The organism is Bradyrhizobium sp. F1.4.3 (assembly GCF_040548375.1).
Lineage (GTDB): Bacteria > Pseudomonadota > Alphaproteobacteria > Rhizobiales > Xanthobacteraceae > Bradyrhizobium.
The window spans coordinates 1-110,760 of sequence record NZ_JBEPRN010000007.1 but is presented as its reverse complement, the minus strand read 5'-3'; the positions used below and the strand labels follow the sequence as shown (position 1 = coordinate 110,760).

The window sequence follows — 110,760 nt, the reverse complement described above, 5'->3', positions numbered from 1 at the left end:
CTTCCACAAGCGCTGGATGATCGAGCGTCCGCAGGATTATGGCTCGCAGGTGCTGATGCGGCTCCAGAACGGTCTCGCCGTTCCCGCCATCACCTATCTCGAGGCGATGCGCTGGCGCGGTCCGGCGCTCGCCGCGCACAATGCAGCCACCGCGGGTGTCGATGCGGTGATCGCACCGGCATCTCCTGTGCCGGCGCCGACCATTGCGGAAAGCGACGTCGGCGGCGGACCGAGTGCACCGGCGCTGTTGCAGCGGCTGACGCTGTTCACCCGTCCGGTGAATTTTCTCGGCCTGCCGTCGCTGACCGTGCCGTCCGGCTTCACCAAGGGCGGCCTGCCGATCGGCATGCAGCTGATCGGCCGCTCCTTCGATGAAGCGACCTTGCTCACCATCGGCGCTGCGTTCCAGCGCGTGACCGACTATCACAATAGGTTGCCGAAACTGCCGTCATGACAAAGCTCGTCGACATATCAGGCCTCAATATCCGCTTCACCGGGGAGCGCACGGTCTTTGCCGTGAACGACCTCAGCCTCTCGCTCGGCGACGGCGAGGTGCTGGGCCTGCTCGGCGAGTCCGGTTCGGGCAAGAGCGTGACCTTGCGCGCGCTGATGCGGCTGTTGCCGAAGAAGCGCACGCAGATCGCAGGCAAGGTCAACGTGATGGGCCGTGACGTGCTTGCGATGAACGACGAGGAGCTGTCGTCGTTCCGCGGCCAGACGGTGTCGATGATCTTTCAGGAGCCCGCGCTCGCGCTCGATCCGGTCTACACCATCGGCGCGCAGATCGCCGAAAGCGTGGTGCGCCACGAAGGCAAGTCTTATGCGGAGGGCCGCGCGCGGGCGCTGGAGATGCTCGAGGTCGTGCGCATTCCTTCAGCCAAGCGTCGCCTCGACGCTTATCCGCATGAGATGTCCGGCGGCATGCGCCAGCGCGCGATGATCGCGTTGGCGCTGGCCTGTCGGCCGAAAATTCTGCTCGCGGACGAGCCGACCACCGCGCTCGATGCCACCGTGCAGATCCAGATATTGTTGCTCTTGCGCGAACTACAACGCGAGTTCGGCATGTCCGTCATCTTCGTCACCCACGACATCGGCGTCGCCATCGAGATCTGCGACCGTGTCGCGGTGATGTATGCCGGCCAGATCGTGGAGCAGGGCACGCTCCGCGACATCGTGCGCTCCCCGGTGCATCCCTATGCCAAGGGCCTGCTCGCCTCCACCATCCACGGCGCCAAGCGCGGGCAGCGGCTCGAGACCATCCCCGGCACCCCGCCTTCGCTCGCCGAGAGGCCGCACAACTGCTCCTTCGCCCCGCGTTGCTCGGTTGCCCAGCCGCGCTGCCTGGAGCAACTGCCTGCGAATGTGGAGGTCGGGCCAGGCAGGGCGGCGAGGTGCGTGCTCGCGGAGGCGGCGACGGCCGCTTCGTAGCGAGCTTGTTGTCGCTGCGATTTTGTCGATGTGAACTGAACTGTAGCCCCGCGCACGACTGCGCTCCCTCCCCCCTTGTGGGGGAGGGCGGGGGAGAGGGTAGCGACGAACTCCGGCGCCCGCGGCCACCCCCTCCCTGCCCCTCCCCCGCAAGGGGGGAGGGAATGAGAGAGCAGTGCGCTCCTGACTTCAAAAATCCCCTACGCCTGCACCGAGTTGTCACAATTCACCGGGAGCACCCGACCAAGAGCCGTTCTACTGTGCATGGGGTTGTTTTCGACATTTTTGCCGGCGCGGAACCCCCAAGGCTCGTGGCGGACACTATTCAGACCCCATTCATCCCGGTTCCGGTTCCATGCGGGTCGTTCATGGAGAGGGATCTCACTTATGTACATTTCCAATGAAGGCCTGCTCGTCATCCTGTTCGTCGGCCTGGTGGCTGGCTGGCTTGCCGGCAAGGTGGTGCGGGGCGCCGGCTTCGGCATCATCGGCGACATCGTCATCGGCATCGCCGGCGCGTTCGTAGCGAGCTTGCTGTTTCCAAAGCTCGGCATTCACATCGGCTCGGGGCTCGTGTCCGAGATCGTCTATTCTGCGATCGGCGCGGTTATCCTGCTGCTGGTGGTGCGGCTGGTCCGCGGCGGCGGCCGGTTCTAGCGGCGCCTCGGTTCACGCATGGGAACTTTCCACCTCTCCCAGCCTGGGGAGAGGTGACATGCCTGCAAGAAAAAGCCGCAAGGCTGTGAGATTCCGGATTTGCGTGCAAGGCCGGTCGGGGTAGATGTGGGACGTTGGGGGTCCTGGATTAATTCGACTGCGTTGGACGACGGGGGAGAACGCGGTGTTAATCCGGGTCGAGTACCCCTGAATTGGCTTTTGAAATCAGGGGTTTTGCCCCCACCCGAAAGAGATCAGACTGATGGCAGCCGTTCCGGGCCTCCGCCGTTCAGAGCTCGGTGACGCGCTGCGCGCTTGTCGCATGGCGTTTATCGGCCTTGGCTTGATGAGCTGCATGATCAACCTGCTCTATCTGACCGGGTCGATCTTCATGCTGGAGGTCTACGACCGGGTGCTGCCGAGCCGCAGCATCCCGACACTGGTCGGCCTGATCGTCCTCGCCGGCGGCCTCTATATGGCGCAGGGCGTGCTCGACATGATCCGCAGTCGCATCCTGGGACGGATCGGAACCGCGCTCGACGAAGCCCTGAACAAGCGCGTGTTCGACACCATCGTGCGCCTGCCGCTGCTGGTCGGCAGCCGCAACGAAGGGCTTCAGCCGCTGCGTGATCTCGACAATGTCCGCTCCTTTCTCGGTAGCATGGGACCGAGCGCGTTCTTCGACCTGCCCTGGCTGCCGCTCTATCTCGCCATTTGCTTCGCCTTCCATGTCATGATCGGCGTGACCGCGCTGATCGGCGCCGTCATCCTGGTCGGGCTGACGCTGGTCACCGAGTTCCTGTCCCGCCAGCCGGCGCGTGAGGCGATGGGGCTTGCCGCCCAGCGCAACGATCTCGCCCAGTCCAGCCGCCGCAATGCCGAGGTGCTGGTGTCGATGGGCATGGCTGGCCGGCTGAACCAGCGCTGGAGCGAGGCCAACGAAAAATATCTCGCCGGCAATCAGCGTGCGAGCGATGTCGCCGGCGGTCTCGGCGCGGTCGCAAAAGTGCTGCGCATGATGCTGCAATCGGCCGTGCTCGCGGTCGGCGCCTATCTCGTCATCCATCAGGAGGCGACCGCCGGCATCATCATCGCGGGCTCGATCCTCTCCGCCCGCGCGCTGGCGCCGGTCGATCTCGCGATCGCGCATTGGAAATCCTTCGTCGCCGCCCGCCAGAGCTGGCATCGCCTCAGCCGTCTGCTGGAGCAGATGCCGGCGCAGGCGACGCCGACCCAATTGCAGGCGCCCACCAGCCGGCTCTCGGTCGAAGGCGTTGCCATGGTGCCGCCGGGCGACCAGCGCCTCATCGTCCAGGACGTTACTTTCGCGCTGGAAGCCGGCAACGGCCTGGGCGTGATCGGGCCGAGCGGTTCCGGCAAATCGTCGTTGATCCGCGCGTTGGTCGGCGTCTGGCACCCGGTGCGCGGCAAGGTGCGGCTCGACGGCGCGGCGCTCGACCAGTGGGCGTCCGACGTGCTCGGCCGCCACATCGGCTATCTGCCGCAGGACGTCGAATTGTTCGGCGGCACCATCGCGCAGAACATCAGCCGCTTCGATCCCGAGGCCACCTCTGATGGCATCATCTCTGCGGCCAAAGAGGCCGGCGTGCATGAGATGATCATCAAGATGCGCGAGGGCTACAACACGCAAGTCGGCGAGCAGGGCACTTCGCTCTCCGCAGGCCAGGCGCAGCGCGTGGCGCTGGCGCGCGCGCTCTACGGCAATCCGTTCCTGATCGTGCTCGACGAGCCTAACTCCAATCTCGACACCGAGGGCGACGAGGCGCTGACCCGCGCCATCCGTGTCGCCCGCGAGCGTGGCGCCATCGTCATCGTGGTGGCGCATCGGCCGATCGGCGTCGAGGCGGTCGACCAGATCCTGGTGCTGCGCGACGGCCGCATGCAGGCGTTCGGCCCGAAGGAGCAGGTGCTCGCCCAGGTCCTCCAGCCCCGCGTCGCGCCTCCGGCGCCGATCAAGATCGTCAGCGAAGGCGGAGTGTCCAAATCATGAGCACGATGGCGATCGGCAACACAAAAAAGCCTGCCGCGAAGAAGGGTGTGCAGCAGTCGATCCGGTTTCACCTGATCCTCGGCCTCGGGATCGTGCTGGTCCTGGGCGCCGGCCTTGGTGGCTGGGCGTCGACAGTGTTGATTTCCGGCGCGCTGATCGCGCCGGGCCAGGTCGTGGTCGAATCCAACGTCAAGAAGGTGCAGCATCCGACCGGCGGCGTGGTCGGCGAGGTGCGCGCCCACGACGGCGACGTGGTCAAGGCGGGCGACATCGTGGTGCGGCTCGATGATACCGTCACCAAGGCAAACCTCGCCATCGTCACCAAGAATCTCGATGCATCGCAGGCGCGCGCGGCGCGGCTTCAGGCCGAGCAGCGCGGACTGGACAAGATCGAGTTTCCGCAATCGCTACTCGATCGCGGCAACGATCCCGACGTCAAGGTGCTGCTCTCCGCCGAGACCAAACTGTTCGACGTCCGCGTCAACGGTCGCGCCGGCCAGAAGGCACAGCTTCGCGAGCGCATCCAGCAGCTCAACGAGGAGATTGAAGGTCTCTCGGCGCAGGAGACGGCCAAGGACAAGGAAATCTCGCTGGTGCTGCAGGAGCTCACCGGTGTCCGCGATCTCTACGACAAGCACCTGGTGCAGATCTCGCGCCTGACCACGCTCGAGCGCGACAGCGCCCGCCTCAACGGCGAGCGTGCGCAGTACATCGCTTCGCGGGCGCAGGCCAAGGGCAAGATCACCGAGACCGAGCTCCAGATCATCCAGGTCGACAAGGACATGGTGAGCGAGGTCTCCAAGGACCTGCGCGAGACCAATGACAAGATCGGCGAGTCGATCGAGCGCAAGGTCGCAGCCGAGGACCAGCTCCGACGCGTCGACATCCGCGCGCCGCAGGACGGCATGGTGCTGCAATCGACCGTGCATACCGTCGGCGGCGTCGTCACCGCCGGCGACGCCCTGATGCTGATCGTGCCGCAGGCCGACGATCTCCAGGTCGAAGCCAAGGTCAATCCGGTCGACATCGACAAGCTCCAGATCGGCCAGAAGACCTTGCTGCGCCTCTCCGCCTTCAACCAGCGCACCACGCCCGAGCTCAACGGTGTCGTCAGCCGTGTCTCGCCCGACGTCACCACCGACCAGCGCACCGGGCAGAGCTACTACACCATCCGTGTGTCGATGTCGGCGGAAGAGGTCGCCAAGCTCGGCGATTCCAAGCTGATCCCTGGCATGCCGGCGGAAGCCTTCGTCCAGACCGGCGACCGCACCATGCTGTCCTACCTGATGAAGCCGCTGCACGACCAGTTCATGCGGGCGTTCCGGGAGAAGTGACGCGCGAAAGCGCGTGATCCAGAACTGCGCTTAGCGCGCATCCGGGATCTCGGGCTATAGACTCGATCTCGTAGGGTGGGCAAAGGCGCGCAGCGCCGTGCCCACCATTTTTCCCGCGATAATCAGGATGGTGGGCACGCTCCGCTTTGCCCACCCTACGCGTCTTCATTCTTGCTATAGTTCGACTCAAGCCCAGCAACCCGGCGTCGAACAATGCAATCCATCCAGACCCCGCCCTCCGTCGCCACAGAAGCCTTCTCCGATGCGGCCGCCGCCGTTGCCCGCCTCGAGGACATTTACGAACGCAACACCAAATTCCTGCGCGACCGGTTCGAGGCCTATGTCAACGGCGAAGAGATGACGACGCGGGTGCGGGCCCATTATCCCTTCGTCCGCGTCACGACCGCGACCCATGCGCGGCTCGACTCACGTCTCGCCTATGGCTTCGTCGCACGGCCCGGCGTGCACGAAACCAGCGTGACCAGGCCGGATCTGTTCCGGACCTATCTCACCGAGCAGATCGGATTGCTGATCCAGAACCACGGCGTGCCGGTCGAAATCGGCGAGTCCGGCGAGCCGATCCCCGTTCACTTCGCCTACCGGCGCGACATCAATATCGAAGCCGCCATCACCACCAGCGAGAACTCGCCCGTCACGCGCTCGCTGCGCGATGCATTTGACGTGCCCGATCTCGCCACCATGGACGATGCAATCGCCGACGGCACGTTCGAGCTACAGCCGGGCGCGCCCGAGCCGTTGTCGCTGTTCCGCGCCGCCCGCGTCGATTACTCGCTGCGCCGGCTCTATCACTACACCGGCACCGACCCCGAGCATTTCCAGAACTTTGTCATTTTCACCAACTACCAGTTCTATGTCGACGCCTTCGCGCAGCTCTGCCAGCAGCGCCTCCAGTCCGGCGAGGCCGGCCTCGAAGCCTTCGTCGCGCCCGGCAACGTGATCACCCACAATGGCGGCGCGACGACCGGTGTTGCGCCGGCGCGCACGCCGCAGATGCCGGCCTTCCATCTGGTGGAGCCCGGCTATCGCGGCATCACCCTGATCAATATCGGCACCGGTCCGTCCAATGCGCGCAACGTCACCGACCACGTCGCGGTGCTGCGGCCGCATGCCTGGCTGATGCTCGGACATTGCGCCGGCTTGCGGAACACTCAGCGGCTCGGCGACTACGTGCTCGCCCATGGCTACGTGCGCGAGGACCACGTGCTCGATCGCGAGCTGCCGCTTTGGGTCCCGATCCCGGCGCTGGCCGAGATGCAGGTCGCACTTGAAGATGCCGTCGAAGACGTCACGGGCCTGGAAGGCTTTGAGCTCAAGCGCCTGATGCGCACGGGCACGGTCGCCAGCGTCGACAACCGCAATTGGGAGATCAGCGGGCCCGAGGTCATTCGTCGCCTGTCGCAATCGCGTGCCGTCGCCCTCGACATGGAGTCGGCCGCGATCGCCGCCAACGGCTACCGCTTCCGCGTCCCCTACGGCACGCTGCTCTGCGTCTCCGATAAGCCGCTGCACGGCGAGATCAAGCTCGCGGGCATGGCCGGCGAATTCTACCGCCGCCGCGTCGGCCAGCATCTCGAGATCGGCCTGAAGGCGCTAGAGCGGCTCAAGCAGCAGGAGTCGGAGCGGCTGCATTCGCGAAAGCTCCGCAGTTTCGCTGAAGTGGCGTTTCAGTAACGCGCTCATCTTCCGCTACTGGAAGGACAGGAGAACTGTCGTACGAATGTTGACGTCTCCGTTAACACCGAGTCACGGAATATCGAAGCCAACGCAGGGTTATCACGTCTCCGGGGTCGCTTGGATCAATACGGGAGACAGAAATGATCGAAACGATGATCAGGTTCGTTACTCTGGGAACGTTTGCGGCGCTGATGGCTTCCCCGGCGTATGCCGCGGGAGGAGGTGGGGGCGGTGGTGGTGGAGGCGGAGGCAGCGATCCGTATGGGAGCGCCTATTCAACGCCGAGCACCGCTCAACCGACCTACCCGAAGCGCTCGGGAACAAAGGCCGGCCAGAAGAACAAGAAACCCAACAACCAGTCTGGCATCGGCGATCCGGCGTTCGCGATCGGCTATCGCGCTGCCTACGATACCATCTACGAGCGTAACGACTATGCGGCCGCGATCGAGCAATTGAAATCGCTCGGCCATGACGACCATCCGAACGTTGCCAACCTCATTGGCTATTCCTATCGCAAGCTCGGCGACTACAAGCAATCACAGGTCTGGTACGAGCGCGCGCTGAAGGCGGATCCGAACCACGTGCTGACCTGGCAGTACTATGGGCTATGGCAGCTCGAGCAGGGCAATCGGGAGCAGGCGCTCTATCATCTGAGCCGGATTGCCGCCATTTGCGGGACGGATTGCGAGGAATACAAATCGCTGGCCGCGGCGCTGGAAAAGCCGACTGGCACGGCGCTCGTATACTGACCGCGCACGGTGGGTTGGCTGCGAAACGCAACTCACCGACGCATGGTGACAAGGCGTCAGATTTTCAGCATTGTCCCGTTCGGGGGTGCGAACGGGACAATTGGATGCCGCTGACGCGCGACAAGATCGTTGGCCACGACCTGGAACGACTGGCCTTTCGTTTCACCATGCTGAACGACGCCGAGGTCGTGCTGTGTCAGATCAGCGACGCCGCCATGGACGAACTTGCGGGCATGGAGGGTACCGAAAGCAGCGCACGCCAAGCTCAGTTCCTGTCGCTGCGCGAGACGGTCGAACGGATCGCGTCGGATCTCTACGACGAAGCACCGCGGTTCAAGGGATACGTGGTGCGGATTTTCATGCGGCATTTGGGGCGGTAACCGGGCATACGCGCAAGTTGCGATGCCGGTGAAATGGTTCATTAAGAGCAACCTGTGATAGCATTGGATGTCGGCGGAGCAGCGTGAGATCATGCTTGCTGTTCGCCCACGCCATATCTCCCGTATGACCCGGCGATCCATATTGCTGCTCGTATGCGTTGCCGTGATGGCCGGAAGCCTGGTGTACACGCACCTCTTCGGGCCAAGCGCCTTTGAGCGCGATTTCGATCAGAACATCGCGCGTTTTCCTTTAGCGGCGTCGATTGCGCGCAGCGATCGAAATCTCAGAGATGTCTTCCTCCGTGAGACTGAAGAGGCGTTCAACGGGGGCGGATGGCCCGCCGCCAATGGTGCGCTCAATATGATCCTTGCAGCCGAGATGGAAGCCTATGCCGACGATGAGCACATCAATGCCATAGACCGTGCGGAGCTGGCGGCCCTTCTGAAGCTCGCGAGCAACCCATTGGCATGCAAGTCCTATCTTTTGGCTGGTTCCCAGCGCGGTGAATTTCCGGAAGCGGCGCAAGAGTTTGCGAACCTTGGATCGGCTCATGGAGCGGCGATCGAAAACGGATTCGAACGCAAAACGAATGGTGTTGCCCGGGCACAGGCGAGCGACGCGGAGATCATGGCGATCGAAACGCAATTGAATCTGGGGCCATTCGCGGAGCTCACCCGACAAGAGCTTGGGGCTCAGGCAAGATACCTCGATGGTAATCCTGATCGCATGTGGAGCGCGGCCATCAAGAAGCAGCTCAATCTGCTTTCAGGAGACACTGGCGGCGCCGCTCACGCCTCGCGCATACGGAGAGCAAGGAAGTGCAAGATTGATATTGTCGAGGTTCGCGCGAAGCTATGCCGGGAGCCCGGCAACGGCTTGTCCTGTTCTTAGCGGGGACACCGCGACGCGCCGGGCTGAGGGCCTCGTCACGGCTTGGCGTTTTCGGCGAAATGCTTGCGAAAGAATGCGACAACATCTGCATGAAGCCGTCGATGGAAGTCCGCGCGATCGAAGCCCGGCGCATCGGTACAGATTGCAGGGGCTTCCTGGGCTTCCTTCGGTGTGCAGGTTGCGAGGAAGGAATAATGCTTGGCATTTTCCGCGAAATGGTAGTCCGGCTTGACCGGAAGCCTTTGACTGATGGCAGCTGCACAGCACCCGGATAGACCGTCGGCATTCAGTGCCGGGTCGGAGCTCCACAATTGGACCGGTACATTTATTCCTTTCAGATTCTCCTCAGGGAAGACGAACACCGGGTAAGGATCGATGATGACGGCAGCCTTGACGCGCGGGTCATGGGTGATCGGCTGCTCCGGGAGTTCGCCGTTTTCGAGCTCCTTGCACGCCCTCAAGCTCGACGTCGCGCAGTTCGGTAATCCCTTCCGCAGATCGGGATTGCCGCCGATGACGGCAAGGCCGGTGTAGCCGCCAAATGAAAATCCATAGAGCCCGATACGCTGTGCATCAACGCGTGGCGCGTCCGGCCATGCGTCCAGCATATAGTCGATCAACCGCCTCATATCTGCGGGGCGCTCGACGAGAACCGAAAGACTGTCGGTGCGGCTCGTGTCGCGCCAGGTGTCGCCGGGATGATTGAGCGTCGCCACGACGAATCCGGCATCCGCCAGGGCCGCCGCAGTGTCGTGGTGACCGCCGAACCATCCTCTCCTGCCGTGCGACATCACGATCAGTGGAAGCTGTTCTCCAGTGACCGCACATCCGGGCACAGCGAAAAAGGTGGCTCCACGCGCATCCATCTCTCGCGGAGGCTCCGCACAAGGAGTCCAAACCAGCAATCTGATTGCAGGTCCCGCCGGACCGGCAGGAATGTCGAAGTTTCTGACCCCGGCGGCTTGCGCCGCTGTCACCCCAAGGAAGAACAGGATAGCGAAAGCCAACGCAGGCTGGCGCATCACCGCTCCTATCGAGCCCGCTGGTCGGAGGACGTTCACTTCTCCAAATTCCGCAACAGCAGCTTCAGCGCCGTCTCCGCAAACGTCTGCATATTCGCAAACCGGTCGTTGCTCCCCGTCTCCAGCGTCATCATCTCCGCCGCAGGGCCTGCGACCGCCATGCAGCTATGGCCGGCCGCGTCGCCGTAGCGGTTGCCGGTGGGGCCGGTCGCGCCTGTTTCCGAGAGCCCCCAGTCGCAGCTGAAGCGGCCGCGCATCTGCTCGGCCAGCAATTTCGCGTAAGGCTCGGAGGACGATCGAAAGCCCTTCATGCCGTCATCCGAAATATCCATCAGCACGCGTCGCGCATCGCGGGTGTAGACCACGGCGCCGCCGAGGAAATAGGCCGATGCGCCGGGCACTGCGAGCAGGCTCGCCGAGATCAGGCCGCCGGTCGAGGATTCCGCGACCGCGATGGTCTGTTTGCGCGCGATCAGTTTTGCTGCGACCTGTTCCGCAATGCCAACGAGCTCTTTCATTCCTGCACCTCTGATCCTCGCAATTGAGCTGTGTCTTCGTAGCATATGACAATGGCATTGGCCGAGTTGCGGGCGGCGGGCAGGCCTGCTTGAATGGCAGGACGCAAAAGGGCGCGGCGAAGCGCCGCGCCAGAGAATCGAGGAAACGTGAGAAGGGAGACGTTATGGCGTCCCTGATCGCCGGCGGGGTGGATTGCGACGTGCATCCGGCCGTGCCGCATCTGACCAGCCTGCTGCCGTACCTGAACGACTACTGGCGCGATCAGGTGACGACGCGCGGCATGGTCGACCTCGTCTCGCAATCCTACCCGAAGAACTCGCCGATCGTGGCGCGGCCTGATTGGCGCCCCGAAACCGGCAAGCCGGGTGAAAGCCTGGGAGACATGCAGCGCCATGTGCTCGATCCCTTCCAGGTCAGCCACGCCATCTGCAATCCGCTCTACGGCGTGCAGATGGTGTTCTCCGAGGACATGCAGGCCGCTTTCTGCCGCGCGCTGAACGAGTGGCTGGCGAAAGAATGGCTCGATCGCGATCCGCGGTTGCGCGGCTCGATCGTGATCCCCACGCAAAATGTCGAGAAAGCCGTCGCCGAGATCGAGCACTGCGCGCAGGACAAGCGCTTCGTGCAGGTGCTGATGCTGGTGATGGGCGACACGCCGCTCGGCAAGCGCGCGCTGTGGCCGATCTATGAGGCGGCGGAACGGCTCGACCTGCCGGTCGGCATCCATGCCGGTTCCGCCTATCACAATCCGCCGACCGCGGTGGGCTGGGGTTCCTACCATATCGAGGACTATGTCGGTCAGGCGCAGGCGTTCCAGACCCAGCTCACCAGCCTGATCGTCGAGGGCGTGTTCGCCCGCCATCCGCGCCTGAAGATGGTGATGCTGGAGTCCGGCATCTCCTGGATCTCCCCCTATCTCTGGCGGCTGCACAAATTCTGGCGCGGGGTGCGGATGGAGACGCCCTGGGTCGATCGCGCGCCGCTGGAAATTGTGCGCAGCAACATCCGCTTCTCGTTACAGCCATTTGACGCGCCGCCGGATGAAGCAACATTAATTCGCCTGTTTGATCATATGCAGTCGGACGAATTGGTCCTATTCTCCACGGACTATCCGCACTGGCAGTTCGACGGCCAGGACGCGCTGCCCGAAGGTCTCACCCCCGATCTCGTGCGCAAGATCATGATCGATAATCCGCTCGCGACCTATCCCCGCCTGACTTAGCCCGCTGCCAAAGGAGGCAAGGCGATGAATATCCAGTTCCGCGAAGGCACCGAAGCCGCTTCCCCCCTCACGGCCAAGACCGCGATTGCGGACTGCGACATCCATCCGGCACGCGCCACCCGCACCGAGCTCTATCCCTACCTCGCCAAGCGCTGGCAGCATCATCTCGAAATCTACGGCGTCCATGCCTATCAGGGCATGATGGAAGGGCCTCCCTATCCGAAGGCCCAGCCCAACGCCTCCCGCCGCGATGCCTATCCGCCGGAAGGCGGCCCGCAGGGCTCCTCGCTGTCCTTCATGCAGAAGCAGCTGCTCGATCCCAACAATGTGCAGTTGGGGGTGCTCAATCCGCTCAATACCGGGCAGGGCATTCGCAATCACGAGCTCTCGGCCGCTTTGTGCTCGGCGATCAACGACTGGCAGATCGACAAATGGACCTCCAAGGACAAGCGGCTGAAGGGGTCAATCGTCGTCGGCAATGAGGACGGGCTGTCGGCCGCCGCCGAAATCCGCGAGCGCGCCGGCGACAGGAACTTTGTCCAGGTGCTCTTGCTCAGCCGCAATGTCGAGCCGCTCGGCCAGCGCCGCTACTGGCCGATCTATCAGGCCGCCGAAGAGGCCGGCCTCCCCGTCGGCGTCCACGCCTTCGGCTTTGGCGGCAACCCGATCACGCCGTCGGGCTGGCCGAGCTACTATGTCGAGGAGATGGTCGGTCATTCGCAGTGCCAGCAATCGGCACTGGCGAGCCTCGTGCTCGAAGGCGTGTTCGAGCGCTTCCCGAAACTGAAGATGGTGATGATCGAGGCCGGCTTCGGCTGGGCGCCGTCGCTCGCCTGGCGGCTCGACAAGGTCTGGCAGCGATTGCGCAGCGAGGTGCCGCATGTCAAGCGGCCGCCGTCCGAATATATCCGCGAGCAGGTGTGGTGGACGACGCAGCCAATGGAGGATCCGGAGCGGCGCGAGGACCTGTTCGACGTCATCAAATGGATCGGCTGGGATCGCCTGCTGTTCGCGACCGACTATCCGCATTGGGACTATGATGAGCCGTCGCGCGTGCTGCCGGCAGGTGTCAGCGAGACCAACCGCGAGGCGTTCTATCTCGGCAATGCGCGCGCGCTTTACGGAATCAGTTGATGGCGCGGCATGTGGTTGCCGCGGTTGATGAGCTTCCGCCCGGCACGCGAAAATTCCTGGAGATCGACGGACGGCCGATCGCGGTCTTCAACATCAAGGGCGAGTATTTCGGCCTGATGAATCGCTGCCCGCATCAGGGCGCGGCGTTGTGCGAGGGCCCGCTGATCGGGCTCGCGCAATCCAGCGACCCCGGCGAGATCGAATACACAAAACTCGGCGAGATCATCCGCTGCCCCTGGCACGGCTGGGAGTTCGACATCCGCACCGGCCAGTCCTATTGCGACCCGCGCCGCTTCCGCGCGAAGGCGTATCCGGCCCATGTCGAGCCGGGTGCCGCTGTCGTGAAGGGGCCGTACGTCGCGGAGACGATTCCAGTGAAGGTCGAGAGCGACTACGTGATGGTGGAGCTCTGACCCCACCGTCATTCCGGGGCGATGCGACGGGACCGCGGAAAGCGCGGCCCGGGAGGATCGAACTATGATGCGCAATTGCGCATCATAGAATCCATTGGGCCGCAGGAGCGCTGGGAGAGATGGATTCCGGGTTCGCCCTTTGGGCGCCCCGGAATGACGATCAATGGCCGGCAACCGGCTCCGCCACCGCATCATACGTCGTCACCGCCTGGCGGCCACCGCGATAGACGATCGACGCCGCAATGATGCCAAGCACAGCGGCGAACATCAGCCAGAAGCCGGGCGAGGCTTTGTTGCCGGTGTAGTCGATCAGCAGGGTCGAGGCGAACGGCGTGAAGGTGCCGAACAGCGCTGCCGCGAGCGCGAAGGCGAGCGAGAAGCAGGTGGTGCGGACATGCGCCGGGACGATCTCGACCAGCGCGCCAAGCATGGTGCCGCTGTACATGCCGAAATAGAACGAGAACATCATCTCGACCGCGAGCAGCTTGCCGAAAGTCGGCGCGGCCACCAGCCAGGACAGCGCCGGGTAAGCGGTGACCAGCGCCAGGCCGGCGATGGCAAGCAGCACCGGCTTGCGGCCGATGCGGTCGGACAGCGCGCCGCCGACCGGGTTCCAGATGAAGTTGGTTACCGCGACCAGCAGCGTAACCAGCAGCGCATCCTGCGTCGACAGCTTCAGCACAGTCTTGCCGAAGGTCGGCGTGTAGACGGTGACGAAGTAGAACGTCGTCGTGGTCAGGACCGCGATCATCATGCCGAGGATGACGATGCGCCAGTTGGCGAGCGCCGAGGCGAACACCTCGTTTGCGGTCGGATGCTTCTTCATCGCGAGGAAGGCCGGCGTCTCCTCGAGCGTCCGCCGCAGGAAGAAGATCAGCGGAATGATCATGCAGCCGACGAAGAAGGGAATGCGCCAGCCCCAGGCGGCGACGGTGTCGGCCGGCATCACCTCGGACAGGAGGAAGCCGAGGATCGACGCCACGAAGATCGCGACCTGCTGGCTCGACGACTGGAACGAGGTGTAGAAGCCGCGGTTGCCGGGTGTGGAGATTTCCGCGAGATAGACCGAGACGCCGCCGAGCTCGACTCCGGCGGAGAAGCCTTGCAGCAGGCGGCCGATCAGCACGATGATCGGCGCGGCGATCCCGATGCTTGCGTAGCTCGGGCAGAACGCGATGACGACGGTGCCGATGGCCATGATGCCGAGCGTGACGATCAGGCCCTGGCGGCGGCCGATGCGGTCGATATAGGCGCCAAGCACGATCGCGCCCACGGGCCGCATCAGTGCGCCGAGCCAGAACACGCCGAAAGTGTTGAGCAGCGACGCGGTCTCGTTGGTCGAGGGGAAGAACGCCTTGCCGATGGCAGCGGCATAGAAGCCGAACAGGAAGAAGTCGAACTGCTCGAGGAAGTTGCCGCTCGTTGCGCGCAGGATCGCGCCGATGCGCGACTTGATCTCGGGCGGATTGGTTGATGCTGCTGGTCCAGCCATGACGTTTTTCCCCTTCAAGACGTGGCCGGACCGGAACTCATCTTCACGGCAGGCGACAAAATGTTGCTGCGACAATCTGACTACCCCTCTCGCGCGGGAGGTTGCGAGTCAACCGATTTTGCTACGGAAGCTGATGATTTTTCAGACTTTATTCTGCGTTGCAGCGATCATCCATTGGCGGAATGCGGCAAGCTTTGGCACTTCGCGACGGCCCTCCGGCGAGACCAGGTAGAAGCCCGCATCGGCCGGCAGCGCGATCTTGAAGGGAACCACGAGCCGGCCCTTGGCGATGTCGTCCTGGACGTAGGAGGTCCGGCCCATCGCCACGCCGATGCCGTCGATCGCGGCCTGGATGGTCATGAAGATCATGTCGAAGGTGATGCCGGGCTGCCTGGCGATATCGACTGGAAGGCCTGCTGCCGTCAGCCACAGCCGCCAGTCGTCGCTGTTGGCGTTGGATGTGTGCAGCAGCGGATAGCCCCGGAGATCCTCCGGCTGGCGCAGCGGCTTGTCGCCGCGCAGCAGCGAGGGACTGCACACCGGAAACAGCTCGTCCGCCATCAGCCAGTCGGCGCGCACGCCCGGCCACTGGCCTCTGCCGTAGCGGATCGCGGCGTCGACATCGTCGCGCTGGAAATCGACGAGGCTCGTCGATGTGGTGATGCGGACGTCGATGCCGGGATGCGCCTCCTGGAAATCGGTCAGCCGCGGCAGCAGCCATTTCGCCGCGAGCGAGGCCAGCGTCGAGACCGTCAGTACCTTGTCGTCGTCCTTGCGCAGCAGCCGGTCGGTGGCGAGGCGGAGATCGTTGAAGGCGGCGCGGACGCCGGGGAGGTAGTCGCGCGCCTCCGCCGTCAGCGCCAGCGCGCGATTCTGCCGGATGAACAGGCGGATGCCGAGCTCCTCCTCGAGCCGCCGGATCTGATGGCTGATCGCGGTCTGCGTCACATTCAGCTCGCTTGCGGCCAGCGTGAAGCTGAGATGGCGCGCGGCGGCCTCAAACGCCCGCAATCCGTTCAGGGAGGGCAATCTGGCAGTCATTTGGCAGCAGTATGCATGAGCTTATTTCATGCGAAGGGGTACAAATTGTCGTTTGTCGAAACGAGGCCTCAAGCAGATATTGCACCATAAGTTAGCTCTAGGAGCTGAAAATGTCTACTTGCACCGACCATTCGATGACAAATCATCATGCACCGGGCCTGATCTACCAGATCGGCGAGACCCTCCATCTCTGGCACGAGCGCTACCGGACCCGTCGTGAGCTCACCCACTGGACCGCCCGCGACCTCCACGACGTCGGCCTGTCCTGGAGTGACGTTGCCTACGAAGCCGAGAAACCCTTTTGGCGGGCCTGATTGGCCGCCAGGCCGGCGCCGCCTGATCACAGGGGCGCCGGCGGTCCCCTTCCGCAAGGCAAATTACCTAAGGCAGGTTTCCTAAGGGACGTGTCATGAGCACCCTTCGCCTGGACGACTTGAAGCAATATTCGGACACGCTGCGCACCCGGCAAGGCGAGGCGCTTAACGTTCGTTTCGTGGAGCCGCGCGACACCGACGAGCTCCAGCACTATTTCCGTTCGCTCACGACCCACTCCCGCTACAACCGCTTCTTCGGCGCGATCAGCGAATTGCCGAAGGGGTTGCTGCACGACTTCCTCCAGGTCGGCGAGCGCGAACGTTTCACTGTCGTCGCCACCATGATGGTCGACGGCTTCGAGACCATCGTCGCCGAAGCGCGCTACGCCTTTCACGAGGCGACCGCGACGCTCGAGTTTGGCCTGTCGGTCGATGACCGCTGGCAGGGCCACGGCATCGCCACCGCGCTGCTGAAGAATTTGGAATGCCGCGCCGCCGCACTGGGTGCGGAGCACATGTTCGGCGACACGCTGCGCTCCAACCAGAGCATGATCTCGCTCGCGCGCAAATCCGGCTTCGCCTTCGTCAACCATCCGGACGACTGGAAGCTGGTGCGCTTCGAGAAGGAGATCTCGGTCGCACCAAAAGATATTCCCTGCGCCAGCTGGCGCCTCGCCGCTCTTTCCCGTCAGGCCGTAAGCCCCTCAGCCGCGGCCTGACACCACTCCAGGCCCGGCTCGGGGAAACCAGAGCCGGGCATTTTTTTGCCTTCCCGCGGTTGTTGTTGCGTAGGCTCTCCCCACACCGTCATTCCGGATTCGATGCTGCGCATCGCCCCGAAGGCGGCTTACTTCCCCGTGAACACCGCCTTGCGCTTCTCGATAAAGGCCTGCACTGCTTCCTTGTGATCGGCGGTCGTGGTGAGGCGGATCAGCCGTTCTGCTTCGTGGTCGCGGGCGGTCTCGAAATCGAACTGCAGCGCCTCGTCGAGATTGTCTTTCATATAGCGCAGCGCGACGCGCGGCCCTTCGGCGAGCGATTTTGCCAGCGCGAAGGCCTCAGTTTGCAATTTGTCGTCGGGCACCACGCGGTTGACGAGGCCGATCGCCTCGCAGCGCGCCGCGTCGACCTTGTCGCCGGTGAACAGGAGTTCGCGCGCCCGCGCGGTGCCGACCAGTCGCGTCAACAGCCAGGCGATGCCATAGTCGCCGCTCAGCGCGATGCGGGCATAGCCGGTGGCGACGAAGGCCGATTGCGCGGCGATGCGGATGTCGCAGGCCATGGCTATGGCGAGCCCGGCGCCTACCGCCGGTCCCGGCAACGCGGCGATGGTTGGTTTGCGCACCGACACCAGCGCGCCGGTGAGCAGCCGCTGCCGCTCCTGGAGGTCGGCGACGCGATCTGCCGGCGACATCTCGAGCTTCTTCGGGTCGCGATGCGCGCCCATACCCTTGACGTTGCCGCCGGCGCAGAAGGCTTCGCCCGCGCCGGTAATCAGCAGCGCGCCGACGTTGGGATTCTCGCCGCAGGTCCGGATCATCGTGCGCAGCGCCGGCGTCAGCGTGTCCGACAGCGCGTTGCGCGCCTCCGGCCGATTCAGCGTGATCACCGCGACGCGGTCGCGGATGACGCAGAGGAGTTCATTGGTGCCGGTGTCGACGGTGGTTTCCGTGGTCATGTCGCTCCCTTTCTTTCGTCATTGCGAGGAGCGAAGCGACGAAGCAATCCAGCCTGTATCCGCGGAGATATCTCTGGATTGCTTCGCTTCGTTCGCAATGACGGTTGTTGTGAATTTATTGCCTCAAAACTTCTCCACCCAGGGCCGCAGCTCCAGCTCCCAGCTCCAGGCGTTGCGCGGCTGCTGGAGGACGTTCCAATAGCTTTCCGCGATCGCGTCGGGATCGAGCATCGAATCCGGCTTGTCCGCCGGCTCCGTCCGTGCCGCACTCCGGATGCCGCCGTCGATGACGAAATGCGCGACGTGGATGCCCTGCGGCGACAATTCGCGCGCCATGCTCTGCGCGAGCCCGCGCAGTGCGAATTTGCCCATCGCGAACGGAGCGGACTGCGCATAGCCCTTGACGCTGGCGGAAGCGCCGGTGAACAGGATCGCGCCGTGCTTGTTCGGCAGCATGCGCCTGGCCGCCTGCTGCGCCACCAGGAAGCCGCCATAGCCGCTGACCGCGATCGCCTGCGCGACGTCGGCAGGGATCAGGTCGAGGAACGGGCCGCGCGCACGGCCGCTGGCATTGTAGACGACAAGGTCTGGCGTGCCGATCTCGCGCTCGACCAGGCCGAACAGGCGCTCGACCTCCTCCGGCTCGGTGGCGTTGCAGGCATAGGCCTTTGCGCCGGTCTCGCTGCACAGCGCGCCGAGCTTTTCGATCTTTCGCGCAGCGAGCGCGACGCGGATGCCCTGGGCGGACAGCAGCCGCGCCAGCGACGCGCTCAAGCCTTCGCCGGCGCCGACAATGAGCGCGATCTTGTACTTTGGGTGTTCCATGGCGTGATCCCTGGGAGGTAAGGAGCCGCTCATCTATGCATCAGCCGTGCGGACGGCCAGCCGGAGCACCGAGGAGGCTGATCACAATTCCGCAGAGCGAATTGCTCCCTCGCGGCGATCATGCCTCCCTGACAATTTGCGGCTTTATCCAATCTGTCGGCTGGAGCATGATCGACATCATCCCAAGCGGCAAGCGTTAAAGCAGCGCAAAATGACCGCAGGGCGCGGAAACGAAGAGGACGATCATGCGGCAGCCGGCCACAACGCAACAGAAAAATGTCGCGGCCGAGCAATCTGGCCTGCTGGCACCCGATACATCAGGCATGAATTTCTACCGCGCCGATCCGGCGTTGACGGATTTGTTGCGCATCCATCTGCCGGAGACGCTGTTTCGCCACATCGAACCGCATCTCGATCGTCTGGGTGAACTGGCTGGCGGCGCGCTCGACGACTGCGCGCGGCTTGCCGACCGGCACACGCCGGTGCTGCATCAGCGCGACAAGTTCGGCCGCGACGTGCAGTGGATCGAATACCACCCCGCCTATCGCGAGCTGGAGAAGGCGGCGTTCGGCGAGTTCGGCATCCATGCGCTCTCGATTCGTAAGGGCATCATGGGCTGGCCGGACAAATATCCGGTCGTCGCAAAACACGCCTTCACTTTCCTGTTCAACCAGACCGAATTCGGGATGGGCTGCCCGATCAACGTCACCGATGGCTGCGCCAAGCTTTTGGCGAATTTCGGCAGCGAGGCATTGAAGGCAAAATATCTCGACGGCCTGACCCAGACCGACATGAGCAAGCTGACGCAGGGCGGCCAGTTCATGACCGAGAAAGAAGGCGGCTCCGACGTCGGCACGCTGACCACGCGCGCGGTGCAGGAGGGCGACCATTGGCGCCTCTTCGGCGAAAAATGGTTCTGCTCGAATGCGGATGCCAAGGTCGTGATGCTGCTGGCGCGTCCCGAAGGCGCCGGTCCCGGCACGCGTGGCGTCGGCCTGTTCCTGATGCCGCGTTTCCTCGATGACGGCTCGCAGAACAACTACCGGATCGTGCGTCTCAAGGACAAGCTCGGCACCCGCTCGATGGCCTCGGGCGAGATCAAGCTCGAAGGCGCGATCGCCTATGCCGTCGGCAAGCTCGACCGTGGCTTCGTGCAGATGGCCGAGATGGTGAACTCGTCGCGGCTCTCCAACGGCGTCAAGTCGACCGCACTGATGCGGCGCGCCTATCACGATGCGATGACGGTGGCGAAGAACCGCGTGGTGTTCGGCAACCGCATCATCGACCTGCCGCTCGGCCGTCGCCAGATGCTGAAGATCATGCTGCCAGTCGAACAGGCGCTGTCGATGAGTTTTCTCACCGCTGATGCGCTCGACCGTGCGGAGGCCGGCAGCCAGGATGCGGCCGCGCTGCTGCGGATCTTGACGCCGACCTTGAAATTTCGGGCCACGCGTGACGCGCGAAAAGTCTGCGGCGATGCGCTCGAGATGCGCGGCGGCATCGGCTATATCGAGGAATTCGCCACGGCACGCCTGCTGCGCGATGCCCATCTCGGCTCGGTCTGGGAAGGCACCGGCAACATCGTCGCGATCGATGCGCTGAGGCGCGCGGTCGGACGCCACGGCGCCGAATCCGCGCTCGCCGCCGATCTGCACGCCCGGCTCGACGACAGTGCATCCGTGCCGCAAGCCTGGCGTGATAGCCTGCGCGGCCTCACCGATCGCGCGGTTGGCTTTGCGCGCGAGGTCGCGGGCAAAGCCGAGAACGAAGCCGATGCGCGCCGCGCGACCAGCCTGCTCTATCATGTCGCGAGCGCGGTCGCGCTGTCCTGGGAAGCGCATCGCATCCACGACATGCGCGGCGACGCGCGCCGGTTGCTACTGTCGCGGCTGGTGATCGATCACCGCGTGTTGCCGAGTGATCCGTTCCGGCTGACGGAAAATGCCGCGCAACAGAAGATCGCCGCGCTGCTGCTCGGCGATCGCGCCGCCGGCATGAGCGAGGTTGGCGAACTGGTTCTGGCAGCGTAGGCTGCGCCCGCGTTCAAAGCAAAAAAAAGCGATAGGGAGTGCTCGATGAAGGCCGCCGTCCTCTATGAAGTCAACAAGCCTCTGGTCATTGAGGATGTCAGCCTGCCGAAGCCGGGCCCGCGCGAAGTCCTGATCCGCACGTCAGTCGCCGGCCTCTGCCACTCCGACCTGCACTTCATGGAAGGCCTTTATCCGCATCCGCTGCCTGCGGTACTCGGGCATGAATCCGCCGGCGTCGTTGAGCAGGTCGGCTCCGACGTCACCTATGTGAAGCCGGGCGATCACGTCGTCACTTGCCTGTCGGTGTTCTGCGGCACCTGCGACAACTGCACCACGGGCCGTACCGTGCTCTGCACCGACACCACGGTGAAGCTGCTGCCGGGCGCATCGAACCGCATGCAATGGTCTCGCTCCGAGAAGCTGCATCAGTTCCTCAACCTGTCGTCCTTTGCCGAGCAGATGCTGGTGCACGAGAATGCGATCGTCAAAATCAGGAAGGAGATGCCGCTCGACCTCGCCGCGCTGATCGGCTGCGGTGTCATCACCGGCTACGGCGCGGTGGTGAACACCGCGAAGGTGACGGCCGGCGAGACCGTGGCCGTGATCGGCTGCGGCGGCGTCGGCATGGCCGCGATCAACGGCGCGCAGATTGCGGGTGCCGGCCGCATCATCGCCATCGACACCAATCCGGCAAAGCTCCAGCTCGCGACCAAATTAGGGGCGACCGACATCATCAATCCCGCCGACGGCGACGTGGTGCAGCAGGTGCGCGACCTCACCAATGGCGGCGTGCATCATTCCTTTGAGGTGCTCGGCCGCAAGGAGACCGCGGAGCAGGCGTTCGGCATGCTCGCCTCGGGCGGCACAGCAACTATCGTCGGCATGATCCCGTTCGGCCAGAAGATCGAGCTGCACGGTTTTGATTTCCTGCGCGAGCGCAGGATCCAGGGCTCGTCGATGGGCTCGAACCACTTTCGCGTGGACATGCCGCGGCTGGTGGATTTCTACCTGCGCGGACGGCTGCACCTGGAGGACTGGATCTCGGCCAAGCTGAAGCTGAGTGAGATCAACGAAGGTTTTGCCAACATGAAGGCGGGCAAGACGCTGCGCAGCGTGATTGTGTTCGATAGCTAGCGCCGATTACGGTGTCATCGCCGCAACTCCGCTGTCATCGCCCGGTCAAGCCGGGGCATGACAGCGGAGAGGGTGGCGACGGTGTATTTTCTTCACCGCGACACGTGCGCCGATACCGCAAGCCACCTGCCGTTTTTCTTGACCCAACAATCGGTGTAGCGGCCTGACGCCTGCTGGCCGTCCGCCATTGTGTAGCTGGTCGCGCCGTGAATGATCGCGAAATCGCCCATGATGCGGATGATGACGTCGCGTTCCTTCAAGTTGCGGATCGCGATCGGCTGCGCCGTTTGCCTCAGGAAGCCCGCGCGGTCGACCAGCGTCTTGTCGGGATTGGAGCAATAGAACTCCGGCGCCAGGATTTCGTCGAAGCGCTTGACGTCGCAATTCTGCACGGAGGCGACATAGTCGCGGTTGAGCACGGTGAGCTCTTCGAGATCATTGCTCATGAGGTTGCTCCTTTGTCGCCCCTCATGGTGAGGAGGCGCGTAAGCGCCGTCTCGAACCATGAAGGCCCGGCTTTCGCCTGTGGCCATCCTTCGAGACGACCACTACGCGGTCTCCTCAGGATGAAGTCGTTCCTAATCATCGAACATTTTCGGCGGCACAAACCCGCCGAACTCGCGCTCGATCAGCTCGGCAAGCTTCAGCGGCGTGCGGTCCTCCAGCCACGGGCCGACGATCTGGACGCCGACCGGCAGGCCGTCCGGCGCAAATCCAGTCGGGATCGCGGTTGAGGGAAGGCCGGGCAGCGTGGCGATGCCGGGCCAGGCAAGCTGGTCGGGATAGACATGCTCCTTGCCGTCGATCTTGATGCGGCGGGTTTCCTGGTCCGGCGAATGGTCGTGCGGATAGGCTGGCGTCGGCATCACCGGGCAGATCACTGCGTCATATGTCTTGAACAGTTCTCGCCATTGCGCCCGTAGCCGCGTGCGTCCGGCGTTCGCCACCACCCAGTCGCGATGGCTCAGCGCGACGCCGCGCAGCCGCTCGGCGGCAAGGCTGTTGTCGCTCTCTGGGAGTGCCGCCGCAGCTGCCTTGGCGCCGGCATAGACGTCAGGCGCAAAACTTGCGGCCAGGAAGGATATCAGCATGCGCATATAGAGCCGCGACGAGGCCGCGAAATCCGGCAGTAACGGACTGCTGCGATCAATCTTGACGCCGGTTTTGGCGAGATTGTCGGCGAGGGTGTTGATGGTGCCGCGCACGGCCGTGTCGGTCGGCAGCACCGGATCGGTGTCGATCACCAGCACACGAAAATCCTTGAATGCGGTGTGACGCGCAGCGGGCAGCTCGAGCTTGTAGGCGATGCCTGCTTCGATCGGGTCGGGGCCGGCCATGACGTCGAGCACGAGCGAAAGATCGGCGGCGCTACGCGCCATCGGACCGATTACCGACAGATCGCGCTCGAATGGCAGTGGCGGCGCCGGTGGCGCGACATGCCCGCGCATGGCGACGAGGTTGAAGGTCGGCTTGTGGGCGTAAACGCCGCAATGGAAGGCCGGCACGCGCAGCGAGCCGCCGATGTCGGATCCGATCGACAGCGGGCCATAACCTGCGGCGAGCGCGGCGGACGAGCCGCCGGACGAGCCACCCGGCGTACGGCCGAGATCGTAGGGGTTGTTGGTGGTACCGTAGATGTCGTTGTAGCTCTGCCAGTCGGCGAGCGCGAGCGGCACGTTGGTCTTGCCGAGCACGACGGTGCCGGCGTCCTTCACCCGCGTGACCGGCAGCGAATCTTCCTTGGCGATAAAATCCTTCTGCGCGGGATTGCCCCAGGTCGTCGGCAGGCCGGCGATATTGTAGGATTCCTTCACCGTCATCGGCAGGCCGAGCAGCGGCTTCCGCTCGCCGCGGGCCAGCGCCGCGTCCGCCGCGCGTGCGGCGGTGAGCGCACGATCAAAATCCCGAACGCAGATTGCGTTGACCTTGCCGTCATGACGTTCGATGCGGTCGATCGCGTCCTGCGTGAGCTCGACGGCGGAGACCTTCTTCGCCGTCAATGCGGCCGACAGCTCGACCGCGCTCTTGTAACTCCATTCCGATTTGGCCACGACATGCTCCTGCGCTTCACTGGAGGGATGATGCGCAGTTTGGCCGAAGGCCGCAACCGCCGTTTGATCGCGATTGATATGCGGGCCGGTCGGAACGAGAAGGGAGACAAACAGACGCGATAGCGGCGTCACACGTCCCGTCGTCGTCCCGGCGAAGGCCTGGCGAAGGCCGGGACCCATACCGCGTGATCTATCGACAGTGCGCGGTGCGAGTTGCTCTCGCACGATGTAACGGAGGATCTTCGCCAAATTACTCCCTGTGGTTATGGGTCCCGGCCTTCGCCGGGACGACAGCAGAGGATTGGGCGACGACGGAGAGCGGAGCTACGCCGCCCCGATCAATATGCCCACCGCCAGCACGATCGCGCCGCCGAGCACGATCTGGAATACCGCCTGGAGGAACGGCGTGTCCATGTAGCGCGAACGGATGAAGGCGATGGCCCACAGTTCGAAGAACACGACGACACCGGCCATCGCAGTGGCGATCCAGAATGCATTTGGCCAGCTATCAGGGACCAAAAAGGGCAAGGAGTGACCGAGCCCGCCGAGTGCCGTCATGATGCCACTGGCGGCACCGCGCAGCCAGGGCGAGCCGCGGCCGGTCAGCGAGCCGTCATCCGACAGCGCTTCCGCAAATCCCATGCTGATGCCGGCGCCGATCGAGGCGGCGAGGCCCACCAGAAACGTCTGCCAGTTCTGGTGGGTGGCGAAGGCCGCCGCAAACAGCGGCGCCAGCGTCGAGACCGAGCCATCCATCAGGCCGGCGAGGCCGGGCTGCACATATTGCAGCACGAACATCCGCCGCCGCGTGCGGTCTTCCTCGGCACGTATGTCAGGCTTCAGGATCTCGTCGGTGAGCGTCACCGCGCGGTTCTCGTGGTGCTTCTCTTCCTCGGCGAGATCGCCGAGCAGACGGCGCACGCCAACATCCTCGGCTTGCTCGGCAGCCTTGGCGTAGAAGCGCTCGGCCTCGAGCTCCATGGTCTCGACCTCTTTACGGATCGTGTCGAGCGGCAGGTTTTTCGTCAGCCAGATCGGGCGCCGCCGCAGAAAACCTTTGACGTCCTCGCGGCGGATCGGCGGCAGATGCGGGCCGAAACGCTCCTCGTAGAGCTTGAGCAGGCGATGCCGGTGGCCGCGTTCCTCCTCGGCCATCTCCTCGAAAATCTTTGCCGTGTCCGGGTAGCGCTCCCCAAGGTCCTCGGCGAAGGACATGTAGATGCGGCTGTCTTCCTCCTCGGAGGAAATCGCGACCGCCAGCACCTCGCGCTCGGTCAAATCGGCAAAATTCTTCACGGCAGCCCTGCTCTACTAGTTTAGAATTATTCTAAACTATATAGGACGCCGCGGTTCCTTGGTCAAATCAGGCGGAACGGACCTTCGCCAGGAAGTCGAGCAGCAGCCGGCTGACCTCGGCCGGCTGTTCCTGCTGCACCCAATGGCCGGCGCCGTCGACGAGATGGCAGCCGAGCATTTTGGTGCAGGCGCTGGTTTGCATCGCCTCAAACACGCCGGGGCGTTGATAAGTGCCCCAATCCTGCTTGCCTGAGATGAAGCAGGAGGGCACGTCGATGTTGCGGCCAGCGAACAGTTGCAACTCGTTATTGAAAGCGGCCGACGTGCCGCAGCGATACCATTGCAAGCCGCCCTGGAATCCGGTGCGGCGATATTCGGCGCTGTAGTAGGCGAGCTCGTTGTCCGGCAGCCATTGATTGGCGGCGATCGCGGCCGGCGACGGCATCTCCTTTGCGACCGTCTCCGCCATGGTCTCGTTGAAATCCATCACATAGTAAGTCGGCAGCTTTGCAAGCTCTCCAGCCGACCATGACTTGAGCGGATAGGGCTTGTTGTCGGCCCAGTCCGCGCTCTTGTGATGATAATAAGCGCGCAGCAGATCATGCACGCCCTGCGGCGCGTGATGCATGTCGGCATTCGCCGCGCGTGTCGAATAGTACCATTGATAGTGGATGCGCGGGCGCGGCAGCGCTGCGAGCTCGTGATGCACGGGATCTTCGGCCACGGGCTTTGCCGGCGCGTCGACGGTGTTGAACGGCAGCGGCGGCGGTCCGCCGAACGGCGCGCTCATCATCACGACCGAGCGGAACACGTCGGGCCGCATCAGCGCGCACCAGGACGCGACCGGGCTGCCGAAATCATGTCCGACCAGGTCGACCTGCTTGTAACCGAACGCCGACACCAGCCCGAGCGCATCGCGCACCAGGTTGAACAGACGGAACGGTGCGAGATCGCCGTCGTAGTCCGCGGTCCATCCCGTGGTGCGGCCGTAGCCGCGCTGGTCCGGCGCGATCACGTGATAGCCCGCGGCTGCGAGTGCCGGCATCACCTTGCGCCAGGAGAAGGCAAGCTCCGGGAAACCGTGCAGCAGCAGGACGCAGGGGCGGCCCTTCGTCTCGAAACCAGCCTCGAGCACATGCATGCGCAAGCCGTTGATGCCATCGACATAACGCGAGCGGATTCCGGCGGGCAGGGGGATGTCTGGGAGATCGGCCATGATGTTTCCTCCTTACCCTCCCCTGGAGGGGGAGGGTCGATCGCGCGAAGCGCGAGCGGGGTGGGGTGATCTCTCCACTCGGGCAGTGTCCGATGTGGAAAGACCTTCACCCCACCTCGGTTCGCATTCCGCTTCGCTGCATGCGAACCGATCCTCCCCCTCCAGGGGAGGATGGGAGTTCGCGGCGCGAACCGCGCTAAATCACACCGCCGCGCAGACGAACCCGCTGCCCTTGCGCCTGATCTTCCCCACCGATGGCGAGGGGAAATGCGCGGTGCAGCACAGCGTGTCGGTGTCGCGATAGCGCTCCAGGAAGCTGCGGCGCGTTTTTGCCGCCGCTGCCTGGTCGACGTCGAACTTCACCGACATCTCCGGATAGAGCGTCTGGATCGGTGAATGCATGAGATCGCCGCTGAAGACAGCGTCGTCCTTGCCGCGGCCGAAGGTGAAGGCGACATGGCCCGGCGTGTGGCCCGGTGTCGGCAGGATGCGGACGTGATCGCCGATCTGGTGGTCATTGCCGACCACTTCGTGCCGCTTGGCCTCGACGACGGGCAATACGCTGTCGACGAAGGGCGGCACAGCGGCCTTCGCGTTCTGCTCGGACCAGTAGTCGAATTCCTGCTTCGCGAACACGTAGCGCGCCTTGGGGAAGGTCGGCACCCAGCGGCCGTTCTCCAGCCGCGTGTTCCAGCCGACGTGATCGACATGCAGATGCGTGCACATCACGAAGTCGATGTCGTCGACGGAGACGCCGGCGGCCGCGAGCCCGCGCAGATAGGTGTCGTCGGTCTTCATGTTCCATGCCGGCCGCTGTGGCCTCGGCTTGTCGTTGCCGATGCAGCTGTCGACCAGAATGGTATGGTGCGGCGTCTTGATCACATAGGACTGGAAGCACAGGATCAGCACATCCTGATCGTCCAGGGCCTTCGCCTCTTTCATCCACGCGCGGTTCTCGGTCAGCACGTCCGGCGTGAGTCCCGGCAACAGCTCCAGTGCGGGAAAGAACGTGGTTTCCTGCTCGATGATTCGATGGATGGTGAGATCGCCGACGGACAGTTTGAGGCTCATGAGAACTCCTGCGTCTTACGCCGCCGGCGGCACCGAGATTTTGACAGAGGGCCGCTCCAGCATCTTCTGATGGAAGGCGTCGAGCTTCGGATAGGCCTTGCGCCAGCCGCAATCGGCGAAGCGGAAGTCGGCATAGCCGAGCACGCAAACGAGGCCGATCTGCGAAATGTCGAACGGCCCGTTGAGGACATCCGGCATGTTCTCGAAGCGCGCCATGCCGGTCCAGGCCCGGTTCCAGTGGTCGTCCGACCATGCCTGCCATTGCAGGCCCTGCGGCCGCACCATCTTCTCGTAGCGGCATAGCAGCATGGAATCGAGCATGCCGTTGATCAGGGAGTGATTGGTCTTGGCCTTCCAGCGCCGCGGACCGTAATCCGGGATCAGGCTGCCGCCGGCCATCTCGTTGAGATATTCGACGATGACGTAGGAATCCAGGATGACGTCGCCGTCATTGGTGATCAGCACCGGCAGCTTTTTCAGCGGCGTGATGCGCGAATAGTCCTCGTTGGCCGTGCCCGGCGCGACGGTTGCCGGCGTGAACTCGATCTTGTCGATCAGCCCGAGCTCGATTGCGGCGATGCGCACCTTGCGGGCGAAGGGCGACGCGGCGGAGAAGGAGAGTTTCATGTCCAATAACCTCTATCCAAACATACGGACCTCATCCTGAGGAGCGCGCCCCTTGGCGCGCGTCTCGAAGGATGGCAACGGGAGGCATTCTCTTGCACCCGGCGCGAACGTCGGGTGACTGTGTTCTTGGCGCATCCTTCGAGACGCGCGCGTTGCGCGCTCCTCAGGATGAGGGCGGAGGCTTACGCCGCGACGATCTCCTGGCGCTGCTCGCCGAGACCCTCGATGCCGAGCGTGATGACGTCGCCGACATTGAGGAAGGTCGGCGGCTTCATGCCGAGGCCGACGCCGGGCGGGGTGCCGGTGGTGATGATGTCGCCGGGCAGCAGCGTCATGAACTGCGATACATAGGAGATGCATTTGGCCATCGAGAAGATCATGGTCTTGGTCGAGCCGGTCTGGCGGCGCTGGCCGTTGACGTCGAGCCACATCGACAGGTTCTGCACGTCCTTGACCTCGTCCTTGGTGGCGAGCCACGGCCCGACCGGGCCGAACGTGTCGTGCGACTTGCCCTTGGTCCACTGACCCAGGCGCTCGGTCTGGAAGTTGCGCTCGGAGACGTCGTTGCAGACGCAATAGCCGGCGACGTAGTTCAGCGCATCGGCCTCGGAGATGTATTTTGCTCGGGTGCCGATGATCGCGGCGATCTCGACCTCCCAGTCGAGCTTGGTCGAGCCGCGCGGCTTCTCGACCGCGTCGTTCGGGCCGGACAGCGACGTGTTCGCCTTCATGAAGATGATCGGCTCGGTCGGGATCGCGGCGCCGGTTTCCTTGGCGTGGTCGCTGTAGTTGAGGCCGATGGCGACGAATTTCGAGATACCGGCGACCGGCGCGCCGAACCGCGGCTTGCCGGAGACGGCGGGCAGCGAGGCGGGATCGATGGCCGCCAGCTTCTTGAGGGTATCAGACGAATAGGCCTCGCCGGTCAGGTCCTTCACATGCGCCGACAGGTCGCGCAACTGGCCGGATTTGTCGATCAGGCCGGGCTTTTCCGCACCCTTTTCGCCATAACGAACAAGCTTCATTCTCGTTTCTCCCTGAGATGGACCGATCGGTTAAATAGCTTCATGGAACAGCGCGGCGGGAAATTCAACCGCTCAAAGAGGAGCGCATTGCAGCCCCCGAAATTCGGTAGGCGGACCGTTGGGTGTTTCCGTGTCCCGGACGCGGCGCAGCGCAAAAGGGTGCGACGCAGAGCCGGGACCCAGATTGCCACGAGCATGGGCCCCGGCTCAGCAGCGCATCACCATAGCTCGTCGAAGACGCGCGAGACCTAAACCAGCGCCACAAACTTGAACGCGTCCCCGTCCCGCCGGATATGCCCGGCCGAAAAATGGCCGCCGATCACCAGCGTCGGCGTATCGGCAAACCGGCCGAACAATTCGCGCCGCGTTGCGGCCGACTGCTTCTGGTCGGAATCCGCGGTCGAGGACCAGCCGAGATGCGCCATCTGGCAGGGGTGGTGGGCGACGTCGCCGGTGAGCAGTCCCTGCTCGCCATCCGAGCGGATCAGGATGCTCATATGGCCCGGGCTGTGCCCCGGTGTCGGAATCATGCTGATCTCCTCGCAGAGCCGGTGGTCGCCCGGGATCAGGTCGACCCGATCCGCATCGACGATCGGCTTCACGGAATCGTTGAACACGGCCTGCTTGTCCGGCGCGGTCGAATGGTCGCGCCAGTGCTCGTATTCGGTCCTGCCGAAGACGTAGCGCGCCTTGGGGAAGGTCGGCACCCATTTGCCGCCGACGAGCTTGGTATTCCAGCCGACATGGTCGACATGAAGATGCGTGCACAGTACGGAGTCGATGCTGTCGGGCGCAAACCCCGCCGCAATCATCGTCTCCAGGAACGGCGTGGTCCGGCTATTCCAGGTCGGGACGTTGCGGCCCTGCTTGTCGTTGCCGAGACCAGTGTCGACCACAATGCGTCGGGTCGGCGTTTCCAGCACCAGCGAATGGATCGACATTTTCAGCCGCCCCTCTTCGGTGGCGAAATGCGGAATCAGCCAGGGCAGCTTCTGGATTTCGTCGTTGCTTGCCAAGGGCAGGATGAAGCGGGTCGAGCCGACCGTCTCCAATTCCACGATCTTGGTGATTTTGACTTGGCCTACCTTCCACTGCATGCGGTGTGTCCCCATGTCCCTGCTTTGGCGCCGAAACATGCGGGTTTCCGCCATGAAGTGCAATGGATCATCTGATGGCGCGCCGCGTTATCGCGGGAACCCAGCAAAAGCCCAAAGGGGACGACGATGCCAGAGCTTTCAATTTCCGCCGAGAAGGTGACCTTCATCATCGAGAAGGCCCGCGAATTCGACGTCAAGGAAGAGGCGTCCGATCCGGAATCCGGATCCAACCCATCCGACGATGACGAGATCGATGTGCTCGAGGATGCGACATCCGATCCCGTTGCCGCCGAGCTCGCGGGTTTCATCCGGGCGATGAACGAGGACGAGCAGCTCGACCTCGTCACGCTGATGTGGCTCGGCCGCGGTGACGGCACTGCGATTGAATGGGATGATCTGCGCGCCCGCGCCCTTGAGGCCCGCGGTGAATACAAGAACCCGCGGCGAGAAGCCGCGCAATATCTGCTGGGTGAGCCGATGCTGGGCGATCTGCTGGCCGACGGTATGGACGAACTCGGCATCGACTGGACCGACGAGCGGACTACGCCGGTCGTGTAGCATTCAGCGCGCGCAGTCGACGATCACGGTGCCGAGCTTGTCGCCCTTCTCGACGGCGAGATGTGCCTGCGCCGTGTCGGACAGCGCAAATTGCGCCGCGACGTTGTGGATGCGCGGGCCGGCCGCCAACCATTTCGAGATGTCGGCCTGCCCCGCTGCAAGCAGCGCCGGCGGCAGCGCGAACAGCACGAGCGCGCGGAGCGCGATGCATTTCTCCATGAGCTCGCGCATCGGCACAACCGGCGCGCGGTTGCCGTTGGTGGCGTAGACCGCAATCGTCGAATTGACCGCCATCAGCTTCAGCGTGGTCGCGATGTTGCCGCCGAAATCGACGTCGACGACGTGATCGACACCGCGTCCGCCGGTGAAGGCCATCGCCTTCGCGACCACGTCCTCGTCCTTGTAGTTGACCGCGAGATCGGCGCCCGCGCGCTGCGCCTGCTCGCCCTTCATCGCGGAGCTCACGGTCGCGATCACCTGCGCGCCGCCCCATTTGGCGAGCTGCACGGCATAGTGTCCGACCGCGCCGGCACCGCCGGTGACGAGAACCGTCTTGCCGACGATCGGCCCGTCCGCAAACAGAGAGCACCACGCCGTCATCGCGGGAATGCCGAGCGTCGCGCCTTCCGCGAAGGAGAGGTTGTCCGGCAGAGGCGTCACCAACTGCTCGGCGAGCGCGATATATTCGGCCGCGGTGCCGAAGGCGCGGCCGTTGCGCTGGCCGTTGAACAGCCAGACGCGGTCGCCGAGCTTGAACCGCGTCACGCCGTCGCCGACCTGATCGACGAAGCCGGCGCCGTCGCTGTTCGGGATCACGCGCGGGTAGTCCATCGCGCGATAGCTGCCGCCGCGCCGGCCGACATCGGCCGGATTGACGCCGGAAGCCTCCAGGCGAATGCGCACTTCGCCGGGACTAGCGACCGGCGCCGGCATCTCACCGTAGGTGAGGACGTCGACCGCCGGTCCCGTCTGCTCGTACCAGACCGCCCTCATCTGGGGCCCGCTTTCCGAAGTTCGTGAACCATTGCTGCTACCTCGAACGCGAACTTCGGAAAGCGGGCCCCAGAAAGAGATTACAAGTTCTAGTGCCACTTATCGATTTGAAGTTCCCGACAGAACTCTCGGCATACACCGCAGGAACTTCAAATCGGTGGCACTAGAGCGTTCCGGGGAAGGCGCCACCGTCGAGCAGGATGTTCTGCCCGGTGATGAAGCCGGCTTTGGCGCCGCACAGGAACGCGCAGGCATAGCCGAACTCGTCGGGCTGGCCGAAGCGGCCGGCGGGGTTGAGCTTGGCGCGCTCCGTCAGGATCTGGTCCGGCGTGACGCCGCGCTTGTCGGCCTCGGCCTTGGCGGTGCCGGTCAGACGATCGGTCTCGAACGGGCCCGGCAACAGACCGTTGATGGTGACGTTGTTGATCACGGTCTTGCGCGACAGGCCGGCGATGAAGCCGGTGAGGCCGGCGCGCGCGCCGTTGGAGAGGCCGAGGATGTCGATCGGCGCTTTCACGGCGGCCGAAGTAATGTTGACGACGCGGCCGAACTTGCGCGCCATCATGCCGTCGACGGTCGCCTTGATCAGCTCGATCGGGGTCAGCATGTTGGCGTCGATCGCCTTGATCCAGTCGTCGCGGGTCCAGTTGCGGAAATCGCCGGGCGGCGGGCCGCCGGCATTGTTGATCAGGATGTCCGGCTCCGGACAGGCCTTCAGAACGGCCTCGCGCCCCGCGGGCGTCGTGATGTCGCCGACGATCTCGGTCACCGTCACATCAGGATAGGCTTTGCGGATGTCGTCGGCCGTCTTCTTCAGGGCCTCAGCGCCGCGCGCGGTCAGCGTGACGTGAACACCGGCTTCGGCCAGCGAGATGGCGCAGGCGCGGCCGAGGCCCTTGCTGGATGCGCAGACGATGGCGCGGCGACCTTTGATCCCAAGATCCACTGTTTCACTCCCGTAATGTCAGGCAGGTTTTTAGAGGTCCCCACTCTAGCCAACCTCGGCGCCGCTGATAAGGGACCGGCCCGCATCAAAATGCATGCGCGCTCGCGCGGCGATGCAAATGCGCCTGATCAGATGCGCTGCTCCTGCTTGAGGCGGTCGATGGCGGAAGCGGCCTCTGGCGGCAGCGACTTGAAGCCCATCTGGCCGACCACCGAGAACAGCGGCCGCAGGCGCGAGCCGGCGAGGAAGGGCGGCTGGTGATTGGCCGGCACGACCTGGTCGAACACCAGTACCAGCGTGGTGGCGACGAGGCCGACCCTGATGGCCCCGAGCGCAGCGCCGCCGAGGCGGTCGCCGATGCCGGCCTCGCCGATGGTGTCGTTCAACGCGACGCGGCCGATATGCCCGAACAGCATGCCGACGACCACGAAGATGCCGAAGAACCAGATCCAGTTCTGGAGCAGCGGCGCGTTCGGATTGCCTGTGATCTGCGGTGCGATCAGCGGCATCAGCGCAATCGCGATCGGCGCGGCGAGGAGATAGGCGAGGATGGTCATGGCGCTGCGGAGCAGGCCGGTCCGGAAGCCGAAGCCGACCGCAATCGCGAGTGCCGCATAGACCGCGAGATCGAAACTGTTCATGAGCGCGACCCTGCCATGGAACGAATGAACGCCGAACCGATCATTCCGGTTTCAGATCGCTAAAATCGTCTGTATTGATGCCCCAAAAGCCGAGGGATTGCGCCCATGTCAGACCTATTCGACGTCAGTAAAGAAACCATCCTCGTGACCGGCGCGAGCCAGGGGCTGGGGCGGCAGTTTGCCCGGGTTTTGGCGGCAAACGGCGCGGCTGTCGTGCTTGCGGCGCGGCAAACGGACAAGCTGAAGAGCCTGGAAGAGGAGATCCGCGGCAAGGGCGGCCGCGCCGCCGCGGTCGCGCTCGACGTCACCGATATCGCCTCGATCGCCAAGGCCGTCGATGCGGCAGAAGCGGCGCTCGGTTCCATTACGGTGCTGATCAACAACGCCGGCATCGCCATCGAGAAGCTTGCGACCGAACAGACGGAATCCGACTGGGATGCCGTGATCGGCGCCAATCTCAAGGGCGCCTATTTCCTTGCGACCGAAGTCGCGCGGCGTATGATCGCGCGCAAGCAGGAGGGCAACATCGTCAACATCGCCTCCGTGCTCGGCACCGGCGTGCTGAAGGCGGTCTCGCCCTACGCGATCTCCAAGGCCGGCATCATCCAGGCGACGAAGGCGATGGCGCTGGAGCTCGCAGGACAAAATATCCGCATCAACGCGCTCGCGCCGGGCTATATCGACACCGAGATGAACCACGCCTTCTGGTCGACGCCGCCTGGCGAGCGATTGGCAAAACGCATCCCCCAGCGCCGCGTCGGCGCCGAATCCGATCTTGACGGCGCGATTCTGCTGCTGGCGTCGAAGGCGTCGCGCTATATGACAGGAAGCGTGGTGACGGTCGATGGCGGGTTCTTGTTGAATTGAACGCCGCTGTCGTCCCGGACAAGCGCGCTTCGCCGGGACGACGATGTTGAGAGAGCGTCGTGCTAACTCACCGCGCCTCTGCCCTGATCATATCCGCCGCCTTCTCCCCGATCATGATGGTCGGCGCATTGGTGTTGCCGCCGATCAGCGTCGGCATGATCGAGGCGTCGACGATGCGCAAGCCTTCCACGCCGTGCACCTTCAGCGCCGGATCGACCACGGCCATCGCATCGGTGCCCATCTTGCAGGTGCCGACGGGGTGATAGACGGTGTCGACGCGATCGCGCAGCAAGGCGCGGATGTCGTCGTCGCTGCGCACGTTCGCGGTGAACATGTCCCTGGTCTGGAGCGCGCGCAGCGCCGGCGTCTCCATCAGCCGCTGCGTCGTCTTGAAGCCGTCGACCATCGTCTCGAGGTCCTCGTCCTCGCCGAGAAAATTCGGATCGATCAGCGGTGCCAGCATCGCATCACCGCCCGCGAGCGTAATGCTGCCGCGGCTTTTCGGCCGGAGCAGGCAGACATGGCAGGAGAAGCCGGTGCCCTTGTGCCGCTTTCGGCCGTGGTCGTCCACCATCGCCATGCCGAAATGCAGCTGGATGTCGGGGATGCCGAGCTCGGGCCGTGTCTTGAGGAAGCCACCGCATTCGGCGAAGTTTGAGGTGAGGGGCCCGCGTCGCTCCTTTCGATATTGCAGGATGGCGCGGATCAGCCGCGGCATGCCCTTCAGCGAGATGCCGGCAAAATTGGGATTGTCGGACATGTAGCCGAAGATGAAGTCGGGATGGTCCTGAAGATTCTGCCCGACGCCGGGCAGATGATGCCGGCTCTCGATGCCATGCGCGCGAAGCGCCACCGCATCGCCGATGCCTGACAGCATCAGGAGCTGCGGCGATTGAAACGCGCCTGCGGCCAAGATCACTTCGTGCCGCGCGCGAAGCTGCTTCAATTCCTTGCCCTGCCGGTATTCGACACCGACCGCGCGCTTGCCCTCGAACAGGATGCGCGTCGCATGCGCCTGGGTCTCGACACGCAGATTGGCGCGCTTGCCCATGTGCGGATGCACATAGGCCCGCGCGGCGCTCCAGCGCTCGCCGTTCTTCTGCGTCACCTGGTAGACGCCGAGGCCTTCATGGTCCTCGCCGTTGAAGTCTTCGCGGATGTGGAATTGCCCTTCCTGTGCCGCCTGCAAGAAGATCTGCTGGACCGGATTGCCGGAGCGCAGTCTGTTCACAGCGAGCGGGCCGTCCTTGCCGTGATACTCGCCGTCGAAATCGGCATTGTTCTCCGAGCGCTTGAAATAGGGCAGCACGTCCGCGTAGGACCAGCCGATATTGCCGAGCGATGCCCAGTGGTCGTAGTCGGAGCGGTGGCCGCGGATATAGACCATGGCGTTGATCGCCGAGGAGCCGCCGAGGCCCTTGCCGCGCGGCTGATAGCCGATGCGGCCGTTCAGCCCCTTCTGCGGCACGGTGTTGAAGGCCCAGTTGTTGACGCTGCCGGCGACCATCAGCACCAGCGCGCCCGGCGTGGTCACGACCCAATTGTCACAGGCCCCGCCGGCATCGAGCAGCGCGACGGATGTCGCCGCATCCTCCGACAGCCTTCCTGCGACAGCGCAGCCGCCCGAGCCCGCGCCCACGACGACGAAATCGAATGTGTCAGTCACTTCTGTTTCCCCCGTGAAGATTTTTTGTTGTTCGTCATTCCGGGGCGCGCGTAGCGCGAGCCCGGAATCCATTCATCCGCATCATTGGTGGCGAGATGGATTCCGGGCTCGCCTCTTCGAGGCGCCCCGGAATGACGGCGTTGGTATGAATTACGACATGAACCGCATCATCTTCTCCAGCCGCGCGATCTTGCCGCCATAGGGCGGATAGAGGTCGGCGAGGCGGTTGAACTTGGAGCGGTAGAACACCGGCTTCAGCTTGCTGAACGTCCTAAAGCCCCATTCGCCGTGATAGGCGCCGGTGCCGGACGCGCCGACGCCGCCCATCGGCTGGTTGATTTGGGTGAAGTGGAACAGGCAGTCGTTGACGGTGACGCCGCCGGAGACGGTGCGCGACACCACCTCGTCGCGCGCGTCGCGGTCCTTGCCGAACCAGTAGAGTGCCAGCGGCCGGTCGCGGGCGTTGACGAAGGCGATCGCCTCGGCCGGGTCGCGATAACCCAGCACCGGCAGCACCGGCCCGAAGATCTCCTCCTGCATCACCGCCATGTCTTCGGTCGCGCCAACGATCAGCGTCGGCGGGAATTTGCGGTGCGATTTCCAGTTCGGATCGTCGGGCTTCGCCGGTTGCAGGATTTTTGCGCCGCGCTGCGCGGCATCCGCGACCAGAGCTTCCAGCCGTGCATAATGCCGGTCGGAGATAACAGAGGTGTAGTCCTTGTTGGCGGGATCGGTGCCGAACATGCGCCGCATCTGCGCGCGCACCTTCTCGGCGAAGGCCTGCACCGAGCCCTCCGGCACCAGCACATAATCCGGCGCGATGCAGGTCTGCCCAGCGTTGAGCAGCTTTCCGTAGGCGATGCGCTCGGCCGCCTCCTCGAGCTCGGCGGACGCATCGACGATCGCCGGCGACTTGCCGCCGAGCTCGAGCGTCACCGGCGTCAGATTGCGCCCCGCGGCCTCCGCGACCAGCCGGCCGACCCGCGTCGAGCCGGTAAACACCAGATGATCGAACGGCAGCGTGGCAAAGGCCTTTGCGATCTCGTCCTCGATGCCGGTGACGAGCAGTTCCGTCGCGTCGAATTTTTGCGCGACCATCTCCTTCAGCAGCGCCGAGAAGTGGGGCACGAGTTCGCTCGGCTTGATGATCACCAAATTGCCGGCGGCGATTGCGCCGATCGCGGGCGCGAGCGTCAGCTGGAGCGGATAATTCCAGGGCGCGATGATGCCGACGACGCCGAGCGGCTGCGGGATCAGCCGGTTGCGCGCGGGCAGGAATTGCAGCGCGGTGGCCACCCGCTGCGGCGCCATCCAGGTCTTCAAATGCTTTGTGGCGTGCCGGATCTCGGAGAACACCAGCATCGTCTCGGCGATGGTGGTCTCCACCGCCGAGCGGTGGCCGAAATCGGCCGAGATCGCCTGCCGGAAGCGCTCTTCGTTGTCCGCGACCACTGCGCGCAGCCGCGCCAGCCGGTCGAGCCGCTCGGCCAGATCAGGTGCCGCCTCGGCCCGCGACCGCGCGACCATGGCATGGAAGGCGTGCTCCAGCGCCCGCAGCGGAGCGCTTGTCGGGGATCGGTCCGAGGCGTGGTCCAAGGCGTGGTCCATGCCGCTCTCCCTCAAATTGGCGTTTCCCCCTTATCTTGTTGCCGCAAGCTGGCCCTTTGTGGAACTTCTGGCAAGCGCGCGGCAAATGGGCCGGAATCCGGGCGCGCTGGCTGTCATAAAAGTCGAAAAAAACGTCCCCGCAGCCCTTTCCAAAGGCAGCCCGGGTTGGTACATACCCCCCGCACCCGTTGGGCTTTGCCCGGGGTTGCCTTCCAAGGAAGCCTTTGGGACGGAAGAGCAAGCCACGCGAACAGCGTCGGCCCTCCATCCACCGTCCCCGGCATTTTGGCGAAGGCGCGCAACGGTTTAACGCGGGGTGGAGCAGCCCGGTAGCTCGTCAGGCTCATAACCTGAAGGTCATAGGTTCAAATCCTATCCCCGCAACCAACGATACCGACACTCCCGTAGCGAAAGCTGCGGGAGTTTCGCGTTTCCGAGTCTTTCCAACGGCTTGTGCTTCGATCCATCCGAAGATCGTGCCCAGTTCGCCGTGTACGGTGGCGTCGATTTCGCCGCGCAGATGCCTGACGTTTCACCGTACACGCCATCTGTTCTGATCCTCGCTATCTTGGATGTCGCTCGATAGCGTCGATATGGGACGCCAGTAGCGAACCGCGATTCGGTGATCGAAGCGAGCCCGGAAATCTGTCGTCTGGCGTCGTCAAATTCGAGCAGGCTTTCGACCCTGTCTGGACACCGCGCGGGGCGGACCGGCGCTCGATCTAACGACGAGCCTTGTCTCTATCTCATTCACCCGCAAAACCGGGCGGTTGCTCGCCCGTGCCAGAAGATACTCTCCCGCAGCAACGCCTATACTGTCAGCCGGGACATGTATCGTCGTCAGCGGCGGATCGAGAAAGGCGGCGAAGTCGAGATCGTTGAAGCCGGTGATCGAGATATCTTGCGGGACGGAGAGGCCGCTCGATTTTGCCTCGATTAAGGCACCGAACGCCAGCTGATCATTGAGACACATGACAGCGGTTGGTCTTACCGGCGAAGCCAATATGGCTCTCATCGCCAGTCGGCCTTCGCCAATGCGATAGGGCCTTTCGATCATCCATTCGGCGGCCAATTTCAGCCCGCGCGTTTCGACAGCAGTGCGGATACCCGCCACTCGACCGGATGCTCGATCGTTGTTTTTTGTCCTGCCGGAGATTACGCCGATATGAACGTGCCCGAGGTCCAGCAGGTAGTTGGCCATCGCTCTCGCGGCTGCTGCGTTATCGAAGCCGACACAGGCATTCTTGGCACTCAAGGACCAGGTTTCGATAAAGGGAAGAGCCTGCTGTTCAATCATCGTGATGAGTTCGGGGGCATGCTCATCGCCGACGAGGAGCAGACCATCGATGCCGCGGGACATCAGCATAGACACTTGCCGTAGTTCGACCGATGCATCGTAATCAGAACTGGCTACGATAAGCGTGTAGCCTGACGCATCGAGAAGCCGCTGCAGGGATCCGATTGCAAGCGCAAATCCCGCATTCTCGATCGAAGGAACAACGGCGCCGATTGTCCGCGCTCGTCTTGACGAGAGAGCCCGCGCGGGGCCGTTTGGAACATAGTGAAGCTGGCGGCAGGCGCTCTCCACCCGCTCGACCACCGTCTTGGATACCTTCGCTGAGCCATTGAGCACACGCGACACCGTCGCGGTGGAAACACCGGCCAACGCGGCCACATCCAACAGGCCAGCCAGCCCTTTGCCTTGCGGGGGCGAGCGTTTTCGTCTGATGACGGGTACCTCGGACATGCTAACTCGCGAAGGTTCCCTTCCGGTCTATTGACAGTTTCCCGTCCTTTCAATACGGATCGTAGATGAAAGCGTTTACATATTCAAGGGTATCGAATGTCGAAGATCGTATCGGTTGAAGCTCGCACCGTGCGGGCGCCGCTTGAGAAGGCAACGGCTTTCGCCCGTCGGCGCGTATTGGAGCGGGAATACGCGCTCGTGCGTATCCGCACCGCCGATGGCGTTGAAGGGATTGGTCACTGCTATGGCGGCCACGCGGCCGCGGACCTCGTCAGCCAGGCTGTTCGGCTGTTGTTGAGGCCGCTCCTGATCGGTCAGAACACTTGCGACACCGAGATCCTTTGGCAGGAAATGTATCAGGAAGCGCTCCTGCACGGCCGCGCCGGTTCAGTCATGCGCGCCATCAGCATCGTCGACACCGCTCTCTGGGATTGCAACGCCCAGGCAGCAAAACTGCCCCTCTACAAGTATTTGGGCGCCGCCAGCAGGGACTCGGTCCCGGCCTATGCGAGTGGGGGATATTATCTCGACGGCAAGTCGCCTGAGGCTCTGGGCGAGGAAATGGCTGGCTATGTCGCGCTGGGCTTTCAGGCCGTCAAGATGAAGGTGGGCCGCCTTTCGCCCAAAGAGGAGGAGGCGAGGATCGCGGCTGCCCGCGCCGCTATCGGGCCGGACGTTCTGTTGATGCTCGATGCTAACAACGCATGGTCCGACGTCCCCACCGCGCTTCGCTATATCGATCGTTACGTTGACTATGACCCGTACTGGATCGAGGAGCCTTTCAGCCCGGATCAGATCAATGAGCACGCCGACCTTGCTTCGCGGATCAAGGTGCCGGTCGCGACTGGAGAAATCGAAGCCGGGCGGTGGCGGTTCAAGGAAATTCTGGACAAGGGGGCCGCTGCGATTCTTCAAACCGATGCCGCGGTCTGCGGTGGCATCAGCGAGTTCAGAAAAATTGCCGCCTTGGCGGACGCCTACGGCGCGACCATGTGTCCGCATTGGTTCCATGACCTGCATATCCATTTGGTCGCGTCCTGCGCAAATGCCCGGTTTGTCGAATTCTTCGCGGACGACAAAGTGCTGAACTTTCGAAGGCTGATCGATCGCCAACTTGAGATTGTCGGGGCACGTCTCAAGCTTCCGCAGCAACCGGGTCTTGGCTACCGTTTCGACGAGATGGCCATCGCGAGATGCCAGGCAGAGGCATGGTCGTAAAGTCTGGAAGATCGGAATTCCTCGGTAAACGAACGGCAGTTACGATGACAGCTTATCAACGAGTCCTCATTACTGGAGCCGCTGGACTGCTCGGCAGTTGCATACGGGAAGGCTTGGTCGGTGCCTATCCGATAGTCCGCAGCACCGACATTGCTCCTCTTGGACGGGTGCGTCACGGGGAGGAAATCGAGATAGGTGACCTTCGCATTCCTGCGGATGCTGAGCGAGTCGCGAACGGTGTCGATGCGATCGTCCATTTGGCGGGTGTTCCGCGGGAAGCGGACTGGAATACAATTCGCGACGTCAATATTGATGGCACGTATCACATCTACGAGGCCGCGCGGCTCGCAGGTGTGCGCAGGGTCGTCTTCGCGAGCTCAAATCACACGGTCGGATTCTATCACCGCGATACGCCAATCGGCAGGGAGGCACCGGTACGCCCGGACACGCGCTATGGCGTGAGCAAGGTTGTCGGCGAAGCAATGGCCCGGCTTTACGCCGACAAGCACGGCATTGAGAGTGTTTGCGTTCGCATCGGGCAATTTCGACCGCGGCCCACCAATCCGAGAATGCTCTCTCTCTGGATCAGCGGTCGCGACCTGGTGTCGCTTGTGCGCTGCTGCCTGGATACCGACGATCTCCATTTCGAAATCGTCTACGGCATCTCGAACAATAGTCGCGGCTGGTACAAGAATCCCTATGGTCGCTTGCCGTTCAAGCCCCAGGACGATGCGGAATCTCATGCGACGGACATGGTGCTGGCTGACAACAGCGAAAGCCTGACGCCAGTGTCGGCTGCTTTTCAGGGCGGGCCATACTGCCAGGACGGTTTCAGCGGTCCATTGGAAGGGATGAGCTGATATGGCGGTCTGGGTCGACTGCGATCTCATTTGCTTCAATCCAGACTAAAACTGATGAGGTGATCTTGACGGACGAAACATCAATCTTCGAGTCGCTAAAGTTGGTTACCACCGCGACCATCACGACGGTGCTTCTAAAGAAGGGCCTGCGCAATGTGTGGCTGCGCGGAACGAAGCCATTGCAACCCAACCAACCTCGCCTCGTTGGACGTGCCTTTACGCTTCGATTTGTGCCAGCTCGCGAGGATCTGGCGACACCGGAGTCGTGGTCTTCCCCGATCTCGACCCGCGGCGCTATCGAGGCGATGCCCGGAGGCTGTATTGCCGTCGTCGACGCCATGGGCGTAACTGATGCTGGAATTTTCGGAGATATCCTTTGTGCTCGCATGAAGAAGCGAGGCGTCTCTGCATTGGTGACAGATGGGGTCGTTCGCGACGTCGCGGGCGTCGTTGGCACAGGCTTGCCGGTATGGTGCAATGGTGCGGCAGCTCCGCCCTCTGTTGCGGGTCTCACTTTCGTGAACTGGCAAGAACCGGTCGGGTGCGGCGGGGTGGCAATTTTTCCGGATGATGTGATCGTCGTCGACGCGGACGGTGCTGTCGTTATCCCAAAGGCGATCGTCGGAGACGTTACGGCACTTTGCGTAGAGCAGGAGCGCCTTGAATGCTGGATCATGAATGAGGTTGAGATGGGCATTCCGCTACCGGGACTTTATCCGCCAAATGCGGAAAGCAAATCCCGTTACGAAGCGTCGAGGACCAAGCCGTGAGCCGACGGCGTTGAATTTTGGGAAAGGGAAACTGGTATGGCCTCAGTGCAGGTTCGCGACGTGCGTAAATCCTTTGGAGGTTTTGAGGTGCTGCACGGCGTGAGCGTTCCGATCGAGGACGGCGCGTTCGTCGTGCTGGTGGGGCCGTCGGGCTGCGGCAAATCGACATTGCTGCGCATGCTGGCAGGACTGGAGAACATCACTTCAGGCACAATCTCGATTGGTGGCCGCGTCGTCAACAATATCCAGCCGAAAGAGCGTGACATCGCAATGGTGTTCCAGAACTATGCGCTCTATCCGCATATGACGGTTGCCGACAACATGGGCTTTTCGCTGAAGCTGCGAGGCGCCAATACCTCTGTGATCGCCGAAAAGGTCAACAGCGCCGCCGGCATTCTGGACTTGCGCCGGTTGCTCGACCGCTATCCGCGTCAACTCTCCGGAGGTCAGCGCCAGCGCGTCGCCATGGGACGTGCCATTGTGCGCGACCCGCAGGTGTTTCTGTTCGACGAGCCGCTCTCCAATCTTGACGCCAAGCTCCGCGTCGCGATGCGCGCCGAGATCAAGGAACTGCACCAGCGCCTGAAGACCACCACGGTCTACGTGACCCACGATCAGATCGAGGCCATGACCATGGCCGACAAGATCGTCGTCATGCAGGATGGAATCGTCGAACAGGTGGGTTCGCCGCTCGATCTCTACGACCGTCCGGACAACAAGTTTGTCGCCGGCTTTATCGGCTCGCCCGCGATGAATTTCCTGGACGGCAAGCTCTGCATGAATGGCGGTGGACCATGGGTGGAAACCGCTAACGGCAACAAGTTGCCGATCGCGACGGCCCCCGTCGCCTCGGATGGAAGGCCGGTCATCTATGGTATCCGTCCCGAGCATCTCGAATTTGCCGATGTCGGGATCGAGGCCGAGGTGGTGGTGGTTGAACCGACGGGATCGGAAACCCAGATCGTGGCGCGGATTGGTACCCAGGACATCATCGCAATCTTTAGGGATCGCCGCCAGGTCAAGCCGGGCGACCGCGTATATCTGCGGCCACGCACCAGCGCGGCGCATCTGTTCGACAGGGATACCGGTGCGCGGTTGTAGTTGCTTCAGGATCAACTGATCAATGGCCGGTCATGTCTGGTTCGGATTGAAGGGCGATCGGTCGCGGGGATATCGAAAATGCAGGCCTCCTCGAGCCTCCGGTGATGATCCGGCCCCTGCCGAGTAAAATCTCATCTGAGTCCAAATATGAAAGCGGTTGCAGGGTCGATGTCGAGCAGAATGGAATTTGAGGGCCGTTTTTATTATGTGAGTTGACACGATCCGGGTCCCGTATACGGTATCATGTAATCGTTTTCATAAATGTCCCGGGAGGTCATTCGTGCACACTACCGCAGTCAGCCGGCTCGAGAGCCACGCCTTCGCGTGTCTCTCCTTCGGTGTCATCGGCGATGCCATGGGAACACCCACCGAAAACCTCGAACCTGCCCAAATCGAAGAAAGGTTTGGCTGGATCAATTCATTCGAGGGGGATGGCACCGACGATTCCATCATGCGCGATCTGATCGCCGCGGCCTTGATCAGGACCAATGGCTACGCCGACGCGGACAGTTGGGCCGTCCAGTGGCGCGAGCAGAACAACCAGATATTCGGTGAAAAGGTCGGGCGCTTCTTTCCTTCGGTGCTGCATGCAGCAGCCAAGCTCCGCTACGGATATTCGCCTCGAACCATCGCGGCGGGCACGATGCCAAGTTCCAGTTCGGCGATGGCCATTGCGCCGGTTGGAATTGTGAATGCCGGCAACCCGCGCGCGGCGGCCGCGCAGGCGATGGAATTGGCAAGCCTGATCCACGTCACCGACGTTGCCTTTTGTCAGGACGGCGCTGCTGCAATAGCAGCGGCGGTGGCCGAAGCACTTGCCGTCGGCTCGACCGTAGATGCAGTCCTGCAGGCCGCGATCGATCACGTGAAGCCGTGGAGCGGCGCGGAAATGCTGTCGTTGATCAAGTCGGCGCTCGATATCGTGCGCGCGACCGGGGACTACAAGGCGTTCAGGCAGGCCTATCATGAGAAGTTCCGCAAGCCGATCGCGTGTGACAGCCGGGAAACGGTTCCGGCAACGCTTGCCATCGTCTGGCTAGCGAAGGGCGATCCAGGCCAGGCCGCGATTCTCGGTGCGAATTTTGGCCGCGACTCCGACACCATTGCGTGCATGGCGGCGGGCATTTGCGGCGCGCTTAGCGGTGTCTCGCCAACGAACGATCCGCTGGTCCAGAAGCTGCCCGGCAAATCCCGACAAGCCCAGATCGAACTGGCTTCCCGGCTTGCAGCCGTCGCGCGCACGAAGGTCGAAAGCGAGATGCTGGCTCTTCGGCGGTGCCCTTGATTTCGATCTGAATTACTTCGGGAGGTCATGATGGTTGCTTCAAACATAACGCGCAGATCAGTGCTGGCCGGAGGAGCCGCGATCGTCGGCCTTGCTACAGTCAAGGCCAGTGCCGCACCCAGGCGGGTCGTATGGTGGTACGAAGGCGCGACGGCCGCCCAGCAGGCCGCCTTGGACCAGTTTCTGGTCAAACCCTTCAACGCATCGCAATCGGAATACGAGCTGGTTGTCGAGTTCAGGGGTTCCGGGTTGCCCGACCAGTTGCTGGTCGCCCTTTCGGCCGGTAGCGGTCCCGATATCATCCTGACCAACGGCCCTGCCTGGACCCAGCGCCTTGTAATCGCCAAACGGTTGCTGCCGTTGAAGGATCTCGCCAGCAAGTTTGAATGGGACAAGCGGATCGTTCCCTTCATGCTTGGCATGGGAACGTATGACGGAACGCTGTTCGCGTTGCCGAAGACCAGCGAAACCCAGGTGCTGTTTTACAACGATACGCTGTTCAAGAAGAACGGATGGACGCCGCCGACCGATCGTGCCGCTTTCGAGGCGCTCGCCGACCAGATGATCAAATCCGGTGTGCAGCCGCTCGCCGCAGGAAATTCCGGCGCGCGCTATGTCAATCGCCACTATGTTGGAGCGTCGTTCAGTTGCTGCGCAGGACCTGACAGTGTCTACGCTGCGCTCACCGGAAAGTTGCCTTGGAATGACCCGGTGTTCGTCGAATCGATCCAGCTTTTGAAGAGCTGGTGGGACAAGGGTTACTTCGGCGGCCAGAAATATTTTGCCCTTAGCGGGCAGCAATCCTTTGCGCTGATGGCCATCGGAAAATGCGGTATGGCCATCCAGGGAAGCTGGGCCTTCCAGTGGGTCGACGAGACGTTCAAGAAAACCCGCCAGGAGATGAACTGGACACCGATCCCGAAGTTGTCCGGCCAAGCGCCTTACCCGGTCTTCCCGCTGGGCATAGGTGCAGATCTTGCGATCAATGCTGCTTCGCAGGTGCCGGAAGGAGCAGCGAGAGCAATTAACGCGCTGCTCGACCGCAAATTCATTCTTGCAATGTCCGAGGCATGGGGCGGGGAGTGGGATTCTCCTCTGGTTTCTCCCCCCGAGCCTGCCACCAATCTCGATCGCATGACGGCGCTTGCGGTGAAGCTGAATTACGAGACGACATCGGCGCTGCAGAACAAGACCTACGGCTATGCGCCGTGGACATTCTGGCCGGCTCGCACCGACGACTACATGAAGGGTGGCATAGAGGAAGTCTGGCTCGGCCAGATTACCGCCAGGCAATTCTGCGACAAGGTCGATGAGGTGTTCCAACAAGACCTGAAAGACGGTCTTGTGAAGACGCTGCCGGCGCGCGCCTAGCTTCTGAAAGACGGTTCGATGTTGAAGGTCCAAAGTGCGCCCGTAACCGCCGTCCCCGCCAAGATTCGGTCGGCGGTCGAGCGGGATTCAGCTTGGCTGTTTGTTCTTCCTGCCCTGGTGCTGAGTGCATCGGTGGTCGCGTTTCCCGTCATCGCGACCGTTGTGTTTTCCTTCACCGACTGGAACGGTCTGGGCACGCCACACTTCATCGGACTGGACAATTTCAGGGCGCTGTTCGGCGAAGCGCGATTCTGGATCGCGCTGTCGAACAACTTCATCTTCACAAGCGTGTTCGTCACGCTACCCATGATCGTTGCGCTCATCGCATCGGCTCTCTTGCTGATCATCAAGTTCGGCAGGACGTTCTTTCAAGTTGTCTTTTTCCTGCCGGTGACAATCGCAACCATCATCCTCGCGCAGATTTGGCGTGGCATGATCTACAGCCCCGTAACGGGCGTAGTGGGTTGGCTGCAAGGACTTGGACTCGCAGTTTCAAATCCGCTCGCAGATCCATCGACCTCCCTCTACGGGGTGTTGCTGGTCGATATGTGGCACTGGTGGGGCTATCTTACTGTCATCTATTTCGCAGCACTGCGTCAGGTTGACGTCAGCCTGATCGAGGCCGCGTTCATGGATGGAGCGTCCTACATCGCCACGTTCCGCTTCATCCTGCTGCCGATGATCATGCCGACGATCCTGTTCATGCTGCTCATGACGGTCATCTGGTCGTTCCGTGTGTTCGATTGGGTCTTCATTTTGACAGAAGGCGGCCCGGGCTTCTCGAGCGAAGTGCTTGGTACGCTCGCCTACAAGACAGCATTCCAGCAGATGGCCGTCGGGCGGGCTTCCGCCTATTCGCTGGTGATGAGCATACTGGGCCTTGTTGCCATCTCGATCTATCTGCGCGTTCAATATAAGTCTGAAAAACTGTCATGATCCCTTATCAAGGTCGGTCGGCATCGCAAGTCTTTGCATACGTGTTGCTGTGCGCAGCTGCGTTCTCGGTTATCTTCCCGCTGGCGTTGATGATCACCAATAGTCTTCGGACAGATTTTGAAATTCTCAGCAGCCCGCTCGGATTTCCGGACAGCCCGAATTTCGCCGTCTACAAGCAGGTCTGGATCGAAACGCGCCTTGGCCGCGCGATCATGAACAGCTGCCTGGTAGCTGCGGGCACCGTTGCAATCGTTTGTCTTGTGGCAACGCCGGCCGCCTGGGTCATCGCACGTCGGCGCGTGCCCGGATGGCTGGCCATCAGCCTGTATTTCCTGGCGACGACCACGATCCCGGTTCAGATGTTCATCTTCCCGCTCTATTTTCTGTTCGCGAAGATTGGCTTCATCAACAATCACTTCGCGCTGATGTTTGTCTATGCGGCAATTTTTACGCCATTCTCGCTCTTCTTGCTGCGAACCTATATCGTTTCAATTCCGGTCGAGCTTGAGGAAGCCGCGAGGATCGACGGAGCCAGCAACTTTCAAATTTTCGCGCGCATCATCTTTCCGTTGACGTCGCCCGGCCTGCTGACGGTCGCGCTAATTGTCTCACTCAACACCTGGAACGAGTTCTTGATCTCGATAACTTTTCTGCAAACCGATTCGGCCGCCACAGCCACCGCCAGATTCTATCAACTGAGCGGTCGATACGGTAGCCAATGGCCGCAGATGATGGCGACCGCAACGCTAATCGCCGCACCAACAATTCTGTTCTTCGTTCTTCTGCAACGACGCTTCATCGACGGCATATCCAGCGGTGCAGTCAAGAACTGATCAATGTGACGGAGCACCAAAAGGTCCGGTCGCAAATGGCGGTCCGACGGGAAAGTCGGTATCTCGGTGGATCGGTCTTTGACAAGGAAACCGAATCCGTCGGGGAACATCGAGATCCCTCCTGCGACGAGAGGTGCTTCCGGAGTGCTGGGGTGCGGTGTGGATCATGCGTGGTCCAGAGCAACAACCGCCATTCTGACAACGAGAAGATCTGCAATGATCTCAATGGGCCAAAAACACCGAAAATATCAGAGGGGCCTTTGAAACACTGCGGTATTTCTAGACCTTCGAGCTGAATACACCCCGGCCGTTATCTCAAATGGCGGCCATCAGCGAATGTCGGTATCGGTGGTTGCACCTCCCCGCAACCAAGTTGATGAAAAACCCCAGCAATCTCGCATGATTGCTGGGGTTTTCTTTTGGTGACCGAGTCGACCCGAATAGCATTCGCGCGTGAACCGTCGGCCGTCAAAGCGGATGAGTCGGGACGCTTCTTTCATCCTCGATTCGATAACATCCTCTGGACCATTTCCTCGATCGAGAGTGGCGAAATGCCAAGCTCGGCAAATCCAGGCATCTCCGGTGATGACACGGAGTCGATCCGCATCAGCTCCACCTGATTGCGGGTAAGGGGTGGACGAGGGAGGATTTCGCAGGCCCATGCCAGCGCGTGCCAAATGGCAAACGGAATTGGGATCAGGCGAGGCGCGAGGTCAGCTTGATGCGCGATCGCTCTGAGCAGTTGCTCGTAAGAGGAGGGGGTCGGGCCGCCGAACTCAAAGACCGTCGGGTGGGTCTCGGCTCGCGCCATGATTCGGGCAACCGCCTCCGCAACATCTTCGACATAGGCCGGTTGCAATCTGGTCCGGCCGCCGCCGAACATCGGATAGATCGGAAGCCGGCGAAGGAGCGTGAGGACGGTGCTGAGGAACGCGTCGTCCGGTCCGAACATCACGGCCGGGCGGACGATAAATGCATCGGCGAATTCCGCGCGGACCGCCCGTTCACCTTCGCCGCGCTTTCGGATGTAGAGGGATGGCGAGGCGGCGTCGGCACCGATCCCCGAAACGTGAACAAGCCGTTCGACTCCCGCCCGGTGGGCCTGGGCTGCCACAAGTTGAGCCGCCTCGACGTGAACGGAGTGAAACGTCTCCCCTCCGCGCTCGCGATAAAGGCTGACCGCGTTCACGGCGCCGTAGGCGCCGACCAGCGCATTCGCGACGGATCGCTCGTCGTGAATGTTGGCCGCCACGGATTGAAGTTGCACGTCCGGATGACGTGATGCGATCCGGACGGGAAATTCGTGACTGCGCAGATGGCAAACGATGCGCTTGCCGAGAAACCCGGTTCCGCCGAACACAGTGATGGTGCGACCGTTCGTTGCTGCCTCCGGCTAGCGTTCGCGACTCCATGGGAAAAGTGAGGCCGGGAAATCCGCCGCATAGCGGTGACCTATCGGTGGGCGGGGCTGTTCTTCCGGCGGATTCGGGTCAGGCTCGACCACCTTCCGATAGAGGTGCCAGGTGGCATGACCGAGCACCGGCAGCACGACGGCGAGACCGACGAAGAACGGTAGCGAACCGATCGCCAGCAATGCCGCAACAACCAGACCCCATGCCGCCATCGGAACAGGATTTTCCCTTACGGCCCGCAGCGACGTCCGGATTGCGTCGATCGCGGTCGCATGCCGGTCGAGCATCAGCGGAAACGAGACGACACTGACGCACAGGGCCACGACGGCGAACAGGAAGCCGACGCCGCAGCCGACGATGATGAGCGACCATCCTTCCGGCGTCGTCAAAACACGCGTTGCGAAGTCAGGGATGCTTGCAGCCGGAGCGTGGCCGAAGGTCGCAACGTAGATCGCGTTCGCGGCGCCGATCCAGACGCCGAACAGAACCAGCAGGAGGACGCCGAGTTCGAGCATGGCGCCGAAGGACGGTGCGCGCAGCACCTGCATGGCATCCCAAGCTGCGGCTTCCTCTCCGCGCTCGCGGCGGCGGCTGAGCTCGTAGAGGCCGAGCGCGGCAAAGGGACCGATCAGCGTAAAACCCGCGGCCAGTGGAAACAGCAGCGGCAGCACCGAATAGCCGATGACAAGTCTGAACAGGACAAGTCCGAGAACGGGATAAATCACGCACAGGACGATGGCGTGAGTTGGGATGGCGTTGAAGTCTTCCCAGCCCAGGCGCAACGCGTTGCCCAAATCGGAAAGGCTGATCTTGCGAACGACAAAGGGGGTAGAGACGCCAAACACTTGCAGTTTGGGTCTTGCGAATACCGTGGTCATGGCGCCGATCTCCTTGCTTCTGATCGCAGGGGAACGGAGCGCACTCAAAACACGCGCATCCGTCTCGTGCGCGAAAATCGCGATCGAGCCCGGCAAATCAGGTTCAACGTGAAGGAGCTTTGCCGGACGACATCTGTCGCGACCGGTACAGTGAAATTAGTGCGATACGCGATAGAAGCAAGGATGGCGTTCGCAGTTGAGCGAATTGTGCACCCGCACAAATCGATTTGTTGCATTGCGTCATCGAGTAGCGGTGCCGACGGTGTTCTTCGACACTTGCGCTGCATTCGGGCCAACACGCGCCGCGACCAAGGCGGCACACTCCTCTATTGACGCCGGGCTTGACGGGGACCATCCTGAAAACACTGAACGGCCCCGGCTCCTATGAGGTGAGCGGTCGTGACGTGCAGTTCGTGTCAACCTTTTACGTCGCGACCGGTCGAATGGGCGAGACAAGAGGCACGACGATGGCGAAGATGAAATTCGCCATCGCGACAGACGTGAGCTTCGCCCTTTAGCACGTATCCGCAGCCTTTACCGGCAAGGATGCATAAAGGATGGCTGTAGCAATCATACTGCTGTTGGTCGCAATCGCCTCGGTGCTGTTTCACATTTTCAGCCCGTGGTGGTGGACCCCGCTCGCCTCAAACTGGCGCTACATCGACGACACGATCACCCTGACGTTCTGGATCACCGGGGCGGTTTTCTTCGCGGTCGTCGCATTCATGGCCTATTGCGTCTTCCGCTTTCGACACACGGAGGGAAGGCGCGCAGCCTACAATCCCGAAAACAAGAAGCTCGAATGGTGGCTCAGCGTCGGGACTGCAATCGGCGTCGCAGCCATGCTGGCACCCGGCCTGGTTGTCTGGCACCAGTTCGTCACAGTTCCGGCCAATGCGACCGAGGTCGAGGTCATGGGACAGCAGTGGCAATGGAGCTATCGGCTTCCCGGAAAGGACGGCCGGCTCGGGACTTCCGATGCCCGCAATGTCAGTGCCGAAAATCCCATGGGGTTGAATCCCGACGATCCCGCCGGCCAAGACGATGTCGTCATTCAAAATGACGACTTGCACCTGCCGCTTGGGAAACCGGTGAAGGTGTTGCTCCGCTCGATTGATGTCCTGCATGATTTCTATGTGCCGGAGTTTCGGGCGAAGATGGATATGATACCGGGCTCGGTCACATATTACTGGTTCACGCCCACGCGCACCGGGACATTCGAGGTTCTCTGCGCGGAGCTCTGCGGTGCCGCGCACGCGCAGATGCGGAGCAAGGTCGTCGTGGAAGAAGAGAAAGACTATCACGCGTGGCTCGACAAGCAGCACACGTTCGCCGAGCTTTCCGGGCAGCGGGATGTCGCGAAAGCGGCTTACACGAGAGAGAGCGAATGAAATAACGGCGAGGAGCGCCGCATAGCAGAGGGCGAACTCTTCGCTAAAGCATGATCCGGAAAAGTGCGTAGCGGTTTTCCGAATAGATCATGCTCAAACAACAACTTAAAGCGCGATGACGATTCATCCCAATCTCATCGCGCTTTAAAGAAAGACCAAGGAGGGTATTCCGATGGTCGATGTCCCGTTTGACACAGTCGCAGGCGTCCCGCCCGCCGAAGTGGGCGAGGTCGAGCTCTATCATCCGAGAAGCTGGTGGACGAGGTACGTCTTTTCGCAGGACGCCAAGGTCATCGCCATCCAGTACTCGATCACGGCAATGTCCATTGGAATGGTTGCGCTGGTGCTGTCATGGCTGATGCGGCTGCAACTCGGATTCCCCGGCACGTTTTCATTCATCGATCCGAACCAGTATCTCCAGTTCATCACCATGCACGGCATGATCATGGTGATCTACCTTCTCACCGCGCTGTTCCTGGGCGGCTTCGGCAACTACCTTATCCCGCTGATGGTCGGCGCCCGGGACATGGTGTTCCCTTATGTGAACATGCTGAGCTATTGGGTCTACCTGCTCGCGGTCGTGGTGCTGGCCTCGACCTTTTTCGTGCCCGGCGGGCCCACCGGCGCCGGCTGGACGCTGTACCCGCCGCAGGCGATTCTCTCCGGTACGCCCGGGCAGGATTGGGGCATCGTTCTCATGCTGGCCTCCCTGATCCTGTTCATCATCGGCTTCACCATGGGCGGGCTGAACTACGTGGTGACCGTGCTGCAGGCGCGCACGCGCGGCATGACGTTGATGCGTTTGCCCTTGACGGTGTGGGGCATCTTCACGGCCACCGTCATGGCGCTGCTGGCCTTTCCGGCGCTGTTCGTCGCCTCCGTGATGTTGCTGCTCGACCGCTTGCTGGGAACCAGCTTCTTCATGCCCACGCTGGTCGAGATGGGCACGCTGACGAAATATGGCGGTGGCAGCCCGATCCTGTTCCAGCACCTGTTCTGGTTCTTCGGCCATCCCGAGGTCTACATCGTCGCGTTGCCGGCCTTCGGCATCATTTCCGATCTGATCAGCGTCCACGCCCGGAAGAACATCTTCGGCTATCGCATGATGGTCTGGGCGATCGTGGCAATCGGCGCCCTCAGCTTCGTCGTGTGGGCGCACCACATGTATGTGAGCGGCATGCACCCGTATTTCGGGTTCTTCTTCGCCACCACGACGCTCATCATCGCGATCCCGACCGCGATCAAGGTTTACAATTGGGTGCTGACCCTTTGGCGTGGCGACATTCATCTCACCATCCCGATGCTGTTCGCGCTGGCGTTCATCATCACCTTCGTAAACGGCGGCCTGACCGGCCTGTTTCTCGGCAACGTGGTCGTAGACGTTCCGTTATCCGACACGATGTTCGTTGTCGCTCATTTTCACATGGTGATGGGTATTGCACCGATCATGGCCGTGTTCGGCGGAATCTATCATTGGTACCCTAAAGTCACCGGACGAATGCTCAATGAGGCGCTTGGACGATTCCACTTCTGGGTCTCGTTCCTCGGCGCCTATGCGATTTTCTTCCCCATGCACTATCTGGGCCTGTTGGGTATGCCCCGCCGCTATCACGACATCGGCGAAACGGCCTTCGTTCCGGCATCCGCCCATGATCTCAATGCGTTCATGAGCGTGGCGGCCCTGATCGTCGGCTTCGCCCAGCTCGTGTTCCTGTTCAATCTGATCTGGAGCCTGCTCAAAGGAAAAGAGGCGGGCGGCAATCCCTGGGGCGCCGCGTCGCTGGAATGGCAAACGCCGGAGACCCCGCCGGGGCATGGCAACTGGGGCAAGGAGCTCCCGATCGTCTATCGCTGGGCCTACGACTACAGTGTCCCCGGCGCCGCCAGAGATTTCGTGGCGCAAAATGAACCGCCGGCTGGATTGTCGGCGCAGGGGGCCCACCCGTGAGCGCCATCATCCTGTTCATGGCCGGAATAGCCGCAATTGCGGGCTGGTGGCTCTCGCAGCAGCGGCTGACAGCCAAGCCCTGGCTTGAGGAAGGCGTGCTCGTCGATCTTCGCGAGGAGAGCACCTCGTCGTTGCCTCCGGCGAAGATCGGATTGGGCGTGTTTCTTGCGGTCGTCGGTTCGTTGTTCGCACTCTTCATCAGCGCTTACTCGATGCGGATGAACCTGGTGGACTGGCGGACGCTGCCGGTGCCGCCGTTGCTGTGGTTCAACACCGGCGTCCTGGTCTTGAGCAGTGTGGCACTGCAATGGGCGTATATGGCCGCGCGCCGCGACGACATCGACGGCACAAGCATCGGCCTGTGCGCCGGTGGAGCGTTCGCCATTACATTCCTTGTCGGGCAACTGCTGGCGTGGCGCCAGCTGAGCGGCGCCGGGTACTTCCTGGCGTCCAATCCAGCCAATTCGTTCTTCTACCTGATCACCGCGGTGCACGGGCTACATCTGATGGGCGGCCTGGTGGCCCTCGGCAGAACGACGGCCAAGGTATTGCGTGGCGCCGAGGCGAGCCAAATTCGCCTGAGCGTGGAACTCTGCACCATCTACTGGCACTTCCTGCTGTTGGTCTGGCTGGTCCTGCTCGGCCTGCTGACGGGCTGGACAGACAATGTCGTCGACATCTGTCGCCAGTTGCTGAGCTAGGGAGGGCAAGGACCAGATGGCAGAAACGGCGCTGATAAACAACGTGGAGCCGCCGGCGCGGCCCGCCGGCTTGCGAGGCATCGCCGCCGATTGGTCCTCGGACCAGCGCGCTTTCAAGAACGTTTCCTGGGGGAAGGCCATGATGTGGATCTTCCTCCTCAGCGACACTTTCATCTTCAGCTGCTTCCTGCTGTCGTACATGACGACGCGAATGACCACGACCGTGCCGTGGCCCAACCCCAGCGAAGTCTTCGCCCTCACGATCGGGGATAAGAAAATTCCGCTCATCCTGATCGCCATCATGACCTTCATCCTGATCAGCAGCAGCGGGACGATGGCGATGGCCGTCAATTTCGGTTATCGCCGCGACCGCGTGAAAACGGCAGCCTTGATGCTGGCCACAGCGGCATTCGGCGCAACCTTCGTCGGAATGCAGGCCTTCGAATGGACCAAGCTGATCAGGGAGGGCGTCCGGCCCTGGGGCAATCCGTGGGGTGCGGAGCAGTTTGGATCAAGCTTTTTCATGATCACGGGCTTCCACGGCACTCACGTGACAATCGGCGTGATCTTCCTGATCGCCATTGCGCGAAAGGTTTGGCGGGGAGACTTCGATGTCGAAAGGCGCGGCTTTTTCACGAGCCGGAAAGGGCATTACGAGATCGTCGAGATCACCGGCCTGTACTGGCACTTCGTCGATCTCGTGTGGGTGTTCATCTTTGCGCTTTTTTATCTCTGGTGAGGTCGCAGCATGACAAACGTCGCAGTACATCTGGAAGCGCAGCAACACTCGCCGCAAGCTCACGTGTATGACGCAGCCGCATCAGGAACCACGCACACAAAGGGCCAGCAGCATCCGATCAAGCTTTATCTCGTGGTCTGGGGATGGTTGTTCGTTCTCAGCACCTGCTCCTATCTCGTCGACTATTTTGGCCTCCATGGCCATCTCCGGTGGTCGCTGATCCTGCTGTTCATGGTGTTGAAGGCTGGCCTGATCGTCGCGGTCTTCATGCACATGGCGTGGGAGCGGCTGGCTTTGGCCTATGCGATCCTGCTGCCGCCGGTGCTGGTGTTGGTCTTCGTGGCGATCATGGTGTTCGAATCCGACTACACGCATCTGCTCCGGGTCATGTTCTTCGCGCCGACGGCGTAGCTACCATTGCTTTCGTGCCAGGAGGAGGACGGCTATGACAACCTACGTCATGCTTGCAAATTGGACCGAGCAAGGCATCCTGAAGGCGAAGGACTCGCCACGCCGTCTGGACGCTGCGAAGAAAGCTCTCAAGGACATGAGCGGCGAGATCAAATCCTTCTATCTGACCATGGGTGACTATGACATGGTCGTGATCCTGGAAGCTCCGGACGACGCTGTCGCGGCGCGTTTCAGCCTGCAACTGGGGATGCAGGGAAACGTCCGGACCCGCACGCTGAAGGCGTTTCCCGAAGCCGCTTATCGGGAAATCATCAACTCGCTGGGCTAGAGCGTTTTCCAGCGAAGTGGATACCGGTTCGCGTGAAGAAAACGCGTCAAACAAAAAATCTGGAGCTTTCGTTCCGATTCTATCGGAACGGAAAAAGCTCCAGTCGGGTTGGGACTGTGCCGGCCGGAAGAAGTTCGCAAGGATGCCGTAACGGCGTAAGGCGCGGAGGTTTGTGGATGCAATTTACCGTTGGGCTCAAGCTGAATGGAAAATCCGATCACGTCGTCCTGGACGCACAGGACGCGCTCGCGGCCGCGCTGAAAGTGAAGGCAGAGTTTCCGGAAGCCGTCATCATGTACGTACGCCCGCAAAACCGGCGTGGCGACGCGCGTCATCCGTCACATGCGTTCGCCGAAGACATTGTTCGACGAGAGAGGTCGGCGGAACCGGGATAGCGGCTTAAAAGACAAGCCGGAAATCTTCGTCGGGCCCATGGTGGATCAAGCCAGGAGCCGAGCTTTTTCGATCGGTTGGTGGCGCGTAACCCGGCTAGATCTGAACCAAGAGCGAATGTCGGTATCGGTGGTTGCGTCTCCCCGCAACCACCGATACCGACACTCCCGTGGCGAAAGCTGCGAGAGTTTCGCGTTTCCGAGTCTTTCCAACGGCTTGCGCTGCGATCCATCCGAGGATTGTGCCCAATTCGCCGTGTAAGGTGGCGTCGATTTCGCCGCGGTTCGGACCGGGGCGCAGCGTAATCTTCTCAACCCAGTGCCCGGATCGCTTCCGCCGCCTCATTGCGATCCTCGGGGGTGTTCAGCGCTTCCGTCAGCCGCTCGACCTTCTTCCGATAGATACCCGACATGTTCGGATGTATGACCGGAATATCCGCTGGTTCCTGCGCGAGAAGTTCCTTCAGCACGTCCTCGCGGGCCTCCAATTCACGCATACGCTCGGTCATGCCGCGGGTGTGTCCGCCTTCTTCAATCGCACTCAGCATTTGCTTCAAGGTGCGGTGGATCTTCGCCAACTCCGAGCGATGACCCTCGCCGCTGGCGCGGCGCTCGCGGTTGAGCCGGTTCGTTTCCTCGGCGTAAGCGCGCATTGCCTCTGCGGCCATCTCCGGTGCCATCATCCGGTCCTTAAGCCCGGTAAGTACACGCTGCTCGAGGTCAACCCGTGGGATTGTGCGGGTGTTGGCGCAGGAGCCGTTAGTAACACGGGCCGAACAAGGCATAGCGGTCCTGACCGCGCAGCGCGCAGGGGCCACCGCAAACGCCGCAATGGATCAACCCGGAAAACAGCGCCTTCGGCCGGGGCCAGGCCGCTGCGCCGAGATGGCCATCTTCAATGCTGCCAACGCCAGGTCGGTGCGCAAATGATCGGCCATCGCCCAACCACGATCCTGCGGCTGTAGAGGTCCAAGACGGTGGCCAGATAGAGCCAGCCCTGATCGGTCTCGACATAGGTGATGTCGGCGAGCCAGATCCGGTTCGGCGCCGCGGTAAAGAAGTTTCGACCGAGCAGGTTCGGAGCGATCGGGAGGTCGTGGCGGCTGTCGGTGGTCCGCACCCAGCGTGGCCGCGCCATGATGGCCCTGATACCGTGATAGCGCATCAAACGCTCAATACGACCGCGGCTCGCCCCGCGCCCTTGCGCCTTCAGCTCGGCATGGATACGCGGGCTGCCATAACGCCCGCTGGTGTCGCGGTGGACCCGCTTGATGTCATCGACGAGGTCACGACTGGCGGCAGATCGCCGGCTTTCCGGGCGCGAGCGCCAGGCATAATAGCCGGCCGGCGAGACCCCGAGCACGTCGCACAGGATCGTCGGCGCGGCGATCTTCGATGAAACGGAATCTCATGTCCGCGCTCCAGCAAAGATCGCGATCGACTTTTTTAAAATGTCGCGCTCCATACGCGGCCGTTCGTTCTCTCGCTGCAAACGAGCGATCTCTACCGCGTGGTCCGCTGACGGCAGCGTCGCCTGCGTTGTGGGGTGCCGCTCCGCCGCCGTCGGCTCCCGCCCAGCCCCGCGTAGTTCCAGCCAGCGCCGCAGCACGGAACCGCGCAGGCCAAGTTCCTTGGCCACCGACCCGATCGAGCGACCGCTCGAAGCCACCAGGTCGACCGCTTGCCGCTTGTAGTCGTCCGTAAACGACCGACGTTGACGTCCTTCCATCCAACACCTCCTGGCTCCTCGAGCCTACTACAGGTGTCCATCAATTCGGAGGAGGTTCAAGGATTGACACTTCTCGCCCCGTCACGCAGGAGGTAGGCGAGGCAGACCGAACTTTACGGCATTTGTACGGGGTCTGCGTTTGTCTCAAAGTTCTTCCAGCCCTTACGATTGCTGACTTAAACTGTGTGGTGGAGACCTTGCGCGACGAAAATGACGCTGCCCTTGACCGTCGACGCCTCATCTTAGAGGGGGCGGGCAAGGCATTCCTGCGCTATGGCTTCGAACGCGCGAGCATGGCCGACATTGCTGTCGCAGCGGGCGTTTCGCGTACGGCGCTCTATTACTACTTCCCAGGCAAAGACGAGGTTCTTCAGGCTGTTGTCGATGAACTCAACGCCAGAAGTCTGCAAGCGGCCGCTGAGGTGCTGGAAAAAAGTCAGACCTTGGACGCAGCCTTAACAGGTCTTTTTGAAGCGAAGTTCGGTCGGACTCTCGTCCTATTCGCCGAAAGTCCCCATGGCGTGGAACTGGTGGACGCTGGTCACCGCGTCACAGGGCCGGCGACCCGCGCCGCTGACAAGGCGTTTCATGCGCTCGTCGTGAAGGCCCTTATGCGCCATGGGCGAGCAGAGGATGTGGACGCCGTCGCGGACACGCTCATCGCGGCCGCCAAGGGTCTGATGCGATCCGGCGAGGTTTATGTCCCAAAGGCAAAGTTCAAAGCGCGAATCCACCGACTGGTCGGCTGGTTGATTGACTGACGACTTGACAGTTTAAGTACAAAGTGTCAAATCTTCCTCGTCATCTGATCGAGGAAGGATTGAGCTATGTCGAACATTCTAATCACCGGCGCCAACAGCGGTTTCGGACTCTTGACCGCCCGCAAGTTCGCCGAAGCGGGCCACATCGTTCATGCCGGCTTTCGGTCGAAGGATCGTGCGCGCGATCTGGAAGCCTTGGCGCTTAAGCTCCCGAACATTCGCCCTGTTCATCTGGACGTCACCGATCAGGCCATGATCGATGGAGCGATCGTCAAGGCGCGGACGGCGGGCCCGATCGATATTCTGATCAATAATGCAGGTTACGAACTCGCCTGTCCGGTAGACTCCCTCTCCGACGAGGCGTTGACCCGGCAGTTCGACACTAACGTCCTCGGGGTCGTCCGTATGATCCGCGCGGTCGCACCGGAGATGCGCGATCGCAAGCAGGGCGCAATCGTCAACCTCTCCTCGATCGTGGGTTGGCTGACCATTCCCTATACGGCGGCCTACTCCGCCAGCAAGCACGCGGTGGAGTCGCTGTCCGAGGCCCTCTGGTACGAGTTGGCGCCATTCGGCATCCGCGTTGCGGTCGTGGAGCCCGGCGTCTTCCCGACAAACTTCCACAGCAATGTCGTGACGGACCCCAATTTCACAGAGGGCTCGCCTCATTGGGCCAACGCTCAGCGTTATCGCAGTGCTATGCGACCGTCGATGGACGGGAGCAAAGCTGATCCCCAAGAGGTTGCCGACCTCGTGTTCGAGGCGGTAACGACGACCACGCCGAAGTTCCGCTACGTGGCTGGGGCCGACGCGCGCGCTTTTATTCCGGCCTACAAAAGCATGGAGTTCGAGGCCTTCAGGGACGCCTTGCTCTCCCGTGCGGGCTTGGCGGATTGGGCCGCCCGGACCTGAGCCTGTGACCTCATTCCCCCAGGAAACTGGGGGGGCTTCCATGACGAAAACAGCGCGAAACATCACGGAGAGCGGCTATGAAGGCGGCGGTCTATTACGAAAATGGCGGGCCAGAGGTTCTGAAATACGAGGATGCGCCCGATCCGACCTGCAATCCCGGCGCCGTGATCATCCGGGTGGAGGCCATCGCTATCGAAGGTGGAGATGTCCTGAACCGGTTCGGCGGCGCACTCATCACCAAGCCCCACATCGTCGGCTATCAGGCGGCGGGTGAAATTGTGGAGGTGGGCTCTGAGGTCCGTCACCTCAAGGTTGGCCAACGGGTGGCGACGATGAACGCCTTCGGGTCTCACGCGGAGCTGCGTTCTGTTCATGCCCGCACGGTGTGGCCAGTACCCGACGGCTTCGACATCGGTAAGGCATCCATGATTCCGGTCGCGTTCGGCACCGCCGATGACTGCCTGTTCCTCGCCGGGCACCTTAAAGCGGGCGAGACCGTGCTGGTGCAGGCGGGCGCCAGCGGCGTCGGCACGGCGGCGATCCAACTCGCCAAGCGGGCCGGGGCGCGGGTGCTGGCTACCGCCTCCTCGAATGAACGGTTGGAGCGTCTAAAGCCGCTCGGACTCGACGAAGGGATCAACTACAAGACCGAGGACCTGGCCAAGGCGGTGATGCGGCTCACCGACAACAAGGGCGTCGACCTCGTGGTGGATTCAGTCGGTGGCTCGACCCTGCAGGCCTCGATCAATTCCCTGGGTTTTCGCGGCCGGGTGTCAATCGTAGGTCAGGCCGGGCGCGAGCGGCAGGTGGTGGACGTCTCGACCCTGATGGGCGGCAACCGCTCGCTAAACGGTGTCTTGTTCGGAGCTGACATCATGACCGACCGGTTTCATGACAACGTTCAGCGCCTGATCAATGAGGCGGCCCGTGGCGAGCTTCAGGTGGTGACCGACCGCAGCTTCCCCCTATCCGAAGCCGCCGCGGCCCATGCCTATATCGAAAGCCGGCAGGCGGTGGGCCGGGTGCTACTGATTCCCTAACCAGCATCCTGCTCCATCGGCAGTCCCAACGACTGTCGATGGAGAGACGCTCTCTCGGCCATCCCGTTCCAGCAGCGACCTTGGTCAAGGAATTGCTATGTAAAGTCAACCGACTAGGGTGGATCGAAATAGTTCAAATGGCCACCATCAGCGAATGTCGGTATCGGTGGCTGCGCCTCCCCGCAACCAAGTTCGGACCTTACCGGTTCCGATACGAAAATGGCCCGCTTCGCGCGGGCCATTTTTTATTTTGGCGATCCGGTTGAGACACCTCAGCAATTGGGACCTCTGCCAGCACACGATTACGTGCACGCTCACCGTCATCCGCCCCAACAATCGCGCAGATCGGGCCCGTCGATCTGGGCCAGTTATGAACAAATCTAATAGGTGCATGCCGGTTTCCGCGCCTAATCGCAGGATCGTCCGCGTCCTATTCGACGCGGCAACAACGGAGATCCATCATGCACATCACACGGAGCGGGTCGCAGGCTTCGGCAAAGGGCCCTGCCGAATACTTTACCGGGACCGTGCGGATCGATGCGCCGTTCGCCGGCGAAGATCCCGCGCGCGTCGGTGGCGCGACCGTCACGTTTGAACCGGGCGCACGTACGGCCTGGCACACCCACCCACTCGGTCAAACGCTGATCGTGACGTCAGGGCTCGGCTGGACGCAGCGCCAAGGCGGCCCGATTGAAGAAATCAGGCCGGGAGACATCGTCTGGTTCGCGCCGGGAGAGAAGCACTGGCACGGCGCCAGTCCCGGTACGGCGATGACGCATATCGCCATCGCTGAAAAGCTGAACGGCAGCCCGGTCGACTGGCTGGAGAAGGTGACGGACGCGCAGTATTCGGCCGGCACACCGACAAGACGGTGATCGCGACGTCGAACCAGAGAGACCGCAACAGCAACAATCAAAGGCCCGAAACATGCTGGGAACTATCTTGCACGGCCCCCGTGACATCCGTTGCGAAGAGGTGCCGGAGCCGAAAATCCTCAAGCCCACGGACGCCATCATCCGTCTGGCCGCCACGTGCATCTGCGGCTCCGATCTTTGGCCCTACCGCGGCCTGAATGAAACGACCGAGCCCACGGCCATGGGCCACGAATATTGCGGCATTGTCGAGGAAGTCGGTGGCGCCGTCAGAAACGTGCGTCCGGGACAGTTCGTCGTCGGCTCATTCTGCCTGTCCGACAACACGTGCCCGCATTGCCAGTTCGGCTTCCAATCCTCCTGCGAACAGCGTGAGTTCATGACGGGGGCGCAGGCGCCTCTGGCGCGCGTCCCCTTGGCAGATGGCACACTGGTTGCCGCGGCCGAAGTGCCGCCGGGCGATCTGATCCCGAGCCTGCTGGCGACGTCGGATGTGCTTGGCACCGGCTGGTATGCCGCCGACGCCGCCCGCGTGCAGCCGGGATCGACGGTGGTTGTCGTTGGCGACGGCGCCGTGGGCCTCATGGGCGTCCTTTCCGCCAGGCAGATGGGCGCAGGCCGCATCATCGCGATGAGCCGCCACAAGAAGCGGCAGGAACTGGCGCTCGAATACGGCGCGACAGACATCGTCGCGGAGCGGGGCGAAGAGGGTATCGCAGGGATCAAGGACATGACCAAACGCGTCGGCGCGGACTCGGTTCTGGAATGCGTCGGCACCAGGGAATCGATGGCACAGGCGCTCGCGTGCGCGCGGCCAGGTTCGATGATCGGTTATGTCGGCGTTCCCCACGGTGTCGAGTTCGACGGACAACAGCTCTTCTTCGCGCAAAAGGGTTTGATGGGCGGTCCTGCCCCCGGTGCGTCGCTTCCTGCCGCACCTGATGGATCTGGTGCTGGAACGCAAGATCAATCCCGGCAAGGTGTTTGACCTCGAGCTGCCGCTTGCCGATGTCGCCAAAGGATATCAGGCGATGGACGAGCGTCGCGCCATCAAGGTCCTGCTACGCCTGTAATGGAGAAGAGATGATTCGCGTGCTGTTTCGCGCGACCTGCGCATCTCAGACCTTCGTCCCGCTTGCCGTCCGCCCCGACCAGAGACGATGAAGCTTCCGCCGCTTTTGTATCGGGTCGATAGCTTCCTCAGTTGATGTCGCGCCGACAGAGCCGCAAAGCCGTATGACGTCGCGCTAGACCTGCGCCTTCAGCGCGGTGGCCAGAAAATCGATCATGGCCCGAACGCCGGGCAACATGCCGCGCCGGGACGGAAACACCAGATGGATGATGCCGTCCTTGGCGCTCCAATCCGGCAGAACACGCACCAGCTTTCCATCATGCAGGGCACCTTGGCATTCAAGTTCGGGCAGGAGGGCTACGCCGATCCCGGCCTGGGCTGCTTGAATGAGAATGGTGAAGTCTCCGGCCGAGACTTTTGGCTCGACCGTGACCGAGGCTTTTTGGCCGCGCGGGCCTGAAAGCTCCCATGTCCGCGGCCCCGGCGTTTCGGTCGCATCGAGGATCGGCAGCCGCGCAAGATCGCCCGCCGCCTTGGGCGTTCCATGCTCCTTCAGGAGGTCGGCGCTCGCGACCAGGATCCTCCGGCTGATCCCGATCTTGCGCATTTGCATCTCGCCGTCGGAATCAAGATTTTCCCGGATGCGAATCGCAATGTCCACCTGCTCCTCGATCAGGTTGATTGGCCGGTTGGTGACGAGGAATTGAGCCCTGAGGCGAGGATACTTCGCGAAAAGCTCGGGCAATCGCGGAGCAAGCGCCCGTTGGACCCCGACGGGGCAGCCGATGCGTATGAGGCCCTGAGGCTCGGATTTCATCCGCAGGGCGACTTCATCGACGGCCTCTGCGGCGTCGACCACCGTCTGCGCGTACCGGTAAACGTCCCGCCCCACCGCCGTGATGCTCAAGCGGCGCGTCGAGCGCTCGATCAGGCGAACGCCCAACTGCTCCTCCAGCAGCGCGACATGGCGGCTGATCCTGGACTTCGGCAAGCCGAGCGCGCGGGCCGCCGCCGAAAACCCTTCGTGCTTGACCACCGCTGCAAAGAAGTAGAGATCGTTGAAGTCCCGCATGAAAGGCGCCGCCGGATCGATTCCTCCCGCGTCGGGCGGGATCAGGGCATTCATCCGCATCATAATTTCTCCCGGATTTCAACGCCCAATCGTCGCGACGCGCGCCCCGCGCGAGGCGAGAGACCGGGATGTGGCAGGCAGGGCTCGTGACCTGAGAGATCGAGTTATTGCGATGACGCATGCGGCGTAGATCATCTCAAGTCGGGCTTCAGACGTCATCGTCCGCGCAGGTCTTCGGCGTGGCGATGTCACCGTCGTCTCCGTCGTCGTCCCGCATCACCGGCGTGAAACAAGCGTGCTGGAAGCTCCGCAGCGTCTCGATCAGCTTGATTTTCAGCATGTCGAACATGATCCGTCTCCTTCAATGAGCCGGTTATAGCGACGATTGATCCGCCGCATTAGCCGCCATGTGTCGGACGGAGCGTTCCATTGGCTGAACGACGTTGCGCCGGGTCGCTGCCGGCGATCGTTCACCGAATGGAACGATCCGTCCGAAATTGACCGACTAATCGCCAGGCCGGTTCGGACCGATAACAGGGGGGAAGCGAACGCCGGCATGGTTCGCGACCGGTAAGGCCAGATTCCACGAAACCAAGATCTGGCTACGCCGCATTCAATCAACTCGAGCAAGGATCGCGATCATGAGTGTCAACCGTTATCTCCCCTTCGCCGGCCGTGTTCTGATCGGCCTCCCGTTTGCCATGAGCGGCCTGAGCAAGCTGGGCGCTTATGCCGCGACCACAGGCCTCATCAGTACGGTCGGGCTGCCCTTCCCGCCGCTTGCTTTTGCGGTGGCCGTCGCCGTCGAACTGGGCGGCGGTCTGCTGCTGATCGCAGGCTACCAGGCCCGCACTGTCGCGCTTGTGCTCGCGGTGTTCTCAATCGCGACCGCTATTTCGTTTCACAGCAACTTCGCCGACCAGAACCAGATGATTCATTTCCTGAAGAACGTGATGATGGCGGGCGGACTGCTCCAGATCGCGGCCTTCGGCGCCGGCGCTCTCAGCATCGACAACCGTACGAAGCACGTGGCGCCTTACGGGGAGGCCACGGTCACCGGCTAGGCCAACCAGGTTCGGAATTGACCGGTTTGGTAAACAAATGGCCCGCCCTGCGCGGGCCATTTTGCGCCGAGCTCCGCTCAGCCTCAGAGCGCCGTAATCGGCTTGCCGTCCGCGCCGAACACCAGACCGTCCGGGGCGATCGGCTGTCCTGACCTCGCCCCCTCTGACGGCTTGGCGTGTGATCGTACCATCGTGCCGGTGTTTTGCCCGACGTGTCAAACGGGCTCCCCAGGTCGGTCTAGACTTGACGGCTACTGTGCATGGGGTTGTTTTCGACATTTTTTGTTGGAGGGGGCGGCCGAGATCATGGGCTGCCCGCCGCCGCTTGTGCAGCGCAGGAAGGGGGGGCCGGGGGTGACCAACCATTGTGATGACAAAGTCCCTTGCGCGGGCGCCAAGGTCGGCTACCGTTGGCGCGCTAGCCGCAGGGTTAGGTGACCTTTCGACCGATATTTTTTAGCATCCGATTTTGCCGGTGCCGCGACGGCGCGACGCCCACCGAAAGAGGCGGGGGCCATGATCACACGAGACCAGCAAGCTCTCTTGGCTCCTGTCGAGCGCGATTTGCGGCTTGATCTTTTCCGCGGCGTCGGCCTGTGGATGATCTTCCTCGATCATATCCCGCACGACGTCGTGGCCTGGCTGACGCTGCGCAACTACGGCTTCAGCGATGCGGCCGAGTTCTTCGTCTTCATCTCCGGCTATCTTGTCGGCTGGATCTACGGGCCGATCGTCGCCGGCGGCTGGTTCCTCGCCGCGCTGAAGCGGCTGTGGCGGCGCGCAGCCGAGATGTACGTCGCCCACATCATGCTGTTCCTGCTGTTCACGGCGCAGATCGCCCGCACGGTCAGGCGATTCGACAATCCGATGTATGAGGACGAGTTCAACGTTCACAATTTTCTCGACCATCCGGACATCCTGATCGGGCAGGCGCTCTCGCTGCGCTACAAGCCGGTCAATCTCGACGTGCTGCCGCTCTACATCACGCTGGTGCTCGCTGCGCCCTTCATCGTGTGGTGCCTGGTACGCCGCCCGAACCTGACGCTGCTGTGCTCTGCGGTGCTCTATGTCCTGTCGCGCTGGTTCGACTGGAACATCGCGTCCTATCCGCCCGGCACGACCTGGTATTTCAATCCGTTCTGCTGGCAGCTCATGTTCGTATTCGCCGCCTGGTGCGGCATCGGCCAGATCGAGAAGATCGCCAAATGGGTTTGGTCGAAGCCGGTGATGGGCCTGGCGGCGGCATGGATTGCCTTCGCCCTCCTGATCGTGATGACCTGGCATGTTCATGCACTCGAGGCGCTTATCCCGAAATGGATGATCAAGGCGATCTACCCGATCGACAAGACCGACCTTGACATGCTGCGCTTCACGCACTTCCTGGCGCTGGCGATCTGGGTGACCTATTTCGTCCCGCGCCACTGGAAAGCGCTGCATTTGAAATGGCTGCACCCGGTCATCCTGTGCGGCCAGCACTCGCTGCCGATCTTTTGCCTCAGCGTGTTCCTGTCGTTCTCGGCGCACTGGATCCTGATGCAATACACCAGGGGTGTCTGGGAGCAACTCGCCGTCTCGTTCGCCGGCTTCGTCATCATGTTCGGGGCGGCGTGGCTGCTCGACCGCGCCAAGCGGGTGCCCAGCCTCTTCGTCAAGGTGACGGACGTTGACGATGAGCCGGAGTCCGCCGCCGAAGGCGCGCCGGTAACGGTCATCGCCGCAGCTCCCGTTAGCCGCTAAGTACCCATTGCGTCGTGCGGACGTTCTTTCAGGAGATATCCATGTCGAGACTCTTGTTGACGATTGCCGGCGCCCTTCTGCTCGTCCTTTGCAACGCGTCGGCGCAAGCGCCGTCGCCCGAGGCGATGGATGCTGCGCGAAAACTCGTCACCACGCTGAAGATTGCGGATCAGTATCGCGCGGCTCTCCCGCAGCTCCTGCTCAAGCTGAGACCCGTGGTCGCGCAGGACAGGCCGGAGATCGAGCGCGATTATGACGCGATGACAGCGCCGGGCGCCGAAATTTACGCCCCGTTCGTGACCTCGATGATCGACCAGATCGCCGCGGTCTACGCTTCAAACTTCACTATAGATGAGCTGCACCAGATCGAGGCCTTCTATACTCAGCCTGCGGGCAGAAAGTTTCTGGAGAAGTCGGATGCGCTGGCGCAAGCGAGCGCGCAGATCGGCCAGAACGTGAGCCAGAAGGCCGCCGACGAACTGAAACAGCGCCTCACCGAGGCGCTGCGCCAGAAGGGGCAAAAGCCCTAGACGGCAGCCTCTAGTGAATGGCCGCGTACATGATCTTCTCCTCCGTCGCCTCCAGCGCGGAGAATTCCTCCACGACCTTGCCCTGGCGCGAGACCAGGATGCGGTCGGAGAGCGCCATGATCTCGGGCAGGTAGGATGAGATGACCACGACCGCCTTGCCCTCGTCGGCGAGCCGATTGATCAGCTCGTGGATCTCGACGATGGCGCCGACGTCGACGCCGCGGGTTGGCTCGTCGAAGATGATCAGGTCGGGCTCCTGCACCAGCGACTTGGCGATCACGACCTTCTGCTGGTTGCCGCCGGAGAGCTCGACCACCTTGCCATTGTCACCGATGGCGCGAACCTTGAGCCGCTCGATCCAGGTCTTGCCGACCGCATTGGTTTCCCGCCGCGACAGCATCATGCGGCCCTTGGGAAACTTCGACAGCAGGCCAAGATAGATGTTGCGTGCGATCGAGGATGTTTCGAAGAAACCTTCGACCTTGCGGTCCTCTGTGACATAGGCGATGCCGGCCTTGACCGCCGGCGCGGGCACCCGGTAGCGCACTGGCTTGTCGTGCAGCAGGATCTCGCCGCCATGGAAGAAGTCGCGCTTGAGGACGCCGGCGACGATCTTGAAGGTTTCGGTGCGGCCCGCTCCGACGAGGCCGAACACGCCGGTGATCTGCCCCGCGAACACCGACAGCGAATTGTTCTTCACCATCGGCGCCATCTTCAGGTTCTGAACCGTGAGCACGCGCGCGCCGACCGGACGCACGCTGCTCTTTCGCGCGCCGTAGAGCGTGTTGGAGAGGTTGCGCCCGACCATAGCCTGTATGATCGCGGCGCGGTCGAATTTGGCGGCATCATCAGTCACGACATGCTTGCCGTCGCGCAGCACCGTGATGCGATCGGCCAGCAGTAGGGCTTCTTCCAGGGCATGCGAAATGAAGACGATCGAGACGCCGCGCTTCTTGAGGTCGCGGACGAGGTCGAAGAAGTATTTTTTCTCCTCCGGCGTCAGCGACGCCGTCGGCTCGTCGAAGATGATGACTTTGGCACGGTGCAGAACCGCGCGCGCGATCTCCACCATCTGCTTCTTGGCAGCTCCAAGGCCGCTCACGGTCGCGGTCGGCGTGACGTCGAAATTGAGCGATTGCAGGAACTGCTGCGCGGCGATGTAGATGCCGCGCAGGCGGTTATAGAACTTCTCCTGCCCGAGAAACAGGTTCTGCGCCACTGTCATGGTCGGCACCAGGCTGTTCTCCTGGAACACCATGGCAATGCCGAGATTGCGCGCCTCCAGCGGTGTCTTCGGCGCGACGTCCACACCGTCGATCGTCATGGCGCCCGAGGTCAGTGTCACCACGCCCGCCATCACTTTGGTGAGGGTGGACTTGCCCGCGCCATTCTCGCCGACCAGCGCGTGAATCTCGCCGCGGCGGAGATCGAAGTCGACCGCCTCGATGGCGGGTACGCCGGCGTAGAGCTTGGTGGCCTTGCGCAGCGAGAGCACGATTTCGCTCATGAGCAAAACTCCCCGGCAAGTCCGGTCAGGGGCAGTCTCAGGACACGGCCGGGCCCCTTGGCGATCAGGACGAGGTCGTCGCCGATCTCGATCGCGGCGACAATGCCGTGATTGGCACCGTCGACCCGGCTGTGCAGCGAATAGAGCGGCTGGCCGTCCGCATCAAGGCGAATGACGAGGCCATAGGAGCGCGGCGGCGCCCACGGTTTGATGACACCCATGGTCTTGATGTGCGCGCCTTGCATCGGCTCCTTGAACGAGATGCCCGAGCGCAGGCGGGGCGCAACCCAGTACTCCGGATCGATCTCGGCCATCATGCGGCGCCGGTAGGCCGGCTCACGCAACACGAACTCGACGAGTTGGGTGCGGGCGGTGAAGGCGGTGAGCCAGTACCCGCCGCCTGAGGCTTTCGACAGCCGCGACGGATAGACTGGGAGGTGACCGAGCACGACCCGTGGCGATGCGCCCGGTGAAACGAGAACGAGGCGGTGGCGCCAGCTCTCGCTGACCAGCATGCCGTTGCCATGTGCGCAGGCGCCGAAGGCGTAACCGAGCCCCTGGGCCGATCGCGTCACGGTCTTGTCGCCGGGATCCAGCCGGAACACGCGGCCGGTCCGGTTCAGCTCCATCAGGTCGCGTGCCCAGTCATCGACGCCGCACGTGGTCGATCCGTCCGTTGCGATCAGGGCGTTGTCGTCCGCCAATGCGAGCGCGTTGATCGCGTTGAAGGCGGCATCGGCGAACGTCGCGCTTGGCCGTTCGTCCGAGGGACTTGCATAGAGATGCACCTCGCGTCCCCCGAGCGCGACGGCAAGGCCGCCGCCGGGCAGGGCACAGAGCGCGGAGATCGGCCGCTCGAAGGTGCGAACCTCCGATGCTGCGCCGCCATTCAGGCTCATCAGTCGCTGTCCGTCGGCGATGAAGAGGTTGCGGCCGTCGGTGGCGATGTCTTCCGGCGCCTCGCACGTCAGCAGGGTCTCGGCGGATTCCAGTTTCTGGTTGGCTTTCAGCGCGCCGTCGAAGGACGGCACAGTGATGGTGGCTTCGCCGCGCCCAAGAAAGCGATTGGCGAATTCCCTGACGGCCGCGATCACGACAGCTTCCCCCACCGTTTGTCATACTGGACGAAGTTCGGGTCGGCGTTGTCGAGCTTGTAGCGGCCGATCCGGTTGTTGGCGATGCCGCCGAGATAGAGATAGCCTCGGTGCTCGCGCATCGAGGTGATCATTGGATGGTTTTCGCCGCGCAGGTCCCAGAACGATTCAAGGATCTTGCCCTGCTCGTTGAACTTGACCACGCAGCCGGTGTTGATGTTGGGGAATAGCCATTCGTCGACCGGCACGCGCTTGGCCATACGGCGGCGGAAGCCCGGCATCTTCCAGGCGAGGTCGAGCGAAGGGCTGCGCATGCCGACCAGCGCCAGCCAGTAATTGCCGTCGGAGGCGAGGTTGATGTTATCAGGGTAGCCCGGCAAATTGTCCATCACCACTTCGACCGCGCCCTTTTTCGGTCCCGCGAACCAATAGCGCTTGATCGAGCAGCCGAACGTCTCGGCGAACAGGATTGATTGGCCGTCGCTGGCGACGCAGATGCCGTTGGGGAATTTGAGGCCGCGCAATTCGGTACGCGTGGCGCCGGTCTTGATGTCGTAAGAGATGATGCGGCCGTTGCCGCGCGCCTCGAGTCCGTCGATCGGCCATTCGTCCATCTCGTAGCGCACGGTCGCCTCGGAAAAAAAGATGAGGCTGTCGTCGGTGATGTCGAGGTCGTCGGCGAGCCGCAGGCGGCTGTCGTCGTTGACCGAACGCATGCTCCGGTTGGTCTCGTCGGTCGCCTTCTCCACGGTGCCGTCCGGCTTGATGCGATAGAGCCCCATGCCGCCGATGCAGACGTAGAGATTGTCCTGGCGGTCGAAGGCCATGCCGAGCGGCTGGCCGCCGATATGGGCGAACACCTCCATCTTCTGATAGTCGGGCGCGAGAAAGCGCATGATGTCGCCGTGGCGCGAGCCGGCATAGAGATTGTCGTGGCGGTCGAGGATGACGTCCTCCGGCGCCTCGATGCGGCCGAGCCCGATCAGCTCGACATCGCGCAGCTTGTCGTTCTGCTCGAACGGGCCGCCGTGCCCGATCTCGGTCGACGGCGGTGGCGGCAGCGCGTGATAGGTCGGCGCGACGTAGACCTTGCTGATGATGCGGGTCCGGTTCTTCTGCCAGCGGATATCGACCATTGCTGCGACAAGCAGGATGCCGGCGAGCGCCATCCGGTTGACGCCGCCGCGCGCGTTCATGGTCGTCAGGCCATTGGTGATCAGGAGCACGATCAGCACCCCGACCGCCGATTTGGCGACCGAGCCCTTACCGCCGCCGAGCGTGATGCCGCCGAGCACCGTCGCTGTCAGCACGATCACTTCCAGCCCGACGCCGATATCGCCGCCGACGGTTCCGAGCCGGGATGCGAAGAACAGCGCACCGATGCTTGTCAGCACACCGCTGGCGACGTAGCAGAGCGCAATCGTGCGACGAACGGGAATGCCGGAATTATACGCCGAGCGGCGCGAGCCGCCGATCGCGGTGATGTGCCAGCCCGGCCGTAACCGGGTCAGGAAGATATGACCGAAGATGGCGATCACGATGTAGACCATCGCCACGGTCGGAATGCCGAAGACGCTGCCGCCGCCGATGAAATCCCAGGATGGAATGTCGGGGAAAGCCGACGCGATCGCGTTGGAGTAGCGCTGGATCAGGAGATCGTAGGCCGAGCGGTAGATGATCAATGTGATCAGCGTGGTGATGAAGGCGCGTAGCCGCAGATATCCGACCAGCATGCCGTTGACGGCGCCGAGCAGTGCGCCGCAGAGCAGCGTGGCGACGACCACCGCCGGGACCGGCCAGCCCAACACGTCGAGAAGGTAGAGCGCGCAGAAATCCGTCAGCGCGAAGATCGAACCGACGGACAGATCGATGCCGCCGACGATGACGACCAGCGCCAGTCCGAGCGCGATGAAGCCGATCTCTCCGGCCTGGCGCGCGGTGTCGGCGAGGCTCGCCGGCGACAGGAAGTTATCGATGGATCGACTGAGCGCGATGCCGATGATGAGGAGAAGGATGACCGGAATGGCCGTCTCGGTCCACCGCTTGGACAGGATTTCGCCGAGCAGATGATCCGGCCAGTAGCGGTAACGCAGGCTTGTCAGGGTATCGCGCATCGGCATTCCAGCGGGGCATGGGAAAAGTTGAGAGCGAGGTCCCAGGGGACTGAACGGCCGCCAGGAACCCCGAGTGTCAGCGCCGGACTATTTCTTCAGGTCGCTGAGATTCCAGCAGGCCGTCTGGCTGTCGGCGTTCTCCTTGGTGATCGGAATCAGCGTGGTGTATTCCGAGCCCTTGATCGAGCCGGGCTTGACGCCCGACGACAGCAGCCACTTGATCGTACCCGCCATCTGCGCCGCCTGAGTTGGCACGTCGTAGCTCATGTTCAGGTCGAACGCGCCGGACTTCACCAGCTCGCAGGCGCCCTTGCGTTCGCCGCCGCCCGACGTCGCCAGGAACACCTTGCCGGTAAGGCCTGCCTCCTTGACCGCGGCAGCGGTGCCGATATCCATGCCGTCCCAGAAGCCGACGATGCCGCAGAGATCGGGATTTTGCTTCAGCACTGTCTGCGTGATCGCCTTGGCCTTGGCGGCATCCCAATCGGCGGCCTGGCTGGACACCACCTTGATCTCGGGATGCTTGGCGAGCACGTTCTCGACGCCTTTGAGCGTATAGGCGCTCGCGGCCGCCGACAGCGCCCCCTGGATGATCGCGATCTTGTTCGACTTGCCCTCGCAGGCCTTGACCACGCCTTCGGTCTGACGTTCGCCGATCTCGACCCAGTTGGCGCCGACAAACGCCGAGCTGCGATAGGCGGAGCCCATGTTGATCTGAATGACATAAATGCCTTCGTTTTCGGCGCGCTGGAGCAATTTGGCGTAGGTCTGCACGTCCGGATTGTGAACCACCATCACTGCCGGTTTCTCCGAGATCAGAGAGGTGACGGCCTGCGCGCCCGCATTGGTGTTCCAGTTGGCATCGCGGATCACGAACTTGACGCCGAACGGCTCGAGCTCCTTCTTCAAGCCCGCATACCAGCCCTCGGTAAGGTCGAAGTTCATCGCGACCGGCACATAGGCCACCGTCTTGCCGGCCAGCGCTTCCTTGAACGGCTTCTGGAACGGTTCGTCCAGGCCCTGCTGGGCGAGAGCCGGTGCGGTCATTGCCGCAAGAGCCAGTGCGGCAACGATCGCCTTTGTCGGGCTGCAGAGATGTTTCATTGCTTCCTCCTTGGTTATGGTTGTCGTTCTTGTCGGTCGTTCAGATGTCGCCCTGCTGTGCCGTTTCTTCGTTGCGCGGATTCAGGAAAGAGTCCGTGATGACGGCGAGCAACAGGACCACGCCCTTGATGAGATTTTGCCCGGCGTAGGAGATATCCATGATGGTCATGCCGTTGAGCATGGTCCCGATCAGCAGCGTGCCGATGACGACGTTCAACACGCCGCCGCGCCCGCCGGACAGGCCGATGCCGCCCAGCACGACGACCAGAATGACGTCGTAGATCAGCGTCGAGTTGAAGACACGGGTCGGCATCGAATTGACGGATGCGGCCATCACAAGGCCGGCGAAGCAACCGATCAATGACGCGATCACATATTGCAGGACGATGATAGGGCGGGAAGGGATGCCGGTGACACGTGCGGCATAAGGATTGTCGCCGATCGCATAGATATAGGCGCCCCACCGCGTCTGGCGCAGCAGGAAGGCGACCACCACACAGGCGATCGCGAACATCACGATCGACGTCGGAATGCCCAGGATGGTGCCCTGTCCGAGCCGCTCGAAGCCGTCCATACCCGGGCTCCATTGCACGACGTCGAGCTGGAACAATGCGGCCTGTCCGAGCCCGGCGAGCAGCAGGCCACTCGCAAGCGTCGCAAACAGCGAAGGAACCTCGGCATAGGCGATCAGCCAGCCATTGGCGAGGCCGAAGGCAATCGTGAGCAGCACGGCGGTCAGAAGCGCAGCCGGCAGCGAGTGACCGTTCTGCACCATCTGCAAGACCAGGCCCGGCGGCACCGCGAGCGCCGCAATCAGCGAGATGTCGATGCCGCGGCCTATCACGACGATCGCCATGGCAAGGCCGAGGATGCCGAGCACGGCCACGTTCTGGAGCAGCGTCAGCATATTGTCCGCCGTCAGAAAACCGCTCAGGAAGATCGAAAACACCAGGAACAGCAGCGCGAACACGGCGAAGACGATCTCTTGTTGATTAAAACGAAAACGCTTCATCGCCTGGTCCTTCCTGCGTTCTATGGGTGCGCCATCTGCTTTGGCCTCGAGCGCACCCCGGCGGGCTTGCGTCCATTGATGCGGTTGCCGCTCGACAAGGCGGCGCTCACGAAGTTGCCGACGCCATCGATGTATCCGTCGATCGACGTGCCGCGTTTGCGATATTTGGCGCGTTTCACGTACCAGTCCTGCAGTAGCGGCTTGATCAACGACGCCGTCAGCCTGACATGGTCGATCGTAAAGTCACCGCTGGCGACGCCTTGCTTGAGAACGTCCGCGATGATCTTCTCGGTCGTGGCTTCCATGTCGATCGCGCGCTGACGTTCCGCCGGCGGAAACGACTTCGCCTCCATGAAGGCGAACACGAACCAGGGCTGCATCGCCTCGCTCATGCGAATGTGGGTCGCGATGATCCAGTCGAGGTGCTTGTGGGCGTCACTCCTGACGTCGTCGGGAGGCGCCGTCAGCACCTCGGTCGCCGTTGCCGCGACCTCACCGAGAATCATCGACAGCAGCCTGGGTTTGCTGTCGATATAGGTATAGAGGCCGCCCATGCTGAGGCCGGAGGCCTCCGCAAGCTGGCGCAGCGTTGTCGCGTGAAAGCCCTGCTTGTTGGAGAGCGTGAGGGTAGCGCCGATGATGCGTGCGAGATTTGTGACGGCGAGACGCGGCTTCTGCACGCGGATCGAGGCGCGATGACGTTCCAGAATGCGCGTGCACAGCGCTTCTGTCGAGAACGCGTTCGTCCAACGTCGTTGGCGCGCGAGATTCACGCTGCCTCCCCAAATTTCGTCCCGGACCTTTTGGCGTTGTTATTGATCCGGGCGTGGGCTTTGCGCCCTTGTCGTCATTCCTACCGCAGAGCGTGGCTGTCGGGAAAGGGGTCGGAGCAGATTTTCTGAGAGAGCGCTCGCTCGCTTTTTCCGCGCCATGCTATGTCTGGACCTGCTCCGCGACGGGAGGCAGGTCCATGACAGGTGCAAACCTTACTTCACCAGCGGGCAGCCGCCATCCTTCAGCGGTCGGAACGCCTGGTCGCCGGGCACCTCCGCGAGCAGCTTGTAATAGTCCCACGGGCCCTTGGATTCTTCGGGCTTCTTCACCTGGAACAGGTACATGCTGTGCACCATGCGGCCGTCTTCGCGCAAGCTGCCGTTGTCGGTGAAAGCATCCTTCACCGGTAGCTCGCGCATCTTCGTCATCACGGTCTTGGTATCCCTGGTGCCGGCGGCCTGGACCGCTTTCAGGTAATGCAGCGTCGCGCTGTAGGTCGCGGCCTGGTTCATCGTCGGCATACGCTTGACGCGCTCCATGAAACGCTTGCCGAAGGCGCGGGTCTTGTCGTTGAGATCCCAGTAATAGGCCTCGGTGATGATCAGCCCCTGCGCGAGCTTGAGCCCGAGGCTGTGCACGTCGGAGATGAACATCACGATCGCAGCCAGGTTCTGGCCGCCGGCGACGATGCCGAACTCGCCGGCCTGCTTGATCGCGTTGATGGTGTCGCCGCCGCCATTGGCAAGCCCGATGATCTTGGCCTTGGAGGCCTGGGCCTGGAGCAGGAAGGACGAGAAGTCCGCGGTGTTGAGTGGATGCTTGACGCTGCCGAGCACCTTGCCGCCCGACGCCCTCACCACATCGCCGGTGTCGCGCTCGATGGAATGGCCGAACACGTAGTCGGCAGTGAGAAAGAACCAGCTGTCGCCGCCGTTCTTGACGATGGCGCTGCCGACGGTGTGAGCGTTGGAATAGGTGTCGTAGGTCCAGTGCGCGGTGTAGGGTGAGCAGGATTTTCCGGTGATGTCGGAGCTCGCCGCATCCGTCACGATCATGATCTTCTCGTACTGCTTCGACAGCTCCATCACCGCAAGCGCTGTGGCCGAGGTCGGCAGGTCGATGATCATGTCAACGCCTTCGGTCTCCCACCATTTGCGGGCGATGGTGGAGGCGACGTCGGGCTTGTTGAGCACGTCGGCGGAGACCATGTCGATCGGCTTGCCGAACATCTGCCCGCCAAAGTCCTCGATCGCCATCTTGGTGGCCTCGACATTCCCCTGGCCTCCAATGTCGGAATAAACGGAGGAGAAATCGGAGAGCACGCCGATCTTGAGCGGGGTCTGCTGGGCGAGAGCGGGGGCGATCAGGACAGCCGACAACAAGCCGGCCGCAGACACGAGTGCTGCGATAGGTCTCATGGGTACGTTTCCTCTTGTGCGGGACTATGCTGCCCCTTTGTCCGACAAAGTTAGGGCTGGGTTCCGCAGGAGTCAATTTGTTGCATCTGCGGCATCAGTGACGCAGTTTGACGTCTTCAGAGACGGTTCCTATAGTTTGTCCGACAATCGCCATCGGAGACGATCCTTGCCCCTCGCACCGCTCTTCCGTCCGATCGATGTCGCGCCGGCCTATCAGAAGGTCGCCGACGCGATCGAACGTGAGATCGTCAACGGCCGTATCAAGCCTGGCGATCCAATCGGCACTGAGCACGAGCTGGTGCGGCAGTTCGGCGTCAACCGCTCGACCATCCGGGAAGGCATTCGTGTGCTGGAGGAGGGTGGGCTGATCCGTCGCGATTCCTCGCGCCGGCTGCACGCCTGCCTGCCGCGCTACACCAAGCTGGCAAGCCGCCTCAGCCGCGCGTTGGTCCTGCACGAGGTGACCTTCCGCGAGCTCTACGAGGCTTCGATGACACTGGAGGTGGCTAGCATCGAAGGCGCGGTGGAGCGCGCGACGGAAGAAAACCTTGCAGAGCTGAGCGACAATCTTGCGCGCAGCGAGGCGGTGGTCGGCGATCCCGCGATGCTTGCCGAATGCGATGCCGAATTCCACGTTCTGGTCGCAAAGGCCTCGCAGAACCGTGTGCTGCAGCTCGCGCGCGAGCCGGCGGCGCAATTGTTCTATCCGACCACCGAGATGATCGTGACTGGCGTCGTCGAAGGCGGCCCGCGCCTCGTCGCCGCGCACCGCCATCTCATCGAGGCGATCCGCCGCCGCGACCGCGAGGCCGGTGTGCTCTGGACCCGTAGGCACTTGCAGGACTGGCGGCGCGGTTTCGAGAAGATCGCTTCGCTCGATCGGTCGGTCGAGCACATGTACATGGAGCACGCGCAGGCGGCCCGGCGCAGATAGCGCTCCACGACTTCAAATCAATTTAAAAAAAACAGAGACATCAAACGGAGGGACATATGACCGGCGACATCGCAGCCACCATCTCGAAAGCGCGCGAGCACTCCATCGGCGATCTCCTGCGCCGCGCAGGCAGCCGCGAGCCAAACAAGCTGGCGGTGAGCTGCGGCAGCGTCAGCTGGACGTTCGCCGAGATGGACGCGATCTGCAACCGGCTCGGGCGAGGTCTGCTCGGCCTCGGCGTCAAGAAGGGCGACCGTCTCGCCGTACTCTCGCGCAACTCGCACGCCTTTGCGGCGCTGCGCTTCGCGGTGGCGCGGATCGGCGCCGTGCTGGTGCCGATCAACTTCATGCTCAATCCGGACGAGATCAATTTCATCCTGAAGAGCTCCGGCGCAAAGCTGCTCGCGGCCGGACCCGATTTCGTCGAGGCCGCGCGCGTCGCAAGCGCCAGGGATTGCGCGGTCGAGAAGATGATCTGGCTGCCGGGCGAGGATCCCGCCACCGCGCCCGCGGGCCTCACCACCTTCGACGATCTCCTCGCCGCCGACAGCTCGTTCCTGGAGGCTTCCGTCGACAGCCGCGATCTCGCGCAGATCGTCTACACCAGCGGCACGGAATCGCTGCCGAAGGGCGCGACGCTGACCCATGAGGCCGTGATGTGGCAGTATGTCAGCTGCATCATCGACGGCGGCATGAGCGTAGATGATAAATATCTGCATGCGCTGCCGCTCTATCACTGCGCCCAACTCGACGTGTTCCTGGGGCCGCAAGTCTATCTCGGCGCCTCGGGCGTGATCACGGGCAAGCCGACTGCCGACAATATTCTGGCGCTGATCCAGGCGCACAAGATCACGTCGTTCTTTGCGCCGCCGACGATCTGGATCGCGATGCTGCGCTCGCCGAACTTCGACAAGACCGATCTGTCGACCTTGCAGAAGGGCTATTACGGCGCCTCGATCATGCCGGTCGAAGTCCTGCTCGAGCTCCAGCGCCGCCTGCCGAACGTCAAGTTCTGGAATTTCTACGGCCAGACCGAGATCGCGCCGCTCGCGACCGTGCTGCGCCCCGAGGACCAACTCCGCAAGGCCGGCTCCGCCGGCAAGCCCGTGCTCAATGTCGAGACGCGCGTGGTCAACGTCGCAATGGAGGATGTCAAGGTCGGTGAGGTCGGCGAGATCGTGCACCGTTCGCCGCACCTGTTGTCCGGCTATTACAACGATCCCGTCAAGACCGCGGCGGCGTTCTCCGGCGGCTGGTTTCATTCCGGCGATCTCGCTACCGTCGATGCCGAGGGCCACACCCGTGGTCGACCGCGTCAAGGACATGATCAAGACCGGCGGCGAGAATGTCGCGAGCCGCGAGGTGGAGGAGATGGTCTATCGCATCCCCGCGGTCTCGGAGGTCGCCGTCGTCGGCCTGCCCGATCCGCGCTGGATCGAGGCCGTCACCGCGATCGTCGTGGTCAAGTCCGGCGAGAAGCTCGACGAGGATGCCGTGATCAAGCATTGCGCCGGCCAGATGGCGCATTTCAAGGTGCCCAAGCGCGTCATCTTCGTCGACAGCCTGCCGAAGAACCCGAGCGGCAAGCTGCTCAAGCGCGAACTGCGCCAGCGTTTTGTCGGCGGCGAGACGCTCGACAAGGCGATCCAGAAGAATTTTGGGACGTGACGCGTTTGTTTCGCATGACGCGGCATCCTTCGCCTCTCCCCGCTTGCGGGCAGAGGCCGACGCGCGAAGCGCGGCGGGTGAGGGGGGCTCCGCGCGTTCGTCTTTCACCGTTATTGTGGAAGCAGCCCCTCACCCCAGCCCTCTCCCCGTAAGAACGGGGAGAGGGGAGGACCTCGATCTCAATACTTTTTCACGTGTGCGCCGAACGCCAGCCATAGCGCCATCGACGCCAGCCCGAAGCCGCCGAGCAGCAGGAAGGTCGGGCTGTAGCCGACCCACTCCGCGATCCAGCCGCCGAGCGCGGGACTTAAGCTTGCGCCGATGCCTTGCACCGTGATCACGGCGCCCTGGCCGAGATTGATCCGGCCGGTGCCGTTGAGCGAGCGCGCCACTATGCCGGGGACGGCGACCGTCTGAAGTCCGGTGCCGATGCCGTCGAGCACCTGCATCGGTACGACGCCCCACCATCCCGTGACGAAGAAGGCAAGCATGCCACGGACAGGCAGGCACATGAACGAGACCAGGATCACCGGCCAGTAGTTGCGTTTGCCCGCGACCTGCATGCCGATCAGCGAGGTCGCGATCATCACGCCCTGTGCAATCACCACCGTCGTCGCCACGAAACTCGGGCCATTGGCCTGGGCTTCCGCGACGGCCGCGAGGCCATAGAGCGGAACGATCGCGGCATTGCCGAGATGGAAGATCGCCAGCGCGAGTGCCAGCACGAGCAGCGGCTTGTGCTTGAAGAGGATGGACAGGCCGCTCGGCGGACTGTCGGGATCGTCCTCCTTGCCGCCACGGGCGGCGTGGTCGTCGATCGATTTCGCCGGAATCATCAGTACGCAGGCGACCGCGATGGCACCAAACACCGCTGCGAGGACGAACACGGTGACATAGCCGAATTTGTAGCCGAGGTAGCCTGACAATGCCGCGCCGACCATGTTGCCAGCATGGTTGAACGCCTGGTTGCGCCCGTTCAGCGCATTGAAGCCCTTTTGTTTGGCGATGCCGAGCGTGATGCCGGTCACCGCCGGAACGATCGCGGCGCTCGCCAGCGATTGCGCGACCTGCGAGAACGTCACCGCCCAGAAATTTTGCGAGATCAGGATGATCGCGGACGCGAGCACCACGCAGATGCCGGGGATGACAACCCAAAAACGCTTGTTGCGGCTGGAATCGATAAAGCCGCCGATCGGCGTCGTGACCAGCATCCCCGCGACATTGCCGATCGTCATCGCCGTGCCGATCAATCCGCTCGCCCAGCCGCGCTCCTGGAGGAAGACGCCGACAAACGGCCCGATGCCCGACTGCATGTCGGCCATGAAGAAATTGACTGCGTACAGGGGCCAGAGGCGGGGCGAGGAGGGGCGCGATGTCATCGAGACGCTGAAAGTGTTCCTGTCGATCGAATAGGATCTCGCCCGACGCGAAGATTGCCGGCCCATTGTGCCGGCGCTGACCAGAACGTAACCTGCGCTCATCGCGTTGGTTCCGATCGTACATGCGATAGCTGGATGACAACCATGCCCCTCTGGACCTGCGAAACCTGTGGCGCGCAATTCCCCGACAGCGGAAATCCGCCCGCGGCGTGTGCGATCTGCGAGGATGAGCGGCAATATGTGAATTGGAAGGGGCAAACCTTCCTCACGCGCGAGGCGTTGGCTGAGAGCCATCGCCTCGTCTGGCGCGACGATCTCGGCCTGACCGGCCTCGCACTCGAGCCGAACTTCGCCATTGGCCAGCGCGCGCTGCTGGTGCCGCTGGGCGACGGCTGCATGATGTGGGATTGCATACCGCTGGCGACGCCGGAAGCGATCGCGCATGTCCGTTCGCTGGGCGGTCTCAACGCGATCGCGATCTCGCATCCGCACTATTATGGCGCTCTCGCCGACTGGAGCGAGGTATTCGGCGGCGTGCCGGTCTATCTGCACGCGGATGATCGCCAATGGGTGACGCGGCCGTGTGCCTCGATCGTGCATTGGGCCGGGGACAGCCATCGCCTTTCCGACGATGTGCTGCTGCTGCGCACCGGCGGTCACTTCGCCGGCGCCACCATGCTGCACTATGCGCACGGTGCCGGCGGCGAGGGCGCACTGCTCACCGGCGACGTTGCGCAGGTGACGATGGACCGCCGCTTCGTCAGCTTCATGTACTCCTATCCGAACTACATGCCGCTCAACGCCGCCGCGGTGCGGCGGATCGTGGCCGCCGTCGACCCGCTCGCCTTCGACCGAATTTATGGTGCCTGGTGGGGCCGCAACATTGCTGCCGGTGCCAAGGCTGCGTTCGCCGCGTCGGCGACGCGATATATCGCGGCGATCGCCTGAGCCTCGCGGCACCCTGAATTCTCCTTGCCCTTATCTAATAACTGTACTATTGGTACAGTTATGAAGCGCGACGCAACGGTGCGTTTGCTGGTTCGGCACGATCGATGCATCGTTGAACCAGCGGCGCGTTCTGCGGCCGCATGAGCCGGAGTTGAGCGCATGATTGCGCAAAGCGATTACGAGATCTTCGAAGCGGGCGACATCACGCTTCAATCCGGCACCGTCTTCCCCGGCGTGAGGCTTGCTTACAAGACCTTCGGCACGCTGAGCCCGGCCAAGGACAACGTCATTCTCTACCCGACCTCGTTTAGCGCGCAGCATTACGACACGGAGTGGCTGATCCAGCCCGGTGGTGTGCTCGATCCCGAGCGTTACTTCATCGTCATCCCGAACCTGTTCGGCAACGGCCTGTCGTCGTCGCCGTCGAATTCCATCACGCCGTTCCCGCAGCTCACCTATCACGATGCCATCGCCGCCCAGCGCCGCCTGCTCGCAGAACGCTTCGGTATCTCAAGGCTCGCGCTGGTCTATGGGTGGTCGATGGGCGGCATGCAGGCCTATCACTGGGCGGCCTGTTACCCCGATATGGTCGAGCGCGCCGCTGTCGTCTGCGGCAGTGCGCGTTGCGCGCCCTACAACCACGTCTTTCTCGAAGGCGTGAAGGCCGCGCTCACCGCCGATCCCGCCTTCCGCGACGGCCGCTTCGTCGAGAGGCCGGTTGCGGGCTTTCGCGCGATGGGGCGGGTCTATGCCGGCTGGGCGATGTCGCACGGTTTTTATCGCGACGAGATCTGGCGCGAGGCCGGATTCACCTCGCTCGAGGACTATCTCGTCCGCGCCTGGGATGCGACCTTTGCCCGGCGCGACGCCAATGATCTCCTCGCGCAGATCAGCATCTGGCAAGCTGGCGACATCAGCCGCTGCGATGAATTCGGCGGCGATTTCGATCGCGCGCTTGCGGCGGTCAAGGCGCATATGCTGCTGATGCCGGGCGCGACCGATCGCTATTTCGACGTGCGCGACAACGAAGACGAGCTCGGCAAGCTGGTCAGCGCGAAGTCCGCGCTGCTGCATCCGATCCCGTCGCTCCACGGCCACCGCGCCGGCAATCCCGTCAGCAATCCGCGCGATCACGCCTTCCTCAAGGCCGAGATCGCAGAGCTCCTCAGTAGATAGGGCAGGCATCCGATCATGACTGACGCAATCGTTTCAGAGAACGGCCATCGCCTGAAGCCGCTGACACCGACGATGCTGCGAGAATTGTCCGTTCGCTCCAACCTCAGGGGGGCCGCGCAAAGCCTCGGTCATTACGGCGTCATCGTGATGGCCGGCGTACTGATCTGGAAGGTCGCTGCGAGCTATGGCGTCCTCTGGGCGGTGCCGCTGATGGCGGTGCAGGGCTATTTCGTCGCCTTCCTGTTCATGGCGGTGCACGAAACCGCGCACAAGACCGCGTTCAAAAGTCGCGGCCTCAATCTTGCGGTCGGTTATCTCTCCGCTTTCATCATCGGTTTGCCTTACGAATATTACTGCCTGTTTCACTGGGATCATCATCGCTACACCCAGGATCCGGACAAGGACCCGGAGCTGATCGTCGGCGTCAAGCCGACATCGGACACGCAGCTCGCGATGGCCTATAGTGGCCTGCTTCAGGTCGCCGGCCGGCTCCGGCTGATGCTCGGCCATGCCGTCACCGGCAAGGTCATCGTGCCCTGGATTCCCGAGACCAAACACGCCACCATCGTGACCGAAGCACGCGCCTATGCCGGACTTTACGTCCTGCTGCTCGCGCTGTCGCTGTGGTTCTCTTCGGCCCTGTTGCTGTGGGTCTGGATCGTGCCGCTGATCATCGGGCAGTTTTTTCTGCGGCCCTATCTCTATGCCGAGCACACCGGCTGCGAGCGCACCCGCAGCGCCTTCGAGAACACCCGCACCACCTATACCGGCGCGATCGTCAAATGGATCGCGTGGAACATGCCCTATCACGTCGAGCACCACGCCTATCCGTCGATCCCGTTTCACGCGCTGCCGAAACTCAACGACATCGTCGACGGCGAGATCGTCCATCGCGGCCGCGGCTACATCGCGACCACGCGTGAGACCTGGGCCTGGTTTCGCCGGCATCGGCAGGTGGGGTAGCTGAACGCAAAGCCCCGATCGCGGTGCGATCGGGGCGTTGTCGTGGACGTCTGATCTCAGTAGATCCCGTAGGCGCAGACATTCACGACGCGCACGCGCACGCCGTGGCGGGTCTGGACGGCGCGCTCTTGGTAGCAGTTGCTGACGCCGGTGTTGACGTAGAGGCCGCCAAAGCCCCAACGGGGACCCCAGTAATGGTGGAAGCCGTGGGCCGAGGCGGCGCTGGGCGCGAGAGCGGCGACGCCGAGCGAGCCGGCAGCGATCAGACCGAGTGCGAACTTACGAAACATCTTCATTCTCCAGTGTGGCGCGAAGCCGTTGTTGTGTCCCTGCATCTCGGTCGGGTCGAAGCGCGAACGCGTTCATGAGGCGTCTGGAGAATCGTGTTTCAGGAGTGTTTCGTGGGGAGCGGCAGTATGCGCCGTCGTCAGGCTTTCCGCGCCGTCGGCTCCGCGGCCTGCGACGACGCGCGATAGCGCGCGGCCATCGCCTGCGCCAGCTCTGCCATCTTCTCGCGGAGATCGGGTGGTTCCAGCACCTCGGCTTCGGGCCCGAGCCGCAGCAATTCGGCAGCGGCGTGCCACGACGTCTTGCCGGTCGGCACTCTGGCAATACGCCAGCCGTCCGCGTCGGCGGTCTCTTCAAGCTGCGTGCGCGCTCTGACATAAGGCTGGCTCAGCGCGTCCAGCAGTTTGACGCCGAACGGCGACAGCCGCACGATCGCGACATTGGGATGCATCTCGGCCTCGAGACGGAACGTGGCGGTCTGCCAATAGGCGGCGAGATCGAAATCGGCGGGACGATCGAAGCGGTCGTCGAGCGCGGTGCAGTCGAGCACGCGCGCGACGCGATAGGTGCGCACGCTGCCGTCGACTTGCCCTGCCAGATACCAGCTGCCGCCCTTCAGCACGAGGCCGAGCGGGGCGACCAGGCGCTGCTTCTCCGCGCGCCAACTCTGGTAGCGGATCTTGATCAGCGTTCCGCGCAAAGCCGCGCCAGCGATGGCGCGCAGATGTTTCGGCTCCTCCGCTTCGCCGAACCAGCCGGGTGCGTCCAGGTGAAAACGCTCCTGCATTCGGCCGGCATCCTGACGCAGATGGGCGGGCAGTGCTGCCATCAGCTTGTTCTGGGCGGCGATCATCGCCGCGTCGAGTCCGAGCGCCGCAGCCGGGCCCGGCAATCCCGTGAGGAACAGCGCTTCCGCCTCGCTCTGCGACAATCCGTTCAGCCGCACCCGGTAGCCGTCGAGCAGGCGATAGCCGCCCTCGGCGCCACGGTCGGCATAAACAGGGACGCCGGATGCCGCGAGCGCGTCGATGTCGCGGTAGATCGTGCGCACCGACACCTCGCAGGCCTCCGCAAGCTCTGGCGCAGTGACCTGCCCCTTGGCCTGGAGAGTGGTGAGGATCGACAGCATCCGGCTCGCGCGCATGGTCTCTTAAACCATACCTGACATAAGATGTCAGGTATGGTCGGCTACAAGCGCGCCATCGCCAGCCGCCAGATGGGAGACCCGCCATGACCGATCCGAACCGCGTCACGCTGTTTTATTCGCCGCAAAGCCGCGCCACCGGCACGCGGGTGCTGCTGGAGGAGTTGGGCGCGCCCTACGATCTGCATGTCCTCAACATGAAGGCGGGCGAGCAGCGCAAGCCCGCCTACCTAGCCATCAATCCGCTCGGCAAGGTGCCGGCCATCCGCCATGGCGAGGCGCTCGTGACCGAGCAGGTCGCGATCTACATCTATCTCGCCGATCTGTTTCCGCAGGCCGGCCTCGCGCCTGCGCTGAGCGATCCGCTGCGCGGTCCTTATTTGCGCTGGATCGCTTATTACGGCGCGTCTTTCGAGCCGGCCCTGATCGACAAGTTCATGCAGCGCGAGCCGGCGCCGATCACGCAATCGCCCTATGCTGATTACGACACCATGCTGGGCGCGCTCGAGGCGCAGCTGTCGAAAGGACCGTATCTGCTCGGCGAGCGCATGACGAGCGCGGATATCTTGTGGGGTGTCGCGTTCAGTTGGACGATGATGTTCGGGATCGTGCCGAAGAAAGACGTATTCGTTCGTTATTCCGAGCGGATTACGTCGCGTCCTGCGTTCCAGCGGATCAATGCCGCCGACGATGAGATGGCCGCCCAGCATGCCGCGGCCACTAGTGGTTGAATGATCCAGGGTTGCAGATGACGAAACCGATGCACACGACCAACTGCTTCAACACCTTCATCCGGGTTGCTGAAGACTGTCCCGCGCGTACTGGCGAGGAGCCGCCGCTCCGCGGGGGAAAGCCGACGGTGGCGTGCCTGCAATACGGGATGATCGCCAAGGCGCCCTACAAATACACATCCGACGACGTGATCTTCGCGACGTCTGCGCCGGGACGCGAGCTCGATGTGAAGGCGACGAAAGCGGAGAAGCATGCGGCCCGTGAAGCGTTCTTCTCCCGGGGGCAGGCGTGCATGAGGGCGTCGAGCCTGGGCAAGCGCTTCGGCTGGGGCGTTCATGCCGACAGTGAGGGCCGGATCGCGATCTACGCCATCGACAGCAAACGCTACCAGGCGCTCGTCCGCGATCCCAAGCTCACGCAGGTGCGCGCGATGCGGTCGAAGCGGGCGTGATCAGAATTTTGGCGCCCGCTTCTCCGCAAACGCCTTGATGCCTTCCTTGATCTCGTCGCCGCGCATGCTGTCGCGATGACGCTGGTCGGCGGCGGGTTCATCTAGCTCGCCGCGGGCGAATTCGTTGATGGCGCGCTTCATGCCGCGCATCGCCTGCGGCGCGTTGCCGGCGAGGATCGCGGCGAGCTTGTCGATCTCTTCGTCCAGAAATTCCACCGCCACCATGGCGGTGAGATAGCCGATCCGCAGCATCTCCGGGGCGCTGATCTTTTGCGCCGTCAGGAACAGCTTCTTCGCATTGTCGGCTCCGAGCCGGGTCACGTAGCGTTTGATGCCGCTCCTGTAATAATGCAGCCCGAGCCGCGCCGCCGGCATGAACATCTCGGCCGTGTCGACACCGATGCGGAAATCGCAGGCAAGCGCGAGATCGGTCGAGCCGCCATAGACGCCGCCGTTGAGCCGGCAGATCGTGGGGACGCCCAAATCCTCCAGCCGGTTGACGACCACCTCGAAGGCCGAGCCCGCGCTCTGTTGTTCGTTGGCGCTGACCGCGCGCTCGGCGACCGAGTTGAGATCATAGCCGGCGGAGAAGGCACGCCCCGTGCCGGTCAGCACGAGCACGTGGATCGCCGGATCGGCCTCGATCCGGTCGAACAGGTTGACGAGCTCGCCGAGATCTTCGGCCTGGAGCCGGTTGAGATGCTTGGGCCGGTTGAGGCGGATGGTGGCGCGCGCGCCGTCAATTTCGAGCACGGGCGGGCTGGCCGCGTCGGCGGTATCCGACATCCTTGTCTCCATTTACCTGTTTTCGAGTGTGCGCCGTTTCGCTTCGGCATCGATGGTCTCGGCGAGATCGGGGTGGCGCGCCATCAGCACGCGGAAGTCGACGAGGTCGAGCACCAGGAGCCGCGACACTTTCGTGGTCGAGACATTCGCGCCGCGCATGTTGTTGCCGAGCAGCGCCATCTCGCCGAAGAACGCGCCGTCGCCGAGTTGCACCTTCTTGCCGGGCAAATCGACCTCGACCTCGCCGGCGGCGATGAAATACATGCAGTCGCCCTGGGTACCCTTGCGGATGATCATGGTGCGCGCCGGCAGCTCCATGGTTCGCAGCATGTGGGTGACGTCGGCAATGGCCGCAGGCCCGAGCGCGGCGAAGAACGGCACCTTGCTGACGGATTCCCAGGTCTTCAGGAAATTGTCGCGGCGGGTTTCGGCCGCGAAGCCAGTCGCCAAAATACCGGTCCAGAGGCCGAATACGCCGAGGCCGGAGATCATCACCAGCGCCGCCACCATGCGGCCGAGCGGCGTCACCGGCACGACGTCGCCATAGCCGGTCGTCGTCAGTGTGACGACGGCCCACCACAGCGCGGCCGGGACGCTGCCAAACGTCTGCGGCTGCACGTCCCGCTCCAGAAAATATTCGGCGACGGAGGCGAGGAAGACCACCATCAGGAAGATCACGAGCACGCTGAGCAGCGGCCCCGATTCCAGCACCAGCACGCGGCGGAGCTGGCGCAGGCCGGGAATACCCGGCACCACCTTCAGGACCCAGAGCACGCTGAGCAGCCAGGCCGTCTTGGGCTCGGCGCCGAGAATCAGCGCGGCCGGCACGGCCAGCGCCCCGACCGCATCGACCAGTCCGGCGGAGGAGGACATGTAGAGCGCCAGGCGCTGCTGCCGCGCCATATGGCGCAGCCGGACCAGCCATTCGAACACGAAATAGATGAGGCAGGCCCACAGCAGGAGATCGACCCAGCGATGCGCTGTCTCATAGGCCGGGCTGACCGTCAGCAGCACCATGCTGAGCACGCCGACGGTCACCGCCACATAGGCCGCCTTGGTCATGTTGCGGCCGGCCGTGGCGGCCACGAACTGGGCCAAAGCGGGAATCATCGGCTTGGACATACGGGACGGCGGCTCGGTCTCGATTTTTGCGGTCCCGGCTGGGACCTCAGTGCCAAAGTGCCCGCCCGGGCGGAGGCCGTCAACGATGGGCGCGGGCGGTCTTGCCGGGCCGGGATAGAGTGACGGAATCCGTCCGTCAAATGGGCTAAATCACAGACAAGCCCTCCGATTGACCCATATATGGGACCCGCGTGGCCGGTGTCTTAGGGCCTTGTGCCCCGGCGAGCCCGTTACTTTCATCTTGAGGTTGGTTGGCCCGATGGATACGTCACATATCGCACAGCACGCAGGAACGGCCGGCGCCCTGTTCGCCTCGGTGTTCGTGGTGGCCACCACCACCATGCGGACGATGATCCCGCTCCGTGTGTTCGGTATCCTCACCAACCTCGTCCTGATCGCCACCGCGATCCCCGGGCACAATTACCTGGTGATCGGCGTGCAGAGCCTGGTGCTCGCCCTGAACGGCTATCGCCTGCACCAGATGCTCCAGCTCATGCGCGACGTCCGCAAGTCGGTTAACTCCGATCTCTCGATGGACTGGCTGAAGCCGTTCATGACCGAGCGCAAGTGCAAGGCGGGCGAGGTGCTGTTCTACAAGGACGAGAAGGCCGAGGACATGGCCTATATCGTCAGCGGCCGTTTCCGCCTGGTCGAATCCGGCATCGATCTGCCGGTTGGCGCCATCGTCGGTGAGCTCGGCATGCTGTCGCCGTCGAACACCCGCACCCAGACGCTGGAATGCATCGAGCCCGGCGTCATCCTCAGCGTCGCATACAACAAGGTCGAGGAGCTCTACGTGCAGAATCCGGCCTTTGGCTTCTACTTCCTGCGGCTCTCCAGCGCCCGCCTGTTCCAGAACCTCAACACGCTGGAGCAGCGGCTTGCGGCCGCGACAGCGGCTGCGCCGAAGCCGGCGTGACGTCTCGCGTCGCCCAAGGAAATTGATCGCGTGTCGAACGATGACGGCATTCTGGCTTCGCTTCGCTATCTCTTCGAGGACCTCATCGGAGAGGAAGACGACACGCCGCCATTGCTGCCCGAGGGCTTGCCGCAGGCTGCGGCAAGTGTTGTCAGCGACGGCGTTCATCTGCTCATCGAATATCAGGGCACGAGCTACGCCCAGCTCTATGTCGACCGGGTCTGCCGCTTCGTCCGCCGCCTTGATGACGACGGCCGCGCGCTGTGCGACATCGCGCGCCTGATGGCGATGCGGATGGCCTACGAGGATCCGATCCGGATCGCGCAGTTGAAGCTGATGGAGCTTGCCGAAGGCAAGCCGGCGTCAGTCGAGGTCAGGAAATTCCGCTTCGACGAGCTGATCCTGGCGCTCCCGGCGATCGCCGGCGAACCGGTGCTTGATGCTCTCGATGCCATCGGGTGGCGCCACCGACGGGTCTCGATCCGTTTCTCGAACGCGAGCCGGACCGGTATCGGGCGTCTCAAGCTCGAAGCCGCGCTCAAACGCTGGCGGCTGTACTCGACCCGCTATGTCGAGGAGCGCGCCTGGGTCGAGCGTTGGCTCCACATGATCTCGCGTGCGCTGGTCAAGCAGCCGAAGGCAGTGCCGGCGATCATCAACAGCGCCAACATGATCACGGGTCATGGCGATCCGTATCGCCATGGGCTCGCCGACTGGCACGCTATCATTGATGGCCTCGCGACCTTCGACGGCACGCTGCCGCTGGGGGACCTCGCGGACGCAATGGCCGACGTACGTGCCGCGGCCGAGCCGGACCGACGGCAGACGGCGCTGAAGCGCGCCATCGCCCAGATCCGGGCGCGGGCGCTCGGGGTGGCTGCTGACGCAGTGCCGAGCTGAGCGGCTATTTGAAGTGGGGCGGCTCGTCGTAGCCGCGGCGACTGCTCAAAAACAGCAGCAGCATCAAGCCGACGCCGACAACCACGGAGAACCCCGCGCCCAGCGCCAGTGCCACATAACCTTCCGTCGGAATCGGCTCGCCCTCGACCGCCATAGCCGAGTAGGCGAAGTATCCAACCGCAACCAGCATTCCCAGCAAGATGATGAGAAGGAGCATACGCATGGTGCGGTCTCCGGTTGTGCCGGGAGCCAACGGTTGCAGGTCGGGAGAGTTCCCGGGCTCGGGGCGGCGAATCACCGGAAACGCCGGTCACCCGCCGTCCTCAAAGCTTCGGGCCAATAGGTCAGGCACTCTGAGCTGTCTTCACCACCACGACGTTGGTGTCGTCATGCGGGGGAGGGGCGGCCTCGCGGGCGGCCTTCTCGACTTCGCCGGCGTGGCGCTTGAGGTAATCGCGGCGCATGCCGATCTCGTCGCGGACGAATTCGTAGCCGAGCTTGAAGGTGTCGAGCCCGTCAGTACTGATGGTGCCGTCGCGCAAGCCTATGACGGCGCCGCGCAAGATGCCCTCCAGCTCGTCCTGGAGGCATTCGATCTGGTCCAGCGAATGGGCGTGTTCGATGCGCTCGCCGATATCGAGAATGGCAGTCGAAAGCTCGCTCGCCTTCTCCGGCGCGATCCGGGTGACCTTGGCGTAGATTCCGGCGAAGATCGAGCCGATGACGCTGAGCGCAGCAGCGCCCAGGTACATCAGATCGCTGTACTTATCCATGAACGACTTGGTGTCGTCGTTGATGTAATCGGCGGCTCCCTGATGCGCCATCACGAAGGCGTCCTTCTCGACGGAGGCCGGCTCGATGTGGGTCGCGAAGCCGCTGTCGAGTCCGAGCGCGGACTTGTTCTCGTAGATGGTGCGCGCGATCTCGCCGGCGGTGGTCGCCGACATCTTGGATTGCGCGACAAGCAGCCACTCGAGCCCGATCGTATCAAGATCGTCGTCAGGGATCTCGGGCGAAGCCGACAGCGTGCCCGCCGTCAGCGTCTCGTCGGAAATCCCAGGGAATTTGCGCGCCAGCGCCTTGGCTTCGTCGATCGCATTCAGCGTGAAGCCGCCGCGTTTGGCGACCTGCTCATAGGCCTTGTCGCGCACCGCCTTGGAGGCATGGACGATGGCGATGACCGCACTGAAACCGCTCGCCGGCGCAAGCAGCTTGTCGAGGGTCGCGCCTTGCGGCGCCATCTGGATCTTCGCGGCGTCGGGACCGTCGGGAATGTCGAGGATATTGCGGACGAAGGCGAGCGAGGCCTCGTTCTCGGCAATGACGGCGACCTTCTTCTTCTTCAACTCGGCGAGCGACTTGATCTTCTTGCTGCCGGGCCCGAGCAGGAGCACGAGATCGTGCTCCAGGATCGCGAGTGTCCGCGCCCGCGGCGGCACTTTGGCGTCGGTGCGCAGGACGGCAAGATCGGCCTGCCTGCGGTCGAACTGCGCGAGCGCCTTGACATTGTCGGTGTTGTTGAGGACCTTGATGCGGAAGCGCGAGGCGTTGTTCTTCAGCACGGTGGCGAGCTTGGCCGCCAACAGTGCCTCGTCGCTGTTGGGAGTGCCGACGGCAAAGGTCAGCGTCTCCGAATTGTGCCACATGGCGCGGCCGGCCCAGACGGTGGCGAGTGACAGCAGTAGGGTCAGCACGACGTACAGCAGGACCTGCTGCTGGTTGGTCTTGATGACTTTGGGACGCCGGGGGGGCGGGAGCTCGGTCGACGAGGTCGGGCCTTCAGCACTCATGGCAGCACTCTGGCCTTATTTTCTGGCTCACGGGCGGCTCGCGGATTTGATCGCGGCGGGCGCCCTGCAATTCCTAAACGCCTGAAAAAAAGAACGATATTCCTCTGCCTGGGGATGATAGCGCTCCGGCAATAGAATGCAAATTCCGCGCCGAAGGTAACCTTACTCGGCGCATCCGCTGCGCTTGGTCCTCCTATCACCGTTTAGCCACAGTTGACGATTTTCCAGTTCCCCCCGGCTGCATTCCGCCGCAGGAGATGTCATAAATCATCGGTCCCGACGATCTGACGGGTCCAAGAAGAAGTTGCGCTGAACGCTCTATTTTTTCTTTTGAAGTCAACGAGGGCGTCAGCTTTGTCGTTTCCACCCATGTCATCGGCGGTTCCGGTCGAAGCGCTCATTGGCTGGATGTTGCTGCTCACCTTCAAGCACATCATCGCCGATTTCGTTCTGCAGACCGCTTGGATGGCGCAAGGCAAGGACCAGAAGCACGGCTGGGCTTTGCCGCTTCTTGTGCATTGCCTGATTCACCTTGCGGTTGCGCTGCCGCTGATCCTCATCGTCGCGCCGAGATTCTGGTTCGTGGCGCTGATCGATTTCGCGATCCACATCACGATCGACCGGGCCAAGGGGCTGGTCTCGGCCAATTTCGGCGTCAACCAGGAGCATCCCTGGTTCTGGACCCTGATCGGCGTCGACCAGGCGCTGCATCATCTCACTGGCTTCGGCCTTTCCATCTTCATGGCCGCCAACTGACGGGTCGGCAGCTCTGGGAGGCTGCTCGACCTTATGGTTCTCGCGGCGATGCGAAGCACCGTCCGCTAACGCGCCGAAGGCGGCGCTCCTCACCATGAGGGTCAACGATCGCGCCACTTGCTGTGACCCTCATCCCGAGGGCCCGACATGGCGGGCGTCTCGAAGGATGGCCGCAATGGCGGTCCCAGCGGCCCCTGATTCGCGTCATAGGCGCAAGGACCCCGGGTGACTACCGCCCAGGGTGGTTAACCTTTCATTAGCGAATTGCGCTGCATCTTCCCACACGAGGGAGAACTGCAATGTTTTCAAGCCGTGACGCCTTTGAAAGCGATTTCTGCCCGGTCCGCGAGGAACTCCTTGGCGAAATGTATCGCGCCAATGAGAGTGGCCTGCCGAGGCTGGTTGAAACTGTTTCCCCAAACGTCCGCGCCATGCTGGCGCTGTTCTGCTATCGCCGCAGCCATCTGCATTCGTTGGCGGTCGCGATCGCAGCCAGCTGTAACGAGCGCGACCTGATCGAAAACGGCGGCCGTGTCGGCTCGACGCTCTACGCGCTGTCGCGCGAAGGCTCGGCCAAAGCGTCGCCATCACTGTCGGGCGGCCGCAAGCCGATCACGCTGTCGACCAAGCCGCTTTCGGTGCTTGCACCGATCGATGACGAACTCGACGACGAGATCAGCGAAGCCGTTCCGGCCTAAGCTACCTCGATCACAGGCAGCCCGAACTTTCGCCGCGCCATCGCGCATTCGGCGTCGCCGGGCATGCAGGTGCGGCACACCTCCGGCCGCACCGCATAGATGCCGCAGGCGGTCTCCTTCCCGATCTCTCCCTGCAACGCCGAACAGCGATCGCCCTCGCAGCGCATGCCGGATTGCCGTTCGTTGACGAGAGCTTCCGGGATCAACGCAAGCTCCTCGTCGCTCTCGATCGAGAAGCGCGGCCAGTTCGCCGAATAGCCGCAGCAGGCGCCGCAACTCTGGCAGCAGCTCGACAGGTCGATCGCGGACGTCTCATTCATCGTCGTCACGTGTCCTTCGGCGGGCCCCAGACCAGGCTCTGCCGCCATTTGGCGCGCAGCACGTCGCGCCGCTCCGGGTATCGTTCGTCGAGATAGGTCGCGTCCACCACGCGGTCGGTGCGGAAGCTGCGGAAGTCGCTGCGCAGCTCGCACCAGGCCGCGAGCAGGCGGACCGCTTCGAGATAGCCAACCGAAATCGGCCAGATCATGCGCTCGCTGGGGCGGCCCTGCTCGTCGCGATAGCGCAGCATGATCTTCTTGCCCTCGTGGATCTGGGTGCGCGTGCGCGCCATGTCCAGGCGGTCCGGCTCCCGGTTCCAGCTCGGCCGCGCGCGGCTTGCCGGCTCCAGAACGAAGGGGCGCAGGCGCTCCGGCACAGTGTCGGCGATCTTGGCCATCAAGTCTTCGGCCGCGCGTGCCAGCGTGGAATCGGCATGGCCGGCGACCCACTGCGCGCCCAGCACCGCCGCCTCGATCTCGTCGGGTGTCAGCATCAGGGGCGGCAGGTCAAAACCTTTTTCCAGGATGTAGCCCATGCCGGCTTCGCCGCGGATCGGCACGCGCTGGCCCATCAGCGTCGCGATGTCGCGATAGATGGTGCGCTTCGAGGTCTCCAGCTCGGCCGCGATCGCATCCGCCGTCAACGGCTTACGCGTGCGTCTCAGCACCTGGATGATCTGAAACAGCCGGTCGGCGCGTCTCATGACAATTCTCTCATCGATGATCGATTCAAAAAGCGGCGCGCGGATGCTGACAGGATGTTGTCAGCAGGGGAGTTCTATACCGGGACAACACATCGACTGAAGAGGATTTGTCCATGATCATTCCAACCCATTTCGGCCCGGCCGGTCCGCTGTGGCAGGCCCAGGCTTTTAACGTCCAGGCGTGGCAGGCCTGGGCGTTCAGCCGTCTCGTGTCCCTCGATCTCATGGCCGTCGACCTCCGCCTGGTACTCGTGAGTGTGGTGACGCGCTCGCTGATGCAGGCCGCGGACGCGCTGGTCCGCCATGTCATGAGCCGCGCCTGGCGAGGGGCCCGTTTCGCAGAAGATATCACGACTGCTGCCACCATGGTGGCAGCAGCCGGCAGTTAGGTTCCGTCAACTCTTTCGGTGGTTCAGGAGAGCTCACATGATCACGCTTTACGGCTTTGGCACGGGCTTTGGCCTGCCGGAAATCAGCCCCTTCGTCACCAAGACGGAGGTGCAGCTCAGGATGGCGGGGCTGCCCTACCGGAAGGAGCGTGCGATGCCGCCGGCTTCGCCAAAGGGGCAGCTGCCGTTCATCGACGATAGCGGCGAGGCGGTGGCCGATTCCACCTTCATCCGCGCCCATATCGAGCGCCGCTACGGCTTCGATTTCGACGCCGGCCTCAGTTTGCAGGAGCGTGCGCAGGCCTGGGCGTTCGAGCGCATGATCGAGCATCACGTCTATTGGTCGCTGGTCGGCGCGCGCTGGGTCGACGCCGTCAACTTCGCCAAGGGGCCTGCGCATTTCTTCGATGGCGCGCCGGAGCACAATCGCGAGAAGCTGCGCGAGTACGCGCAATTCCGTGTCGCCGAGAACTATCTGCTGTCCGGCCTCGGCCGTCACGCGCCCGATGACGACGTCGATCTCGCGGTGCGCTCGCTGTTCGCGCTGTCGGTGCAGCTTGGCGACAAGTCCTATTTGATGGGTAACAAGCCCAGCGGTGTCGATGCGACCGCGTTCGGCGCGCTCGCCGGAATTCTGACGCCGTTCTTCGAATCCCGCCTGCGCGAGCGCGCCGAGGGATTTCCGAACCTCACCGCCTATGTCGACCGGATGATGGACACATACTATCCGGAGTTCGCCTGGACGCCGCTGCGGCAGGCGGCCTAGCGTTCGGCGCGTCCACGGGCTCGGTGCACCTCTCCCGCTTGCGGGAGAGGTCGACGCGCTCGCAGAGCGCGGCGGGTGAGGGCTCTCTCCGCTGGGGGACTTCCTCTGAAGGCCCGGACAATCCCAACGAGGCGGCACCCTCACCCCAGCCCTCTCCCGCAAGCGGGAGAGGGGGCGCAGCAACACCGCAGACGCAGTTCGTTATCAATTTGGAAAAGAGAAGAGCCGGCCCATTGGGCCGGCTCTCGCCGCCTCAAACTGTCGCCGCGCTTACTTCGCGAGCGTGTACTTGCCGTCCTTCACCGTGAGCAGGATGCGCGAGCGGTCGTCGAGGCCATAGCGGTCCTTTTCGGTGAAGTTGTAGACGCCCTGGCTCGCGGCGATTTCCCGCTCCGAGAGCAGCGCCTGACGGATTGCCTCGCGGAATTCCGGCGTGCCGGGCTTGGCCGTCTTCAGGGCCACCGGAATGACGCGCTTCAGGATCTCGAAGGCATCGTAGGAGTGGCCGGCGAACTGGCTGCGGCTGTTCGGGCCGTATTTGCCCTCATAAGCCGTGTTCAGCGCCATGCCCGGCTTCTTGGTGAGGGCACTGTCGGGCTGGTCCTCGGGATCCATCACCGGGCCGGAGGCCATCAGCACGCCTTCCGCAGCCTTGCCGGCGATGCGGATGAAATCCATGCTGGCCGCGCCGTGGGTCTGGTAGATCAGGCCCTGATAGCCGCGCTCGCGCAGCTCGGTCTGCGGCAGCGCGGCCGCGGTGCCGGAGGCGCCGACCAGGATCGCATCAGGATTGGCGGCGACGAGCTTCAGCACCTGTCCGGTCACCGACGTGTCGGGACGCGCGAAACGCTCCTCGTCAGCAATGGTCAGGCCCATCGGCACGCCCTGGGCCTTGAGATCGTTGAACCAGAGGTCGCCGTAGGAGTCGGAATAGCCGATATAGCCGACCGTCTTCACGTTGTGGGCCTTCATGTGCTCGTAGAGCACCTTGCCCATGATCGGTATCGGCTGCGGCATCGCCACCGACCATTTGGCCCGTTCCGGCGTGATCGGGAACGGGGAGAGGCCGAAATGCGGAATGCCGGCTTCGTTGGCGACGTTGGAGACCGCAATCGTCGGCGGTGTTATCGCCGAACCCATGATGACGTCGGCCTTGGATTCCGTCACGAAGCGGCGGGCGTTGGTGGTCGCAGTGGTCGGGTCGCCGCCGTCATCGAGCACGATCACCTTCAGCGGCACGCCGCCGATTTCCTTCGGCACGAATTCCAGCGCGTTGCGCTCGGGAATGCCCAGCGCAGCGCCCGGGCCGGTCGTGGTGGTGGTGATGCCGATGGTGATTTCGTTGGTCTGGGCCAGCGCGGGCAGGGCCGGCAAGGCAAGCGAAGCCGCCGCAATCGCGGCGGTCAGGTAAAGCCGTTTCATTCATTCCTCCCTTTGGGTGTTTCTTTGAAAGCAGATATCGGGGGGTAATTCAGCCCCCTCTTTTGGTGATGCGGCGATTTAGCTCCAGAATCTAATTCCCCACCAATTTCGCCACCATTTCGGGCGGGAAGGGTGCCGATTTCAGCTTGTCCGGATTGGCCGGGTCGCGGCCGACCAGGACGCGGGTTTCGAACGCCTCGATGGCGAGATCTTCGCCCTTGTAGACATTGTGCTTCACCTCGAAGCTCGAGCGCTTGATGCTCTCGATCCTGGTTTCGATGGTGATCCAGTCGCCATGGGTCGAGGGGATGTAGAATTTCGCCCGTGTGTCGACCATGGGGATGCCGACCAGGCCGTATTTGTGGACCAGGTCCTGCTTCGAGAAGCCGGCTGTCTCGAACAGGACCGAGGTCGAATCGTCGAACATGCCGAAATAGCGCGGGTAGTAGACGATGTTGGCGGGGTCGCAATCGCCCCACTGAATCTGGACGTCGCGCCGGTTCACGAACATGCGTTATGTATCCATTAGCGCTGTGCCACACCTCTCCCGGAGGGAGAGGTCGAATTGCGAAAGCAATTCGGGTGAGGGATTAAGGTCCCTCGATAGAGCCGAGCGCCTCATCCGGCGCTCCGCGCCGACCTCTCCCCAAGGGAGAGGTAAGGTCGAAATCGCGGCCGCAGATCGAGTCATTCGGCTCACTTCGGCGCCATGCGCAGCGAGCCGTCGAGCCGGACCACTTCGCCGTTCAGATAGGAATTCTCGACCATGTGCAGCGCAAGTGCCGCGAACTCGTCGGCGTGACCGAGCCGGCGCGGGAAGGGAATCGCGGCGGCGAGAGAATCCTGGGCTTCCTGCGGCAGGTTGGCCAGCAGCGGGGTGAGGAACAGGCCGGGCGCAATCGTCAGCACGCGAACACCGAACTGCGCCAGCTCGCGCGCGATCGGCAGCGTCATGCCGACGATGCCGCCCTTCGAGGCCGAATAGGCCGACTGGCCGATCTGGCCGTCATAGGCGGCAACGGAGGCCGTGTTGATGATGACGCCGCGTTCGCCGGTCGCCTGCGGCTCGAGCTTGGACATCTCGGTCGCGGCGAGGCGCAGCATGTTGAAGGTGCCGATCAGATTGACCTTGATCACCTTGTCGAAATCGGCAAGCGCCATCGGCCCGTCGCGACCGACGACGCGCTTGGCAACGCCGATGCCGGCGCAATTGACCAGCACGCGGGCCGGGCCATGGGCCTTGGTCGCCTGCGCGATCGCGGCTTCAGCGGAGGCGGCATCGGAGACGTCGCAGGTCACCGCCACGCCCTTGATCTCGGCGGCAACGGTCTCGGCGAGCTTGGCATTGAGATCGCAAACCGCAACCTTGGCGCCCTGCGCCGCGAGCTTTCGCGCGGTCGCGGCGCCCAGTCCCGATGCACCGCCCGTGACAATCGCGGCCTGATCCTTCAACAACATGGCGTTCTCCTTATGATTTCTTACCCGACCGATATCACACGGTCCGATGGATTGGCAGCGTAGAGCTCCTCGATCAATGCTGTGCGATGCTCCAGCACCGCGCGCTGGTTGATCGAGCCCTTGTCGGTGACCTCGCCCTTGTCGATCGAGAGCGGCGTGTCCATGAGGATCGCGCGCGTGATCCGCGTCGAGGATCCCGTGGCCGAGGCCAGGAAGTGCGTCAGTCGCTCGCGGAAAGCCTCGCGAACCAGCCGGTCGCGGGCGGTGACGGCGAGATTGTCGGCCGGCAGTGTCGGATTGATCAGGCGGCAGCCGTCGAGATCGAGCAAGACCAGCGCGGAGACCTCGTCGCGATTGATGCCGGCGATCACGACGTCGCGCACCAGCGGTGCACACGCCGCGACGAAGCGCGCGCGTAAGGGGCCGACGCTGACCCAGGTGCCGCTCGCGAGCTTGAAATCCTCACCGATGCGACCGTCGAAATCGAAGCCGGCATCGAGATCGTTGGGGTCGGCCGGCTTGAGTGCATCGCCAAGCTTGTAAAAGCCTTCCTCGTCGAAAGATTTTGCGGTGATCTCGGGCTGGCGCCAGTAACCGGGCATCACGTTCGGTCCCTTGCAGCGCACTTCCAACTTGCCGTTGTTCGGCACCAGCTTGGCGTCATTGCCGGAGACCGGCAGGCCGACATGGCCGGACCGGCTGGTGCGCGGATTGACCGACATGAAGAACGGCGCGGTCTCGGTAGCGCCGAGGCCGGTCAGCATCGGCACGCGATAGCCCTTCTCCTTCACCGCGAGTTCGTCGAGGCTGTTCCATACGAAAGGCGAGAGTGCTGCGCCGGAGAAGAACATCGCGTGCAGCCGGTCGAAGAATTTTGCGCGCAGGCCCTGGTCGTCGCGCAGATAAGGTAGCAGCGACTCGTAGCCCTTGGGGACGTTGAAATAGACGGTCGGCGAAATCTCCTGGAGATTGCGCACGGTCTCCTCGATGCCGCCGGGCATCGGCTTGCCGGCGTCGAGATACATCGAGCCGCCATTGTAGAGCGTCAGCCCGATATTGTGGTTGCCGCCAAAGGTGTGATTCCAGGGCAGCCAGTCGATGATGACCGGCGGCTCATCCTTGAGGAAGGCGAGCGTCTCGCGCAGCATCACCTGGTTGGCGCAGATCATGCGCTGCGTGTTGACAACGGCCTTGGGGTTTCCGGTCGAGCCCGAGGTCAGCAGGAACTTTGCGATTGTATCGGGGCCGATTTTGCCGTGCACCTCATCGAGATCGCCGCGGACCGGCGTCGCCATCAGGTCGGCGAGCCGCATGACGTCGCGACCCGGCACGCTGCCGTAGGATGCGGCGATCTCGGTGCCGAGCGAGACGTTGGCAGCAAGCGCGTCCGCGAACTTGTCGGCGTCCTCGGCGAAGACCAGGCCGGGCGTCAGCAATTTCATCAAGTAAGAGAGCTTGCCGTAGTCCTTCGACACCAGCGAATAGGCCGGCGACACAGGGCAGAACGGGATGCCGGCATGGAATGCACCGAAGGCCAGCAGCGCATGGTCGATCGAATTGCCGGAGAGGATGACGACCGGCCGCTCGGCCGAGAGGCCACGCTGAATCAGCGCGGAAGCAATGTGCCGGCTCGCGGTGAGCAGCTCGGCATAGGTGATCTTGCGCCAGCCGCGGCCGCCTTCGCGTTCCGCCATGAAGACGCGGTCCGGCGTCGTCTTCGCCCAGTGATGCAGGCGGTCGGTGATGCGGACGGGATAGTCGCCGAGCGGCTGCTTCGGCCTGAGGTAAATCGTGCCGTCGTCGCGCCGATCGATGTTGATGGCGGGATCGCCGAACGAGATCGGCCGCAGCGGAAAATTGCTCACGCCGCGCTCTGTGCTGGAAGAGGACGGCTGTGCGCTCATGATTTCGGCTTCACCTTGGCGGTCTTGTGCTCGAGGAATTCGCGGATCCTGCGCTTTGCTTCCTTGTCGCTCTGCGCGACCGTCGCCATCAGCGATTCCATCAGCAGGCCGGTCTGCGGATTGGCCTCCGCGATCATCGGCAGCGCCTGGAGCACGGCAAAATTCGTCAGCGGCGCGTTGGAGGCGATCTTGGTCGCGAGCTCCAGCGCCTTGGCGAGGCCGTTGCCGGCGTCCGTCACATATTGCGCAAAGCCGTAAGATGCACCTTCGGTCGCGGAATAGACCCGCCCCGTCAGCATCATGTCCATCATCCGCGCCACGCCGATCAACCGCGGCAGCCGCACAGAGCCGCCGCCGCCGACGAAGATGCCGCGCTGTCCCTCGGGCAGGGCGAAATAGGTCGAGGGTTCGGCGACGCGGATATGCGCGGCGCAGGCCAGCTCCAGCCCGCCGCCGATCACGGCGCCCTTGAGCGCTGCGATCACCGGCACGCGGCTATACTGGATGCGGTCGAACACCCGGTGCCACATCTGCGAATGCAGCAGGCCTCCGGTCGCGTCATGATCCTGGAGTTCGGAGAGGTCGAGGCCGGAGGAGAAATGGTCGCCGATGCCATGGATGACGACGGCGCCAATGTCCTCGGGCAGGGACGCAAAGCATTCGCCGATCTCCAGGATGATGCCGTCGTTGAGCGCATTGCGCTTGGCCGGCCGGTTCAGACCCACGGTCAGAACCCGGTCCTCCCGCTCAATCTTGAGCAGCCCTGCTGCACCCGCGTCAGCGGTCTCGGCGTTTCCCTGTGTCATTTGCGTCCTTGTCAGAATAGTTATGTTGTATAACGAATTCGGGAGGAGTCAATAAGCGGTCGCGGCGCGTAAGGGCTTCCTCCGGCCCAGGAGACATCAGGCAATTTGGACGCGGTATCGAGCAAAACGCGCGGAAGGGTCTCAGGCGGCGTCGGTAATCAGCTTCTTCGCAGCCTGAGCAAGCAGGCCCGATCGCGTGTATCCGTGGGCCTCGGCATATTTGTCGATTTGCTCCAGGACATCGCCGGGCAAGGTGACGTTGACGCGGACGATCTTTGGCTGCTCGTCCTTCACCGATACCAGAATCGCGACGCCCGAGCGGTTCTCGGGATCCGACATGATCTCTTCGAGCGACGAAGGCTCTGGAATTTCTTCTCCGTCTTCCGCCATGCCTTCGAGGTGAAATGCGAGCGCTTCCTCAGCCATGTCCCGCGCCTCGTCGAGCGTGGTTCCCGCGGTCACGACGCCCGGAAGATCGGGAAACGACACGCCGAAATCGCTGTCGGCATCCTTATGGATCAAACCGATGTAATGATGCATGGCGCTCACGTCAGCTTCAGGCCGGATTGCCTTTCAATACTTCTCAATGTCCCGAGCGGGACGTCCCGCTTCGGATGAGGGACGGTCACGCGGCCCTGTTTCGTCGGGTGCTTGAACTGAACGTGGCTGCCTTTTTGAGCCACTTGGACCCAGCCATCCCTTTGAAGGGCCGAGACAATCTCTCGACTATTCATGGTGTGTATTTATACACACTGGGCGCGCATTTGTCAATGAGGGGCTCACACCACCTGATGCACGTCGATCACCACGCAGTCGGCATGCCGCGCGGCTGAGCCGACGAAAATATGCTCCATCAGCCATCGATATTTTTCGTGACCCGTCTCGAACCGCGGCGCGGTGCGGAAGTAGATCAGTTTCGGATCGACCGGCTCGCCGCGTTTGAGCTTTTGCAGCAGCTCGACCGGGCCGAAGCGCATGCCTTTGTTTTCGACATAGACGGTGGCGCCGTCGTCGGTCTCGAAAGCGTATCTGGCTTCGAGATCGATCAGCTCGTTGGGACGGATGGTCTGGAAGTCCGCGCCGAACGGCAGCACCTTGCCGCTGATTGCGCCGTTCACCTCGCCGCCAACGATCGGAATGATGCGGCGGACGCCGATGCCAGTCTCGCCGGCGCTGATGACGTCGCCGATCTTCGCGGTGATGGTGAAGACGTACTTTGTCTCAAGAGCCGGTGTGCTCATCGCTTCACCTTTCAATGCGCCATCATCCGCGTCGGGAGCCAGGTCGCCAGCAGTGGGAAGGCGATCAGGATCACCAGCCGCACCAGGTCGGTTGCCACGAACGGGATCACGCCCTTGAAGATGGTGGAGAAGGAGACGTCCTTCACCACGCTCTTGATGACGAAGACGTTCATGCCGACCGGCGGATGGATCAGGCCGAGCTCGACCGTCATCACGATGATGACGCCGAACCAGATCGGATCGAATCCGAGATGCGTGATGACCGGGAAGATGATCGGCACGGTGAGGATGATCATCGCCATGGCGTCCATCAGGCAGCCGAGCACGAGATACATCACCATGATCAGCGCTAGCACGCCGTAGCTGCCCAGGCCGAGGCCGGTGAGGAATTCCGTCACCTTCTGTGGCGTCTGCGTCACCGTGAGGAAGTAGCCGAAGATCAGCGCGCCGATCAGCACGGTGAAAACGGCCGCCGCGGTGCGCGTTGCCTGGAGCAGCGACGCAAAAATCTTCTCGCGGTCGAGCCGGCCCGTCACCACGCCGATGATGAAGGCGCCGGTGGCGCCGACGCCGCCGGCCTCGGTCGGGGTGAAGCGAGGCAGGAAGGGCAGGCCGTAGAGGCCACCGATGACGAAGACGAACAGCAGCACCGGCGCCCAGATGTCCTTCAAGCCCGCGAAGCGCTCGCGCCACGGCAGCACCTTGCCCTTGGGCAGGAAGTCGGGGCGGAAATAGCCAATCAGGAAGATCGTGATCATGTACATGGTCATCGCCAGCAGGCCCGGGATGATGCCGGCGATGAAGAGCTTTCCGATGTCCTGCTCGGTGATGATGCCGTAGACCGCAAGTACGGTGGAGGGCGGCAGCATTGCACCCAGCGTGCCGCCGGCCGCGATCACGCCGGTGGCAAAGGATTGCGGATAGCCGAAGCGGCGCATCTCGGGGTAGGCGACGGCGGAGAAGGTCGCTGCGGTCGCGACGGAAGAGCCGCAGATCGCGGCGAAGCCGCCGCAGGCGCCGATGGTGGCGATGCCGAGCCCGCCGCGCAAATGCCCGACAAAGCCGTTGGCGGCGCGGAACAGCTCGCGGCTCATCCCGGAATTGCTGACGAAGGAGCCCATCAGCAGGAACATCGGGATGACGCCAAAGGTGTAGTCGGTGACCGTGCGCATCGAGGTCTGGCCGACCAGTTTCAGCGCAGGCGTCGCGCCGACGAGATAGGTGAAACCGGAGACGCCGACGAGGCCCATGGCCATGCCGACGGGCACGCGCAGCAGCATCAGGGCGAACAGGGAAACGAAGCCGAGAACGGCGACGGCATCGGTGCTCATGATTACTCCGTCGCCTTCAGCTTGGGGTCGTGCATCTCTTCGGGATGGAAGATCAGCCGGTAAGTGCGGATCGCGATCAGCAGCACTGCGGAAACATCGCCGATCCAGGCGATCGCGAAAAACGGCCAGGTCGGCATGTGCATGTCGAAGGTCTGGACGTTGTCGTTGTAGGTGCCACGCACCTTGTCGAAGAGCGTCCAGGTCTGCACGGTGACGACGAACAGCAGCACGAGCGTCGCGAACACGTCGATCCAGCGCTGATAGCGCGGCCCGACATTGGCCCAGACCAAGTCTACCGTGATGTGGGTGCCGCGATAGGATGTCGCGGCGATGCCCCAGAAGATCAGGATGCCGAGCAGCATGCGGCCGATGTCGAAAGAGTCGGGGATCGCATAGTTCAGCGTGTTGCGTAGCAGCACGGACAGGAAGATGTCGAGTGCGACGATGCCGACGAAGCCGGCCGCGATCCATTCGATCGCATCGATAAAGCGATCCATCCAGGCGCGCTTCATGGGAGTTTCCTGCGTGATATCATTGATCGATCCTGGTCCCCGCCGCGCACTTCGCCTGTCCCTGCGTGAGGGGAGAGGCCGGAATGCGCGCGCAAGCGCGGATTCCGGGTGAGGGGGACTCTCCTCGAGCCCACCTGTCACCATCTTTGTGGAAGCGGCCCCTCACCCCAACCCTCACAGCGCGAGCGAAGCTCGTCGCGCCCTCGTAAGAACGGGGCGAGGGGGAAGAGGAGCCCGCCGCGGCGGCATCGCGTCACTCCGCCAGCGCGTTGTACTTCTTCAGCGATGCCTTCAGATCCGCGAGCGCGGCATCCGGATCGGCGCCGGCCTTCTTGGCGCCGTCGGCCCAGGTCTTGACCAGCGGCTCGGCGGCCTTCTTCCAGGCGGCGGTCTGGTCCGGTGTCAGCTTGTAGACCTCGTGGCCTTCTTCCGCCTTCACCTTGTCGACGCCGGCGTCCTCGAACTTGCCCCAGTGCTCGCCGACCACGCCCGCCATTTCGGTCGAGCAGTTCTTGTCGATCGCGGCCTTCTGCTTGTCGGACATCGCATTGTACTTGTCCTTATTCATGACGAACACGAAGGTCGTGGTGTAGAGCGGCGCCTCCATGTGGTATTTGGTCACCTTGTCGATGCCGAACAGCACCAGCGAGCCCCAGGGGAAGGTGACGGCGTCGGCGACGCCGCGCTCGATGATGTCGCGCACTTCAGGTGCGGACGACTGCACGTTGGTGCCGCCGAGCGAGGTGACGAAATTCGCCATGGTGGCGTGAGCGGGACGGATCTTCAGCCCCTTCACGTCCTCCGGCATCACGATCTTCTTGGTGCGGGAGTGGAAGGAGGAGGGCGAGTGGACGAAGGCGAGACAGTATTTGACGTCCTTCATCTCCTTCTCGGCATATTTGCGATACCATGCGTCCAGCCCCATCGAGCCTCCCTTGGCGTCCGAGATCAGAAACGGCAATTCGCCGGCACCGATGATCGGGAAGCGGCCGGGCTGATAGCCGGGATTGACATAGGTGACGTCCGCGATGCCGTCGCGCGCCATGTCGTAATGGTCGAACGCCTTGCCGAGCTGCTGGGACGGAAACACCTTGCCCTTGATGGTGCCGCCGGAATCCTTCTCCACCGCGGCCGCCCAGTCTTCCAGCGACTTTTGCAGCGGATGCGAGGCCGGCACCCAGTGCGAGATCTTCAAATCGAAGGTCTTGTCCTGCGCGAACGCAGGGCTCACGCTTGCTGCCAGCAGCAAAGCCAGACAGGCTTTTCTCATCACGCGTCTCTCCCTCTTTTCAACGGCGGGCTTCGATGGCCCGGTCTCGTTATTTAACATGTTATCTAATTGGCCGGCGGGTTCAAGCCGGAACTGGCGCGTCATCTACGTCAGCCATGTTGCATGGATTTGTCGCGCGGCGACCAGCACTCCCCTTTTGCCCAACCGTTATATGATATAATTATCCTGCACGGACCAACGCGACAAGCGAGCCGCGACGCACCCTACAGGATCGGGAGGAGCAAGTATTGCGGACAAAAGTCGCAATCATCGGGGCCGGGCCGGCTGGATTGTTGCTTGGGCAACTGCTGCACAGATACGGCATCGACAACCTCATTCTGGAGCGGCAGAGCCCGGATTACGTGCTCGGGCGCATCCGCGCCGGCCTCCTGGAGGAAGGAACCGTCGCGCTGCTCGACCAGGTCGGCGCCGGTGCGCGGGCGCACGCCGAAGGCCTGCTGCATGAGGGCATCGAGCTCGCTTTTTCCGGCCGCCGTCACCGTATCGACATGAAGGCTGCGACCGGCAAGACGGTCATGATCTACGGCCAGACCGAGGTCACGCTCGACCTGATGAATGCGCGCGCCGCCGCCGGCCTCACCACGGTTTACGAAGCCAATGACGTGCAGCTGCATGATTTCGATAGTGGTCACCCGCGCGTAACCTGGGTCAAGGACGGCGTCACCCACGAGATCGATTGCGACTTCATCGCCGGCTGCGACGGCTTTCACGGCGTCAGCCGCGCCAGCGTCCCGTCCTCGGCGATCGAGGAGTTCGAGCGGGTCTATCCGTTCGGCTGGCTTGGCATCTTGTCCGAGACGCCGCCGGTCAGCCACGAACTGATCTATTCCAACCACGCCCGCGGCTTTGCGCTCTGCACCATGCGCTCGATGAAGCGCAGCCGGCATTATGTGCAGTGCTCGCTCGACGACCATGTCGACCAATGGCCGGATGACCGCTTCTGGGACGAGCTGAAGCGCAGGCTCGACCAGGAGGCGGCCGACGGCCTCATCACCGGGCCTTCGATAGAGAAGAGTATCGCACCGCTCCGCAGCTTCGTCGCCGAGCCGATGCGCTTTGGCAAGATGTTCCTGTGCGGCGATGCCGCCCACATCGTGCCGCCGACCGGTGCCAAGGGGCTGAACCTGGCTGCCAGCGATGCGCATTATCTCGCAAGCGCGTTCCGCGAATTCTACGATGAGAAATCCAGCGCCGGGATCGATGCCTATTCCGCCAAGGCGCTCGCACGCGTCTGGAAGGCCGTGCGCTTCTCCTGGTGGATGACCTCGATGCTGCACAAATTCCCCGATACCGGCACCATCGGCGCCCGTATCCAGCTCGCCGAGCTCGACTACGTCACGCAGTCGCAGGCCGCGATGACGTCGCTGTCGGAGAATTACGTGGGGCTGCCGTTTTGACAACAGCTGTCATGCCCCGCGAAGGCGGGGCACCCAGTACGCCGTATCACGTCACCGTCTCTGGAATACTGGATCGCCCGCCCCACTGCGCAATTGCGCACAAGGCGGGCGATGACAGTTATTGTGACGTGCCGCAGTTCATTTCAAACACCCCGCGCAAATTCCGTTTAAAACTTTGTAGGCGGTGAAACTGTCATCGACATCGCGTTCAATGGCGGCAATCCGGCCAGCGACGCGAGATGCACATGACCAGCCCCGACATTCCTGACGGCTTCGAGCCGCACTTCCGCAAGAGCCCTTTCACCGATCCCTGGGAGCCGCTCTATTCCAAGCGCACCGAGAAAGCCGTGGTCGTCGGACTGCGTCTTGGAAAGCCGCACACCAATGCGCGCGGGTTGATCCATGGCGGGCTCATCGCAGCGCTCGCGGACAACGCCATGGGTTATAGTTGCGCGCAGGCGACAGGGTGGACGACGACCTTCGTGACGATCTCGCTGGCGGTCGATTTCGTCGGCACCGCCGAGATCGGCCAATGGCTCGCGGTCGAGAGCGACGTGATCAAGGCCGGCAGCACGATCTGCTTCGCGCAGAGCCTGATCAAGGCGGACGACACCGTGATTGCGCGGGCGAGCGGGACCTTTCGGGTGGTGCCGAAGAAGAGGTGACGTCTCCGTGCCCCGGACGCAGCGCAGCGCTTCTTCGGCGGTGCGCTGCAGAGCCGGGGCCTACCCACACGAACGGAGCCCAGCCGCCTTCTGGGTCCCGGCTCTGCGCCGCTCCGCGGCGCGTCCGGGACACGAGACCTCACCCAAACCTCCAATCCGTCGTCTCCACCACGAGATCGATGAACGCCCGCACCTTGGCCGAGAGCAGGCGCGAGGTCGGGTAGACGATATGGATCGGCAGCGCCGGCTGCTCATATTTCGCCAGCACGATTCTGAGCCGCCCGCGCTTCAACCCCTGGGCGGCCTGATAGGCCAGCACGCGCGTCACGCCGCCACCGGCTTCAGCATATTGCAGCGCTGCGTCGGCGCTGTTGCTGATGAAGCGGGGAGAGGGCGCGATCTCGATATCGCGGCCGTCGCGCACGAAGCGCCATTCGGTCGCGGGGCCAAACTGGATGGTCTGGTGCTCCAGCAGTGCCTCCGGCGTCTTCGGCTCGCCATGGCGCTTGAGATAGCCGGGCGTCGCCACCACGATCCGCCGCATCTCGCCGACCTGGCGTGCGACCAGCGAGGAGTCGGCGAGATGGCCGATACGCACTGCGGCGTCGACAGCGTCTTCCACGAGATTGACGAGATGGTCCGACAGCCGCAATTCTCCGGCGACCTCAGGATAACGCTTGAGATAGGCGGTCATGACGGGACCGACATGCAGCCGGCCGAAGCCGACCGGCGCCGACACCACCAGCCGCCCGCTCGGCCGGTTGCGCTCCTCGCGTGCGGAGCCGTCGGCCTCCTCGACATCGGCGAGGATGCGCCGGGCGCGCTCCAGATAGCGCGTACCGACGTCGGTCAACGCCACCTGCCGCGTGGTCCGTTGCAGCAGCCGCGCGCCGAGATGCTCCTCCAGCGCCGCGATCAGCCGCGTCACCGCCGAGGGCGACAGCCGCAGCTTGCGCGCCGCCGGCGCAAAGCCGCGCAAATCGGCGACGGTGACGAAGACGTTCATGGCGTCGAGGCGGTCCATGGCATTATTGCATATATCGCAATGATGAAGTGTCAAGCTGGATGATTGTTTTAGTAGCTGGGAGGTCCATCTTGACGACTGAAAGACGCAGATGTGCGCAGGAATTCCAGGAGATGTTCCGATGACCGTAGCAGCCCGGACCTATGCCAGCGACGTGGCCTTCACGCCCGCGGTGAAGGAGATCCAGACCCGCAAGGGCTCGCGAGAGGCCTATGCCCGTGCCGAGCAGCACGGCTGGCGTACCGAGGTCGACGAGAAACTGGCCGGGTTCCTCGCTGATGCCAACAGCTTCTATTTCGCGACCGCCTCGGCCGACGGCCAGCCCTACATCCAGCACCGCGGCGGCCCGAATGGGTTTCTGAAGGTGTTGGACAAGCAGACGCTCGCCTTCGCCGACTACGCCGGCAACCAGCAATTCCTCACCCAGGGCAACCTCTCGGAAAACTCCAAGGCCTATATCTTCCTCATGGACTACGCCCATCGCCGCCGGGTGAAAATCTGGGGCGAGGCGAGCGTGGTTGAGGACGACGATGCGCTGACGCAGTCCTTGATGCCGAGGGGCTACCGCGCGCGGCCCGAGCAGGTGATCGTGTTCAAGATCGCCGCCTGGGATACCAACTGCCCGCAGCACATTCCGCAGAAGTTCGACGCCGCGGATGTCGCGGCGGCGCTAGCGTCAAGGGACCAGCGGATTGCGGAGCTGGAGGCGGAGCTTGCGGCGCTGAAGGGGCAGGCGACGGGAGAAGCAAGCTAATCGTCCACATCGTCCTGCGTACGGCCGAACAGGTGCACGATGCCGGGCGTTGCGATCGTCACGAATACGAAGCGCGAGAGGTGATGGGCGCCGACGAAGATCGGGTCGATGTGCAGCGTCAGCGCCAGCGCCAGCATGGCGTCCATTGCGCCTGGCGCAAAGGCGACCACGACGTCGGAGAATTTCACCTGCGTCGTGAGCGCCACAATGCCGACGAAGATGGCGGAAACAGCGATGGCCACCCCGAACGAGCCCAGCGCCGCGTTGATGTGGCCGGCCAGCGTCTTGAATCGCATCCGGGCAAAGCGGCTGCCGATCAGCGCGCCGATCCCGACCAGCGCCACGCCACGCACCCAGCCCGGCAGGCCGCCCTCGACCCAGCCCGCGCCGTGCAGCACGCTGGAGGCGATCATCGCGCCGAACATCCAGCTCGCCGGAAATTTGATCAGCCGCAACAAAAGCGATGCCGCCAGCGAGGCGGCAACCAGCTCGACCAGGTCGAGCGGCGAGGCGATCGCCGTCGTCAGCGACGGCGCGACGGACGGCGCCACCCCCGCGATTGCCAGCACCATCGGCAGCGCCGCCGTCAGGATGATCACGCGCATGGTTTGCACCACCGCGATGCCCGGCAGGTCGGCGCCGCGCTCGACCGCCAGGATCGTGATCTGGGACAGCGCGCCGGGGCTGCCGGCGAGGAATGCCGAGGTACGATCCCAGCCATGGACGCGCTGGAGGTAATAGCTCGAGCCGAAGGTCGAGCAGAACGTCGCCAGCGCCAATAGCCCGATGGTCAGCGGATAGGCACTGACCTGCTGGATCAGATGGCGCGAGACGACGGAGCCCAGCGAAATGCCGAGCAACACCAGCACGGTCTGGGTCAGGAGCGGCGGCACCGAGAGCTGGCGTCCGGCGATCGCCGCTGCACCGACCGCGATCATCGAGCCCGAAATCAGCCCACCTGGAAGGCCGGCAGCCAGAAACGCCAGGCCGCCGGCCGCGCCGATGACCAGCGTCTCAACCGTGCTCAAGACCCTGGCGCGGCTCGGCCATTCGAACGGAAGGGAGGCGGTGATTTGCTTCACACCACCTTATCGCAAATCGGCGAGGGGCGCACAATTGCGGCTATGTCATGCCGCAATGCGTGCGCCTCCTGCCGATGCGCCGGGGAGGATTGTGACGGATTTACTTCTTGTCGGCGGCGGCCGGTGCGGCCATGCCAGCCTTGGCGGTCTTGATGCAGTCCGAGCGGAATTTCTTGCGCTCCTTGCCGTGCAGACCCTTGGCGTCGGCCTGCTTGGAGCACTCGAGCGATTCGGCCGAATGCTCCTTCGGCGCCTTCTTGTCGGTGGTGGCAGCTGCGTCCGTCTTGGCGGCCGGCGCGGCGGTCTGTGCGAAGGCGGTGCCGGTCGCGAGCAGGGAGGCGAGGGCGACGACGGCGAGGCGCGAAGCGAGGGTCATGGCGTTTGCACTCTTCTTGCGTTGGTGAAGGGCGGTGAACGTCGGCCCGCGATGCTGAACGCGACATGAATAATCTGAATGGCGCGATCACTAAATTTTGGCCGCGAACGCCATCGCTTCCTTGTCGGAAGTCTCCGGCACGCTAGGATAGCAATCCTCGTTTTGCTTCCCTGAGGGAGACCAAGGATGACCATTCAAGCGAAATTATTGTGTGCGGTTGCGGTGTCGGGCTTTGCGGCGTTGCTAGCGGCTGCACCGGCGCAGGCGCTGACCTCCCAGGAGTGCAGCGCGAAATATCAGGCCGCCAAGAAGGACGGCTCGCTCGGCACCATGAAGTGGAATGACTTCCGCAAGGCCCAGTGCGGCGCCGACGCAACGCCTGCCGCTGCACCGACCGCGGCTGCCCCGGCTGCGCCCGCGGCTCCTGCCGAGCCGAAGACGGCCGCGAAGAAGGAGGCCGCTCCCGCGGCCGCCCCGGCATCGACGATGCCGACAATGCCGATGGGCAACGCCGTCTTCCCGAGCGCGGTCGATGCGAAATATGCCAAGGAGAGCGCCGGCAAGGCGCGCCTGCACACTTGCGTCGACCAGTACAATGCCAACAAGACCACCAACGGCAATGGCGGCATGAAGTGGATCGAGAAGGGCGGCGGCTATTACAGCGAATGCAACAAGAAGCTGAAGGGCGCGGCCTGAGGCTTCAAGACGACGCAGAGGCCGGAGCCAAGCTCCGGCCTCTTGCTTAGGTTATTGTTTGAGCATGATCTTTCCGGAAAACCGCTGCGCACTTTTCCGGATCATGCTCTAGGGTCTGTTGAGATTCAGGATTCACAGATTGGAACATCCGTGATTCAAGCTCCGAAAGGAGCTTTGGATGCACCGATTCGTTTTGACGGACG

Annotated in this window: 114 protein-coding genes, 1 tRNA gene and 2 pseudogenes (1 of these 117 only partly in view); 60 read left to right on the top strand and 57 right to left on the bottom strand. The window is 63.0% G+C overall.

Features of this window, described 5'->3' with window-relative positions; genetic code table 11:
• The 9 genes from ABIB73_RS20365 to ABIB73_RS20325 form a co-directional block, all read left to right on the top strand.
• Positions 1-454, top strand: the 3' portion of a protein-coding gene (locus tag ABIB73_RS20365) for an amidase (RefSeq protein ID WP_354226687.1). 962 nt of this gene lie to the left of the window's left edge; 454 of the gene's 1,416 nt are visible here — the last part of the coding sequence; its start codon lies off the left edge, out of view; it ends in the stop codon at positions 452-454.
• Positions 451-1,428 (top strand): ABC transporter ATP-binding protein, encoded by a 978-nt coding sequence (locus ABIB73_RS20360; RefSeq protein ID WP_354226685.1) that lies wholly within the window; start codon positions 451-453, stop codon positions 1,426-1,428. The genes ABIB73_RS20365 and ABIB73_RS20360 overlap by 4 nt, the downstream gene beginning before the upstream one ends.
• A gap of 387 nt (positions 1,429-1,815) precedes the next feature.
• Positions 1,816-2,085 (top strand): GlsB/YeaQ/YmgE family stress response membrane protein, encoded by a 270-nt coding sequence (locus ABIB73_RS20355; RefSeq protein ID WP_354226683.1) that lies wholly within the window; start codon positions 1,816-1,818, stop codon positions 2,083-2,085.
• A gap of 262 nt (positions 2,086-2,347) precedes the next feature.
• On the top strand, positions 2,348-4,096 hold the full coding sequence (locus tag ABIB73_RS20350; RefSeq protein ID WP_354226681.1) for a type I secretion system permease/ATPase: 1,749 nt from the start codon (positions 2,348-2,350) through the stop codon (positions 4,094-4,096).
• Positions 4,093-5,430 (top strand): HlyD family type I secretion periplasmic adaptor subunit, encoded by a 1,338-nt coding sequence (locus tag ABIB73_RS20345; protein ID WP_354226679.1) that lies wholly within the window; start codon positions 4,093-4,095, stop codon positions 5,428-5,430. The genes ABIB73_RS20350 and ABIB73_RS20345 overlap by 4 nt, the downstream gene beginning before the upstream one ends.
• 213 nt (positions 5,431-5,643) lie before the next feature.
• Positions 5,644-7,122, top strand: a complete 1,479-nt coding sequence (locus ABIB73_RS20340) for an AMP nucleosidase (RefSeq protein WP_354226677.1) — start codon at positions 5,644-5,646, stop codon at positions 7,120-7,122.
• Between the two features lie 143 nt (positions 7,123-7,265).
• Positions 7,266-7,874 (top strand): tetratricopeptide repeat protein, encoded by a 609-nt coding sequence (locus ABIB73_RS20335; RefSeq protein WP_354226676.1) that lies wholly within the window; start codon positions 7,266-7,268, stop codon positions 7,872-7,874.
• 104 nt (positions 7,875-7,978) lie between these two features.
• Positions 7,979-8,254, top strand: coding sequence for a DUF1488 family protein (locus ABIB73_RS20330; RefSeq protein ID WP_354226674.1), 276 nt, complete (start codon positions 7,979-7,981; stop codon positions 8,252-8,254).
• A 67-nt stretch (positions 8,255-8,321) separates the two neighbouring features.
• Entirely contained in the window at positions 8,322-9,146 is an 825-nt protein-coding gene (locus tag ABIB73_RS20325) for a hypothetical protein (protein WP_354226673.1), read from the top strand.
• A 35-nt stretch (positions 9,147-9,181) separates the two neighbouring features.
• Here the strand turns inward: ABIB73_RS20325 and ABIB73_RS20320 are convergent, their stop codons facing one another.
• Both ABIB73_RS20320 and ABIB73_RS20315 read right to left on the bottom strand, forming a co-directional pair.
• Positions 9,182-10,168 (bottom strand): alpha/beta hydrolase family protein, encoded by a 987-nt coding sequence (locus ABIB73_RS20320; RefSeq protein WP_354226671.1) that lies wholly within the window; start codon positions 10,166-10,168, stop codon positions 9,182-9,184.
• Between the two features lie 35 nt (positions 10,169-10,203).
• Positions 10,204-10,686: a CinA family protein gene (locus tag ABIB73_RS20315; protein WP_354226669.1), complete on the bottom strand. Its 483-nt coding sequence runs from the start codon at positions 10,684-10,686 to the stop codon at positions 10,204-10,206.
• Between the two features lie 164 nt (positions 10,687-10,850).
• Here ABIB73_RS20315 and ABIB73_RS20310 point away from each other — a divergent pair, with 164 nt between their 5' ends.
• The 3 genes from ABIB73_RS20310 to ABIB73_RS20300 are packed head-to-tail and all read left to right on the top strand — an operon-like array spanning position 10,851 to position 13,456.
• Positions 10,851-11,909, top strand: a complete 1,059-nt coding sequence (locus ABIB73_RS20310; RefSeq protein ID WP_354226667.1) for an amidohydrolase family protein — start codon at positions 10,851-10,853, stop codon at positions 11,907-11,909.
• Positions 11,910-11,933: 24 nt separating this feature from the next.
• Entirely contained in the window at positions 11,934-13,043 is a 1,110-nt protein-coding gene (locus ABIB73_RS20305) for an amidohydrolase family protein (protein WP_354226665.1), read from the top strand.
• A complete protein-coding gene (locus ABIB73_RS20300) occupies positions 13,043-13,456 on the top strand; it encodes a Rieske (2Fe-2S) protein (RefSeq protein ID WP_354226663.1) in 414 nt (137 codons plus the stop codon). The genes ABIB73_RS20305 and ABIB73_RS20300 overlap by 1 nt, the downstream gene beginning before the upstream one ends.
• Positions 13,457-13,616: 160 nt before the next feature.
• Here ABIB73_RS20300 and ABIB73_RS20295 read toward each other — a convergent pair whose 3' ends face one another.
• On the bottom strand, positions 13,617-14,948 hold the full coding sequence (locus ABIB73_RS20295; RefSeq protein WP_354226661.1) for an MFS transporter: 1,332 nt from the start codon (positions 14,946-14,948) through the stop codon (positions 13,617-13,619).
• Positions 14,949-15,089: 141 nt separating this feature from the next.
• Positions 15,090-15,989: a transcriptional regulator GcvA gene (locus ABIB73_RS20290; RefSeq protein WP_354226659.1), complete on the bottom strand. Its 900-nt coding sequence runs from the start codon at positions 15,987-15,989 to the stop codon at positions 15,090-15,092.
• Between the two features lie 110 nt (positions 15,990-16,099).
• On the opposite strand from ABIB73_RS20290, the gene ABIB73_RS20285 reads away from it, so the two are divergent.
• Positions 16,100-16,303 (top strand): DUF1127 domain-containing protein, encoded by a 204-nt coding sequence (locus tag ABIB73_RS20285; RefSeq protein ID WP_354226657.1) that lies wholly within the window; start codon positions 16,100-16,102, stop codon positions 16,301-16,303.
• Positions 16,304-16,398: 95 nt separating this feature from the next.
• The gene (locus ABIB73_RS20280; RefSeq protein WP_354226655.1) at positions 16,399-17,022 is read left to right on the top strand and encodes a GNAT family N-acetyltransferase; all 624 of its coding nucleotides are present in this window, start codon (positions 16,399-16,401) and stop codon (positions 17,020-17,022) included.
• A gap of 128 nt (positions 17,023-17,150) precedes the next feature.
• Here the strand turns inward: ABIB73_RS20280 and ABIB73_RS20275 are convergent, their stop codons facing one another.
• Both ABIB73_RS20275 and ABIB73_RS20270 read right to left on the bottom strand, forming a co-directional pair.
• A complete protein-coding gene (locus ABIB73_RS20275; RefSeq protein WP_354226653.1) occupies positions 17,151-17,981 on the bottom strand; it encodes an enoyl-CoA hydratase in 831 nt (276 codons plus the stop codon).
• A gap of 123 nt (positions 17,982-18,104) precedes the next feature.
• The gene (locus ABIB73_RS20270; protein ID WP_354226651.1) at positions 18,105-18,806 is read right to left on the bottom strand and encodes an SDR family NAD(P)-dependent oxidoreductase; all 702 of its coding nucleotides are present in this window, start codon (positions 18,804-18,806) and stop codon (positions 18,105-18,107) included.
• A 245-nt stretch (positions 18,807-19,051) separates the two neighbouring features.
• Between ABIB73_RS20270 and ABIB73_RS20265 the strand changes: the two genes are divergently transcribed.
• Together ABIB73_RS20265 and ABIB73_RS20260 are read left to right on the top strand one after the other, a co-directional pair.
• Positions 19,052-20,836 (top strand): acyl-CoA dehydrogenase family protein, encoded by a 1,785-nt coding sequence (locus tag ABIB73_RS20265; RefSeq protein WP_354226649.1) that lies wholly within the window; start codon positions 19,052-19,054, stop codon positions 20,834-20,836.
• Between the two features lie 45 nt (positions 20,837-20,881).
• Entirely contained in the window at positions 20,882-21,970 is a 1,089-nt protein-coding gene (locus ABIB73_RS20260; protein WP_354226647.1) for a Zn-dependent alcohol dehydrogenase, read from the top strand.
• 92 nt (positions 21,971-22,062) lie between these two features.
• On the opposite strand, the gene ABIB73_RS20255 is transcribed toward ABIB73_RS20260, so the two are convergent.
• From ABIB73_RS20255 to ABIB73_RS20220, 8 genes are all read right to left on the bottom strand, one after another.
• A complete protein-coding gene (locus tag ABIB73_RS20255; protein WP_354226645.1) occupies positions 22,063-22,416 on the bottom strand; it encodes a nuclear transport factor 2 family protein in 354 nt (117 codons plus the stop codon).
• A gap of 132 nt (positions 22,417-22,548) precedes the next feature.
• The gene (locus tag ABIB73_RS20250) at positions 22,549-24,021 is read right to left on the bottom strand and encodes an amidase (RefSeq protein ID WP_354226643.1); all 1,473 of its coding nucleotides are present in this window, start codon (positions 24,019-24,021) and stop codon (positions 22,549-22,551) included.
• Positions 24,022-24,345: 324 nt separating this feature from the next.
• On the bottom strand, positions 24,346-25,317 hold the full coding sequence (gene mbfA, locus ABIB73_RS20245) for an iron exporter MbfA (RefSeq protein WP_354226641.1): 972 nt from the start codon (positions 25,315-25,317) through the stop codon (positions 24,346-24,348).
• 67 nt (positions 25,318-25,384) lie between these two features.
• On the bottom strand, positions 25,385-26,533 hold the full coding sequence (locus ABIB73_RS20240; protein ID WP_354226640.1) for an alpha/beta hydrolase: 1,149 nt from the start codon (positions 26,531-26,533) through the stop codon (positions 25,385-25,387).
• Positions 26,534-26,734: 201 nt separating this feature from the next.
• Positions 26,735-27,604 (bottom strand): MBL fold metallo-hydrolase, encoded by an 870-nt coding sequence (locus ABIB73_RS20235; protein ID WP_354226638.1) that lies wholly within the window; start codon positions 27,602-27,604, stop codon positions 26,735-26,737.
• Between the two features lie 15 nt (positions 27,605-27,619).
• Positions 27,620-28,231 carry a glutathione S-transferase family protein gene (locus ABIB73_RS20230; protein ID WP_354226636.1) on the bottom strand — a complete coding sequence of 204 codons (612 nt, stop codon included), beginning with the start codon at positions 28,229-28,231 and terminating at the stop codon, positions 27,620-27,622.
• Positions 28,232-28,413: 182 nt separating this feature from the next.
• Positions 28,414-29,256 (bottom strand): fumarylacetoacetate hydrolase family protein, encoded by an 843-nt coding sequence (locus ABIB73_RS20225; RefSeq protein WP_354226635.1) that lies wholly within the window; start codon positions 29,254-29,256, stop codon positions 28,414-28,416.
• A 248-nt stretch (positions 29,257-29,504) separates the two neighbouring features.
• Entirely contained in the window at positions 29,505-30,353 is an 849-nt protein-coding gene (locus tag ABIB73_RS20220) for an MBL fold metallo-hydrolase (protein ID WP_354226634.1), read from the bottom strand.
• A 126-nt stretch (positions 30,354-30,479) separates the two neighbouring features.
• On the opposite strand from ABIB73_RS20220, the gene ABIB73_RS20215 reads away from it, so the two are divergent.
• Positions 30,480-30,911 (top strand): DUF3775 domain-containing protein, encoded by a 432-nt coding sequence (locus ABIB73_RS20215; protein WP_354226632.1) that lies wholly within the window; start codon positions 30,480-30,482, stop codon positions 30,909-30,911.
• A gap of 3 nt (positions 30,912-30,914) precedes the next feature.
• Here ABIB73_RS20215 and ABIB73_RS20210 read toward each other — a convergent pair whose 3' ends face one another.
• From ABIB73_RS20210 to ABIB73_RS20200, 3 genes are all read right to left on the bottom strand, one after another.
• Positions 30,915-31,904: an NADPH:quinone reductase gene (locus tag ABIB73_RS20210; protein WP_354226631.1), complete on the bottom strand. Its 990-nt coding sequence runs from the start codon at positions 31,902-31,904 to the stop codon at positions 30,915-30,917.
• Positions 31,905-32,067: 163 nt separating this feature from the next.
• Positions 32,068-32,850, bottom strand: a complete 783-nt coding sequence (locus ABIB73_RS20205) for an SDR family oxidoreductase (protein ID WP_354226629.1) — start codon at positions 32,848-32,850, stop codon at positions 32,068-32,070.
• Between the two features lie 128 nt (positions 32,851-32,978).
• Positions 32,979-33,491, bottom strand: coding sequence for a CvpA family protein (locus ABIB73_RS20200; RefSeq protein WP_354226627.1), 513 nt, complete (start codon positions 33,489-33,491; stop codon positions 32,979-32,981).
• A 105-nt stretch (positions 33,492-33,596) separates the two neighbouring features.
• On the opposite strand from ABIB73_RS20200, the gene ABIB73_RS20195 reads away from it, so the two are divergent.
• Complete coding sequence (locus tag ABIB73_RS20195; RefSeq protein WP_354226625.1) at positions 33,597-34,358, top strand: SDR family NAD(P)-dependent oxidoreductase; 762 nt, start codon at positions 33,597-33,599, stop codon at positions 34,356-34,358.
• A 67-nt stretch (positions 34,359-34,425) separates the two neighbouring features.
• On the opposite strand, the gene ABIB73_RS20190 is transcribed toward ABIB73_RS20195, so the two are convergent.
• On the bottom strand, positions 34,426-36,024 hold the full coding sequence (locus ABIB73_RS20190) for a GMC family oxidoreductase (protein ID WP_354226623.1): 1,599 nt from the start codon (positions 36,022-36,024) through the stop codon (positions 34,426-34,428).
• Between the two features lie 150 nt (positions 36,025-36,174).
• A complete protein-coding gene (locus ABIB73_RS20185; protein ID WP_354226621.1) occupies positions 36,175-37,632 on the bottom strand; it encodes a coniferyl aldehyde dehydrogenase in 1,458 nt (485 codons plus the stop codon).
• 310 nt (positions 37,633-37,942) lie between these two features.
• On the opposite strand from ABIB73_RS20185, the gene ABIB73_RS20180 reads away from it, so the two are divergent.
• Positions 37,943-38,019, top strand: a tRNA-Met gene (locus tag ABIB73_RS20180).
• A 274-nt stretch (positions 38,020-38,293) separates the two neighbouring features.
• Here the strand turns inward: ABIB73_RS20180 and ABIB73_RS20175 are convergent.
• Positions 38,294-39,379: a LacI family DNA-binding transcriptional regulator gene (locus ABIB73_RS20175; protein ID WP_354226619.1), complete on the bottom strand. Its 1,086-nt coding sequence runs from the start codon at positions 39,377-39,379 to the stop codon at positions 38,294-38,296.
• 96 nt (positions 39,380-39,475) lie between these two features.
• Here ABIB73_RS20175 and ABIB73_RS20170 point away from each other — a divergent pair, with 96 nt between their 5' ends.
• From ABIB73_RS20170 to ABIB73_RS20135, 8 genes are all read left to right on the top strand, one after another.
• Positions 39,476-40,597 carry a mandelate racemase/muconate lactonizing enzyme family protein gene (locus ABIB73_RS20170; protein WP_354226617.1) on the top strand — a complete coding sequence of 374 codons (1,122 nt, stop codon included), beginning with the start codon at positions 39,476-39,478 and terminating at the stop codon, positions 40,595-40,597.
• Positions 40,598-40,641: 44 nt separating this feature from the next.
• Entirely contained in the window at positions 40,642-41,457 is an 816-nt protein-coding gene (locus ABIB73_RS20165) for an NAD-dependent epimerase/dehydratase family protein (RefSeq protein ID WP_354226615.1), read from the top strand.
• 65 nt (positions 41,458-41,522) lie between these two features.
• A complete protein-coding gene (locus ABIB73_RS20160; protein ID WP_354226613.1) occupies positions 41,523-42,227 on the top strand; it encodes a ribonuclease activity regulator RraA in 705 nt (234 codons plus the stop codon).
• 36 nt (positions 42,228-42,263) lie between these two features.
• Complete coding sequence (locus ABIB73_RS20155) at positions 42,264-43,328, top strand: ABC transporter ATP-binding protein (RefSeq protein WP_354226611.1); 1,065 nt, start codon at positions 42,264-42,266, stop codon at positions 43,326-43,328.
• Positions 43,329-43,608: 280 nt separating this feature from the next.
• Complete coding sequence (locus ABIB73_RS20150; protein WP_354226609.1) at positions 43,609-44,613, top strand: ADP-ribosylglycohydrolase family protein; 1,005 nt, start codon at positions 43,609-43,611, stop codon at positions 44,611-44,613.
• A 30-nt stretch (positions 44,614-44,643) separates the two neighbouring features.
• A complete protein-coding gene (locus tag ABIB73_RS20145) occupies positions 44,644-45,984 on the top strand; it encodes an ABC transporter substrate-binding protein (RefSeq protein WP_354226607.1) in 1,341 nt (446 codons plus the stop codon).
• Between the two features lie 18 nt (positions 45,985-46,002).
• A complete protein-coding gene (locus tag ABIB73_RS20140; RefSeq protein WP_354226605.1) occupies positions 46,003-46,920 on the top strand; it encodes a carbohydrate ABC transporter permease in 918 nt (305 codons plus the stop codon).
• Complete coding sequence (locus ABIB73_RS20135; protein WP_354226603.1) at positions 46,917-47,753, top strand: carbohydrate ABC transporter permease; 837 nt, start codon at positions 46,917-46,919, stop codon at positions 47,751-47,753. The genes ABIB73_RS20140 and ABIB73_RS20135 overlap by 4 nt, the downstream gene beginning before the upstream one ends.
• Before the next feature lie 496 nt (positions 47,754-48,249).
• On the opposite strand, the gene ABIB73_RS20130 is transcribed toward ABIB73_RS20135, so the two are convergent.
• Complete coding sequence (locus ABIB73_RS20130; RefSeq protein WP_354226601.1) at positions 48,250-49,113, bottom strand: complex I NDUFA9 subunit family protein; 864 nt, start codon at positions 49,111-49,113, stop codon at positions 48,250-48,252.
• 33 nt (positions 49,114-49,146) lie between these two features.
• The gene (locus ABIB73_RS20125) at positions 49,147-50,043 is read right to left on the bottom strand and encodes a DUF2189 domain-containing protein (protein WP_354226600.1); all 897 of its coding nucleotides are present in this window, start codon (positions 50,041-50,043) and stop codon (positions 49,147-49,149) included.
• 341 nt (positions 50,044-50,384) lie between these two features.
• On the opposite strand from ABIB73_RS20125, the gene ABIB73_RS20120 reads away from it, so the two are divergent.
• The 8 genes from ABIB73_RS20120 to ABIB73_RS20085 all read left to right on the top strand — a co-directional run bounded on the left by ABIB73_RS20120 (position 50,385) and on the right by ABIB73_RS20085 (position 55,956).
• Entirely contained in the window at positions 50,385-50,561 is a 177-nt protein-coding gene (locus ABIB73_RS20120; protein WP_354226598.1) for a hypothetical protein, read from the top strand.
• Positions 50,562-50,600: 39 nt separating this feature from the next.
• Complete coding sequence (coxB, locus tag ABIB73_RS20115; RefSeq protein WP_354226596.1) at positions 50,601-51,434, top strand: cytochrome c oxidase subunit II; 834 nt, start codon at positions 50,601-50,603, stop codon at positions 51,432-51,434.
• 172 nt (positions 51,435-51,606) lie between these two features.
• Complete coding sequence (gene ctaD / locus ABIB73_RS20110) at positions 51,607-53,382, top strand: cytochrome c oxidase subunit I (RefSeq protein ID WP_354226594.1); 1,776 nt, start codon at positions 51,607-51,609, stop codon at positions 53,380-53,382.
• Positions 53,379-54,083, top strand: a complete 705-nt coding sequence (locus tag ABIB73_RS20105; protein WP_354226592.1) for a cytochrome c oxidase subunit 3 — start codon at positions 53,379-53,381, stop codon at positions 54,081-54,083. Before ctaD ends, ABIB73_RS20105 begins: the two co-directional genes overlap by 4 nt.
• Before the next feature lie 16 nt (positions 54,084-54,099).
• A complete protein-coding gene (locus ABIB73_RS20100) occupies positions 54,100-54,822 on the top strand; it encodes a heme-copper oxidase subunit III family protein (protein WP_354226590.1) in 723 nt (240 codons plus the stop codon).
• Positions 54,823-54,831: 9 nt separating this feature from the next.
• On the top strand, positions 54,832-55,233 hold the full coding sequence (locus tag ABIB73_RS20095) for a cytochrome C oxidase subunit IV family protein (protein WP_354226588.1): 402 nt from the start codon (positions 54,832-54,834) through the stop codon (positions 55,231-55,233).
• Positions 55,234-55,267: 34 nt separating this feature from the next.
• Complete coding sequence (locus ABIB73_RS20090; protein ID WP_148755051.1) at positions 55,268-55,561, top strand: GYD domain-containing protein; 294 nt, start codon at positions 55,268-55,270, stop codon at positions 55,559-55,561.
• A 176-nt stretch (positions 55,562-55,737) separates the two neighbouring features.
• Positions 55,738-55,956: a hypothetical protein gene (locus ABIB73_RS20085; protein ID WP_354226586.1), complete on the top strand. Its 219-nt coding sequence runs from the start codon at positions 55,738-55,740 to the stop codon at positions 55,954-55,956.
• 308 nt (positions 55,957-56,264) lie between these two features.
• Here the strand turns inward: ABIB73_RS20085 and ABIB73_RS20080 are convergent, their stop codons facing one another.
• From ABIB73_RS20080 to ABIB73_RS20070, 3 genes are all read right to left on the bottom strand, one after another.
• Positions 56,265-56,633, bottom strand: a complete 369-nt coding sequence (locus ABIB73_RS20080) for a hypothetical protein (protein WP_354226584.1) — start codon at positions 56,631-56,633, stop codon at positions 56,265-56,267.
• Positions 56,634-56,848: 215 nt separating this feature from the next.
• Entirely contained in the window at positions 56,849-57,316 is a 468-nt protein-coding gene (locus tag ABIB73_RS20075) for an IS3 family transposase (RefSeq protein ID WP_354226582.1), read from the bottom strand.
• 45 nt (positions 57,317-57,361) lie between these two features.
• Positions 57,362-57,682, bottom strand: coding sequence for a transposase (locus ABIB73_RS20070; RefSeq protein ID WP_354226580.1), 321 nt, complete (start codon positions 57,680-57,682; stop codon positions 57,362-57,364).
• A gap of 197 nt (positions 57,683-57,879) precedes the next feature.
• On the opposite strand from ABIB73_RS20070, the gene ABIB73_RS20065 reads away from it, so the two are divergent.
• The 5 genes and pseudogenes from ABIB73_RS20065 to ABIB73_RS20045 all read left to right on the top strand — a co-directional run bounded on the left by ABIB73_RS20065 (position 57,880) and on the right by ABIB73_RS20045 (position 62,340).
• A complete protein-coding gene (locus ABIB73_RS20065; RefSeq protein ID WP_354226578.1) occupies positions 57,880-58,443 on the top strand; it encodes a TetR/AcrR family transcriptional regulator in 564 nt (187 codons plus the stop codon).
• Positions 58,444-58,509: 66 nt separating this feature from the next.
• Positions 58,510-59,355: an SDR family oxidoreductase gene (locus ABIB73_RS20060; RefSeq protein WP_354226576.1), complete on the top strand. Its 846-nt coding sequence runs from the start codon at positions 58,510-58,512 to the stop codon at positions 59,353-59,355.
• Positions 59,356-59,432: 77 nt separating this feature from the next.
• Positions 59,433-60,395 (top strand): quinone oxidoreductase family protein, encoded by a 963-nt coding sequence (locus ABIB73_RS20055; protein WP_354226574.1) that lies wholly within the window; start codon positions 59,433-59,435, stop codon positions 60,393-60,395.
• A 461-nt stretch (positions 60,396-60,856) separates the two neighbouring features.
• On the top strand, positions 60,857-61,270 hold the full coding sequence (locus ABIB73_RS20050) for a (R)-mandelonitrile lyase (RefSeq protein WP_354226572.1): 414 nt from the start codon (positions 60,857-60,859) through the stop codon (positions 61,268-61,270).
• 52 nt (positions 61,271-61,322) lie between these two features.
• Positions 61,323-62,340, top strand: a pseudogene (locus tag ABIB73_RS20045) (zinc-dependent alcohol dehydrogenase family protein).
• Positions 62,341-62,514: 174 nt separating this feature from the next.
• Here the strand turns inward: ABIB73_RS20045 and ABIB73_RS20040 are convergent.
• Together ABIB73_RS20040 and ABIB73_RS20035 are read right to left on the bottom strand one after the other, a co-directional pair.
• The gene (locus ABIB73_RS20040) at positions 62,515-63,474 is read right to left on the bottom strand and encodes a LysR family transcriptional regulator (RefSeq protein WP_354226570.1); all 960 of its coding nucleotides are present in this window, start codon (positions 63,472-63,474) and stop codon (positions 62,515-62,517) included.
• 145 nt (positions 63,475-63,619) lie between these two features.
• Positions 63,620-63,760, bottom strand: a complete 141-nt coding sequence (locus tag ABIB73_RS20035; protein ID WP_354226568.1) for a hypothetical protein — start codon at positions 63,758-63,760, stop codon at positions 63,620-63,622.
• Positions 63,761-64,052: 292 nt separating this feature from the next.
• Here ABIB73_RS20035 and ABIB73_RS20030 point away from each other — a divergent pair, with 292 nt between their 5' ends.
• From ABIB73_RS20030 to ABIB73_RS20020, 3 genes are all read left to right on the top strand, one after another.
• Positions 64,053-64,475, top strand: coding sequence for a DoxX family protein (locus ABIB73_RS20030; protein WP_354226566.1), 423 nt, complete (start codon positions 64,053-64,055; stop codon positions 64,473-64,475).
• Positions 64,476-64,991: 516 nt separating this feature from the next.
• Entirely contained in the window at positions 64,992-66,212 is a 1,221-nt protein-coding gene (locus tag ABIB73_RS20025) for an OpgC domain-containing protein (protein WP_354226564.1), read from the top strand.
• A gap of 41 nt (positions 66,213-66,253) precedes the next feature.
• Entirely contained in the window at positions 66,254-66,742 is a 489-nt protein-coding gene (locus ABIB73_RS20020) for a DUF2059 domain-containing protein (RefSeq protein WP_354226562.1), read from the top strand.
• Between the two features lie 10 nt (positions 66,743-66,752).
• On the opposite strand, the gene ABIB73_RS20015 is transcribed toward ABIB73_RS20020, so the two are convergent.
• The 7 genes from ABIB73_RS20015 to ABIB73_RS19985 all read right to left on the bottom strand — a co-directional run bounded on the left by ABIB73_RS20015 (position 66,753) and on the right by ABIB73_RS19985 (position 75,765).
• Positions 66,753-68,249, bottom strand: coding sequence for a sugar ABC transporter ATP-binding protein (locus ABIB73_RS20015; protein WP_354226561.1), 1,497 nt, complete (start codon positions 68,247-68,249; stop codon positions 66,753-66,755).
• Complete coding sequence (locus ABIB73_RS20010) at positions 68,246-69,343, bottom strand: SMP-30/gluconolactonase/LRE family protein (protein WP_354226559.1); 1,098 nt, start codon at positions 69,341-69,343, stop codon at positions 68,246-68,248. Before ABIB73_RS20010 ends, ABIB73_RS20015 begins: the two co-directional genes overlap by 4 nt.
• Positions 69,340-71,463, bottom strand: coding sequence for an ABC transporter permease (locus ABIB73_RS20005; RefSeq protein WP_354226557.1), 2,124 nt, complete (start codon positions 71,461-71,463; stop codon positions 69,340-69,342). Before ABIB73_RS20005 ends, ABIB73_RS20010 begins: the two co-directional genes overlap by 4 nt.
• A gap of 81 nt (positions 71,464-71,544) precedes the next feature.
• On the bottom strand, positions 71,545-72,561 hold the full coding sequence (locus tag ABIB73_RS20000; RefSeq protein ID WP_354226555.1) for a sugar ABC transporter substrate-binding protein: 1,017 nt from the start codon (positions 72,559-72,561) through the stop codon (positions 71,545-71,547).
• A 40-nt stretch (positions 72,562-72,601) separates the two neighbouring features.
• Complete coding sequence (locus tag ABIB73_RS19995) at positions 72,602-73,573, bottom strand: ABC transporter permease (RefSeq protein WP_354226553.1); 972 nt, start codon at positions 73,571-73,573, stop codon at positions 72,602-72,604.
• A gap of 20 nt (positions 73,574-73,593) precedes the next feature.
• Positions 73,594-74,346 (bottom strand): TetR/AcrR family transcriptional regulator, encoded by a 753-nt coding sequence (locus ABIB73_RS19990; RefSeq protein WP_354226551.1) that lies wholly within the window; start codon positions 74,344-74,346, stop codon positions 73,594-73,596.
• Positions 74,347-74,559: 213 nt separating this feature from the next.
• Positions 74,560-75,765: an ABC transporter substrate-binding protein gene (locus ABIB73_RS19985; RefSeq protein WP_354226549.1), complete on the bottom strand. Its 1,206-nt coding sequence runs from the start codon at positions 75,763-75,765 to the stop codon at positions 74,560-74,562.
• Positions 75,766-75,931: 166 nt separating this feature from the next.
• Between ABIB73_RS19985 and ABIB73_RS19980 the strand changes: the two genes are divergently transcribed.
• Together ABIB73_RS19980 and ABIB73_RS19975 are read left to right on the top strand one after the other, a co-directional pair.
• Positions 75,932-76,699, top strand: a complete 768-nt coding sequence (locus ABIB73_RS19980) for a FadR/GntR family transcriptional regulator (protein WP_354226547.1) — start codon at positions 75,932-75,934, stop codon at positions 76,697-76,699.
• Positions 76,700-76,755: 56 nt separating this feature from the next.
• Positions 76,756-78,367 (top strand): annotated as a pseudogene (locus ABIB73_RS19975) (acyl-CoA synthetase).
• A gap of 179 nt (positions 78,368-78,546) precedes the next feature.
• On the opposite strand, the gene ABIB73_RS19970 reads toward ABIB73_RS19975, so the two are convergent.
• On the bottom strand, positions 78,547-79,746 hold the full coding sequence (locus ABIB73_RS19970; RefSeq protein WP_354226936.1) for an MFS transporter: 1,200 nt from the start codon (positions 79,744-79,746) through the stop codon (positions 78,547-78,549).
• Between the two features lie 144 nt (positions 79,747-79,890).
• Between ABIB73_RS19970 and ABIB73_RS19965 the strand changes: the two genes are divergently transcribed.
• The 3 genes from ABIB73_RS19965 to ABIB73_RS19955 all read left to right on the top strand — a co-directional run bounded on the left by ABIB73_RS19965 (position 79,891) and on the right by ABIB73_RS19955 (position 82,833).
• Positions 79,891-80,694, top strand: coding sequence for an MBL fold metallo-hydrolase (locus tag ABIB73_RS19965; RefSeq protein ID WP_354226934.1), 804 nt, complete (start codon positions 79,891-79,893; stop codon positions 80,692-80,694).
• Between the two features lie 159 nt (positions 80,695-80,853).
• Positions 80,854-81,870 carry an alpha/beta fold hydrolase gene (locus ABIB73_RS19960; protein ID WP_354226545.1) on the top strand — a complete coding sequence of 339 codons (1,017 nt, stop codon included), beginning with the start codon at positions 80,854-80,856 and terminating at the stop codon, positions 81,868-81,870.
• Positions 81,871-81,885: 15 nt separating this feature from the next.
• A complete protein-coding gene (locus ABIB73_RS19955) occupies positions 81,886-82,833 on the top strand; it encodes a fatty acid desaturase (protein WP_354226543.1) in 948 nt (315 codons plus the stop codon).
• Between the two features lie 56 nt (positions 82,834-82,889).
• Here ABIB73_RS19955 and ABIB73_RS19950 read toward each other — a convergent pair whose 3' ends face one another.
• Both ABIB73_RS19950 and ABIB73_RS19945 read right to left on the bottom strand, forming a co-directional pair.
• Positions 82,890-83,123, bottom strand: a complete 234-nt coding sequence (locus ABIB73_RS19950) for a hypothetical protein (protein WP_354226541.1) — start codon at positions 83,121-83,123, stop codon at positions 82,890-82,892.
• 137 nt (positions 83,124-83,260) lie between these two features.
• Positions 83,261-84,265, bottom strand: a complete 1,005-nt coding sequence (locus tag ABIB73_RS19945) for a helix-turn-helix transcriptional regulator (protein WP_354226539.1) — start codon at positions 84,263-84,265, stop codon at positions 83,261-83,263.
• A gap of 86 nt (positions 84,266-84,351) precedes the next feature.
• Here ABIB73_RS19945 and ABIB73_RS19940 point away from each other — a divergent pair, with 86 nt between their 5' ends.
• Both ABIB73_RS19940 and ABIB73_RS19935 read left to right on the top strand, forming a co-directional pair.
• Positions 84,352-84,996, top strand: coding sequence for a glutathione S-transferase family protein (locus tag ABIB73_RS19940; RefSeq protein ID WP_354226537.1), 645 nt, complete (start codon positions 84,352-84,354; stop codon positions 84,994-84,996).
• Between the two features lie 17 nt (positions 84,997-85,013).
• A complete protein-coding gene (locus ABIB73_RS19935; protein WP_354226535.1) occupies positions 85,014-85,448 on the top strand; it encodes a DUF6157 family protein in 435 nt (144 codons plus the stop codon).
• Here ABIB73_RS19935 and ABIB73_RS19930 read toward each other — a convergent pair whose 3' ends face one another.
• The gene (locus ABIB73_RS19930) at positions 85,449-86,234 is read right to left on the bottom strand and encodes an enoyl-CoA hydratase/isomerase family protein (RefSeq protein WP_354226533.1); all 786 of its coding nucleotides are present in this window, start codon (positions 86,232-86,234) and stop codon (positions 85,449-85,451) included.
• Between the two features lie 12 nt (positions 86,235-86,246).
• Complete coding sequence (locus ABIB73_RS19925) at positions 86,247-87,356, bottom strand: cyclic nucleotide-gated ion channel (RefSeq protein ID WP_354226531.1); 1,110 nt, start codon at positions 87,354-87,356, stop codon at positions 86,247-86,249.
• Between the two features lie 259 nt (positions 87,357-87,615).
• On the opposite strand from ABIB73_RS19925, the gene ABIB73_RS19920 reads away from it, so the two are divergent.
• Together ABIB73_RS19920 and ABIB73_RS19915 are read left to right on the top strand one after the other, a co-directional pair.
• Positions 87,616-88,275 (top strand): Crp/Fnr family transcriptional regulator, encoded by a 660-nt coding sequence (locus ABIB73_RS19920; protein WP_354226529.1) that lies wholly within the window; start codon positions 87,616-87,618, stop codon positions 88,273-88,275.
• A 30-nt stretch (positions 88,276-88,305) separates the two neighbouring features.
• Positions 88,306-89,175 carry a DUF6537 domain-containing protein gene (locus ABIB73_RS19915; RefSeq protein ID WP_354226527.1) on the top strand — a complete coding sequence of 290 codons (870 nt, stop codon included), beginning with the start codon at positions 88,306-88,308 and terminating at the stop codon, positions 89,173-89,175.
• A gap of 4 nt (positions 89,176-89,179) precedes the next feature.
• Here ABIB73_RS19915 and ABIB73_RS19910 read toward each other — a convergent pair whose 3' ends face one another.
• Together ABIB73_RS19910 and ABIB73_RS19905 are read right to left on the bottom strand one after the other, a co-directional pair.
• Positions 89,180-89,398 carry a hypothetical protein gene (locus tag ABIB73_RS19910; RefSeq protein ID WP_354226525.1) on the bottom strand — a complete coding sequence of 73 codons (219 nt, stop codon included), beginning with the start codon at positions 89,396-89,398 and terminating at the stop codon, positions 89,180-89,182.
• A gap of 121 nt (positions 89,399-89,519) precedes the next feature.
• A complete protein-coding gene (locus tag ABIB73_RS19905; RefSeq protein WP_354226523.1) occupies positions 89,520-90,965 on the bottom strand; it encodes a TAXI family TRAP transporter solute-binding subunit in 1,446 nt (481 codons plus the stop codon).
• Positions 90,966-91,373: 408 nt separating this feature from the next.
• Between ABIB73_RS19905 and ABIB73_RS19900 the strand changes: the two genes are divergently transcribed.
• A complete protein-coding gene (locus ABIB73_RS19900) occupies positions 91,374-91,721 on the top strand; it encodes a DUF3307 domain-containing protein (RefSeq protein ID WP_045005783.1) in 348 nt (115 codons plus the stop codon).
• Between the two features lie 299 nt (positions 91,722-92,020).
• Positions 92,021-92,419: a hypothetical protein gene (locus tag ABIB73_RS19895; RefSeq protein ID WP_354226521.1), complete on the top strand. Its 399-nt coding sequence runs from the start codon at positions 92,021-92,023 to the stop codon at positions 92,417-92,419.
• Here ABIB73_RS19895 and ABIB73_RS19890 read toward each other — a convergent pair.
• Together ABIB73_RS19890 and ABIB73_RS19885 are read right to left on the bottom strand one after the other, a co-directional pair.
• On the bottom strand, positions 92,416-92,739 hold the full coding sequence (locus ABIB73_RS19890) for a YkgJ family cysteine cluster protein (RefSeq protein WP_354226519.1): 324 nt from the start codon (positions 92,737-92,739) through the stop codon (positions 92,416-92,418). The genes ABIB73_RS19895 and ABIB73_RS19890 overlap by 4 nt on opposite strands.
• A gap of 5 nt (positions 92,740-92,744) precedes the next feature.
• Positions 92,745-93,443 carry a helix-turn-helix transcriptional regulator gene (locus tag ABIB73_RS19885; protein ID WP_027530661.1) on the bottom strand — a complete coding sequence of 233 codons (699 nt, stop codon included), beginning with the start codon at positions 93,441-93,443 and terminating at the stop codon, positions 92,745-92,747.
• Positions 93,444-93,556: 113 nt separating this feature from the next.
• On the opposite strand from ABIB73_RS19885, the gene ABIB73_RS19880 reads away from it, so the two are divergent.
• The gene (locus ABIB73_RS19880; protein WP_354226517.1) at positions 93,557-93,832 is read left to right on the top strand and encodes a hypothetical protein; all 276 of its coding nucleotides are present in this window, start codon (positions 93,557-93,559) and stop codon (positions 93,830-93,832) included.
• A 37-nt stretch (positions 93,833-93,869) separates the two neighbouring features.
• On the top strand, positions 93,870-94,598 hold the full coding sequence (locus tag ABIB73_RS19875) for a glutathione S-transferase family protein (protein ID WP_354226515.1): 729 nt from the start codon (positions 93,870-93,872) through the stop codon (positions 94,596-94,598).
• A gap of 270 nt (positions 94,599-94,868) precedes the next feature.
• On the opposite strand, the gene ABIB73_RS19870 is transcribed toward ABIB73_RS19875, so the two are convergent.
• The 11 genes from ABIB73_RS19870 to ABIB73_RS19820 all read right to left on the bottom strand — a co-directional run bounded on the left by ABIB73_RS19870 (position 94,869) and on the right by ABIB73_RS19820 (position 104,542).
• Entirely contained in the window at positions 94,869-96,020 is a 1,152-nt protein-coding gene (locus ABIB73_RS19870) for an ABC transporter substrate-binding protein (RefSeq protein WP_354226513.1), read from the bottom strand.
• 91 nt (positions 96,021-96,111) lie between these two features.
• Positions 96,112-96,531: an acyl-CoA thioesterase gene (locus ABIB73_RS19865; protein ID WP_354226511.1), complete on the bottom strand. Its 420-nt coding sequence runs from the start codon at positions 96,529-96,531 to the stop codon at positions 96,112-96,114.
• Between the two features lie 185 nt (positions 96,532-96,716).
• The gene (locus ABIB73_RS19860) at positions 96,717-97,478 is read right to left on the bottom strand and encodes an SDR family NAD(P)-dependent oxidoreductase (RefSeq protein ID WP_092230819.1); all 762 of its coding nucleotides are present in this window, start codon (positions 97,476-97,478) and stop codon (positions 96,717-96,719) included.
• A gap of 20 nt (positions 97,479-97,498) precedes the next feature.
• The gene (locus ABIB73_RS19855; protein ID WP_354226509.1) at positions 97,499-99,382 is read right to left on the bottom strand and encodes a feruloyl-CoA synthase; all 1,884 of its coding nucleotides are present in this window, start codon (positions 99,380-99,382) and stop codon (positions 97,499-97,501) included.
• Positions 99,379-100,188 (bottom strand): crotonase/enoyl-CoA hydratase family protein, encoded by an 810-nt coding sequence (locus ABIB73_RS19850; RefSeq protein WP_354226507.1) that lies wholly within the window; start codon positions 100,186-100,188, stop codon positions 99,379-99,381. The genes ABIB73_RS19855 and ABIB73_RS19850 overlap by 4 nt, the downstream gene beginning before the upstream one ends.
• Positions 100,189-100,329: 141 nt before the next feature.
• Complete coding sequence (locus ABIB73_RS19845) at positions 100,330-100,728, bottom strand: type II toxin-antitoxin system HicB family antitoxin (RefSeq protein WP_354226505.1); 399 nt, start codon at positions 100,726-100,728, stop codon at positions 100,330-100,332.
• Between the two features lie 5 nt (positions 100,729-100,733).
• Positions 100,734-100,922 (bottom strand): type II toxin-antitoxin system HicA family toxin, encoded by a 189-nt coding sequence (locus ABIB73_RS19840; protein ID WP_354226503.1) that lies wholly within the window; start codon positions 100,920-100,922, stop codon positions 100,734-100,736.
• Between the two features lie 45 nt (positions 100,923-100,967).
• Positions 100,968-101,429: a DUF3237 domain-containing protein gene (locus ABIB73_RS19835; RefSeq protein ID WP_354226501.1), complete on the bottom strand. Its 462-nt coding sequence runs from the start codon at positions 101,427-101,429 to the stop codon at positions 100,968-100,970.
• An 11-nt stretch (positions 101,430-101,440) separates the two neighbouring features.
• Positions 101,441-102,760 (bottom strand): TRAP transporter large permease, encoded by a 1,320-nt coding sequence (locus tag ABIB73_RS19830; RefSeq protein ID WP_354226499.1) that lies wholly within the window; start codon positions 102,758-102,760, stop codon positions 101,441-101,443.
• 2 nt (positions 102,761-102,762) lie between these two features.
• Positions 102,763-103,272 carry a TRAP transporter small permease gene (locus tag ABIB73_RS19825; protein ID WP_354226497.1) on the bottom strand — a complete coding sequence of 170 codons (510 nt, stop codon included), beginning with the start codon at positions 103,270-103,272 and terminating at the stop codon, positions 102,763-102,765.
• Positions 103,273-103,525: 253 nt separating this feature from the next.
• Positions 103,526-104,542, bottom strand: coding sequence for a TRAP transporter substrate-binding protein (locus ABIB73_RS19820; RefSeq protein WP_354226495.1), 1,017 nt, complete (start codon positions 104,540-104,542; stop codon positions 103,526-103,528).
• Positions 104,543-104,790: 248 nt separating this feature from the next.
• On the opposite strand from ABIB73_RS19820, the gene pobA reads away from it, so the two are divergent.
• Entirely contained in the window at positions 104,791-105,960 is a 1,170-nt protein-coding gene (gene pobA / locus ABIB73_RS19815; protein ID WP_354226493.1) for a 4-hydroxybenzoate 3-monooxygenase, read from the top strand.
• Between the two features lie 245 nt (positions 105,961-106,205).
• Positions 106,206-106,625, top strand: coding sequence for a PaaI family thioesterase (locus ABIB73_RS19810; RefSeq protein WP_354226491.1), 420 nt, complete (start codon positions 106,206-106,208; stop codon positions 106,623-106,625).
• A gap of 139 nt (positions 106,626-106,764) precedes the next feature.
• Here ABIB73_RS19810 and ABIB73_RS19805 read toward each other — a convergent pair whose 3' ends face one another.
• Positions 106,765-107,649, bottom strand: a complete 885-nt coding sequence (locus ABIB73_RS19805) for a LysR family transcriptional regulator (protein ID WP_354226489.1) — start codon at positions 107,647-107,649, stop codon at positions 106,765-106,767.
• A 121-nt stretch (positions 107,650-107,770) separates the two neighbouring features.
• Between ABIB73_RS19805 and ABIB73_RS19800 the strand changes: the two genes are divergently transcribed.
• Positions 107,771-108,403 (top strand): pyridoxamine 5'-phosphate oxidase family protein, encoded by a 633-nt coding sequence (locus ABIB73_RS19800; protein WP_354226487.1) that lies wholly within the window; start codon positions 107,771-107,773, stop codon positions 108,401-108,403.
• Here the strand turns inward: ABIB73_RS19800 and ABIB73_RS19795 are convergent.
• Positions 108,400-109,485 (bottom strand): AbrB family transcriptional regulator, encoded by a 1,086-nt coding sequence (locus ABIB73_RS19795; RefSeq protein ID WP_354226485.1) that lies wholly within the window; start codon positions 109,483-109,485, stop codon positions 108,400-108,402. The two genes, ABIB73_RS19800 and ABIB73_RS19795, sit on opposite strands and share 4 nt — an antisense overlap.
• 100 nt (positions 109,486-109,585) lie before the next feature.
• Complete coding sequence (locus ABIB73_RS19790; RefSeq protein WP_354226483.1) at positions 109,586-109,861, bottom strand: PsiF family protein; 276 nt, start codon at positions 109,859-109,861, stop codon at positions 109,586-109,588.
• 186 nt (positions 109,862-110,047) lie between these two features.
• On the opposite strand from ABIB73_RS19790, the gene ABIB73_RS19785 reads away from it, so the two are divergent.
• Positions 110,048-110,557, top strand: a complete 510-nt coding sequence (locus ABIB73_RS19785; RefSeq protein ID WP_354226481.1) for a hypothetical protein — start codon at positions 110,048-110,050, stop codon at positions 110,555-110,557.
• Positions 110,558-110,760 lie beyond the last annotated feature (203 nt).

Excerpts from the sequence above, each read along its gene's own strand:
- ABIB73_RS19810 (WP_354226491.1), top strand. The coding sequence starts at position 106,206 with ATGACCAGCCCCGACATTCCTGACGGCTTCGAGCCGCACTTCCGCAAG.
- ABIB73_RS19870 (WP_354226513.1), bottom strand. The coding sequence starts at position 96,020 with ATGAAACGGCTTTACCTGACCGCCGCGATTGCGGCGGCTTCGCTTGCC.
- ABIB73_RS20305 (WP_354226665.1), top strand. The coding sequence starts at position 11,934 with ATGAATATCCAGTTCCGCGAAGGCACCGAAGCCGCTTCCCCCCTCACG.
- ABIB73_RS20005 (WP_354226557.1), bottom strand. The coding sequence starts at position 71,463 with ATGCCGATGCGCGATACCCTGACAAGCCTGCGTTACCGCTACTGGCCG.
- ABIB73_RS20265 (WP_354226649.1), top strand. The coding sequence starts at position 19,052 with ATGCGGCAGCCGGCCACAACGCAACAGAAAAATGTCGCGGCCGAGCAA.
- ABIB73_RS20290 (WP_354226659.1), bottom strand. The coding sequence starts at position 15,989 with ATGACTGCCAGATTGCCCTCCCTGAACGGATTGCGGGCGTTTGAGGCC.
- ABIB73_RS19920 (WP_354226529.1), top strand. The coding sequence starts at position 87,616 with ATGGATACGTCACATATCGCACAGCACGCAGGAACGGCCGGCGCCCTG.
- ABIB73_RS19820 (WP_354226495.1), bottom strand. The coding sequence starts at position 104,542 with ATGAGAAAAGCCTGTCTGGCTTTGCTGCTGGCAGCAAGCGTGAGCCCT.
- ABIB73_RS19935 (WP_354226535.1), top strand. The coding sequence starts at position 85,014 with ATGACGAAACCGATGCACACGACCAACTGCTTCAACACCTTCATCCGG.
- ABIB73_RS20000 (WP_354226555.1), bottom strand. The coding sequence starts at position 72,561 with ATGAAACATCTCTGCAGCCCGACAAAGGCGATCGTTGCCGCACTGGCT.
- ABIB73_RS20040 (WP_354226570.1), bottom strand. The coding sequence starts at position 63,474 with ATGATGCGGATGAATGCCCTGATCCCGCCCGACGCGGGAGGAATCGAT.
- ABIB73_RS20310 (WP_354226667.1), top strand. The coding sequence starts at position 10,851 with ATGGCGTCCCTGATCGCCGGCGGGGTGGATTGCGACGTGCATCCGGCC.
- ABIB73_RS19850 (WP_354226507.1), bottom strand. The coding sequence starts at position 100,188 with ATGACACAGGGAAACGCCGAGACCGCTGACGCGGGTGCAGCAGGGCTG.
- ABIB73_RS20335 (WP_354226676.1), top strand. The coding sequence starts at position 7,266 with ATGATCGAAACGATGATCAGGTTCGTTACTCTGGGAACGTTTGCGGCG.
- ABIB73_RS19885 (WP_027530661.1), bottom strand. The coding sequence starts at position 93,443 with ATGAGACGCGCCGACCGGCTGTTTCAGATCATCCAGGTGCTGAGACGC.
- ABIB73_RS19925 (WP_354226531.1), bottom strand. The coding sequence starts at position 87,356 with ATGTCCAAGCCGATGATTCCCGCTTTGGCCCAGTTCGTGGCCGCCACG.
- ABIB73_RS20060 (WP_354226576.1), top strand. The coding sequence starts at position 58,510 with ATGTCGAACATTCTAATCACCGGCGCCAACAGCGGTTTCGGACTCTTG.
- ABIB73_RS19800 (WP_354226487.1), top strand. The coding sequence starts at position 107,771 with ATGACCGTAGCAGCCCGGACCTATGCCAGCGACGTGGCCTTCACGCCC.
- ABIB73_RS20285 (WP_354226657.1), top strand. The coding sequence starts at position 16,100 with ATGTCTACTTGCACCGACCATTCGATGACAAATCATCATGCACCGGGC.
- ABIB73_RS19905 (WP_354226523.1), bottom strand. The coding sequence starts at position 90,965 with ATGAGTGCTGAAGGCCCGACCTCGTCGACCGAGCTCCCGCCCCCCCGG.
- ABIB73_RS20345 (WP_354226679.1), top strand. The coding sequence starts at position 4,093 with ATGAGCACGATGGCGATCGGCAACACAAAAAAGCCTGCCGCGAAGAAG.
- ABIB73_RS20325 (WP_354226673.1), top strand. The coding sequence starts at position 8,322 with ATGTCGGCGGAGCAGCGTGAGATCATGCTTGCTGTTCGCCCACGCCAT.
- ABIB73_RS19965 (WP_354226934.1), top strand. The coding sequence starts at position 79,891 with ATGCCCCTCTGGACCTGCGAAACCTGTGGCGCGCAATTCCCCGACAGC.
- ABIB73_RS19805 (WP_354226489.1), bottom strand. The coding sequence starts at position 107,649 with ATGGACCGCCTCGACGCCATGAACGTCTTCGTCACCGTCGCCGATTTG.
- ABIB73_RS19900 (WP_045005783.1), top strand. The coding sequence starts at position 91,374 with ATGTTGCTGCTCACCTTCAAGCACATCATCGCCGATTTCGTTCTGCAG.
- coxB (WP_354226596.1), top strand. The coding sequence starts at position 50,601 with ATGGCTGTAGCAATCATACTGCTGTTGGTCGCAATCGCCTCGGTGCTG.
- ABIB73_RS20145 (WP_354226607.1), top strand. The coding sequence starts at position 44,644 with ATGGTTGCTTCAAACATAACGCGCAGATCAGTGCTGGCCGGAGGAGCC.
- ABIB73_RS20315 (WP_354226669.1), bottom strand. The coding sequence starts at position 10,686 with ATGAAAGAGCTCGTTGGCATTGCGGAACAGGTCGCAGCAAAACTGATC.
- ABIB73_RS19970 (WP_354226936.1), bottom strand. The coding sequence starts at position 79,746 with ATGACATCGCGCCCCTCCTCGCCCCGCCTCTGGCCCCTGTACGCAGTC.
- ABIB73_RS19825 (WP_354226497.1), bottom strand. The coding sequence starts at position 103,272 with ATGAAGCGCGCCTGGATGGATCGCTTTATCGATGCGATCGAATGGATC.
- ABIB73_RS20275 (WP_354226653.1), bottom strand. The coding sequence starts at position 17,981 with ATGACCACGGAAACCACCGTCGACACCGGCACCAATGAACTCCTCTGC.
- ABIB73_RS20340 (WP_354226677.1), top strand. The coding sequence starts at position 5,644 with ATGCAATCCATCCAGACCCCGCCCTCCGTCGCCACAGAAGCCTTCTCC.
- ABIB73_RS20025 (WP_354226564.1), top strand. The coding sequence starts at position 64,992 with ATGATCACACGAGACCAGCAAGCTCTCTTGGCTCCTGTCGAGCGCGAT.
- ABIB73_RS19845 (WP_354226505.1), bottom strand. The coding sequence starts at position 100,728 with ATGCATCATTACATCGGTTTGATCCATAAGGATGCCGACAGCGATTTC.
- ABIB73_RS20320 (WP_354226671.1), bottom strand. The coding sequence starts at position 10,168 with ATGCGCCAGCCTGCGTTGGCTTTCGCTATCCTGTTCTTCCTTGGGGTG.
- ABIB73_RS20200 (WP_354226627.1), bottom strand. The coding sequence starts at position 33,491 with ATGAACAGTTTCGATCTCGCGGTCTATGCGGCACTCGCGATTGCGGTC.
- ABIB73_RS19940 (WP_354226537.1), top strand. The coding sequence starts at position 84,352 with ATGACCGATCCGAACCGCGTCACGCTGTTTTATTCGCCGCAAAGCCGC.
- ABIB73_RS20295 (WP_354226661.1), bottom strand. The coding sequence starts at position 14,948 with ATGGCTGGACCAGCAGCATCAACCAATCCGCCCGAGATCAAGTCGCGC.
- ABIB73_RS19855 (WP_354226509.1), bottom strand. The coding sequence starts at position 99,382 with ATGAGCGCACAGCCGTCCTCTTCCAGCACAGAGCGCGGCGTGAGCAAT.
- ABIB73_RS20210 (WP_354226631.1), bottom strand. The coding sequence starts at position 31,904 with ATGAGGGCGGTCTGGTACGAGCAGACGGGACCGGCGGTCGACGTCCTC.
- ABIB73_RS20020 (WP_354226562.1), top strand. The coding sequence starts at position 66,254 with ATGTCGAGACTCTTGTTGACGATTGCCGGCGCCCTTCTGCTCGTCCTT.
- ABIB73_RS20100 (WP_354226590.1), top strand. The coding sequence starts at position 54,100 with ATGGCAGAAACGGCGCTGATAAACAACGTGGAGCCGCCGGCGCGGCCC.
- ABIB73_RS20085 (WP_354226586.1), top strand. The coding sequence starts at position 55,738 with ATGCAATTTACCGTTGGGCTCAAGCTGAATGGAAAATCCGATCACGTC.
- ABIB73_RS20230 (WP_354226636.1), bottom strand. The coding sequence starts at position 28,231 with ATGAAACTCTCCTTCTCCGCCGCGTCGCCCTTCGCCCGCAAGGTGCGC.
- ABIB73_RS20220 (WP_354226634.1), bottom strand. The coding sequence starts at position 30,353 with ATGCAGTGGAAGGTAGGCCAAGTCAAAATCACCAAGATCGTGGAATTG.
- ABIB73_RS19930 (WP_354226533.1), bottom strand. The coding sequence starts at position 86,234 with ATGTCGGATACCGCCGACGCGGCCAGCCCGCCCGTGCTCGAAATTGAC.
- ABIB73_RS20255 (WP_354226645.1), bottom strand. The coding sequence starts at position 22,416 with ATGAGCAATGATCTCGAAGAGCTCACCGTGCTCAACCGCGACTATGTC.
- ABIB73_RS20070 (WP_354226580.1), bottom strand. The coding sequence starts at position 57,682 with ATGGAAGGACGTCAACGTCGGTCGTTTACGGACGACTACAAGCGGCAA.
- ABIB73_RS20355 (WP_354226683.1), top strand. The coding sequence starts at position 1,816 with ATGTACATTTCCAATGAAGGCCTGCTCGTCATCCTGTTCGTCGGCCTG.
- ABIB73_RS19890 (WP_354226519.1), bottom strand. The coding sequence starts at position 92,739 with ATGAATGAGACGTCCGCGATCGACCTGTCGAGCTGCTGCCAGAGTTGC.
- ABIB73_RS20270 (WP_354226651.1), bottom strand. The coding sequence starts at position 18,806 with ATGGAACACCCAAAGTACAAGATCGCGCTCATTGTCGGCGCCGGCGAA.
- ABIB73_RS19895 (WP_354226521.1), top strand. The coding sequence starts at position 92,021 with ATGTTTTCAAGCCGTGACGCCTTTGAAAGCGATTTCTGCCCGGTCCGC.
- ABIB73_RS20280 (WP_354226655.1), top strand. The coding sequence starts at position 16,399 with ATGAGCACCCTTCGCCTGGACGACTTGAAGCAATATTCGGACACGCTG.
- ABIB73_RS19960 (WP_354226545.1), top strand. The coding sequence starts at position 80,854 with ATGATTGCGCAAAGCGATTACGAGATCTTCGAAGCGGGCGACATCACG.
- ABIB73_RS20080 (WP_354226584.1), bottom strand. The coding sequence starts at position 56,633 with ATGGCACCGGAGATGGCCGCAGAGGCAATGCGCGCTTACGCCGAGGAA.
- ABIB73_RS20185 (WP_354226621.1), bottom strand. The coding sequence starts at position 37,632 with ATGGACCACGCCTTGGACCACGCCTCGGACCGATCCCCGACAAGCGCT.
- ABIB73_RS20300 (WP_354226663.1), top strand. The coding sequence starts at position 13,043 with ATGGCGCGGCATGTGGTTGCCGCGGTTGATGAGCTTCCGCCCGGCACG.
- ABIB73_RS20155 (WP_354226611.1), top strand. The coding sequence starts at position 42,264 with ATGGCCTCAGTGCAGGTTCGCGACGTGCGTAAATCCTTTGGAGGTTTT.
- ABIB73_RS20225 (WP_354226635.1), bottom strand. The coding sequence starts at position 29,256 with ATGAAGCTTGTTCGTTATGGCGAAAAGGGTGCGGAAAAGCCCGGCCTG.
- ABIB73_RS20360 (WP_354226685.1), top strand. The coding sequence starts at position 451 with ATGACAAAGCTCGTCGACATATCAGGCCTCAATATCCGCTTCACCGGG.
- ABIB73_RS19880 (WP_354226517.1), top strand. The coding sequence starts at position 93,557 with ATGATCATTCCAACCCATTTCGGCCCGGCCGGTCCGCTGTGGCAGGCC.
- ABIB73_RS20240 (WP_354226640.1), bottom strand. The coding sequence starts at position 26,533 with ATGGCCGATCTCCCAGACATCCCCCTGCCCGCCGGAATCCGCTCGCGT.
- ABIB73_RS19865 (WP_354226511.1), bottom strand. The coding sequence starts at position 96,531 with ATGTTCGTGAACCGGCGCGACGTCCAGATTCAGTGGGGCGATTGCGAC.
- ctaD (WP_354226594.1), top strand. The coding sequence starts at position 51,607 with ATGGTCGATGTCCCGTTTGACACAGTCGCAGGCGTCCCGCCCGCCGAA.
- ABIB73_RS19910 (WP_354226525.1), bottom strand. The coding sequence starts at position 89,398 with ATGCGTATGCTCCTTCTCATCATCTTGCTGGGAATGCTGGTTGCGGTT.
- ABIB73_RS20165 (WP_354226615.1), top strand. The coding sequence starts at position 40,642 with ATGACAGCTTATCAACGAGTCCTCATTACTGGAGCCGCTGGACTGCTC.
- ABIB73_RS20350 (WP_354226681.1), top strand. The coding sequence starts at position 2,348 with ATGGCAGCCGTTCCGGGCCTCCGCCGTTCAGAGCTCGGTGACGCGCTG.
- ABIB73_RS19790 (WP_354226483.1), bottom strand. The coding sequence starts at position 109,861 with ATGACCCTCGCTTCGCGCCTCGCCGTCGTCGCCCTCGCCTCCCTGCTC.
- ABIB73_RS19840 (WP_354226503.1), bottom strand. The coding sequence starts at position 100,922 with ATGAATAGTCGAGAGATTGTCTCGGCCCTTCAAAGGGATGGCTGGGTC.
- ABIB73_RS20330 (WP_354226674.1), top strand. The coding sequence starts at position 7,979 with ATGCCGCTGACGCGCGACAAGATCGTTGGCCACGACCTGGAACGACTG.
- ABIB73_RS19875 (WP_354226515.1), top strand. The coding sequence starts at position 93,870 with ATGATCACGCTTTACGGCTTTGGCACGGGCTTTGGCCTGCCGGAAATC.
- ABIB73_RS20095 (WP_354226588.1), top strand. The coding sequence starts at position 54,832 with ATGACAAACGTCGCAGTACATCTGGAAGCGCAGCAACACTCGCCGCAA.
- ABIB73_RS20170 (WP_354226617.1), top strand. The coding sequence starts at position 39,476 with ATGTCGAAGATCGTATCGGTTGAAGCTCGCACCGTGCGGGCGCCGCTT.
- ABIB73_RS20260 (WP_354226647.1), top strand. The coding sequence starts at position 20,882 with ATGAAGGCCGCCGTCCTCTATGAAGTCAACAAGCCTCTGGTCATTGAG.
- ABIB73_RS19785 (WP_354226481.1), top strand. The coding sequence starts at position 110,048 with ATGACCATTCAAGCGAAATTATTGTGTGCGGTTGCGGTGTCGGGCTTT.
- ABIB73_RS19830 (WP_354226499.1), bottom strand. The coding sequence starts at position 102,760 with ATGAGCACCGATGCCGTCGCCGTTCTCGGCTTCGTTTCCCTGTTCGCC.
- ABIB73_RS20175 (WP_354226619.1), bottom strand. The coding sequence starts at position 39,379 with ATGTCCGAGGTACCCGTCATCAGACGAAAACGCTCGCCCCCGCAAGGC.
- ABIB73_RS20015 (WP_354226561.1), bottom strand. The coding sequence starts at position 68,249 with ATGAGCGAAATCGTGCTCTCGCTGCGCAAGGCCACCAAGCTCTACGCC.
- ABIB73_RS20125 (WP_354226600.1), bottom strand. The coding sequence starts at position 50,043 with ATGACCACGGTATTCGCAAGACCCAAACTGCAAGTGTTTGGCGTCTCT.
- ABIB73_RS19955 (WP_354226543.1), top strand. The coding sequence starts at position 81,886 with ATGACTGACGCAATCGTTTCAGAGAACGGCCATCGCCTGAAGCCGCTG.
- ABIB73_RS20035 (WP_354226568.1), bottom strand. The coding sequence starts at position 63,760 with ATGTTCGACATGCTGAAAATCAAGCTGATCGAGACGCTGCGGAGCTTC.
- ABIB73_RS20195 (WP_354226625.1), top strand. The coding sequence starts at position 33,597 with ATGTCAGACCTATTCGACGTCAGTAAAGAAACCATCCTCGTGACCGGC.
- ABIB73_RS19950 (WP_354226541.1), bottom strand. The coding sequence starts at position 83,123 with ATGTTTCGTAAGTTCGCACTCGGTCTGATCGCTGCCGGCTCGCTCGGC.
- ABIB73_RS20055 (WP_354226574.1), top strand. The coding sequence starts at position 59,433 with ATGAAGGCGGCGGTCTATTACGAAAATGGCGGGCCAGAGGTTCTGAAA.
- ABIB73_RS20215 (WP_354226632.1), top strand. The coding sequence starts at position 30,480 with ATGCCAGAGCTTTCAATTTCCGCCGAGAAGGTGACCTTCATCATCGAG.
- ABIB73_RS20235 (WP_354226638.1), bottom strand. The coding sequence starts at position 27,604 with ATGAGCCTCAAACTGTCCGTCGGCGATCTCACCATCCATCGAATCATC.
- ABIB73_RS20050 (WP_354226572.1), top strand. The coding sequence starts at position 60,857 with ATGCACATCACACGGAGCGGGTCGCAGGCTTCGGCAAAGGGCCCTGCC.
- ABIB73_RS20135 (WP_354226603.1), top strand. The coding sequence starts at position 46,917 with ATGATCCCTTATCAAGGTCGGTCGGCATCGCAAGTCTTTGCATACGTG.
- ABIB73_RS20140 (WP_354226605.1), top strand. The coding sequence starts at position 46,003 with ATGTTGAAGGTCCAAAGTGCGCCCGTAACCGCCGTCCCCGCCAAGATT.
- ABIB73_RS19835 (WP_354226501.1), bottom strand. The coding sequence starts at position 101,429 with ATGAGCACACCGGCTCTTGAGACAAAGTACGTCTTCACCATCACCGCG.
- ABIB73_RS20090 (WP_148755051.1), top strand. The coding sequence starts at position 55,268 with ATGACAACCTACGTCATGCTTGCAAATTGGACCGAGCAAGGCATCCTG.
- ABIB73_RS19860 (WP_092230819.1), bottom strand. The coding sequence starts at position 97,478 with ATGTTGTTGAAGGATCAGGCCGCGATTGTCACGGGCGGTGCATCGGGA.
- ABIB73_RS19945 (WP_354226539.1), bottom strand. The coding sequence starts at position 84,265 with ATGCGCGCGAGCCGGATGCTGTCGATCCTCACCACTCTCCAGGCCAAG.
- ABIB73_RS20030 (WP_354226566.1), top strand. The coding sequence starts at position 64,053 with ATGAGTGTCAACCGTTATCTCCCCTTCGCCGGCCGTGTTCTGATCGGC.
- ABIB73_RS19995 (WP_354226553.1), bottom strand. The coding sequence starts at position 73,573 with ATGAAGCGTTTTCGTTTTAATCAACAAGAGATCGTCTTCGCCGTGTTC.
- ABIB73_RS19985 (WP_354226549.1), bottom strand. The coding sequence starts at position 75,765 with ATGAGACCTATCGCAGCACTCGTGTCTGCGGCCGGCTTGTTGTCGGCT.